The organism is Nonomuraea montanisoli, from assembly GCF_013363975.1.
In the GTDB taxonomy this organism is placed as follows: domain Bacteria; phylum Actinomycetota; class Actinomycetes; order Streptosporangiales; family Streptosporangiaceae; genus Nonomuraea; species Nonomuraea montanisoli.
On record NZ_JABWGN010000001.1, the window covers coordinates 682847 to 772645 of the forward strand.

The 89799-nt window shown below is 71.1% G+C and carries 98 protein-coding genes and 2 pseudogenes (1 of these 100 running past the window's edge); 26 read left to right on the forward strand and 74 right to left on the reverse strand.

The genetic code is table 11. From position 1 onward, the window contains the following. Together HTZ77_RS45090 and HTZ77_RS03030 are read left to right on the forward strand one after the other, a co-directional pair. Nucleotides 1–97, forward strand: partial view of a serine/threonine-protein kinase gene (locus HTZ77_RS45090; protein WP_205301966.1) — the 3' end only. Its footprint begins 2123 nt before the window's first position; only the last 97 of its 2220 coding nucleotides appear in the window; the start codon falls outside the window, past its left edge; its stop codon occupies nucleotides 95–97. Nucleotides 98–129: 32 nt separating this feature from the next. Then, nucleotides 130–2241, forward strand: a complete 2112-nt coding sequence (locus HTZ77_RS03030) for a beta-propeller domain-containing protein (RefSeq protein ID WP_175587835.1) — start codon at nucleotides 130–132, stop codon at nucleotides 2239–2241. On the opposite strand, the gene HTZ77_RS03035 is transcribed toward HTZ77_RS03030, so the two are convergent. From HTZ77_RS03035 to HTZ77_RS03060, 6 genes are all read right to left on the reverse strand, one after another. Then, nucleotides 2234–3706, reverse strand: a complete 1473-nt coding sequence (locus HTZ77_RS03035) for an alpha/beta hydrolase (RefSeq protein WP_175587836.1) — start codon at nucleotides 3704–3706, stop codon at nucleotides 2234–2236. The two genes, HTZ77_RS03030 and HTZ77_RS03035, sit on opposite strands and share 8 nt — an antisense overlap. Before the next feature lie 73 nt (nucleotides 3707–3779). After that, nucleotides 3780–4694, reverse strand: coding sequence for a TIGR03619 family F420-dependent LLM class oxidoreductase (locus HTZ77_RS03040; protein ID WP_175587837.1), 915 nt, complete (start codon nucleotides 4692–4694; stop codon nucleotides 3780–3782). Between the two features lie 104 nt (nucleotides 4695–4798). Further along, the gene (locus tag HTZ77_RS03045) at nucleotides 4799–5167 is read right to left on the reverse strand and encodes an arsenate reductase family protein (protein WP_175587838.1); all 369 of its coding nucleotides are present in this window, start codon (nucleotides 5165–5167) and stop codon (nucleotides 4799–4801) included. Between the two features lie 121 nt (nucleotides 5168–5288). Beyond that, the gene (locus tag HTZ77_RS03050) at nucleotides 5289–5597 is read right to left on the reverse strand and encodes a MiAMP1 family antimicrobial peptide (RefSeq protein WP_175587839.1); all 309 of its coding nucleotides are present in this window, start codon (nucleotides 5595–5597) and stop codon (nucleotides 5289–5291) included. 223 nt (nucleotides 5598–5820) lie between these two features. Beyond that, nucleotides 5821–6306: a hypothetical protein gene (locus HTZ77_RS03055; protein WP_175587840.1), complete on the reverse strand. Its 486-nt coding sequence runs from the start codon at nucleotides 6304–6306 to the stop codon at nucleotides 5821–5823. Then, the gene (locus HTZ77_RS03060; protein ID WP_175587841.1) at nucleotides 6303–6860 is read right to left on the reverse strand and encodes an RNA polymerase sigma factor; all 558 of its coding nucleotides are present in this window, start codon (nucleotides 6858–6860) and stop codon (nucleotides 6303–6305) included. The genes HTZ77_RS03055 and HTZ77_RS03060 overlap by 4 nt, the downstream gene beginning before the upstream one ends. Before the next feature lie 123 nt (nucleotides 6861–6983). Between HTZ77_RS03060 and HTZ77_RS03065 the strand changes: the two genes are divergently transcribed. Continuing rightward, on the forward strand, nucleotides 6984–7460 hold the full coding sequence (locus tag HTZ77_RS03065; RefSeq protein WP_175587842.1) for a hypothetical protein: 477 nt from the start codon (nucleotides 6984–6986) through the stop codon (nucleotides 7458–7460). Nucleotide 7461: 1 nt separating this feature from the next. Here HTZ77_RS03065 and HTZ77_RS03070 read toward each other — a convergent pair whose 3' ends face one another. Together HTZ77_RS03070 and HTZ77_RS03075 are read right to left on the reverse strand one after the other, a co-directional pair. Next, nucleotides 7462–9198, reverse strand: a complete 1737-nt coding sequence (locus tag HTZ77_RS03070; RefSeq protein ID WP_175587843.1) for a glycerol-3-phosphate dehydrogenase/oxidase — start codon at nucleotides 9196–9198, stop codon at nucleotides 7462–7464. A 103-nt stretch (nucleotides 9199–9301) separates the two neighbouring features. Then, nucleotides 9302–10072 carry a DeoR/GlpR family DNA-binding transcription regulator gene (locus tag HTZ77_RS03075; protein WP_175587844.1) on the reverse strand — a complete coding sequence of 257 codons (771 nt, stop codon included), beginning with the start codon at nucleotides 10070–10072 and terminating at the stop codon, nucleotides 9302–9304. Between the two features lie 133 nt (nucleotides 10073–10205). Here HTZ77_RS03075 and HTZ77_RS03080 point away from each other — a divergent pair, with 133 nt between their 5' ends. Genes HTZ77_RS03080 through HTZ77_RS03095 form a run of 4 tightly spaced genes read left to right on the forward strand, consistent with a single transcriptional unit; the run spans nucleotide 10206 to nucleotide 13958 of the window. After that, on the forward strand, nucleotides 10206–11078 hold the full coding sequence (locus HTZ77_RS03080) for an SIS domain-containing protein (protein WP_175587845.1): 873 nt from the start codon (nucleotides 10206–10208) through the stop codon (nucleotides 11076–11078). Further along, nucleotides 11075–12208: an N-acetylglucosamine-6-phosphate deacetylase gene (nagA, locus tag HTZ77_RS03085; RefSeq protein ID WP_175587846.1), complete on the forward strand. Its 1134-nt coding sequence runs from the start codon at nucleotides 11075–11077 to the stop codon at nucleotides 12206–12208. The genes HTZ77_RS03080 and nagA overlap by 4 nt, the downstream gene beginning before the upstream one ends. Continuing rightward, nucleotides 12208–13116, forward strand: a complete 909-nt coding sequence (locus HTZ77_RS03090; protein ID WP_175587847.1) for a 1-phosphofructokinase family hexose kinase — start codon at nucleotides 12208–12210, stop codon at nucleotides 13114–13116. Before nagA ends, HTZ77_RS03090 begins: the two co-directional genes overlap by 1 nt. A 17-nt stretch (nucleotides 13117–13133) precedes the next feature. After that, nucleotides 13134–13958, forward strand: coding sequence for a class II fructose-bisphosphate aldolase (locus HTZ77_RS03095; protein ID WP_175587848.1), 825 nt, complete (start codon nucleotides 13134–13136; stop codon nucleotides 13956–13958). On the opposite strand, the gene HTZ77_RS03100 is transcribed toward HTZ77_RS03095, so the two are convergent. Genes HTZ77_RS03100 through HTZ77_RS03120 form a run of 5 tightly spaced genes read right to left on the reverse strand, consistent with a single transcriptional unit; the run spans nucleotide 13927 to nucleotide 18042 of the window. Beyond that, the gene (locus HTZ77_RS03100; protein WP_175587849.1) at nucleotides 13927–14382 is read right to left on the reverse strand and encodes a GNAT family N-acetyltransferase; all 456 of its coding nucleotides are present in this window, start codon (nucleotides 14380–14382) and stop codon (nucleotides 13927–13929) included. The two genes, HTZ77_RS03095 and HTZ77_RS03100, sit on opposite strands and share 32 nt — an antisense overlap. After that, nucleotides 14379–15200: a phosphotransferase family protein gene (locus tag HTZ77_RS03105; RefSeq protein ID WP_175587850.1), complete on the reverse strand. Its 822-nt coding sequence runs from the start codon at nucleotides 15198–15200 to the stop codon at nucleotides 14379–14381. The genes HTZ77_RS03100 and HTZ77_RS03105 overlap by 4 nt, the downstream gene beginning before the upstream one ends. A 48-nt stretch (nucleotides 15201–15248) precedes the next feature. Continuing rightward, nucleotides 15249–15683 (reverse strand): S26 family signal peptidase, encoded by a 435-nt coding sequence (locus HTZ77_RS03110; RefSeq protein ID WP_175587851.1) that lies wholly within the window; start codon nucleotides 15681–15683, stop codon nucleotides 15249–15251. Beyond that, nucleotides 15680–17494 (reverse strand): ABC transporter ATP-binding protein, encoded by a 1815-nt coding sequence (locus HTZ77_RS47260; RefSeq protein ID WP_175587852.1) that lies wholly within the window; start codon nucleotides 17492–17494, stop codon nucleotides 15680–15682. Before HTZ77_RS47260 ends, HTZ77_RS03110 begins: the two co-directional genes overlap by 4 nt. Further along, a complete protein-coding gene (locus HTZ77_RS03120) occupies nucleotides 17491–18042 on the reverse strand; it encodes a TlpA family protein disulfide reductase (protein WP_175587853.1) in 552 nt (183 codons plus the stop codon). Before HTZ77_RS03120 ends, HTZ77_RS47260 begins: the two co-directional genes overlap by 4 nt. 509 nt (nucleotides 18043–18551) lie before the next feature. Here HTZ77_RS03120 and HTZ77_RS03125 point away from each other — a divergent pair. From HTZ77_RS03125 to HTZ77_RS03135, 3 genes are all read left to right on the forward strand, one after another. After that, complete coding sequence (locus HTZ77_RS03125; protein WP_175587854.1) at nucleotides 18552–19118, forward strand: phosphoheptose isomerase family protein; 567 nt, start codon at nucleotides 18552–18554, stop codon at nucleotides 19116–19118. 138 nt (nucleotides 19119–19256) lie between these two features. Then, nucleotides 19257–20732, forward strand: coding sequence for an MFS transporter (locus HTZ77_RS03130; protein ID WP_235994136.1), 1476 nt, complete (start codon nucleotides 19257–19259; stop codon nucleotides 20730–20732). A 10-nt stretch (nucleotides 20733–20742) separates the two neighbouring features. Continuing rightward, entirely contained in the window at nucleotides 20743–21228 is a 486-nt protein-coding gene (locus HTZ77_RS03135; protein ID WP_175587855.1) for a pyridoxamine 5'-phosphate oxidase family protein, read from the forward strand. Between the two features lie 337 nt (nucleotides 21229–21565). Here HTZ77_RS03135 and HTZ77_RS03140 read toward each other — a convergent pair whose 3' ends face one another. Together HTZ77_RS03140 and guaB are read right to left on the reverse strand one after the other, a co-directional pair. After that, nucleotides 21566–22687 (reverse strand): GuaB3 family IMP dehydrogenase-related protein, encoded by a 1122-nt coding sequence (locus HTZ77_RS03140; protein ID WP_175587856.1) that lies wholly within the window; start codon nucleotides 22685–22687, stop codon nucleotides 21566–21568. Nucleotides 22688–22690: 3 nt separating this feature from the next. Then, nucleotides 22691–24172 (reverse strand): IMP dehydrogenase, encoded by a 1482-nt coding sequence (gene guaB / locus HTZ77_RS03145; protein ID WP_175587857.1) that lies wholly within the window; start codon nucleotides 24170–24172, stop codon nucleotides 22691–22693. Between the two features lie 415 nt (nucleotides 24173–24587). On the opposite strand from guaB, the gene HTZ77_RS03150 reads away from it, so the two are divergent. Both HTZ77_RS03150 and HTZ77_RS03155 read left to right on the forward strand, forming a co-directional pair. Further along, nucleotides 24588–25616 (forward strand): helix-turn-helix transcriptional regulator, encoded by a 1029-nt coding sequence (locus HTZ77_RS03150; protein ID WP_175587858.1) that lies wholly within the window; start codon nucleotides 24588–24590, stop codon nucleotides 25614–25616. Nucleotides 25617–25652: 36 nt separating this feature from the next. Continuing rightward, nucleotides 25653–26030 carry a DUF5319 domain-containing protein gene (locus HTZ77_RS03155; protein WP_175587859.1) on the forward strand — a complete coding sequence of 126 codons (378 nt, stop codon included), beginning with the start codon at nucleotides 25653–25655 and terminating at the stop codon, nucleotides 26028–26030. Here HTZ77_RS03155 and HTZ77_RS03160 read toward each other — a convergent pair. The 4 genes from HTZ77_RS03160 to groES all read right to left on the reverse strand — a co-directional run bounded on the left by HTZ77_RS03160 (nucleotide 25991) and on the right by groES (nucleotide 29432). After that, nucleotides 25991–26263 (reverse strand): hypothetical protein, encoded by a 273-nt coding sequence (locus tag HTZ77_RS03160; RefSeq protein WP_175587860.1) that lies wholly within the window; start codon nucleotides 26261–26263, stop codon nucleotides 25991–25993. The genes HTZ77_RS03155 and HTZ77_RS03160 overlap by 40 nt on opposite strands. After that, entirely contained in the window at nucleotides 26260–26895 is a 636-nt protein-coding gene (locus HTZ77_RS03165) for a sigma-70 family RNA polymerase sigma factor (RefSeq protein ID WP_175587981.1), read from the reverse strand. The genes HTZ77_RS03160 and HTZ77_RS03165 overlap by 4 nt, the downstream gene beginning before the upstream one ends. Nucleotides 26896–27429: 534 nt before the next feature. Beyond that, nucleotides 27430–29049, reverse strand: coding sequence for a chaperonin GroEL (groL, locus tag HTZ77_RS03170; RefSeq protein WP_175587861.1), 1620 nt, complete (start codon nucleotides 29047–29049; stop codon nucleotides 27430–27432). 71 nt (nucleotides 29050–29120) lie between these two features. Next, the gene (gene groES / locus HTZ77_RS03175; RefSeq protein ID WP_175587862.1) at nucleotides 29121–29432 is read right to left on the reverse strand and encodes a co-chaperone GroES; all 312 of its coding nucleotides are present in this window, start codon (nucleotides 29430–29432) and stop codon (nucleotides 29121–29123) included. A 245-nt stretch (nucleotides 29433–29677) separates the two neighbouring features. Here groES and HTZ77_RS47265 point away from each other — a divergent pair, with 245 nt between their 5' ends. Together HTZ77_RS47265 and HTZ77_RS03190 are read left to right on the forward strand one after the other, a co-directional pair. Then, nucleotides 29678–31303, forward strand: coding sequence for a class I SAM-dependent methyltransferase (locus tag HTZ77_RS47265; protein ID WP_328808390.1), 1626 nt, complete (start codon nucleotides 29678–29680; stop codon nucleotides 31301–31303). 192 nt (nucleotides 31304–31495) lie between these two features. After that, on the forward strand, nucleotides 31496–33457 hold the full coding sequence (locus HTZ77_RS03190; RefSeq protein ID WP_175587863.1) for a hypothetical protein: 1962 nt from the start codon (nucleotides 31496–31498) through the stop codon (nucleotides 33455–33457). A 339-nt stretch (nucleotides 33458–33796) separates the two neighbouring features. Here the strand turns inward: HTZ77_RS03190 and tsaD are convergent, their stop codons facing one another. The 12 genes from tsaD to HTZ77_RS03250 all read right to left on the reverse strand — a co-directional run bounded on the left by tsaD (nucleotide 33797) and on the right by HTZ77_RS03250 (nucleotide 45028). Then, on the reverse strand, nucleotides 33797–34828 hold the full coding sequence (gene tsaD, locus HTZ77_RS03195; RefSeq protein WP_175587864.1) for a tRNA (adenosine(37)-N6)-threonylcarbamoyltransferase complex transferase subunit TsaD: 1032 nt from the start codon (nucleotides 34826–34828) through the stop codon (nucleotides 33797–33799). Beyond that, the gene (gene rimI, locus HTZ77_RS03200) at nucleotides 34821–35252 is read right to left on the reverse strand and encodes a ribosomal protein S18-alanine N-acetyltransferase (RefSeq protein WP_175587983.1); all 432 of its coding nucleotides are present in this window, start codon (nucleotides 35250–35252) and stop codon (nucleotides 34821–34823) included. The genes tsaD and rimI overlap by 8 nt, the downstream gene beginning before the upstream one ends. A gap of 11 nt (nucleotides 35253–35263) precedes the next feature. Next, nucleotides 35264–35908, reverse strand: coding sequence for a tRNA (adenosine(37)-N6)-threonylcarbamoyltransferase complex dimerization subunit type 1 TsaB (tsaB, locus tag HTZ77_RS03205; RefSeq protein WP_175587865.1), 645 nt, complete (start codon nucleotides 35906–35908; stop codon nucleotides 35264–35266). Nucleotides 35909–36567: 659 nt separating this feature from the next. Next, on the reverse strand, nucleotides 36568–37497 hold the full coding sequence (locus HTZ77_RS03210) for an aminoglycoside phosphotransferase family protein (protein ID WP_175587866.1): 930 nt from the start codon (nucleotides 37495–37497) through the stop codon (nucleotides 36568–36570). 46 nt (nucleotides 37498–37543) lie between these two features. After that, nucleotides 37544–38080 (reverse strand): class F sortase, encoded by a 537-nt coding sequence (locus HTZ77_RS03215; RefSeq protein WP_175587867.1) that lies wholly within the window; start codon nucleotides 38078–38080, stop codon nucleotides 37544–37546. 13 nt (nucleotides 38081–38093) lie between these two features. Further along, a complete protein-coding gene (locus tag HTZ77_RS03220; RefSeq protein ID WP_175587868.1) occupies nucleotides 38094–38717 on the reverse strand; it encodes a hypothetical protein in 624 nt (207 codons plus the stop codon). Between the two features lie 241 nt (nucleotides 38718–38958). Then, nucleotides 38959–39411: a tRNA (adenosine(37)-N6)-threonylcarbamoyltransferase complex ATPase subunit type 1 TsaE gene (gene tsaE / locus HTZ77_RS03225; RefSeq protein WP_328808391.1), complete on the reverse strand. Its 453-nt coding sequence runs from the start codon at nucleotides 39409–39411 to the stop codon at nucleotides 38959–38961. A 17-nt stretch (nucleotides 39412–39428) separates the two neighbouring features. Continuing rightward, on the reverse strand, nucleotides 39429–40478 hold the full coding sequence (locus tag HTZ77_RS03230; protein ID WP_175587869.1) for an alpha/beta fold hydrolase: 1050 nt from the start codon (nucleotides 40476–40478) through the stop codon (nucleotides 39429–39431). 17 nt (nucleotides 40479–40495) lie between these two features. Then, nucleotides 40496–41629: an alanine racemase gene (alr, locus tag HTZ77_RS03235; RefSeq protein ID WP_175587985.1), complete on the reverse strand. Its 1134-nt coding sequence runs from the start codon at nucleotides 41627–41629 to the stop codon at nucleotides 40496–40498. Nucleotides 41630–41760: 131 nt separating this feature from the next. Beyond that, nucleotides 41761–43218 carry an NAD(P)H-hydrate dehydratase gene (locus HTZ77_RS03240; protein WP_175587870.1) on the reverse strand — a complete coding sequence of 486 codons (1458 nt, stop codon included), beginning with the start codon at nucleotides 43216–43218 and terminating at the stop codon, nucleotides 41761–41763. Between the two features lie 9 nt (nucleotides 43219–43227). Then, a complete protein-coding gene (locus tag HTZ77_RS03245; protein WP_175587871.1) occupies nucleotides 43228–43578 on the reverse strand; it encodes a holo-ACP synthase in 351 nt (116 codons plus the stop codon). A 31-nt stretch (nucleotides 43579–43609) separates the two neighbouring features. Further along, entirely contained in the window at nucleotides 43610–45028 is a 1419-nt protein-coding gene (locus HTZ77_RS03250; protein WP_175587872.1) for an alkaline phosphatase PhoX, read from the reverse strand. 228 nt (nucleotides 45029–45256) lie between these two features. Here HTZ77_RS03250 and coaA point away from each other — a divergent pair, with 228 nt between their 5' ends. The 6 genes and pseudogenes from coaA to HTZ77_RS03280 all read left to right on the forward strand — a co-directional run bounded on the left by coaA (nucleotide 45257) and on the right by HTZ77_RS03280 (nucleotide 50541). Further along, on the forward strand, nucleotides 45257–46159 hold the full coding sequence (gene coaA, locus HTZ77_RS03255) for a type I pantothenate kinase (protein WP_175587986.1): 903 nt from the start codon (nucleotides 45257–45259) through the stop codon (nucleotides 46157–46159). A 33-nt stretch (nucleotides 46160–46192) separates the two neighbouring features. Further along, on the forward strand, nucleotides 46193–47149 hold the full coding sequence (locus HTZ77_RS03260; RefSeq protein ID WP_175587873.1) for a DUF389 domain-containing protein: 957 nt from the start codon (nucleotides 46193–46195) through the stop codon (nucleotides 47147–47149). A 103-nt stretch (nucleotides 47150–47252) separates the two neighbouring features. Further along, nucleotides 47253–48065, forward strand: a pseudogene (locus HTZ77_RS03265) (ABC transporter ATP-binding protein); the annotation flags it as partial. Next, on the forward strand, nucleotides 48058–48912 hold the full coding sequence (locus HTZ77_RS03270; RefSeq protein ID WP_175587875.1) for an ABC transporter permease: 855 nt from the start codon (nucleotides 48058–48060) through the stop codon (nucleotides 48910–48912). The pseudogene HTZ77_RS03265 and the gene HTZ77_RS03270, both read left to right, overlap by 8 nt. Further along, nucleotides 48909–49823 carry an ABC transporter ATP-binding protein gene (locus HTZ77_RS03275; protein WP_328808392.1) on the forward strand — a complete coding sequence of 305 codons (915 nt, stop codon included), beginning with the start codon at nucleotides 48909–48911 and terminating at the stop codon, nucleotides 49821–49823. The genes HTZ77_RS03270 and HTZ77_RS03275 overlap by 4 nt, the downstream gene beginning before the upstream one ends. Nucleotide 49824: 1 nt before the next feature. Then, entirely contained in the window at nucleotides 49825–50541 is a 717-nt protein-coding gene (locus HTZ77_RS03280) for an ABC transporter permease subunit (RefSeq protein ID WP_175587876.1), read from the forward strand. 66 nt (nucleotides 50542–50607) lie between these two features. Here HTZ77_RS03280 and glmM read toward each other — a convergent pair whose 3' ends face one another. Genes glmM through rplM form a run of 3 tightly spaced genes read right to left on the reverse strand, consistent with a single transcriptional unit; the run spans nucleotide 50608 to nucleotide 52947 of the window. Further along, the gene (gene glmM / locus HTZ77_RS03285) at nucleotides 50608–51954 is read right to left on the reverse strand and encodes a phosphoglucosamine mutase (RefSeq protein ID WP_175587877.1); all 1347 of its coding nucleotides are present in this window, start codon (nucleotides 51952–51954) and stop codon (nucleotides 50608–50610) included. A gap of 1 nt (nucleotide 51955) precedes the next feature. Next, complete coding sequence (gene rpsI, locus HTZ77_RS03290) at nucleotides 51956–52477, reverse strand: 30S ribosomal protein S9 (RefSeq protein ID WP_175587878.1); 522 nt, start codon at nucleotides 52475–52477, stop codon at nucleotides 51956–51958. A gap of 26 nt (nucleotides 52478–52503) precedes the next feature. Next, nucleotides 52504–52947, reverse strand: coding sequence for a 50S ribosomal protein L13 (gene rplM, locus HTZ77_RS03295; RefSeq protein WP_106236123.1), 444 nt, complete (start codon nucleotides 52945–52947; stop codon nucleotides 52504–52506). Between the two features lie 322 nt (nucleotides 52948–53269). Between rplM and HTZ77_RS03300 the strand changes: the two genes are divergently transcribed. The 3 genes from HTZ77_RS03300 (at nucleotide 53270) to HTZ77_RS03310 (ending at nucleotide 58900) form a co-directional block, all read left to right on the forward strand. Then, nucleotides 53270–54031 carry a CAP domain-containing protein gene (locus HTZ77_RS03300; RefSeq protein ID WP_175587880.1) on the forward strand — a complete coding sequence of 254 codons (762 nt, stop codon included), beginning with the start codon at nucleotides 53270–53272 and terminating at the stop codon, nucleotides 54029–54031. Nucleotides 54032–54055: 24 nt separating this feature from the next. Next, a complete protein-coding gene (locus HTZ77_RS03305; RefSeq protein ID WP_175587881.1) occupies nucleotides 54056–55027 on the forward strand; it encodes a hypothetical protein in 972 nt (323 codons plus the stop codon). A 2934-nt stretch (nucleotides 55028–57961) separates the two neighbouring features. Then, nucleotides 57962–58900, forward strand: coding sequence for a hypothetical protein (locus tag HTZ77_RS03310; protein ID WP_175587882.1), 939 nt, complete (start codon nucleotides 57962–57964; stop codon nucleotides 58898–58900). Between the two features lie 139 nt (nucleotides 58901–59039). Here HTZ77_RS03310 and HTZ77_RS03315 read toward each other — a convergent pair whose 3' ends face one another. From HTZ77_RS03315 to infA, 9 genes and pseudogenes are all read right to left on the reverse strand, one after another. Then, entirely contained in the window at nucleotides 59040–59834 is a 795-nt protein-coding gene (locus tag HTZ77_RS03315) for a tRNA pseudouridine synthase A (protein WP_175587988.1), read from the reverse strand. Nucleotides 59835–59951: 117 nt separating this feature from the next. Beyond that, nucleotides 59952–60155, reverse strand: a pseudogene (locus tag HTZ77_RS03320) (tRNA pseudouridine(38-40) synthase TruA); the annotation flags it as partial. A gap of 119 nt (nucleotides 60156–60274) precedes the next feature. Further along, nucleotides 60275–60826 (reverse strand): 50S ribosomal protein L17, encoded by a 552-nt coding sequence (rplQ, locus tag HTZ77_RS03325; RefSeq protein WP_175587883.1) that lies wholly within the window; start codon nucleotides 60824–60826, stop codon nucleotides 60275–60277. Between the two features lie 149 nt (nucleotides 60827–60975). Then, nucleotides 60976–61992, reverse strand: a complete 1017-nt coding sequence (locus HTZ77_RS03330; protein WP_175587884.1) for a DNA-directed RNA polymerase subunit alpha — start codon at nucleotides 61990–61992, stop codon at nucleotides 60976–60978. A 100-nt stretch (nucleotides 61993–62092) separates the two neighbouring features. Continuing rightward, nucleotides 62093–62719 (reverse strand): 30S ribosomal protein S4, encoded by a 627-nt coding sequence (gene rpsD, locus HTZ77_RS03335; RefSeq protein WP_175587885.1) that lies wholly within the window; start codon nucleotides 62717–62719, stop codon nucleotides 62093–62095. A 19-nt stretch (nucleotides 62720–62738) separates the two neighbouring features. Further along, nucleotides 62739–63143 (reverse strand): 30S ribosomal protein S11, encoded by a 405-nt coding sequence (rpsK, locus tag HTZ77_RS03340; RefSeq protein ID WP_020542285.1) that lies wholly within the window; start codon nucleotides 63141–63143, stop codon nucleotides 62739–62741. Between the two features lie 114 nt (nucleotides 63144–63257). Then, entirely contained in the window at nucleotides 63258–63638 is a 381-nt protein-coding gene (gene rpsM / locus HTZ77_RS03345; protein ID WP_055506401.1) for a 30S ribosomal protein S13, read from the reverse strand. A 247-nt stretch (nucleotides 63639–63885) separates the two neighbouring features. Further along, on the reverse strand, nucleotides 63886–63999 hold the full coding sequence (gene rpmJ / locus HTZ77_RS03350) for a 50S ribosomal protein L36 (protein ID WP_003956441.1): 114 nt from the start codon (nucleotides 63997–63999) through the stop codon (nucleotides 63886–63888). Between the two features lie 25 nt (nucleotides 64000–64024). After that, nucleotides 64025–64246, reverse strand: a complete 222-nt coding sequence (gene infA / locus HTZ77_RS03355) for a translation initiation factor IF-1 (protein ID WP_012887858.1) — start codon at nucleotides 64244–64246, stop codon at nucleotides 64025–64027. A 317-nt stretch (nucleotides 64247–64563) separates the two neighbouring features. On the opposite strand from infA, the gene HTZ77_RS03360 reads away from it, so the two are divergent. Then, on the forward strand, nucleotides 64564–65490 hold the full coding sequence (locus HTZ77_RS03360) for a pyridoxamine 5'-phosphate oxidase family protein (protein ID WP_175587886.1): 927 nt from the start codon (nucleotides 64564–64566) through the stop codon (nucleotides 65488–65490). A gap of 263 nt (nucleotides 65491–65753) precedes the next feature. On the opposite strand, the gene HTZ77_RS03365 is transcribed toward HTZ77_RS03360, so the two are convergent. The 30 genes from HTZ77_RS03365 to rpsL form a co-directional block, all read right to left on the reverse strand. After that, nucleotides 65754–66182, reverse strand: coding sequence for a hypothetical protein (locus HTZ77_RS03365; RefSeq protein WP_175587887.1), 429 nt, complete (start codon nucleotides 66180–66182; stop codon nucleotides 65754–65756). Between the two features lie 100 nt (nucleotides 66183–66282). Further along, nucleotides 66283–66720 carry a DUF1707 SHOCT-like domain-containing protein gene (locus HTZ77_RS03370; protein WP_175587888.1) on the reverse strand — a complete coding sequence of 146 codons (438 nt, stop codon included), beginning with the start codon at nucleotides 66718–66720 and terminating at the stop codon, nucleotides 66283–66285. A gap of 14 nt (nucleotides 66721–66734) precedes the next feature. After that, on the reverse strand, nucleotides 66735–67544 hold the full coding sequence (gene map / locus HTZ77_RS03375) for a type I methionyl aminopeptidase (protein WP_175587889.1): 810 nt from the start codon (nucleotides 67542–67544) through the stop codon (nucleotides 66735–66737). A gap of 111 nt (nucleotides 67545–67655) precedes the next feature. Continuing rightward, nucleotides 67656–68306, reverse strand: coding sequence for an adenylate kinase (locus HTZ77_RS03380; protein ID WP_175587890.1), 651 nt, complete (start codon nucleotides 68304–68306; stop codon nucleotides 67656–67658). Continuing rightward, nucleotides 68306–69616, reverse strand: coding sequence for a preprotein translocase subunit SecY (gene secY / locus HTZ77_RS03385; RefSeq protein WP_175587891.1), 1311 nt, complete (start codon nucleotides 69614–69616; stop codon nucleotides 68306–68308). The genes HTZ77_RS03380 and secY overlap by 1 nt, the downstream gene beginning before the upstream one ends. Nucleotides 69617–69786: 170 nt before the next feature. Then, nucleotides 69787–70242, reverse strand: a complete 456-nt coding sequence (rplO, locus tag HTZ77_RS03390) for a 50S ribosomal protein L15 (RefSeq protein ID WP_175587892.1) — start codon at nucleotides 70240–70242, stop codon at nucleotides 69787–69789. 2 nt (nucleotides 70243–70244) lie between these two features. After that, on the reverse strand, nucleotides 70245–70427 hold the full coding sequence (gene rpmD, locus HTZ77_RS03395; protein WP_080043226.1) for a 50S ribosomal protein L30: 183 nt from the start codon (nucleotides 70425–70427) through the stop codon (nucleotides 70245–70247). A 2-nt stretch (nucleotides 70428–70429) separates the two neighbouring features. Further along, nucleotides 70430–71062: a 30S ribosomal protein S5 gene (gene rpsE / locus HTZ77_RS03400; protein ID WP_175587893.1), complete on the reverse strand. Its 633-nt coding sequence runs from the start codon at nucleotides 71060–71062 to the stop codon at nucleotides 70430–70432. 25 nt (nucleotides 71063–71087) lie between these two features. After that, on the reverse strand, nucleotides 71088–71471 hold the full coding sequence (gene rplR / locus HTZ77_RS03405; RefSeq protein WP_175587894.1) for a 50S ribosomal protein L18: 384 nt from the start codon (nucleotides 71469–71471) through the stop codon (nucleotides 71088–71090). Nucleotides 71472–71473: 2 nt separating this feature from the next. Beyond that, complete coding sequence (gene rplF / locus HTZ77_RS03410; protein WP_175587895.1) at nucleotides 71474–72016, reverse strand: 50S ribosomal protein L6; 543 nt, start codon at nucleotides 72014–72016, stop codon at nucleotides 71474–71476. Nucleotides 72017–72033: 17 nt separating this feature from the next. Then, nucleotides 72034–72432: a 30S ribosomal protein S8 gene (rpsH, locus tag HTZ77_RS03415; protein WP_173521474.1), complete on the reverse strand. Its 399-nt coding sequence runs from the start codon at nucleotides 72430–72432 to the stop codon at nucleotides 72034–72036. 184 nt (nucleotides 72433–72616) lie between these two features. Further along, complete coding sequence (locus tag HTZ77_RS03420) at nucleotides 72617–72802, reverse strand: type Z 30S ribosomal protein S14 (protein ID WP_175587896.1); 186 nt, start codon at nucleotides 72800–72802, stop codon at nucleotides 72617–72619. Between the two features lie 2 nt (nucleotides 72803–72804). Further along, nucleotides 72805–73380: a 50S ribosomal protein L5 gene (rplE, locus tag HTZ77_RS03425; RefSeq protein ID WP_049572681.1), complete on the reverse strand. Its 576-nt coding sequence runs from the start codon at nucleotides 73378–73380 to the stop codon at nucleotides 72805–72807. Next, complete coding sequence (gene rplX / locus HTZ77_RS03430; RefSeq protein ID WP_175587897.1) at nucleotides 73380–73685, reverse strand: 50S ribosomal protein L24; 306 nt, start codon at nucleotides 73683–73685, stop codon at nucleotides 73380–73382. Before rplX ends, rplE begins: the two co-directional genes overlap by 1 nt. Further along, complete coding sequence (rplN, locus tag HTZ77_RS03435) at nucleotides 73685–74056, reverse strand: 50S ribosomal protein L14 (protein ID WP_026214151.1); 372 nt, start codon at nucleotides 74054–74056, stop codon at nucleotides 73685–73687. Before rplN ends, rplX begins: the two co-directional genes overlap by 1 nt. Before the next feature lie 182 nt (nucleotides 74057–74238). Next, entirely contained in the window at nucleotides 74239–74529 is a 291-nt protein-coding gene (gene rpsQ, locus HTZ77_RS03440) for a 30S ribosomal protein S17 (RefSeq protein ID WP_175587898.1), read from the reverse strand. Beyond that, nucleotides 74522–74758, reverse strand: coding sequence for a 50S ribosomal protein L29 (rpmC, locus tag HTZ77_RS03445; RefSeq protein ID WP_080047279.1), 237 nt, complete (start codon nucleotides 74756–74758; stop codon nucleotides 74522–74524). Before rpmC ends, rpsQ begins: the two co-directional genes overlap by 8 nt. Beyond that, nucleotides 74758–75177: a 50S ribosomal protein L16 gene (rplP, locus tag HTZ77_RS03450; RefSeq protein ID WP_101783547.1), complete on the reverse strand. Its 420-nt coding sequence runs from the start codon at nucleotides 75175–75177 to the stop codon at nucleotides 74758–74760. The genes rpmC and rplP overlap by 1 nt, the downstream gene beginning before the upstream one ends. A 2-nt stretch (nucleotides 75178–75179) precedes the next feature. Continuing rightward, the gene (gene rpsC / locus HTZ77_RS03455) at nucleotides 75180–76022 is read right to left on the reverse strand and encodes a 30S ribosomal protein S3 (protein ID WP_175587899.1); all 843 of its coding nucleotides are present in this window, start codon (nucleotides 76020–76022) and stop codon (nucleotides 75180–75182) included. Next, on the reverse strand, nucleotides 76022–76375 hold the full coding sequence (rplV, locus tag HTZ77_RS03460; RefSeq protein WP_175587900.1) for a 50S ribosomal protein L22: 354 nt from the start codon (nucleotides 76373–76375) through the stop codon (nucleotides 76022–76024). Before rplV ends, rpsC begins: the two co-directional genes overlap by 1 nt. A 28-nt stretch (nucleotides 76376–76403) precedes the next feature. Then, nucleotides 76404–76682 carry a 30S ribosomal protein S19 gene (gene rpsS / locus HTZ77_RS03465; RefSeq protein WP_030451498.1) on the reverse strand — a complete coding sequence of 93 codons (279 nt, stop codon included), beginning with the start codon at nucleotides 76680–76682 and terminating at the stop codon, nucleotides 76404–76406. Nucleotides 76683–76693: 11 nt separating this feature from the next. Continuing rightward, nucleotides 76694–77530: a 50S ribosomal protein L2 gene (rplB, locus tag HTZ77_RS03470; protein ID WP_175587901.1), complete on the reverse strand. Its 837-nt coding sequence runs from the start codon at nucleotides 77528–77530 to the stop codon at nucleotides 76694–76696. A 105-nt stretch (nucleotides 77531–77635) separates the two neighbouring features. Further along, nucleotides 77636–77938, reverse strand: coding sequence for a 50S ribosomal protein L23 (gene rplW / locus HTZ77_RS03475; protein WP_205301967.1), 303 nt, complete (start codon nucleotides 77936–77938; stop codon nucleotides 77636–77638). Continuing rightward, entirely contained in the window at nucleotides 77938–78600 is a 663-nt protein-coding gene (gene rplD / locus HTZ77_RS03480) for a 50S ribosomal protein L4 (RefSeq protein WP_175587902.1), read from the reverse strand. The genes rplW and rplD overlap by 1 nt, the downstream gene beginning before the upstream one ends. Then, nucleotides 78597–79250, reverse strand: coding sequence for a 50S ribosomal protein L3 (gene rplC, locus HTZ77_RS03485; RefSeq protein ID WP_175587903.1), 654 nt, complete (start codon nucleotides 79248–79250; stop codon nucleotides 78597–78599). Before rplC ends, rplD begins: the two co-directional genes overlap by 4 nt. A 14-nt stretch (nucleotides 79251–79264) precedes the next feature. Further along, nucleotides 79265–79573 carry a 30S ribosomal protein S10 gene (gene rpsJ, locus HTZ77_RS03490; protein WP_030912931.1) on the reverse strand — a complete coding sequence of 103 codons (309 nt, stop codon included), beginning with the start codon at nucleotides 79571–79573 and terminating at the stop codon, nucleotides 79265–79267. A 271-nt stretch (nucleotides 79574–79844) separates the two neighbouring features. Continuing rightward, a complete protein-coding gene (gene tuf / locus HTZ77_RS03495; RefSeq protein WP_175587904.1) occupies nucleotides 79845–81038 on the reverse strand; it encodes an elongation factor Tu in 1194 nt (397 codons plus the stop codon). A 163-nt stretch (nucleotides 81039–81201) separates the two neighbouring features. Continuing rightward, nucleotides 81202–83250, reverse strand: coding sequence for an elongation factor G (fusA, locus tag HTZ77_RS03500; RefSeq protein WP_205302065.1), 2049 nt, complete (start codon nucleotides 83248–83250; stop codon nucleotides 81202–81204). A 90-nt stretch (nucleotides 83251–83340) separates the two neighbouring features. Further along, a complete protein-coding gene (gene rpsG / locus HTZ77_RS03505) occupies nucleotides 83341–83811 on the reverse strand; it encodes a 30S ribosomal protein S7 (protein WP_055505082.1) in 471 nt (156 codons plus the stop codon). Between the two features lie 2 nt (nucleotides 83812–83813). After that, a complete protein-coding gene (gene rpsL / locus HTZ77_RS03510; RefSeq protein ID WP_020542315.1) occupies nucleotides 83814–84188 on the reverse strand; it encodes a 30S ribosomal protein S12 in 375 nt (124 codons plus the stop codon). A gap of 469 nt (nucleotides 84189–84657) precedes the next feature. Between rpsL and HTZ77_RS03515 the strand changes: the two genes are divergently transcribed. Both HTZ77_RS03515 and HTZ77_RS03520 read left to right on the forward strand, forming a co-directional pair. Further along, a complete protein-coding gene (locus HTZ77_RS03515) occupies nucleotides 84658–85356 on the forward strand; it encodes a DUF2975 domain-containing protein (RefSeq protein ID WP_175587906.1) in 699 nt (232 codons plus the stop codon). Next, nucleotides 85356–85589, forward strand: coding sequence for a helix-turn-helix domain-containing protein (locus HTZ77_RS03520; protein ID WP_175587907.1), 234 nt, complete (start codon nucleotides 85356–85358; stop codon nucleotides 85587–85589). Before HTZ77_RS03515 ends, HTZ77_RS03520 begins: the two co-directional genes overlap by 1 nt. Before the next feature lie 144 nt (nucleotides 85590–85733). Here HTZ77_RS03520 and HTZ77_RS03525 read toward each other — a convergent pair whose 3' ends face one another. Further along, nucleotides 85734–89609, reverse strand: a complete 3876-nt coding sequence (locus tag HTZ77_RS03525; RefSeq protein ID WP_175587908.1) for a DNA-directed RNA polymerase subunit beta' — start codon at nucleotides 89607–89609, stop codon at nucleotides 85734–85736. Nucleotides 89610–89799 lie beyond the last annotated feature (190 nt).

Below are 89799 nucleotides of genomic sequence, written 5' to 3' on the forward strand. Positions count from 1 at the left end.
CGGGTTCGACGGCCGGCTGGTGCGCAAGCTGCTGGAGGTCCCGGACGATCTCGACTTCAGCCCGGTCTTCACCGTCAACCCCGGCAAGGGCGGCTGAACCGGCACGATCCCCCATCCGTGATGGTGGTCATGAAGACCCTGACCCGTACGGCGACGGCCGCCCTCGCTCTCGTCACGGCCGCCGCCGCCTGCACCTCCCCGGCCGGGGAGGCGGGGCCCGACTCCTCCCCCGCCCGGCGACCGCTCGGGGCCGTACGGCTGGTGGCGTACAGCGGCTGCGACGACATGCTGGCCGGCCTGCGCGAGCACGCCGCGCGCACCGTCGGGCCGTGGGGTTTCGGCGGCCCCATGCTCATGATGGAGCGGCGCGACACCGCGATGGCCGTGCCGCAGGCCAAGTCGACGGTCGCGCAGGAGCACTCCACCACGAACACGCACGAGGCGGGCGTGGACGAGCCGGACCTGGTCAAGACCGACGGCGCCCGCGTCGTCACGGTCACCGGCGGCACGCTGCGGATCATCGACGCCGCCACGCGCGAGGTCACGGCCAAGCTCAGGCTGACCGGCGACGACGAGCCCGCCTTCCTGCCCGCGGACCTGCTCATGTCCGGTGACCGGGCGCTGGTGCTGCTGCGCGGCGGCGGCATCATGTACAAGTCGATCGCCCCCATGAAGTCCGACACCCGGTACGTCCTCGTCGACCTGAGCGGCAAGCCGAAGGTGCTGTCCACGATCCGGCCGCGCGGCCAGTACGTGGACGCCCGGATGGTCGGCTCGGTCGTCCGGATCGTCACCCGCTCGGAGCCGGACATCACGCTGCCCCAGGCCAAGGACGACGCCACGGACGCCGAACGGCGCAGGCTCAACCAGCAGGCGGTCCGCACGGCCCCCGCCGGCGCGTGGCAGCCCAAGGTCGAGATCATCGACGCCTCCGGCGCCAAGCGCGAGCTGTCCGTGCCGTGCGAGCGGATCAGCCACCCCGCCGACTACACCGGTGCCTCGCTGCTGACCGTCCACACCCTCGACCTCGCGCAGGGGGTCACCGACGCGGGCACCGACCCGATCACCCTGGCCGCCGACGGCGACATCGTGTACGGCACGGGACAGAGCCTGTACGTGGCCAGCAACCCGCGCTGGTGGCCCGTGGACCCGGCGGTCGTGGAGGACGTGGCGGAGCCGGTGCCGGACGCGCCGAGCGGCACGGCCCAGGCCCCGATCGACGATCCCACCCCGGCCGAGCCCACCGTCACCGCGACGCCGAGCACCCTGCCGACCATCAGCGAGATCCGGACGCCCACCGCCTCCCCGACGACCAGCGACACGCCGACGTCCAGCGTCTCCCCGACCGAGCCCCCCACGGAGTCCCCGAAGGCCGTCCGCACCCCGGCGGTCCCGCCCGAGGAGACCGAGGTGCACCGCTTCGACATCGGGAGCCCCGGCGCGCCGGTCTACGCGGCCTCGGGCAAGGTGCCGGGCCGGCTGCTGAACCAGTACAGCATGTCCGAGCACGAGGGCCACCTGCGCGTCGCCACCACCGTGACCTCGGCCGACGGCGAGCGGAGCGAGAGCGGCGTCCACGTGCTCAGGATGTCGGACCTCGCCGAGACCGGCCAGGTCGGCGGCCTCGGCAAGGGCGAGCGGATCTACTCGGTCCGCTTCATCGGGCCCGTGGGCTACGTCGTCACGTTCAAGCAGGTGGACCCGCTCTACACGCTCGACCTACGCGACCCGGCGGCCCCGAAGGTCTCCGGCGAGCTGAAGATCACCGGCTACTCCGCCTACCTGCACCCGGGCGGCGACGGCCGGCTCATCGGCATCGGCCAGGAGGCCAGCGAGAAGGGCCGCACGCTGGGCACGCAGGTGTCGCTGTTCGACGTGAGCGATCCGGCCGCCCCGCGCCGCCTGTCGCAGCTCTTCCAGAAGGACTCCGGCTCGGAGGCCGAGTGGGATCCGCACGCGTTCCTGTTCTGGCCCAAGACCGGCACGGCGGTCGTCCCGCTCAACTCGTACGGGCCGGGCGCCGAACGGAACGGCGCGGTGGTCCTGAAGATCACCGATTCGGGGATCACCCGGGCCGGCATGATCGAGCACCCGCGGAAGCGCCAGTCGGACATGGTCTATCAGCCGGGGATCCAGCGCTCGATGGTCATCGGCGACGCCATCTGGACGGTCTCCGACACGGGCGTCCAGGTCAACGACGCCGCCTCGCTGGCCCGGCGGTCGTGGATCCCGTTCAGCTGACCGGAAGGGCGGGGCAGCGCGCGCCGGGAGCCGGGACGGTCAGGGACACCAGGTAGCCGTTCACGGCGTTCGTGACGCAGTCCCCCCGGCCGAGGACGGCGTGCCCCGCCCCCTCGTAGGTGAGGAGCGCGGCCTCGCGGCCGATCTGCCGGGCCGTGCCCAGGGCCCACAGGTAACCGGTGGCGGGGTCGTGCAGCGAGTTCACCATCAGGAGGGGCGGGGTGCCGTCCACCGCCAGCCGGTGCTGGGGGTTGGGGACGGGAGCGGGGGTGCCCAGGCAGGCGGCCACCGAGTAGAGCGCCGCCGGGCTGTAGCGCATGTCCCCGGCGATGGCGGACTGCCTGCGCAGATGGGCGGCGTACTCGTCGTAGTCGCGGACGGGCAGGTGGAAGTCCTGGCAGAACACCGTGCGCGCGAAGGGCGCCACCTCCTCCCCTGCGCGTCCCGTCGGCGCGCCCTCTCCCGGCACGGCGGGGACGCGCCGCGCCGGAGGACTCGCGCCCGTGTCGGCGGCGACGAGCCACTCGGCCAGTTCGTTCCAGTACGGTCCGTAGAACGCGGCGAACGCCTGGTTCACCACGTCCCAGCCGCTCAGCCGCTGGTCCGGCTGGTACGGGTCGCGGAGCTCGCCACGGTCGGCCCTGGCCAGGAGGTCCGCCCACAGGCGGCGCACGTCCTTGCCGTGCAGCGCGCACGCCGTGGTCCGGTCGCACCAGGCGGCGAACGCGTCGAAGGAGTCCTCGGCATGGGTGGCGGCGGTGTCGAGGTAGGCGGCCGTGCCGAGGCTGTGGTCGAAGGAGCTGTCCATGACGAGGGCCCGCACCTTGCCGGGGTAGCGCTCGGCGTACTGCTGGCCGATCAGCGTGCCGTAGGAGACGCCGTAGTAGGTGAGCTTGGCCTCGCCGAGGGCGGCGCGCAGCGCGTCCACGTCGCGCACCACGCTGAGCGTGTCGACGTGGTCGTACAGCGGCCCGGTGCGGGCCCGGCAGTCCTGGCGCAGGCGCTGGTTGTAGGCGAGCCGGGCGTCGAAGTCGGCGCGGCTCTTCATGATCGGCTCGGGGGCGCGCCTCAGCAGGTCGGCCGAGCAGACGACCGGGTGGCTGCGCCCCACGCCGCGCGGGTCGAACCCGACGACGTCGAAGGCGCCGGTGAGCTCCTTGCCGAGGTAGTCGTCGGCGCGCAGCGCGAACTCGACGCCCGAGACGCCGGGGCCGCCCGGGTTGACCACCAGCGAGCCGGCCCGCCGCTCCGGGTTCTTGGCCTTGCGCCTGGCCAGCGCCAGGTCGATCGATCCGCTCCCCGGGTGATCCCAGTCGACGGGGACGGTGAGCGTGCCGCACTCGGCGGTGGAATCCTCCGCGCACGGGGCCCAGGTGATGGCCGGGGTGTCCGCGGCGGCGGCGTTCGACGGGATCGCGGCCGCCAGCACGGCCGCGACGAGAACGGGAACAAGAGATTTCCGCATGCCGGCGATCATCGGAGCGGCGGCGTAACGCGGCCGTCACCCTCCCACTCGGAGCGGCGGCGTAACGCGGCCGTCACCCTCCCACGAGGCCGATGAGCTCCTGGGCGACCTCCATGAACCGGGCCTGCGAGGACTCGGCCGGCTGCACGTCCACGAACGCCTCGTGGACGCCCAGCTCGGTCAGGCCCAGCAGGTAGTCGGCGAGCTGGCGGACGGTCCCGGCCCGCGGCACCCGGTCGGCGGGCGCGGGCGCGTCGGTGATCACCGGGTTGACCCGCACGACCAGGCGCAGGGCCGACGGGTCGCGGCCCGCCCGCTCGGCGGCCCGCAGCGCCACCTCCCACAGCGACGTCAGATAGGCCGGCGGCATCGCCGCGCCGAGCCAACCGTCGGCGCGCCGGCCCACCCGTTCCAGCGCCGCCGGGGTGAACCCGGCGAGCAGGATCGGCGGGCGGGGGTGCTGGAAGGGCTTGAGGTCGACGTGGGACGGCGGCACCGTCCACAGCGGGCCCTCGTGCTCCACCACCTTGTCGGCCCAGAGCGCCTCCATCAGGTCGAGCGTCTCCTCCAGCCGTAGCCCCCTGCCCCGCCACGGCACTCCGGCGGCGGTGTACTCGTCGCGCAGCCAGCCGAGCCCGATGCCGACGTCCAGCCGGCCGTGGCTGGCCAGGTCGAGCGAGGCCAGGGCGCGGGCGAGCACGACCGGCGGCTGCCACAGGGCGTTGAGCGTGCTGGTGCCGAGCCGCACGTCGCGGGTGCTCACGGCCGCCAGGGTCAGCGCCGCGAGCGGGTCGAAGAACCGGGTGAACGCCGGAGGGATCTCGCCGTCGCCGCCCGGGTAGCGGTCGCTGGGCGCCAGCGGCACCAGCACCCGGTCACCGGCCCACAGGCTGTGGTAGCCCATGGCCTCCAGGTCCGCGCTCGCCCGGCGGATGAAGTCCGGATCGGCGAAGACGCCGTACTGGGGGACCGCGAACCCGATCTGCATGAGGAAGATCTTGGTGGCTGGAGCGCCGGAAGGCCAGAACTCCGGCGAATCGTTGAGCCCCGGGCGATGCCCCTCCAGGCCCTTCCAGGCCCTTCCAGGCCCTTCTAGGCGCCCCCGCGCCCCAGGGCCTCGCGGACGGCCTCGGGGGTGCGGGCCACGGTGGCCGTGCCGTCGTCGGCGGTGATGATCGGGCGCTGGATGAGCACGGGATGCTCGGCCAGGGCCGCGATCCAGCGCTCGCGGGACCGCGCGTCGCGGGGCCAGCCGGCCAGCCCGAGCTCGGCCGCGACGGGCTCGCCGTCGCGGGTGATGTCCCACGGTTCGAGCCCGAGCCGGGCGAGCACCGCGGTGAGCTCCTCGGCCGTCGGCGGCTCGTCGAGGTAGTGCCGCACGGTGTAGTCGGCGTTCTCCGCGTCCAGCAGGGACAGCGCGGAGCGGCACTTGGAGCACTGCGGGTTGATCCAGATTTCCATGCGGCTCACTCAGGTGGTCGGGTGCCGGCGGTCGCCGCCGAGGATACCGGGCACGCCGCGACATGGGCGGGCGCCCGCCGTGTGGGGTCCGGCGGGCGCCCAGGTCCGGCTCAGGCGGGGGTCAGCACACGATGAAGATGCTCTGCCAGCCCACGGGGGTGCGCTGCTCGGCGTTGCGGTTGGAGGCGAGCTCGAAGTGCATCACGCCCTGCGCGTTGGGCTGGTTGTACATGCGGCCGCTCTGGCCGTCGCCGTACCACTTGTAGGACCCGTGATAGTGGATGTTGGACGGCCCGCAGGCGTCGATGAACTGCTGGCGGCCGGTGAAGCCGGGGCCTTCGTAGGCGATGTACTGCGAGGCGTAGGCGGCGCTGCCCATGACCGCGACCATGGCGGCCGCGAGCACGGGGACGAGGGCGATTCTCTTCACGATGATCCTCCCGATGCGTCTCTGCGTTCACTCAGAGTATTCATACGGTAACCGTACGCACACGTGGAACGCAAGGAACACCTTGGCGCGGCCAAGAAGGTAACGCGCAGGTCAGAGCCCTGATGCCAGCCCACCTGGGAGGCCGGGAGACCTTGACAGAAGGGGCGGCGATGTGGCCGGGTGTGTCGCGCCCGAGCCGGCCGGCGACGACGGCGTCCTCGTCTCACCCGTCCTCGGGGCCGGCCGTCAGCTCGCGCATCCGGCGCAGCAGCGCGGCCCGTCGCCGGTGGGCCCGTACGGCCAGCGTCAGAGCCGTCACGGCGAACAGCCCCCCGACGGCCAGCGCGGGGACCGGGCCCGTGCCGCGCTGGGCGGCCACGGCGGCCACCAGCGCGGTCGTGGTGATCGAGGCCGCCACGCCGATCCAGGCGGCGATCACCTGGTCGGTGGCGAACAGCGGCACCCTGCGCGTCAGCAGCCACCCGCCGTACCCGGCCCAGGCCAGGCAGAACGCCGTGAGCAGCGCGAACGCCAGCCGGGTGCGGCCGGGCAGGGCGCCGTCCTCGCCGAGCCACAGCGCCGCCATGAACACCGTGCCGGACAGCCCGGCCACCAGCGCGGCCACCGCCCGGACGCGCATCCCGCGCGACAGCGACGACTCCAGCCGCTCGATCGTCTCCCGCGCCGACCGGCGCGCCTCCTCCGTCATGGCCGGTATCCCCTTTCCTCCAGGTGTTCACGGAGCATCCGGCGGGCCCGGTGCAGCCGCGACTTGACCGTGCCGACCGGCACCCGGCACACCTGCGCGCAGTCCTCCACGGACAGGTCCTCCAGGTAGAACAGGACGAGGATCTCCCGCTCGGGCACCGGCAGCGCCGACAGGGCGTCCACCAGCTCCGCGCGGTCCACCACGGCCTCGGCCTCGTCACCGACGGCCGGGTCACCGAGGGCCGGGCGGTCTCCGGCCGCCGGATCGTCCGCCGGGAGCTCCTCCCATGCCCCGGCGTACTCGCCGCGCAGCCGGTCGGCCACCGACCGGCGGGCGATCGTGAACAGCCAGGGTGCGAACCGGCCGGGCTCCCGCAGCCGGGGCAGACCCCGGACCACGGCCAGCCAGATCTCCTGGGCCACGTCGTCGGCCCGCCCGGCGTCCAGCATGCGGCGCGCGTACGTCCACACCGGCCCGTGCCAGCGGGTCACCAGCTCGGCCAGCGCCGCCCGGTCGCCCAACTGCGCACGCACCACCAGCAGCTCGTCGGTCATCTCGCCTCCCGTCACCTGAACAGTCGGGCGAGCGGCCGATCGGGTTCACACCGACGTCGTACGTCGGAGAAGTCCCGATGACGCTGACAGAAGTTGTCAGTGACCCCCGCCTAGCTTCCCCGCATGGACAACAGCACCGGCTTCAGCTTCTTCACCGGCACCTATGACGTCGTGAACCGCTGGCGGAAGGACTTCCTCGACCCCATCGAGGGCGACGACCGCTGGGAGGAGTTCCCGGGTGTCACCCGCGCCTCCGCGCACTTCGACGGCCGGGCCAGCTTCGACGAGATCGAGTTCCCGACCAAGCAGTTCGCCGGGCTCACCCTGCGGCTGTACGACCCGGCGGCCGACGCGTGGTCGTTGTACTGGGGCAGCAAGCGCACCGGCACGCTGTTCCCGCCCGTGACCGGACGCTTCGGCGACGACGGCGTCGGCGTCTTCCACGGGGACGACGAGCACGACGGCCGCAAGGTGAAGGTCCGCTTCGTCTGGTCGGAGATCACGGCGGACACCGCCCACTGGGAGCAGGCGTTCTCCGTGGACGACGGGCAGACCTGGATCACCAACTGGCACATGCACATGACCCGTCAAGCAGGCTGAATCAGGGGCGCTCCGGGGTCACGACCGGGACGATCTCGGGGGCGCCCAGCCTGATCGCGTCGGCCTCCTGGTCGGTGTCCTGCTCCTGGGAGAGGCGTTCGGCCTCCACCCGCTTGGTGTAGTACTCGACCTCCGCCTTGACCTGCTCGGCGTCCCAGCCGAGCGGGCCGGCCATCAGCTCGGCCGCCTCCTGGGCGACGGCCTGGCCCCGGTGGAAGGTCTCGATGGAGATGCGGGTGCGGCGGGTCAGCACGTCGTTCAGGTGCCGGGCCCCCTCGTGGGTGGCGGCGTAGACGATCTCGGCGCGCAGGTAGTCGTCGGCGCCGTTGAGCGGCCTGGCCAGCGTCCGGTCCTCCCGGATCAGCTCCAGCACCTCGTCGATCAGCGAGCCGTACCGCTGCAGGAGGTGCTCGATGCGGGCCACGTGCAGGCCGGAGTCGTGGGCGATGCGGTGCCGGGAGTTCCACAGGGCCTGGTAGCCCTCGGCGCCGGCGAGCGGGATCCGGTCGGTGCACGACGACGGGACGCGCTGGTCGAGCCCGTGCGCCACGGCGTCCACGGCGTCCTTGGCCATGACCCGGTACGTCGTGTACTTCCCTCCGGCGATCATCACGAGCCCCGGCACCGGGTGGGCGACGACGTGCTCGCGCGACAGCTTCGAGGTCTCGTCGGACTCGCCCGACAGCAGGGGACGCAGCCCCGCGTAGACGCCCTCGACGTCGTCGCGGGTCAGCGGCACCGACAGGACCTCGTTGACGTGGTCGAGCAGGTAGTCGATGTCGGTGCGGGAGGCGGCCGGGTGGCTCTTGTCCAGGGTCCACTCGGTGTCGGTGGTGCCGACGATCCAGTGCCGCCCCCACGGGATGACGAACAGCACCGACTTCTCGGTGCGCAGGATGATGCCGGTGTAGGAGTGGATGCGGTCGCGCGGCACCACCAGGTGGATGCCCTTGGAGGCGCGCACGTGGATCTGACCCCGGCCGCCGACGAGCTCCTGGATGTCGTCGGTCCACACGCCGGTGGCGTTGACGACCTGCTGGGCGCGGATCTCGAACTCGTCGCCGCTCTCCAGGTCGCACACCCGCACCCCGGTGACCCGCTCGCCCTCGCGCAGGAACCCGACGACCTGGGCGCGCGGCGCGACGTGCGCGCCGTAGGAGGCGGCCGTGCGCAGCAGCGTCATCACGTAGCGGGCGTCGTCGACCTGGGCGTCCCAGTACTGCACGGCCCCGGTGAACGCGGACTTCCGCAGCGCGGGCGCCAGCCGCAGCGCCCGGGAGCGGGACAGGTGCCGGTGTCCCGGCACGCCCCGGGTCAGGCCCGTGGCGAACCCGAGCGTGTCGTAGAGCGCGACCCCGGCCCCCACGTACGGCCGCTCCCACGCGAAGTGGGTCAGCGGGAAGAGGAACGGCACGGGCCGCACCAGGTGCGGCGCGATGCGCTGGAGCAGCAGGGACCGCTCCTGCAGCGCCTCGCGGACCAGCTCGAAGTTGAGCTGCTCCAGGTAGCGCAGCCCGCCGTGGATCAGTTTGGAGGAGCGGGAGGAGGTGCCGGAGGCGAAGTCGCGCGCCTCCACCACCCCGACGTCGAGGCCCCGGGTGGCGGCGTCGAGCGCGACGCCCGCGCCGACCACGCCCCCTCCCACCACGACGACGTCCAGCTCCTCGGCGCTCATCCGGGCGAGCGCCGCCGTCCGCTCGGCGGGCCCGAGCCGGGCCTCGCCCCTTCCCGCCGTCATAACACTCCCTGGGTACGGGGTTCGTCCGCTTGCGCTCCCATACCTACCCGCCCGCCGAACGGCATGTAACGCCGGGGGTGTTGCCCTGGCCACACCGGGGCGGTCAGGCGCGGATCACCTTGACGCCCGCCTCGGCGAACCGGGCGGCCTGCTCGTCGGGGAGCCGGTCGTCGGTGACGAGCGTGTCGATCTCGCCGATGGGGCAGATCCGGGAGAAGGCCCGCCGGCCCACCTTGGAGGCGTCGGCCACGGCCACCACGTGCTGGGCGCGGCTGATGAGCAGGTGGTTGACGCTCGCCTCGCCCTCGTGGTGGGCCGAGGCCCCGAGCTCCACGTCGATGGCGTCGACGCCGAGGAAGGCCACGTCGAGCGTCACCTGCTCCAGCACGCCGGAGGCGAGCGGGCCGATCAGCTCGTACGACTGCTGGCGCGCCACGCCACCGGTGACCACGATCTTGACGTGGCGGCGGACGGTCAGCTCCGAGGCGATGTTGAGCGCGTTGGTGACGACCGTGAACCCCGACTCCAGGGCGGGACTGATGGCGAGCGAGCGGGCCAGCTCGGAGGTGGTGGTGCCGCCGTTCATGCCGACCACCGACCCGGCGGAGACCAGGTCGGCGGCGGCCGCGGCGATGCGGTGCTTCTCGTCGGCGTGCCGGGCCGTCTTGTAGCGCAGCGGCAGGTCGTAGCTGACGCTCTGGGCGACGGCGCCGCCCCGCGTGCGCATGAGCATCTGCTGCTGGGCGAGCTGGTCGAAGTCGCGGCGGATGGTCGCCGCGGAGACGTCGAGCGCCTGCGCGGCCTCCTCGACGGACAGGCGGCCCTCCTGAGCGAGCAGCTCAAGAATGGCGTTCCACCGGTCGTATCGGGACACGCTCGCCTCCTCAGGGCTCCGTCGGCTGCCAGCCTGGCACACCGAGGACCGGGCCAGCCACACCTGCACAATTCTGCTCTGTTCTGCTATAAAAAGCACAGGAACAAGCAAATTCTGCACCGGGAGGTAACTGGTGACCACCCACACCGAAGCCGAGATCGCCTCCCAGCCGGAGTGCTGGCGTCGCGCCGTCGCCGACGTGCCGGCGGGCGCGCTGCCCGTCCCCGGCGAGCGGGTCGCCGTCGTCGGCTGCGGCACCTCGTGGTTCGTCGCCATGGCGTACGCGGCCCTGCGCGAGCGCGCCGGCCAGGGCGAGACCGACGCGTTCGCCGCCTCCGAGGCTCCCACGGGCCGCCGCTACGACCGGATCCTCGCGCTGAGCCGTTCCGGCACCACGACCGAGGTCCTGGAGTTCCTGGCCCGGACCGGCTCGCCGACCACGGCCATCACCGCCGACCCCAAGACCCCGATCATGACCGCCGCCGGCCAGGTCATCGTGCTCGACTACGCCGACGAGCGCTCCGTCGTGCAGACCCGCTTCGCCACCACCCAGCTCGCGATGCTGCGCGCCAGCCTCGGCGAGGACCTCGGCCCGGCCGTCGCCGACGCCGAGCACGTGCTGGCCGCGCCGCTCGACCCGGCCCTGGTGGAGGCCGAGCAGTTCAGCTTCCTCGGCACCGGCTGGTCGGTGGGTCTCGCGCAGGAGGCCGCGCTGAAGATGCGCGAGGCGTCGCGCTCCTGGACCGAGGCGTACCCGGCGATGGAGTACCGGCACGGCCCGATCAGCATCGCCGGGCCCGGCCGCGTCACCTGGATGCTCGGCAAGGCCCCAGAGGGCCTGCGCGAGCAGGTGGAGGCCACCGGCGGCACGTTCTTCGAGAGCGGGCTCGACCCGATGGCGGAGCTGATCCGCGCCCAGCGCGTCGCGGTCGCCCGGGCCACCGCCCGCGGCCTCGACCCCGACGAGCCGTTGCACCTCACGCGATCTGTGATCCTTTCCTCATGAGCCTCACTCTCGCCGACGCCCGCGTCGTCACCCCCGAAGGCGTCCACGACGGCTGGCTGACCATCGAAGACGGCCGCATCACGCACGTCGGCCAGGGCCGCGCGCCGCGTGCCGGGCACAGCCTGGGCGGACGGTACGTCGTCCCGGGCTTCGTCGACATCCACAACCACGGCGGCGCCGGCGGCTCCTTCCCCACCGGAGACCAGGACGCCGCGCGGGCCGCCGTGGAGCTGCACCGGCGCCACGGCACCACGACCATGGTCGCCAGCCTGGTCACCGCCACGGTGCCCAAGCTGGAGGCCGCGGCGTCGTCGCTGGCCGACCTGTGCGACGACGGCCTGCTCGCCGGCCTGCACTTCGAGGGCCCGTACATCTCCGCGGCCCGCTGCGGGGCGCACGACCCCGCGCTGCTGCGCGAGCCGTCGCCGGGCGAGTTCGAGCGGCTGGTGAAGGCCGGCCGCGGCCACGTCCGCATGCTGACGATCGCCGCGGAGCTGCCGGGCGCCCTCGACACCATCCGCGCGGCGCGCGCGCACGGCGTGCTCGCGGCGCTCGGCCACAGCGACGCCACCTACGAGCAGACCCTCGACGGCATCGAGGCGGGCGCCACCGTGGCCACCCACCTCTACAACGCGATGCCGCCGCTCGGCCACCGCGCCCCCGGCCCGGTCGCCGCGCTCCTCCAGGACGAGCGGGTCACGGTCGAGCTGGTCAACGACGGCGTCCACGTGCATCCGGCGATGGTCCGGCTGGCCTGCTCGGCGGCGGGCCCGCACCGCACGGCGCTGATCACCGACGCGATGGCGGCGGCCGGGGCCGGCGACGGCGCGTACGTGCTCGGCGCGCTGCAGGTGACCGTGTCCGGCGGCGTGGCCCGGCTGACCGAGGGCGGCTCGATCGCGGGCAGCACGCTCACCATGGACGCCGCCTTCCGGCGCGCCGTCCAGGAGGTGGGCCTGACGCTGCCCGAGGCGGCCGTGACGGCCTCGCTCACCCCGGCCCGCGTGCTCGGCCTCGACGACACGATCGGCTCGATCGCCGCCGACAAGGCCGCCGACCTGGTAGTCCTCACCGACGAGCTGGAGGTGGCCGGCGTGATGCGGCGCGGCTCCTGGGTCACGGAGCCCTGATGATCCTCACCGTGACGCTCAACGCCGCCCTCGACGTCACCTACCAGGTGCCCGAGATCGACTGGGCCGGGGTCAACCGGGTCAAGGCCGTGCACCGGCGGGCCGGCGGCAAGGGCGTCAACGTGGCCCGCGTGCTGCGCGGCCTCGGCCGGGAGGTGCTGGTCACCGGCCTGGCCGGCGGGCCCGTCGGCCAGGCCATCGAGGCCGACCTGGAGGCCGCCGGGCTGCCCCGGGCGCTGGTCCCGATCGCCGCCGAGTCCCGTACGACGCTGGCCGTCGCGGGCGGGGGCGGCGGGGCCGCGCTGTTCAACGAGCCCGGCCCGGAGGTGTCGGAGGCGGAGCTGCGGGAGTTCGCCCGCGTGTACGCCTCGCTGCTGGAGCGGGCGGAGGCCGTGGTCATCTCCGGCAGCCTGCCCCGGGGCGTCCCGGCCGGCACGTACGCGGAGCTGGCCGCGCTGGCCGCCGACCACGGGGTGCCGGCGATCGTCGACGCCGACGGGGCGGCGCTGCGGCACGCGCCCGTCGGCCGTCCCGCCATCGTCAAGCCCAACGCCGAGGAGCTGGCCCGCGCCGTGCCGCCGCACGGCCACCCGATCGAGGGGGCCGAGCACCTGCGGGCCCTCGGGGCCGAGTCCGTGGTCGTCTCGCTCGGCGAGGAGGGCCTGTACGCGGTCACGCCCGAGGGGACGTTCCGGGCCCGCATGCCGTACCGGGTGGAGGGCAACCCGACGGGCGCCGGCGACTCGCTGGTGGCCGGGCTCGCGCTCGGCCTGGTCGAGGGCGCCCCGTGGCCCGAGCGGCTGCGCACGGCCGCGGCGCTCGGGGCGGCGGCCGTGGCCGCCCCGGTGGCCGGCGACTTCGACCGCGACGTCTACGCCCGGACGCACCCGCTCATCGAGATCACCTGAGCCAGGAGGAGCCCGCCATGCCTCTCGCCGTGACCGGCGACATCATCCGCACGTCCCCCGCCGGGGTGGGCGCCTTCAACGTCATCCAGCTCGAACACGCCACGGCGATCGTCGCGGGCGCCGAGGCGCTCGGCGTGCCCGTGGTGCTCCAGATCAGCGAGAACTGCGTCCGCTACCACGGCGCGCTGGAGCCCGTCGCGCTCGCCTCGCTGGCGATCGCCCGCCGCGCCGCGGTGCCGGTGGCCGTCCACCTCGACCACGCCACCGACCGCGCCCTGGTCGAGGAGGCGGTGGAGCTGGGCATCCGGTCGGTGATGTTCGACGCCTCGGCGCTGCCCGACGAGGAGAACGTGGCCGCCACCGCGTCCGTCGCCGCCTGGTGCCACGAGCGCGGCGCATGGGTGGAGGCCGAGCTGGGCGAGGTGGGCGGCAAGGACGGCGTCCACGCGCCGGGCGCCCGGACCAAGCCGCACGAGGCCGTGGACTACGTGGCGCGCACCGGCGTGGACGCGCTGGCCGTGGCCGTGGGCAGCTCCCACGCCATGACCACCAAGGACGCCGTGCTCGACCTCGACCTGATCGCCGAGCTGCGCGCCGCGGTGCCGGTGCCGCTGGTGCTGCACGGCTCCTCGGGCGTGCCCGACGACACGCTGCGGGCCGCCGTACGCCAGGGCATGAAGAAGATCAACATCTCGACGCACCTGAACAAGGCGTTCACCGGCGCCATCCGCGACCACCTGGCGCACGACACGAAGGTCGTGGACCCCCGCAAGTACATGCGGTCCGGCCGCGACGCGGTCACCCGCGAGGTCACCCACCTGCTGGGGGTGCTGGGGGGCTGAGCTCCTTGCGCATGACGACCGCGGTGCGGTCCTCGATGCTCATCCGGCCGGTCTCCACGTAGCCCAGCGACGTGTACAGGGCGATGTTGGAGGTCATCCGGATGTTGGTGTAGAGGCGCACCGCGGGCAGGCCGAGCCTGCGCGCCTCGTCCTCGGCGAAGGCGAGCAGGCCGCGGCCGATGCCCCGGCCGTGCAGCTCGGGGCGCACGGCCACGTTCTCGATCAGCAGGGCGCCGTCCTCGGGCAGCAGCACGATGAGCCCCTCGACGGCGTCGGTCACGTGCACGTGACCGGCCTCGACGAGCGCGGGGTAGTCGGCGTCCATCGGCAGGGGCCGCCCGCCGACGATCTCCACCCACGGCTCGTACGCCTCACGGACCAGCTTCTCCACGGCCGCCAGATCGGCGGCGAGCGCCTGCCTCATGCGCCCAATGATCGCAGCACGCGTCCGGCCTGTCGCCGGAAGGTCCCCGGAGGGTTGCGCGGCCCCTCGGACGACAGCAGGAACAGCCACATCAGCGCGTGCAGCCGCCGGCAGCCGGTCAGGCGCCGCCCCTCGGCCGGGGACAGCTCGACGTGGGCGAGGACGTCCACCTCGCCATCCACCCACATCGCCACGTGCTGCGAGATCTCCGACAGCTCGAACGCGCGGTCGCTGCGCCCGGACTCCTCGAAGTCGACGATCCGCACCCGGACGCCGTCCCACAGGAAGTTCGCCAGGTTGCCGTCTCCCGCGCCGAACACCGGCGTCACGCCCTCGTCGCCGGGACGCCATCCCGCCAGCCACCGCGCCCCCTCGCGCACGGCCTGATCGGCGAGGGGTTCGCGGGGCTTCCAGCGGGCGCACCACTCCTTGACCTGCGCGACCAGCGGGCCGAGGTGCCAGGGGCGTTCGGGCACGCCGGCGAGCACGTCCCGGGGCACCGCCGCGTGCAGCTCGCCGACGGCCCGCGCCAGGTGCGCGGCGTACGCCCCGGCGTCCGGCAGGGACCGCAGCGCGACGCCGGGCAGCCGCGACATCGTCACGGCCCCACTGGACGCGCCCGTCCCGGCCGCGCCCGGCGGGGCCGGGACGGGCGGTTCCAGGGCGATCGGCTGGGGTGCCAGCCCTGGGGCGTGCTCGGCCAGCAGCGTCAGTGCCCGCCACTCCCGCCCGGCCAGTTCCGTGTCCTCGCCGATGTACCGCTTGACGACCCGGTCGTCCCGTATCTCCACCCGGTGCGTCCACTGAAGATCGGCCACACCCGGATCCTAGGGGGCCGAGCGCGGCCGGGCCGCTTCCGCCGGAGGTCAGGAGCCGAGCCGGCGGACGACCACGCCGAGCACCCGCCCCTCCGGCACGAAGCCGAAATGCCGGGAGTCGAAGGAATGCTCGGAGTTGTCGCCGAGCACGAAGAGACAGGCCGCCGGGACCCTGCCGCCCCCGTGAGGGCCGGCCTCATGACGGGCGGGCACGGGGTCGTCCGGCACGGCCGCCGCCCGCTTGACGGCCCAGCTCCGGCCGCCGGGCAGGAGTGCGGCGATCTCCGGCGGCGTCTCCTCGGCGAACACCACGACCTGCCCCCGCCGCACCGTCCCCGGCCGCGCCCTGCGGACGAGGACGAGGTCCCCGGACCGGTACGTGGGCGCCATGCTGTCGCCGTTCACCCGCACCACGACGTACCGCAGGCGCGTCCACACCACGGCGACGGCGGCGAGCACGACGGCCACCGCGAGGCCGGTCACGTGACCGGCTCCCCGGCGTAGCCGGCCGCCTGGAGGCCGAACAGGTGCGCGTAGGTGCCCTCGGCGGCGAGCAGCTCGTCGTGCCCCCCGCGTTCGGCGACGACCCCGTCGGCGAGGACGACGATGAGGTCCGCGTCGCGGACCGCGCCGAGCCGGTGCGAGATGAGCAGGCTGGAGCGCGAGCCGCGGATCCGCCGCAGCATGGCGTGGACGTCGTGCTCGGCCTCCGCGTCGAGCCCGGCGCTGGGCTCGTCCAGGATCATCAGGTCGCGGTCGGCCCGCAGGAAGGCGCGGGCCAGCGCCACGCGCTGCCACTGGCCGCCGGACAGCGCCACGCCCTCGCGCTCGGTCTCGCTGAAGAACGTGCGGGTCAGCGGCGTGCGGTACCCCTCGGGCAGGGCGGCCAGCACGTCGTGGACGCCCGCCCGCCGGGCCGCCGCCTCGACCCGCTCGGGGTCGTCGAGGGCCGACAGGTCGCCGATCGCGATGTTGTCCAGGGCGCTGAGGTCGTAGGTCATGAAGTCCTGGAACACCGCGCCGATGCGTTGCCGCAGCTCGGTGACGGGGACGTCGCGGATGTCCACCCCGTCCCAGAGGATCGCGCCCCGGCTCGGGTCGTAGAACCGGCACAGCAGCTTGACCAGAGTGCTCTTGCCGCTGCCGTTGCGGCCCACCAGCGCCACCGCCTGCCCGTGCGGGATGACGAGATCCACCCCGCGCAGCACCCACGGGTGGTCGTCGCCGTAGCGGAACCACACGTCCCGCAGCTCGATGCCGCGCGACAGCCGCGGCAGCTCGCGCGGCGCGGCCGGTTCCGGCAGGTCGGGCCCGGCGCCGACCACGGCGAGGTAGTGACCGAACACCAGCAGCCGCTGGTGGGTCATCGCGATGCCGCGGACGAGCCCGTCCACCGCCGACTGCACGCCCGCCACGGCCGCCACGAACATGGACACGTCGCCCACGGTCAGCCGTCCCCCCGCGGCGCCCAGGATCACCCAGACCAGCCCGCCCCCGGAGACGACCGCGGCGAGCAGCGCCAGCGCCGTCTGCTGGCCGAGCTCGCGGCGGTCCATCGCGCGCTTGGCGGCGTTCGCCCGGCGGAGCTGGCCGGTCATGCGCCCGCGCAGCCAGGGCCCGGCGGCCAGCAGCCGGATCTCCTTGGCCGCCTCCACCGTGCTCAGCAACATCGTGTACGCGAACTCCAGCCGGTGCACGGGCTCCACGTCCCACGCCATGGCGGCCCGCTGCCGGGCCAGGCGCAGCTCGACGACGAACGCCGGCAGCGACGCGAGGAGCACCGCGACGGTGAGCCAGGGGCTGACGACCGTCAGCGACCCCGCGAACCCGATCAGCGCCAGCGCGCCCTGCCCCACCGAGAACATCGCGTCCAGGAGGTAGCCGGGACTCTGGGCGCTCTGCTGCGCGAGCCGGAGTCGGTCCAGGAACGCCGGGTCCTCGAAGCGGGCCAGCCCCGCGTACCGCTCGACCGCGGCGAACAGCTCGTCCTTGGCCAGCAGCCCGCCCCGCCGGTCGATCTCCGCGCGCAGATACTGGCCGGACTGCGGGGTGGCGGAGCCGACCAGCCCGGCGGCGGCGAGGCCGGCGGCCAGCCCGAGGACCGCGCCCACGGCGCCCGGCGACGCGAGCCGGTCGAGGGTGAGCTTGGTCATCCAGGCGACCGCGACCGGGACCAGGGCGCCGGCCAGCGAGACGGCCAGGTATCCGGCGGCGTGGGCGGGCGCGGCCCGCCGGAGCAGGGCGGCCGCGTGGACCGCCGCCGCCCGCATCCCGGGCGCGGGCTGCTCGCTCATGCGCGGGCCGGGGCGGGCAGGCGGGAGAAGTCCACGCCCACCTCCGTCATCCTGCCCCGCTCGACGACGCAGAACGCGGGGAAGCTGCGCACGTGGAAGGCGTCGGCGACGGGCGTGCCCTCCTTCTCCACGACCACCCGGGCGACGGGGCCGAGGGCCCGGACCATGTCGGCCGGGTCGGTGACCTGGCCGTCGAGCACGACGAGGACCTGCTCCCGGTCGCGGTCCCCGGCCCAGGCGGCGATCGCGGGCACCTTGTCGCGGCAGGAGCCGCACTCGGGGGCCAGGAAGACGGCCACCGTGCGCCCGGGCAGGCGTTCGGGCGAGACGGGCTCGCCGTCCACCGTCGTCGCGGTGAACGCGCCCACCGCGTCACCGGCGCGCGGCAGGTCCGTGAACTCCGGCGGGGCGTGGGTGCCGCCGGCCCGGACCAGCCGCTCCAGCACCCGCGTGTGCTCGCGCAGCCGCCGGACGACGCCGAACGTCAGCAACAGGTTCACGATGCCCAGCGCCACGAAAAGGATCACCAGAGCGGTCAGAAACGGCATGGCTTGTCCCCCAACCTGACGTCATGACGAGGACCGCCGGCCAGGCCCCCTGGCCGGCGGCCGACCGGCGCCACCCCCTCCGTACGGGCGGCGCCGGGACTCACGCGACCGCCGAACCGGCTAGCAGTTCTGCGAGGTCGTGTAACAGGGGGTGCACCAACCACCGTGCTCGGGGTCGGCTCGCCGGACCCCGGCCTTTCCGCCGGAGCAGCAGGCCTGCCAGCCACCGCAGACGGCGTCCGCCGTCATCCTGGGGGCGACTCGCTGGAGCAGTCTGTCGCTGATCCTGCTGATGGCTCGAATCACCGTGTCTCCTCCTTACTCGTGCTGCGCACGCCCGTGGATGGTGGGCGTGCTGGGAACGGGCGATGGTCGCAACGTCGCACGCCCTCGGAGATCGGTCAAGAACGATCACTGCCCGTGCCCGGCGTACGACAGCGTGGTCACGGAGCGGGGACACTGGGGTGACGGGGGGTCGGCGCCCGTCGGCCCCCGTCGAGGAGGGCGCGATGACCACGCACGACCGGCTCGCCGGTGACGCCGCGCGGGCCGTGGACGAGATCGCCGCCGCGGTCGCGAGCGTGCCCGGGGACGAGCTCGACGCGGTCGCGGGCGAGCTGCTCGCGGCCCGCCGGATCGCCTGCTACGCGCCGGGCCGCGAGGGGCTGGCGCTGCGCGGCCTCGTGATGCGGCTGTTCCACGCGGGGCTCGACGCGCACTACGTCGGCGAGATGACCTGCCCGGCCGTGGGCGAGGGCGACCTGGTCGTCCTGTCCTGCGGCCCGGGCCGGCTGTCCACGGTCGAGGCGCTGGCCGGGGTGGCGGTCCGAGCCGGCGCGCGCCTGCTGTACCTGACGGCGCAGCCGGGCGCCCCGCCCGCGGGCCGGGCCGACCGCGTCGTCCACGTACGGGCGCGGACCATGGCCGACGACCTCGCCTCGACGGCCGTGCTGCCCATGGGGAGCGCGTACGAGATCGCCCTGTTCGTCCTGGCCGACCTGGTCACGAACCGGGTCCGGGCGCACCGCGCGGAGCCGGTGGAGGTGTCGCGCTCACGGCACACGAACCTGGAGTGACGTCTCGCCGGCGGGACACGCGGCAGGAAACAGGGAGGTGGAGGACGGTGACGTCGGGATAACCGAGTGACTCTGAAGTGCCGTCTTCCCAGCATGAGGCCGGTGACCAAAGATGGTTCCAGTTACCAAAGAGAACCATTGAAGCGGAAGGCCCTCATGTCCTCCTCCACCGAACGCACCGAACGTATGGGCGCGCGCTCCTGGGGCGTCCTTTTCGTCCTCGCCGGCGCCGTCTTCCTCGAAGGCATCGACGTGGCCATGCTCAACGTGGCGCTGCCCGCCATCCGGGCCGACCTCGGGCTGTCCACGGACGTGCTCAGCGGCGTGGTGACCGCGTACGTGCTGGGCTACGGCGGTTTCATGCTGCTGGGCGGGCGGGCCGCCGACCTGCTGGGCCGTCGCCGGATGTTCCTGACCTGGCTGACGGTGTTCCTGGTGTTCTCGGGGCTGGGCGGCCTGGCCGGCGAGGGATGGACGCTGCTCCTGGCCCGGTTCGTCACGGGCGTGGCCGCGGCGTTCATGGCGCCCGCCGGGCTGGCCCTGGTCACCGGCAACTTCCCCGAGGGGCCCCGTCGCGCCAAGGCCCTCGGCGTGTACGCGGGCATCGCCGCCGGCGGCTTCTCGCTCGGCCTCGTCGCGGGCGGGCTGCTGACCGCGCTCGGCTGGCGGTGGGTGTTCTTCGCCCCGGTGCTGCTGTCCGCGTTGATCCTGGTGGCGGCGATCCCCCTGGTCAAGGAGCCGGTCTCGGACTCCGGGCCGGCGCCTCGCGGCGGGTTCGACATCGCCGGGGCGCTCGCCGTCACCGGCTCGATGCTGCTGCTCGTGTACGGGGTGATCCGGCTGGAACACCTGGACCGGGCCCCGTGGGTCACCGTCGCCGTGTTCGCGGCCGGGCTGGCGCTGCTGGGCGCGTTCGTGGCGATCGAGCGGCGCACGGCCCATCCCCTCGTCCGGCTCGGCGTCCTGCGGTCGGGGCCGCTCGTCCGCGCCAACCTCGGCGCGCTGCTGTTTCTCGCCTCGTTCGCCGGGTTCCAGTTCCTGGCCACCCTCTACCTCCAGGAGCTGCGCGGCTGGAGCACCATCCAGACCGGCCTGGCCATGCTGGTGGCCGGCATCGACACCGTGCTGGCCCCGACCCTGACGCCGCGCCTGGTGAACAGGTTCGGCAACACGCGGGTGCTGTTCGGCGGGCTGGTGCTGGCGGCCGTCGCGTACGCGCTGTTCCTGCCGGTCGGCCCCGACTGGACCTACGCCGCCATGTTCCCGACCATGCTGCTGATCGGGCTGTCGTTCGCCCTCGCGTACGGGCCGTTCACGATGGCCGCCACGGAAGGCGTGGCCGAGCACGAGCACGGCCTGGCCGGCGGGCTGCTCTACACCGCCTTCCAGTTCGGCGCCGCGCTGGGGCTGGCGGCCGTCACCGCCGTGAACGTCGCCTCGCTCGGCGACGCGAGCGATCCCGGCGCGCGGCTCGACGCGCTCCAGGCGGCCCTCGTCGTGCCGCTGGTCACCGCGCTGCTCGCCCTCGTCGTCACCGCCTTCGGCCTGCGCTCCGCCCGCCGGCCGCGCACGCCCGAGACCGCCGAGCCCGCCCCGGCGCGGGTCTCGGCCTGAGGGGGGCGCCATGGCCCGCCGGGTGTCCACGTTCGCGGCGATCGAGCCGCAGTTCACCGCCTACGTCGGCGACATCGTCTACGCCACGATGACCACCGTCGACGCCAAGGGACGGCCCCGCGCCCGGGTGCTCATCCCCGTCTGGGAGGTGGTGGACGGCCGGCCGCTCGGCTGGCTCGCCACCTACCGCACACCCGTCAAGGCCGCCCACCTGGCGGGCAACCCGCACACCACGTTCTCGTACTGGACGCCCCGCCAGAACGCGGTGAGCGTCGACGCCGTCGCCGACTGGGTCGCCGACCCCGCGGCGCGCCGCCACGTCTGGAACCTGTACGCCAAGGGCAGCCCGCCGGGCGCCGGGTACGACCTGGGCGGCTTCTGGAAGGGGCCCGACGACCCGGAGCTCCACGTGCTGCGACTGGTGCCGTGGCGGGTCCAGGTCATCCGGGGAGCCGACCTGAACAGCCTCATCTGGCGGGACGAGACCACCCCCTGACTCTCCGCACCGCCCCCGGACCGTCCCGTGTGAGTCTCCTCACCGCCCCCCGGACCGTCCCGTGTGAGTCTCCTCATCGCCTCCGGACCACCCCCTGTGAGTCTCCTCATCGCCTCCGGACCGTCCCCGGAGTCTCCTCGCTGTCCCACCCAGGACCGTCCCCGAGCCGCCTCGCCGCCCCTGGGCCGCCCGGGACGTCCCCGCCCGCCTCAGGCCGTCCCTGGGCACCCCTCCCTCCTCTCCCCCCTCCGGAGACGCCAAGAGCCCCCGGGCCCGGCAGCAGCCGGGAACCGGGGGCTCGCGTGTCTCGTGTCCGGGAGCCGGAGAGAGTGGCGGGTCAGCGCTGGATCGGCGCGACGACCACCTCGACGCGCTGGAACTCCTTGATGTCGGAGTAACCCGTCGAGGCCATCGTGCGCTTGAGCGCGCCCATGAGGTTCATCGACCCGTCGGCCACGCTCGACGGCCCGTGCAGGATCTGCTCCAGCGTGCCGACCGTGTCGAACTTCACCCGCCGGCCCCGCGGCAGGTCGGGGTGGTGCGCCTCGGAACCCCAGTGGTAGCCGTGACCCGGCGCCTCGGCGGCGCGGGCCAGCGGCGAGCCCACCATGACGGCGTCGGCGCCGCAGGCGATGGCCTTGGCGATGTCGCCGGAGGTGCCCATGCCGCCGTCGGCGACCACGTGGACGTAGCGGCCGCCCGACTCGTCGAGGTAGTCGCGGCGGGCCGCGGCCACGTCGGAGATGGCGGTGGCCATCGGCACGGCCACGCCCAGCACGTTGCGCGTGGTGTGCGAGGCGCCGCCGCCGAAGCCGACGAGCACGCCCGCCGCGCCCGTGCGCATGAGGTGCAGGGCGGCCGTGTACGTGGCGCAGCCGCCCACGATGACCGGAACGTCCAGCTCGTAGATGAACTGCTTGAGGTTGAGCGGCTCGGCCCGGCCCGACACGTGCTCGGCCGAGACCGTGGTGCCGCGGATGACGATGATGTCGACACCCGCGTCGATCACGGCCTTGTGGTACTGGACGGTGCGCTGCGGCGAGAGCCGCACGGCCGTCGTCACGCCGGAGGCGCGGATCTCCTCGATGCGCCGGCCGATCAGCTCTTCCTTGATCGGCGCCGCGTAGATCTCCTGCAGCCGCTTCGTGGCGGCCTCCGTGTCGAGCCGCGAGCACTCCTCCAGCAGCGGGAGCGGGTCCTCGTAGCGGGTCCAGAGCCCTTCGAGGTCGAGCGGCGCGAGGCCGCCGAGCCGGCCGATCTCGATCGCCGTGGCGGGCGAGACCACGCTGTCCATGGGGGCGACGACGACGGGCAGCTCGAACCGGTAGGCGTCGATCTGCCAGGCGATCGAGACCTCCTCCGGGTCACGCGTGCGCCGCGAGGGAACGAGGCCGATCTCGTCGAGCGCGTAGGCCCGCCGCCCCGTCTTGCCCCGGCCGATCTCCACCTGCTGAGTCATGGATTACCTTCTGTGATAGTTCGGAGCTTCGACGGTCATCTGGATGTCGTGCGGGTGGCTCTCCTTGAGGCCCGCCGCGGTGATCGGCATCAACTGGCAGTCGGTGTGCATCTGCGGGATCGTGCGGCACCCCGCGTACCACATGCCCTGGCGCAGGCCGCCGATGAGCTGGTGGGCGACCGCGGCGACGGGGCCGCGGTAGGGGACCTGGCCCTCGATGCCCTCGGGGATGTACTTGTCCTCGCCGCCGACCTCGGCCTGGGCGTAGCGGTCCTTGCTGAAGGAGGTGCCGCCGCGCTCGCGGTTGCGGACCGCGCCCAGCGAGCCCATGCCCCGGTACGACTTGAACTGCTTGCCGTTGATGAAGATCAGCTCGCCCGGCGACTCCTCGCACCCGGCGAGCAGCGACCCGAGCATGACCGTGTCGGCGCCCGCGGCGATCGCCTTGACGATGTCGCCGGAGTACTGCAGGCCGCCGTCGCCGACGACCGGCACCCCGGCGGGCTGGCAGGCCAGCGACGCCTCGTGGATCGCGGTCACCTGCGGCGCGCCGACCCCGGCGACGACCCGCGTGGTGCAGATGGAGCCCGGCCCGACGCCCACCTTGACGGCGTCGGCGCCCGCGTCGACGAGCATCTGCGCGCCGGCCCGCGTGGCGATGTTGCCCGCGATGACGTCGACCCTGCTGTTGGCCTTGATCTTGCCGACCATGTCGGCCAGGCCCTTGGAGTGGCCGTGGGCGACGTCCACGACGATGACGTCGACGCCCGCCTCGATGAGGGCCTTGGCGCGCGACTCGGCGTCGCCCCCGACGCCCACGGCCGCGCCGACCACGAGCCGGCCGTCGGCGTCCTTGGTGGCGAGGGGGTACTGCTCGCTCTTGGTGAAGTCCTTGACCGTGATGAGGCCGCGCAGCCGGCCGTCGGGGTCGACGAGGGGCAGCTTCTCGATCTTGTTGTGCCGGAGCAGGGCGAACGCCTCGTCGCGGGAGACGCCGACCGGGGCGGTGACCAGCGGGGCCGCGGTCATCACCTCGCGCACCCGGCGCGACTGGTCGGTCTCGAAGCGCATGTCGCGGTTGGTCACGATGCCGACGAGGATGCCGTCGTGGTCGGTGACGGGCACGCCGGAGATGCGGTAGGTCGCGCACAGCCGCTCGACGTCGGCGAGCGTGTCGTCGGGCGTGCAGGTGACCGGGTTGGTGACCATGCCGGCCTCGGACCGTTTGACCAGGTCGACCTGCTGGGCCTGCTCCTCGGCCGCCAGGTTGCGGTGCAGGACGCCGATGCCGCCCTGCCGGGCCATGGCCACCGCCATGCGGGCCTCGGTGACCGTGTCCATGGCCGCCGAGACCAGCGGGATGGACAGCGTGATGTTGCGTGACAACCGTGAACGCGTGTCGGCCTCACCTGGCTGCAGGTCTGAGTAGCCCGGCACGAGCAGCACGTCGTCGAAGGTCAGACCCATCTCGGTGAACTTGGACATGCTGCGGCCCCCTCCTGCCGTTGCGCGTGATGGGGACAAGTCTAGGGCCTGGCTCCAAACAGCAGAGATGCCGGGAGGACGATGACCCCCACGGTCCGTCGTACTCCCGGCATCGAAAAAGGCCGGGGGACGGAACGGTCGGTGATTCCGTTCCGTCTCCCGGCGATCGGCGGCCGGGCCGGCGCGCGTCGCGCCACCGAACCCCCCTCCGCGTCCTGATGGCCGGCATCGCCTGGCCCGGTGGTCCGCCGACTCTCGGTCAAGCGTGCGTTACCCAGCGGCACGCCGCAATGTGCAAACGTGCAATTGCACGAAGTTGCACCGATGCGGCCTCATCCCGCGCAAGGGGGCGGACAGGGCGAGGATGCCGCGTTATTCTCGCGGCACCCCCGGTCCCCCAACGGAGCCACGCGACATGCGCAACGAGTCACCCGACGTGCCCGATCCCCTCGCGGCGCTGGGCCTCGACCCGGCTCAGACGGCGCTCTACACGGCGGTGCTGCGCCTGCACCGCGCCACGCTCGCGGAGCTGGCGGAGGCGATGGGCGGTCCACGCGACAAGGTCAGCAGGCAGCTCGACGACCTGGTACGCCTCGGCGTGGTCGACGAGCACTCGGGCGAGTACCTGGCCCGCCACCCCGCGGGGGCGCTGGGCCGGCTGATCGCCGAGCGGCTCGACCGGCTGGCCGAGGAGAGCCGGCGCATCGACTCGGCCCTCGGGTCGATCCGCGGCCTCATCCGTGACTACGACGCCGGGCGCGACTACCAGAGCGGCCCGTTCCCGGTGGAGCTGGTCAGCGGGGCCGACGTGCTGTACGAGAGCGTCGTCGGCATGGCCGTCCAGGCGCCGCCGATCACGGTGCTCACCGCCATCCCCGACGAGCGCACCATGACCGACTTCTCGCGGAAATTTGCCGATCCTTGGATCGACGCGCAGCAACGCGGGCTGATGACCGTCCGCGCCGTCGTGCCCGTGGAGACGCTGGCGCTGCCGGGCGTCCGCGACGGGCTAGGCCGCCTGCTGGAGACCGGGGGCGAGGTCCGCACGCTCGCCCGGGTGCCGAGCTGGTTCATGACCGTCGGCGACGACGCCGCCGGCCTGCCCGCGCTGTGGGGCGGCAACCTGCCCGACCACGCCTACAACTTCTATCTGTTACGCACGCCGATCGTCGTGGGCATGCTCAGATCGCTGTTCGAGGAGTGGTGGGCCCGATCCCTGCCGGTGCCGTGGGGCCGCCAGGGCGACGGCACCGTCCAGGTGCTCCGGCTGGCCGCCCAGGGGATCTGCGACGAGTCGATCGCCCGCCATCTCGGCGTGTCGGTCCGCACCGTGCGCGCCCGGTTCGCCGACGCGATGACCCGGCTCGGCGCGCAGTCCCGCTTCCACGCCGGCGTGGAGGCCGCCCGGCGCGGATGGCTCGACCATCCCGCTGAGCACCACTGACCACCACGGCGGCCGCATCGGTCATATGGTGGGAAGGTGCTGGAAGACGTCCCCCGCGACCCGTTCGCGGACGATCCGAACGACCCGTCCGCCGCGATGGGCGAGCTCGACGACGCCGAGCCGCTCACGGCCGCCGAGCGCGACGAGGCCATCACGGACCTCGCCGACGTGGAGGTGTTCCGCTCCCTCCTGGAGCCCCAGGGCGTGCTCGGCCTCGTGCTCGACTGCCCCGAGTGCGGCGAGCAGCACTTCTTCGACTGGGACCTGCTGCGCGGCAACCTCCGCCAGATGATCGAGAAGGGCCGGCCGCAGGTGCACGAGCCGGCCTTCCACCCCGACCCGGCCGACTACGTCACGTGGGAGTACGCCCGGGGTTACGTCGACGGCGTCATCGACACCGAGGAACGCCGCTGACCCACCGGCGACGCCCCGCCGTCTCCCGTACGGGTGACGCCGTCGTCCCACGTGCGCGCGGACATGCCGTCTTCCACCATGCCGCCGTCGCGGCAGGCGTCGGCCCGCAGGGCGGCGAGCAGCCGCGCGGCGGGATCGTCATGAGGGGGCGGCTCCCCACGGCCGAGGGCGTCGAGCAGCGCGTCGCTCTCGTCCTCCGGAGCCGGTCCGGCTCCGGTCCGCTCCTGCGTCAAGCCGACTCCAGCTCGGCCATCTGCCTCAACCTCGCGAGCGCCCGATGCTGGGCGACCCGGACCGCACCTGGTGACATGCCGAGTACATTACCGGTCTCCTCGGCGGACAACCCAGACACCACGCGCAACAGCAGCAACTCCCGCTGATTCTCGGGCAACCGGGCAAGCAGCCTGCGGGCGTGCTCGACCTCGATGTAGCGGACCACGGTCTCCTCGGGCCCCGGCCCGTCGTCGGGCCCGTCGGGCAGGTCCTGCGTCGGCACGGCCGAGCGCACGGAGCTGCGCAACGCGTCGGCCACCTTGTGCGAGGCGATGCCGAAGACGAACGAGGCGAACGGACGGCCCATGTCGCGGTAGCGCGGAAGCGCGGACAACACCGCGATGCACACCTCCTGGGCCACGTCATCGGCAATGTGATATTGCCCTGAAACCCTGCCCAACCTGGCGCGACAATAGCGCACCACCATCGGACGCAACTCGCCGAGCAGGGATTCGATCGCACCGCGATCTCCCTGTACGGCGAGGCTGGTCAGTTCCCTAAGGTCGGAGTCATCCGTCCGTGCCGGAAGTCTCGACGCGAGCCTTACCCCAATTTTGGCGTCGGCGACGCTTCCCTCGCTCACGATAGGCATGATGCCCGCACTGATCGGGCCTGTCGTCATCGCGAACGGCTACGGATTGGTCACATTGGAGAGACGGCGACTGCCCGTAATCGAATGACGACAGTAAGGCTTTAGGGGCGGAGGAATATTTCACCCCATAACACGAAATGCACGGAATTCGCCAGCACGGGGGCGCGGGGACAGTCAGGGAACACGACGCTTTGCCGACAGAGCAGGTTTACCCGGATAAGTCACTATTTCATATCTGAGACTGTATGCGGCGTTGTATCCATTGGTACTACGTCACATCCCATTATCCGAACACTTCATCCAGATTTGCGGCACCCTGCCCAGCTCTCAGGAGCTCTCACCACCCGAACCTGAGGCGCGTCTCTGCCCCCAGCCCCCACGGAGCTCCACCGAGGCCCTGAGACCTCGCACCCACGCCGCACGGCTCCCGGGCCCCTCACCCCCGGCACGCGAACGGCCCGCCCCCTGGAGTGGGGACGGGCCGTGCGTGAGCCGTCAGGCGCCCAGCGGCCGCGAGGAGCGGCCGTCAGGTGCTCAGTGGCCGTGACCGTGGCCGTGGCCCTGGCCGGCGGCCGGAGCCTCCTCCTCGGGCTTGTCCACGACGAGCGCCTCGGTCGTGAGCAGCATGCCCGCGATCGAAGCGGCGTTCTGGACGGCCGAGCGGGTGACCTTGACCGGGTCGATGACGCCCTGGGCGATCAGGTCGCCGTACTCGCCGGTCGCGGCGTTGAGGCCGTGGCCGACCTGCAGCTCCGAGACCTTGTGGGTGACCACGTAGCCCTCGAGACCGGCGTTCTCGGCGATCCAGCGAGCCGGCTCGACCAGCGCGCGGCGGACGACGCCGACACCGGTGGCCTCGTCGCCCGACAGGCCGAGGTCGTCGAGGTCCTTGGAGACGTGGATCAGGGCCGAGCCACCGCCGGAGACGATGCCCTCCTCGATCGCGGCGCGCGTCGCGGAGATGGCGTCCTCGAGACGGTGCTTCTTCTCCTTGAGCTCGACCTCGGTGGCCGCGCCGACGCGCAGCACGCAGACGCCGCCCGCGAGCTTGGCGAGGCGCTCCTGCAGCTTCTCGCGGTCCCAGTCGGAGTCGGACTGCTCGATGGCGAGCTTGATCTCCTTGACGCGGTCCTCGATGGCCTGCTGGTCGCCGGCGCCGTCGACGACGGTCGTGGCGTCCTTCGTGACCACGATGCGGCGCGCCTGGCCGAGCACCTCGAGGCCGACGTTCTCCAGCTTGAGGCCGACCTCCTCGCTGACGACCTGGCCGCCGGTGAGGATGGCCATGTCCTGCAGCATCGCCTTGCGGCGGTCGCCGAAGCCCGGCGCCTTGACGGCGACGGAGGTGAACGTGCCACGGATCTTGTTGGTGACCAGGACGGCCAGGGCCTCGCCCTCGACGTCCTCGGCGACCACGAGCAGCGGCTTCTTGGTCTGGGCGACCTTCTCCAGCAGCGGCAGGAAGTCGGTGATCGAGGAGATCTTGCTCTGCGTGAGCAGGATGTAGGCGTCCTCGAGGACGGACTCCATGCGCTCGGGGTCGGTGACCATGTAGGCCGACAGGTAGCCCTTGTCGAACTGGAGGCCCTCGGTGAACTCGAGCTCCATGCCCATGGCGTTGGACTCTTCGACCGTGAGGACGCCGTCCTTGCCGACCTTGTCGAACGCCTCGGCGATCAGCTCGCCGATCTTCGCGTCCTGGGCGGAGATCGTCGCGACGTTGGCGATCTCCTTCTTGTCCTCGACCGGGCGGGCGCTGGCGAGCAGCTTGTCGCTGATCTCCTTGGCCGCCCTGTCGATGCCGCGCTTGAGCGACAGCGGCGAGGCGCCGGCCGCCACGTTGCGCAGGCCCTCGCGGACCATGGCCTGGGCCAGGACCGTCGCGGTGGTGGTGCCGTCGCCCGCGATGTCGTTGGTCTTGGTGGCCACTTCCTTGGCGAGCTGGGCGCCGAGGTTCTCGTAGCGCTCCTCCAGCTCGATCTCACGAGCGATGGTCACACCGTCGTTCGTGATCGTCGGAGCACCGAACTTCTTGTCGATGACGACGTTGCGGCCACGCGGGCCGAGGGTGACCTTCACGGCGTCCGCGAGGGCGTTCACGCCACGCTCAAGAGCGCGGCGGGCGTCCTCGTTGAACTCCAGGATCTTCGCCATTTTGCTGAGAGTCCTCTCCTAGTGTCGAAGGCCCCGGCCGCCTACGGCGCCCGGGGCCCGACACCACCGGCTTACTTCTCGATGATCGCGAGAACGTCGCGGGCGGAGAGCACGAGGTACTCCTCGCCGCCGTACTTGACCTCGGTGCCGCCGTACTTGCTGTAGAGGACGACATCGCCCTCGCTGACGTCGAGCGGGATCCGCTTCTCGCCGTCCTCGTCCCAGTTGCCGGGGCCCACCGCGAGGACCTTGCCCTCCTGCGGCTTCTCCTTGGCGGTGTCCGGGATGACCAGGCCGGAAGCGGTGGTCTGCTCAGCCTCAAGCGGCTGCACCACGATGCGGTCGCCGAGCGGCTTAACGGGAACCTTGGTGGCGGTCGTCACGATCGGACCTCCCCTTCAGATTTGAATGATCTAGAAGAGGCGACCAGCGGGGCCTGCCGTCGCGGGTGCCAGACCTGCCTCGTCGCACGTTGGCACTCTCAAGGGGAGAGTGCCAACAGGAAACATATGCAAGAGGGGCTTGACAGTCAACACGAACACGTTTGCTGAGAGCGATACCTCATCTTCGCAGGTCGAGCAGGGGGCCCGGATCCGGCCCCCCGGGCGGGGCGCTAACGTCGTACGGCGTGGACCTGGACGCCTTCACCGAGTTGCTCACCCCGCGCGGGCAGCGCGCGCTCGCGGAGGCGGTCGAGCTGCGGGACGCCGATCCCGTGGCGGCGGCGACGCGCCTGCGCCGCACCTACGACGCCGCGCTCGCCTCGGCGGCGCTCACGCAGGCGCGGCTGCGGCAGCGGGCGCGCGCCAAGTTCGGGGCGGACGCCGAGCTGATGTACTTCACGCCGCACGGCCTGGAGCAGGCCACCCGCGCCGAGGTCGCCGCCCACCGCGCCGCCCGGCTGCTGGCCGTGTGGAGGGGCTCCCACGACCCGGACGCGGTCGCGCCGGGGGTCGAACGGGACTCGCCCGGACGGGGCCGCCCTGAGTCCGTCGCGCCCGCCCCGACCTCTCCCGACGCGTCCTCGCCTGTCCCGGCCTCTCCCGACGCGTTCCCCGCCGCCCCGGCCTCTCCCGACGCGCCCTCTCCCGGCCTGGCCTCTCCCGGCCCGCGCGAAGGCGCCCCCGGAGAGACGGGCCGCGGCCTGCTCGGAGCGGGCGGTGGAGAGACGGGGGCCGGGCACCACCGAGCAGCGCCTGGAGCGGCGGGGGGCGGCCACCGCGAAGGAATCCCCGGAGGGACAGCCCAGGGCCCTGGGGGCGGAGTCTCCGGACGGGCGGGCGAAGGGCCCGAGGGCGGGGTCTCCGGACGGACGGGCGGAGGAGCCGGGGGCGAACGGCCCGGGTGGACGGGCGAAGGGCCGAGGGTCGTGGACGTGTGCTGCGGGTCCGGCGGCGACCTGCTGGCGCTGGCCCGGGCCGGCTGCCTCGTGGACGCCGTCGACACCGACCCGCTGACCGTGGCCGTGGCCAGGGCCAACGCGGAGGCGCTCGGGCTGGCCGAGCGGGTCACGGTACGGGTGGCGGACGCCGCGTCGGTGTCGCCCGAGGACTACGACGTCCTGTTCGCCGACCCGGCCCGGCGCACCGCCAGAGGACGCACGTTCGACCCCATGGCCTACTCACCGCCGTGGCCGGTCGTGCTCGACCTGCTCGCCCGGGCCCCGCTGGCCTGCCTCAAGGTCGCCCCGGGCATCCCGTACGAGTTCATCCCGGAGGGCGCCGAGGCCGAATGGGTCTCGTACAAGGGCGAGGTCAAGGAGGCGTCCCTGTGGACGTCGCCGGGCGCCGCGCGGGAGGCCGGCCTGGTCCGGCTGGCCACGCTGCTGCCCGGCGGCCATGTCCTGCGCGACACCGGCGCGGTCGCCCCCACCGGGCCGCTCGGCCGGTACGTCTACGAGCCCGACGGCGCGGCGATCCGCGCCCATCTGGTCGGCGAGGTGGCCGAGCTGGTCGGCGGCCGGCTGGCCGACCCCATGATCGCCTACATCACGGGCGACGACCCGGTCGACACTCCCTGGGCGGCCCGGTACGAGGTGGAGGAGGCGCTGCCGTTCTCGCTCAAGCGGCTGCGCGCCGCCCTCCGCGACCGGAAAATAGGAAATGTCACCATTAAGAAGCGGGCCTCGGCCGTCGATATCGAACGCCTTCGGAGTGATCTACGACTTTCGGGCACCGAATCCGCCGTGGTCATTCTGACCCGGATCATGGACAAGCCCGCCGCCCTGATCTGCCGCCCGGCCTCACCTGCGTAAATGGCAAACCGGGGCGTTCCCCCGGCAACCACGATATTTTCCCGCACCACTGACGCGGCTTGATCGAAAGGCTAAGGTGGGCGGGCGGGAGTTCTCCCCCTGTTGCGGTTTTCCGCGTTCTCCTTCTTCATCTGCAAACCGGACCTATCCACCGCTGCGCGATGAACCGTCGGCGAGTGAAGGAGCCTTTCGGTGGATCATTCCAACCACACCGCCCTCCTGCAGACGGGCGGCCACAGCAAGGTCCCGGAGAGGATGCGTGAGCTGCTGGCGCGCGCCGCGCAGGACCACGTCTACGAGCAGCGCACGCAGGGGGCCGTCCTCGACGAGATCCGCCAGCGGCTCGAAGGCATGGAGTGGCTGCTGCGCGAGGTGCGCGAGCGGGAGCTCGGGGGGTTGAGCGGCACGCTGGAGACGGTGAGCGGGCGCCTTGACGACATCGCGGCCAAGCCGCCCATGTGGGCCGAGGGCCTCGCCCAGCACGTCGAGGCGGTGCGCGACCACGTGGACGCCGTCGGCTCGCAGGTGGGCTCCGTGGACGCCCGGGTGGAGTCGGTCCACCAGCGCGTCGCCCCCGTGGTGGAGCTGCCGAACATCTGGGACGACCTGACCACCATCGGCGGCGGCGTCGAGGAGACGCTGAAACGGCTGCAGGCGGTCCTGGACGGCGGCGAGGGCATCGCCAAGCGGCTGGGCGAGTTCTCGGCCGTCATGGCGCAACTGGGCTCCAGCATGGAGGCCGCGGCGAGCCGCTTCACCCGGCTCGACAGGTCGCTCGCCGAGCTGACGGCGCGCACGGACCGGGTCGAGGGCCTGGTGGCCGACCTGTCGAACGGGCTGTCCGCGGGGCTGTCGAGCAGCCTGGACGACCGGCTGACCGCCGCCGCCGAGCAGGCCGGGGCCCGGGCCGCCGCGGTCGGCGAGCACGTCAACGCGCACGTGGACGCCGTCGCCGAGCGGCTGACCGCGCACGTGGACGTCCTCACGGGCCAGGTGAGCGCCGTGACCGACCGGCTGGCGACCGCAGAGCAGCGGCTGGCGGCGCGGCTGGAGGAGACGCGGCAGGAGCTCGCCGCGAGCCTGGAGGAGACGCAGCAGCAGGTCGCGGTCCGGGTGGAGGAGGCCCAGCAGCAGGTGGCCGCGCGGCTCGACGAGCTCGACGTGCACATGGAGGGGGTCGAGGGCCGCCTGGGCGGGGTCGACTCCCGGCTGGCGGCGGTGGACAAGCGGATCGTCTCGCTGGACGGGCAGCTCGGCGCCCTGGACGGCCGGGTGGACGGCCGCTTCACCACGCTCGACGGCCGCCTGGCCACGCTCGACGAGCGCTCGGTGGCCGTCGGCGAGCGCCTGGGCGCCGTGGACGACCGCGTGGCCGCGATGGAGCAGCGGGTGGCGGCGGTGGACCAGCGGGTGGCCGGGGTCGACCAGCACCTCGGCGAGACCGCGACCCGCAACGAGGCCCGCTTCAACCACCTCGACAACGACCTGGAGTCGCTGGACGAGCGGCTGAACGAGGTCGAGGAGCACCTGACGACCCGCTTCGACGCCGTGGACAGCACGGTGACGGGCCGGTTCGCGACCGTCGACACGAAGCTGGCGGCCGGGTTCGACGGGGTCACGGGCCGGCTCGACCGCAGCGACAGCGCCATGGCGGCGCACTTCACCACGGTCGACGCCAACCTGTCGGCCCGCTTCGACGCCATGGAGGGGCTCGCCGGCCGCCTCGACGCCGTGGACACCGCGCTGGCGGCGAGGTTCGACCAGGTGGGCACGAGCATCCAGAGCAGCATGCAGGCCCGCTTCGACGGCGTGGAGCGGCACCTGACCGACCTGACCGCCCGCGCCGAGCAGTCGGGCGAGCAACTGGAGACGGTGGACGACCACCTGGAGGCGGTCAACCAGCGGGTGAGCCAGCTCCCGGTGACGCTCGGGATCGGCGAGCGGATCGAGGAGGCGATCGCCGCCCGCTCCGCGGAGGAGGCCGACCGTCTCGCGGCCGCGGCGGGCGCGCTCACGGACCTGGTCCAGGCACGGCCCGACCGCGACGAGGTCAACCGCACCGCGACCGACCTCACCAAGCGCCTCGGCTCCCTCGAGGAAACCATGCTCGCCCTGGCCGAGGCGCTGCTCCGTCCGACCCGGTCCAAAGACTGATCTTTAGTTACGGCACAGCCAAGGTCACGCGCCCACGCCGACCGGGGGTTTCTTCTTTCTTTACGGCACAGCCAAGGTCACGCGCACGCGCCGACCTTGGTTGCCGTCTGTCATGGCCGGTCGTGAGGGCTCACGGGGTGCTCGCCGTGACGACGCGCATCCTTGGCCGCCTGCGTGGTCCCGACGTGGGCCCGCTCCCGACGCGGACGTTTCACCCCGAAGGCGGCAGAACGCCTCACCTGTGGGGCGCCACAGACAGAGCATCACCAGCAGGGGCGCCGCGAGCATAGGCACCACCCGCAGGGCCGCCTGAGACAGGGAGCCCCACGCTCGGGGGTCTCAGACGTGGACCGTGGTGATCGGCATCGACGAGTCGGCCGGGATCTCCAGGGTCGAGGGGGTGATGCCCGCGGCGACCAGGTCGGAGCCCAGGGCGGCCACCATGGCGCCGTTGTCGGTGCACAGGCCGGGCCGGGGGACGCGCAGCCGCACCCCCGCCGCGTCGCAGCGCTCCTGGGCCAGCGCGCGCAGCCGCGAGTTGGCCGCCACGCCGCCGCCGATGAGCAGGTCGTGCACGTCGTACTTCCGGCACGCCTGGAGCGCCTTGCGGGTCAGCACGTCCACCACGGCCTCCTGGAAGGAGGCCGCCACGTCGGGCACGTGGATGGACTCGCCGGCCGACTCCCGCGCCTCGACCCAGCGGGCCACGGCGGTCTTCAGGCCGGAGAACGAGAAGTCGAGCGTGCCGTCGTCGATCTTGCCGCGCGGGAACGCGACGGCCGTGCCGGAGCCCGAGGCGGCCGCCCGGTCGATGTGCGGGCCGCCGGGGAACGGCAGCCCGAGCACCCGCGCCACCTTGTCGAACGCCTCGCCCGCCGCGTCGTCCACCGTCGAGCCGAGCGAGATCACGTCCTGGGCCACGTCCGGCACCAGCAGCAGCGACGAGTGGCCGCCCGAGACGAGCATGGCGATGCACGGCTTGGGCAGCGGGCCGTGTTCGAGCTGGTCGACGGCGACGTGCGCGGCCAGGTGGTTGACGCCGTAGAGCGGCACGCCGAGGCCGAGCGCGTAGGCCTTGGCCGCGGCGACGCCCACCAGCAGGGCGCCGGCCAGGCCGGGCCCGGCCGTCACGGCGATCGCGTCGATGTCGGAGAACTTCAGACCGGCCTGCGCGAGCGCGGACTCCACGGTCGGCGTCATCGCCTCCAGGTGGGCCCGCGAGGCCACCTCGGGCACCACGCCGCCGAAGCGGGCGTGCTCGTCCATGCTGGACGCGATGGTGTTGGCCAGCAGCGTGTGGCCCCTGACGATGCCGATGCCGGTCTCGTCGCAGGAGGTCTCGATGCCGAGGACCAGTGGTGCGTCAGCCATCCAGCTTCTTCCTCATCATGATCGCGTCGGTGCCGTCGTCGTAGTAGCGGCGGCGGATGCCGATCTCCTCGAACCCGAAATGCTCGTACACGCCGCGGGCGCGCGGGTTGTCGTCGCGCACCTCCAGGAAGATCTCACGGGCGCAGCGCCTGCGCGCCTCCCGCAGCAGCTCGGCCAGCATCGCGCCGCCGACCCCCGTGCCCTGGTGGGCCTGGAGCACCGCGATGGTCTGCACGTCGGCCTGGTCGGCCGCGGCGGCCATGCCCGCGTAGCCGACGATGACCTCGTCGACCAGCGCCACGACGTAGTGGCGGGTGCGCGGCTGCTCGGCCAGCTCGCCGCGCATCATGCCCTCGCTCCACGCGTCGTACGGGAAGGTCGCCCGCTCGATCGCCATGATCGCGGGCAGGTCGCCCTCGGTCATCTGGCGGAGCCTCACGCCGTCACCCGCTTGGGCGCGCCGGGCACCACCGCGTCGGGGCGGCGCAGGTAGATCGGGCGCGCCGGGTCGAGCGGGAGACCGGCGGCCAGGCGTTCGACGGCGAGGCCGGCCAGCGCGCCGGCGTACGGGTAGGGCGGGTCGAGCGGCTCGCCGAGCGCGTCGGGGTAGAGGACGGCGCCGGCCCCGGCCACCGGCAGGCCCTCGACGGGCACGTCGGCGGGCCGGTCGACGGCCGGGCCGCTCACGCGGGTGCGCCGGTCGGCGTACCGGGCCCAGAACACCTCCTTGCGCCGCGCGTCGGTGGCCGCGATGAACGGCTCGTCGCGACCGCTGCCGTAGGCGACGGCGTCGAGGGTGCAGATCCCGTATGCGGGGATCGCCAGGGTTGTGGCCAGCGCCTGCGCGGTCATCAGCCCGACGCGCAGCCCGGTGTACGGGCCGGGACCGCTGCCGGCGACGACGGCGGTGACGTCGCGCAGCGACGCGCCCGCCTCGGCGAGGACGGCCTGGATGGTGGGCGCCAGCAGCTCACCGTGGCGTCGGGCGTCGATCGTCGTCGACTCGGCGAGAACCCGCTCGCCGTCGTGGAGCGCGGCGGTGACCGCAGGAGTCGCGGTGTCAAAGGCCAGGACCAGCACGACTGCTTAGCCTACCCGCCGCCCGGCTCACACCTGGCCGCTCACCCGATTCCCCACGCCCACTTCAGGCGATCTCCCAGGGCCGGCACACCTCGATCCCACATGCCCACGTCCCCGGACCTCCCAGGACCGGCACACCTCGATCCCACATGCCCACGTCCCCGGACCTCCCAGGACCGGCACACCTCGATCCCACATGCCCACGTCCCCGGACCTCCCACAGCCGGCCCATCTCGGCTCCCCACACCCGGCCCACCAGGTCGCCAGATCTGCCTCCGAGGCACGGATCGCCCCGACTCACCCGGGTCCGCACTCTCCCCCGCCCCGAGTTCCCCTCCGGCCACCCCGAGCGATCCGCCGCTCCCGCCACCCCGGGTTGTCCTCCCGCCAGCCCGAGCGACCCGCCGCTCCCACCCTCCCAAGTTCTCCTCCCGCCACCCCGAGCGACCCGCCGCTCCCATCGCACCGAGCGACCCGCCGTGGACCGCCGACCGCCAACCGCGTCGCTGACGCCGGCGCGCAGGAGCGGCCGGGCGGGGCGGGGGCGCAGCCAGGCGGGATCGCAGGTGCGGCCGGGCCGGAGCGCGGCCGGGCCAGGCCGGAGCGCAGGCGACCGGGGCCGGAGCGCAGGCGCGGCCGAGGCTGAGGCGGAGGAGGTGTCAGGCCCAGCCGGTGCGGCGTCTGAGCCAGTCCAGCGCCACCGTCCCCTGCGCGCGCTGGAACGCCCTCAGCGTCGGCAACCCGGGCGGATCCGGCTGCCGGCCCTGCCGGACGAGATAGCCGGTCAGCGCGGCGACCGCCGCCGTGATCGCCGGGTCGGGATCGGTGACCAGCTCGTGCGGCATCGGCCCGCCCTGCATGCCGACCGACGGCAGCATGCACACCCGGTCGAACCACTGCGCCCCGACGCACGCCCACGGCCAGTCCACGACGTAGACCTGGTCGCCGGCGAGCAGGATGTTGTCGGCCCGCAGGTCGGAGTGGAGGAGCGTGTCGCCGGCGGCGGCCTCGCCCCAGCCGGACTCCAGCTCGGCCAGCCGGTCGAGGTGGCGCAGCGCCCACGGGTCGAGGCCGGTGACGTCCTCGTCCACGAGCCTGCGCCAGCCGCGGAAGGAGTCGGCGAACAGCTCCCCGACGGGCGGCGCGGTGACGGGCGCGGGCGTGAGCGCGGCCGACATCCGGTCGACGGCCGCCAGCACCAGGTCCAGCTCGTCGCGCCGCCACGGCATCGCCGGGTGGCGGCCCTCGATGTCCTCGAAGACGAGCACCACCCAGCCCTCGGCCTCGAACGTGGTCAGCAGCCGGGGCGCGGGCACCGAGGCGGGGAGGGTGGCGGCGATCAGCGCCTCGGCGCGGTAGATGCGCACGGACTCCGGGTTCGGCTCGGGGCCGACGGCCTTGACGAACGCGCGCCGCCCGCCGGCGGTGCGCAGGCGCACGGCGGCGGCCGGCGAGAAGCCGGTGTCCTGGGTGACGGCCTCGGTCACGGGCCCGCCGAGGAAGTCCTCGACCCCGGCCCGGGCCGCGGGATGCACCTGCTCCCAGGGGACCCGGCTGCCGGTGGCGGGCGGGTTGGTCTCCACGCTCATGTCCCCATCATCCCGATCGCCGCAACCGATTTCCGGGTGCAGGCGGTCAGGCGCGGGAGGCGTAGACAATGATGTTGTCGATGTACTCGCCCTTGGCGTAGTCGAACGTCCCCCCGCACGTCACCAGCTTGAGGCCGTCGTCCACGTAGACCTTCTTGGCCGGGAAACTGTCCTTGTGGACCTGCTCGACGGCCTCCACCTTGTACGTGGCGACCTTGCCGTCGCTGCGCTCCACCTTCACGAGCTCGCCCTTGCGCATCTTGCGCAGCTTGTAGAACACGGCGGGCGCCGTCTTGGTGTCGACGTGGCCCACGATCACCGAGGCGCCCTTCTCGCCGGGGACGGCGCTGCCGCTGTACCAGCCGGCGACCTTGGGCTTCTCGTACGGCGGCAGCTCGACCTCGCCGTCCTTGGTCAGCCCGAGCTTCATCAGCGGGGCCTCGACGTCGATGGACGGGATGTCGATGCTCTCGGGCACCACCTTCGCGGCGGCCTGCTGGGTGCCGAGCTGGGTCTTGCCGAACATGACCAGCAGGAGTCCCGTGGCGGCCCCGGCGAGCACCACGCGTCCCGGACGTGCCATGGCGCCGTCCTCGTCAGGCCCGGCTGCGGCGCTTGACCGCGATCCCGACGCCGGCGGCCAGGACGAGGCCGAGCACGATCCCGGCCGGGGCGAGCGGCAGCCCGGAGTCGTCGTCCACGTCCTTGCCGAACGTGCCGCCGCCGCCCGCGCGCGGGGCCCGGGTGGGCACGTCGCTGGGCAGCGGGTCGGCCCGGACGACGCGCAGGGTGGCGCGGCCGGTGTCGTTGGTGCCGTCGCACTTGACGTCGACGCGGTAGGAGCCGCGCGCGACCGTGCCGGACACCTGGGCCTCGCCCCGCACCCACGGGCCGGGGCTGGGCGTGCTGGTGGCGTTGGGGCCGGGGGTCGGGGCGGCCGGGTTGAGCGGGACGCCGTTGATGAAGGCCCGCGAGGTGGCGGTGCCGGTGTGGGCGGGGCCGCCGGTCGGCACGGGGCAGTTGGCCAGGATCCAGACCCGCGACGTCTCGCCGGCGGTGACCCGGTCGGGGTTGAGCTCGACCTTGATGGAGGCGCGGGCGGGGGCCGTGGCCGTCGTGGTGGCGGTGCTCGTGGCGGTCGTGGTGGCCGTGGCGGTGGCCGTCGGTGTGGGTGTGGGGCCGCTGTCGGCCTGGGCCGAGCAGCCCAGTGCGCCGATCATGAGGATGGCTCCCGCGGACGCGAGTCGTCTGACACCGAGCACCAGCGCACCCCACTTCGCCGTCTTGCACCAAGCATCCACCAAAAAGGTGGACGCTGCCCCTCCTGATACCCAGAAATTCTGGGGGAATCCATCGCCAACGATCATGTTTTCCGTCATCGGCGGGATACGTCAAGGGTGACAGCATTGCCGGGCGTTGACCCGCGTTTTACTCTTGTCGCCGCTCACCCGGCGTGTCGGGTCAGACCGAGTCGCCGGACCAGCGCGCGCCGACTCCCCGCAGGGTCACGACGCGGGCGTCGTCGCCCGTCTCGCGGTCGATGTGGATCTCCAGGCGGTCCTCGGACAGGCCCTCGACGAGCCCCTCGCCCCACTCGACGACGGTGACCGACTCCTCCAGCGAGGCGTCGAGGTCGAGGTCGTCCACCTCCAGGTCGCCGCCGAGCCGGTAGGCGTCGACGTGGACGAGGGGCGGCCCCTGGCACAGGGACGGGTGGACCCGGGCGATCACGAACGTCGGCGAGGTGATGGGGCCCCGCACCTTCAGGCCCTCGGCGATGCCCTGCACCAGCGTCGTCTTGCCGGCGCCCAGCGGCCCCGACAGGACCACCAGGTCGCCGGGGCGCAGCCGGGCGGACAGCCGGGCCCCGTACGCGCGCATGTCCTCGGCGGTCGGCAACCGCTCCGTGTTCACCGCGACTCCCCCACTCTCTACAACTCCACTCTCTTGATCAGGTCGCGCAGCGCGTCGTTGACCACGCCCGGCCGTTCGAGCTGGATCAGGTGGGAGGTGTCGGGCACCTCGGTCAGCTGGGCCTTGGGCAGGGCGGCCGCGATGGCGCGGCTGTGGTCGGGCGGGGTCAGCCAGTCCTTGTCGCCGACGAGGATGGCGGTCGGGACGGGGTCGAGGACGTGCAGCGCGGACAGCTTGTCATGGTTCATCAGCGCCGGGTAGAAGTCGGCGATCACCTCGGTGGGCGTCGCCCTGATCATGGACTCGGCGAAGTCGACCAGGGTCGGGCTGACGTTCTTGGAGTCGCCGAACCCGACGTAGCGGGTGATGAGGAACGCGATGTCGCTGCCCGCGTGGCGGGTGCGGTCGACGAGCGCGCCTCGGCGTCCCAGCATGGACACCGCGCCCGGCGCCACCTTGTGGACCACCTTGGACACCAGCGCGGGCAGGCCCAGCGTGATCTCGGCCAGCTTGCCCGCCGAGGTGCCGATGAGCGCCACGCCCTTGATCCGGTCGCCGAACAGCTCCGGACGGCGGTCGGCCAGCGCCATGATCGTCATGCCGCCCATGGAGTGGCCGACGAGCACGCACGGGCCGGGCACGAACCGTTCGAGCAGCTCGGCCAGGTCGTCGCCGAGCCGGTCGATCGTGGCGTCCTCGGCGGCGGCGCGCTCGGAACGGCCGTGGGAGCGCTGGTCCCACGCCACGATCCGGTGGCTCTCGCGCAGGTCACGGCGCTGGTAGTGCCAGGACTCCAGGTTGAGGCAGTAGCCGTGGCAGAACACCACGGTCAGCGGCGCGTCCTCGGGGCCGTCGACCTCGACGTGCAGGGACACCCCGTCGGAGGTGGTGAGCGTGCGCTCCCGGCCCTTCAGCTCGCCGAACGGCTCGCCGAGCTCGGCGTCGGGGCGCAACCTGATCCGGCCCACCGCGTAACGCTTGGCCAGTGTCGCCGCCGCGACACCCGCCGACGCGGCGCCGACGATGGCTCCGGCGATGCCGACCTTGCGACGCGTCGTCGTGGTCATGTCCCCGCGCCCCCTTCTCACTCCTGGCTGTCGCGCACGTGGACCCGGGGCACCCGCGCGCCGATCCTCGTCACGATCTCATGCGTGATGGTGCCGAGGTTATCCGCCCACTCCTGGGCGGTGGGCTCGCCCCTCCCCCCAGGGCCGAACAGCACGACCTCCTCGCCCTCGGCCAGCAGGTCGTCGTCCAGGTCGATCATGAACTGGTCCATGCACACGCGGCCGGTCACGGGCCTGCGGCGACCGCCGGCCAGCACCTCGGCCCGGCCGGTCGCGTGCCGCAGCACGCCGTCGGCGTAGCCGAGCGGGACCAGGCCGAGCCGGGTCTCGCTCTCGGTGACGTGCAGGTGCCCGTACGAGACGCCGGAGCCGGCGGGCACCTGCTTGACCAGCGCCAGCCGGGCGAGCAGCGTCATCGCCGGGCGCAGGCCGAAGTCGCCGAGCTCCGGAACGGGGCTCAGCCCGTACATCGCGATGCCGGCGCGGACCATGTCGAAGCGGGAACGCGGCAGCGTGAGGATCGCGGCGGAGTTGGCGAGGTGGCGGATGACGTGCGAGCCACCCGCGCCCGCCTGCTCGGCCAGCTTGAGCGCGGCCTCGAACGCGTCGAGCTGCGCCCCGATCGACGGGTGGCCGGGGATGTCGGCGCACGCGAAGTGGGACCACAGGCCGATGATCTCGATGACGCCCTCGGCCTGGAGGCGGACCGCCCGATCCAGCAGGCCGGGCCAGGCGGCGAGGGGCGCGCCGCCGCGACTCATGCCGGTGTCGGCCTCCAGGTGCATGCGGGCGGTGCGGCCGGTGCGCCGGGCGGCGGCGGCGATCTCGTCCAGGGTCGTCTCGGCCGAGGCCGACAGCTCGACGTCGGCCTCCAGGGCCTCGGCGATCGGCTCGTCGGGGCCGATGATCCACGACAGCACCGGCGCCGTGACGCCGGCCTCCCGCAGCGCCAGCGCCTCCCGGACGAACGCGGTGCCGAGCCTGCTCGCCCCGCCCGCGAGGACGGCCTCGGAGCACGGCACGAGACCGTGCCCGTAGGCGTCGGCCTTGACGGCGCCCATCAGCTCGGCGCCGCCGGCGCGCTCCTTGAGCAGGGCCACGTTGCGCTCGATCGCGGCCAGGTCGACCCGCGCCTGCGCGGGCGTCGCCATCGGGAATCCCATCTCTCCAGTCTGGCAGCTCGCCCACGTGGCCGGGCGCCATTCACCGATCACCGCGCCCCGCGGTGATCGGTGAATGCGCGGCCATCCTCACGAACGCGCCGTCCCCGTGAAACGCGCGACTACCTCGACGCCGACCGCCCGGTCAGCTCGCGGATCGCCGCGGGCACCGCCGCCGCCACGCCCGCCGCGTGCAGCGGCGCGCCGGAGGAGGCGATCCGCCCGGCCAGCCCGTGCAGGTAAGCCGCGCACGAGCCCGCGTCGTAGCAGCCGAGCCCCTGGGCGAGCAGCGCCCCCGCCACCCCGGACAGCACGTCGCCGGTGCCGCCCGTGGCCAGCCACGCGGTGCCGGTGCCGTTGACGCGTACCGGCCGGTCCGGCTCGGCGACGACCGTGGTGGACCCCTTGAGCAGCACGGTCACCCCGAGGTCGGCCGCGGCGCCCCGGGCGTGCTTCAGCCGGTCGGCCTCGATCTCGTCGCGTCCGGCCCCCGTGAGCCGCGACAGCTCACCGGCGTGCGGGGTGACCAGCACGGGCGCGTCGCGGCCGAGCAGGTCGCGCTCCCGGGCGACGAGCGTGAGCCCGTCGGCGTCGATGAGCACGGGCACGTCACTCGCCAGCACCTGCGCGAGCATCTCGCGCGCCCAGTCGCCGGTGCCGAGCCCGGGGCCGACCACCCACGCCTGCACCCGGCCGACGCCGTCGAGCGAGGGCCGCTCCAGCTCCGTGATCACCGCCTCGGGCCAGCGGGAGCGCACCTGCGCCACCGGCTCGCCCGGACCGGCGTAGCGGACCATGCCGGCGCCGGCCAGCAGGGCCCCGCCCACGGCGAGCACGGCCGCGCCGGTGTACTGGTCGCTGCCGGCGACGACGCCGACCACTCCCCGGCGGTACTTGTCGCTCTCGGCCGCCGGGCGCGGCAGCAGGGCGGCCACGTCGGCGCCGGTGAGCCCGACGACGTCGGGGTCGGGCAGGTAGGGGCCGAGCCCGATGTCGACCAGCTCCACCTCGCCGGCCAGGGCGGCTCCCGGGTCGACGAGCAGGCCGGTCTTGCGCGCCCCCATGGTCACGGTGAGCGCGGCCTCGACGGCGGCGCCCTCCACCCGGCCGCTGCTCGCGTCCACGCCGCTGGGCACGTCCACGGCGACCGTGGGCGCCGCCGCGGCGTTGGCCGCCCGGGCGAGCCCCCAGTACGGCTCGCGCAGCGCCCCGCTCACCCCGATGCCGACCAGCCCGTCCACGATGAGGTCGGCCCGCTCGATCGCCTCCGCCCCGGCCTCCCGCCCCCCGGCCAGCAGGAACGCCTCCAGCCCTGCCTCGTGGGTCCTGCTGCCGGCGAGCACGGCCTCGACCCGGGCGCCGCGCCGGGCGAGCAGCGCCCCCGCGTACAGGGCGTCGCCGCCGTTGTCGCCGCTGCCGACGAGCAGGGTCACGCGGCTGCCGTACACCTTGCCGAGCATCGTCGCGCACGCGGCGGCGAGCCCGGAGGCGGCGCGCTGCATGAGCGTGCCCTCGGGCAGGCGGGCCATGAGCTGGTGCTCGGCGGCTCTGATCTGGTCGGCGGTGTAGGCGATGCGCATGATCCGAAGCTATCCCTCCGCGATCACGTAGGCCATGGCGACGCCCGCGTCATGGGTGAGGGAAAGGTGCCAGCGCTTGACGCCGAGCTCGTAGGCGACCTCGGCGGCGCGGCCGGTGATGTGCAGCTCGGGCCGGCCGCTCTCGCCACGGCGCACCTCGGCCTCCAGGTGGCCGACGCCCCTGGGGCCGCCGAGCGCCTTGGCCACGGCCTCCTTCGCGGCGAAGCGGGCGGCCAGCGACCGCACCGGCAGGTCGCGCTCGCGCTCGGTGAACAGCCGCGTCCGCAGGCCCGGCGTGCGCTCCAGCGTGGCCTCGAACCGGGCGATGTCCACCACGTCCACTCCGATGCCCAGGATCATGTCCCCAGGCTAGCCGCGTGCGCGCGGCGGCTCAGAACGCGCCGCGCTGCCACGGCCCCCAGATGGCGAACGACATGCCGTGCGTGGACTGGACGTTCACGTACAGGGTGTGGCCGCCGGGGCCGAAGGTGGATCCGGCGAACTCCGCGCCCGGGTCGCCCGCGACGGGCTCCATGCGGCAGAAGTCGAACAGCTCGCCGTGCCGGGTCAGGCCGCGCAGGAAGTTGTCGCCGTCGCCGTCCTCGCACAGCACGAGGGTGCCGCGGGGGCTGGCCGTCACGTTGTCGGGCAGGTCCAGGACGGTGGAGCGGGGCGACTCGTACACGAGCCTCAGCCGGCCGCTCCACGTCTCGTACGCCCACACCTGCCCGCGGCCCTTGCCGAAGCCGGAGGGGGCCGTGTCGCCCGGCGCGGTGGCGCCGCCCTGGGTGGAGACGAAGTAGACGGTGCCCTGGTGGTGGATCGCGCCTTCGAGCCGGGAGAAGATCGCGGCGCCCTTGGCCCGGCCCTGCCTGCCGACCGCCTGGACGGCCTCGTCGTTCGACGGTCTGCCGGTGAACCGCGGGTCGGGCTCGTCGATGTCCACCCAGGCGGTGGCGTAGGAGGCGCCGTGGCGCTGGCCGGCGGACAGGTCCTCGCGCGGGGAGCCCTTGACGGCCAGCATCTGCAGCTTTCCGCCGTCGAGGAGGCGGCCGGCCTTGAGCGGGTGCTCGGGCGGCAGGTAGCGGTAGAAGCCGGAGGGGAAGCTGAAGCAGTCCTCGGTGAGGTAGAGCGCGCCCGACCCGGGGTCGAAGGCGGCCGACTCGTGCGCGAACCGGCCGGCCGACCTGATCGGCCTGGCCGTCGCGGCGCCGGTCACGGGCACCTCGAAGATGTAGCCGTGCCTGCGGGTGAGCTTGGAGTTGTCGCCGCCGGAGTGGTCGTCGCCGACGTCGGGCCCGTTGACGGTCTCCTCGCAGCTCACCCACGCCTTCCAGGGCATGGGGCCGCCGGAGCAGTTGAGCATGGTGCCGTTGAGCGACGGAGCGGCCTTGAGCACTTCGCCGCGCCGGGTGACCTGGAGGGTGACGGTGCCGCCGCCCGCCATCGGGTCGTAGGCCTTGTCCTTGTCGCCGAACGCGCCGACGGGGCCGCCGACCTCGTGGTTGCGCACGAGGTACGCGGTGTCGCGCGGCCCCGCGAACGCCGCCATGCCGTCGTGGCGGCCGGGCACCGTGGAGCCGTCGGGGAACGCGCTGCCCGCCTCGTTGAAGGAGCGGTAGGCGAACCCGTCGGGCAGGTGGAGGCGCACCTCGCCGTCGCGCTTGTCGCGCACGGGCCGCAACGGGCCGTAGCCCTGCACCCGGACGGCTCCGCCCTTGTCGCCCGCGCAGGCGACGCCCGCGAACGGCCCGGCGATGCCGGCGGCGGCCGCCACGGCGGCCCTGGCCAGGAAGCGACGACGGTCCATGAACCCTCCCGGGGACACTGGCTTCCCCGAACAGTAGCCGCCCCTGCTCCCCGGCACGCCCGCTTTCGCGGAGATGACGACGGGGCGACGGACAGGGAACGCGCACCTTTCCCCGAACTGACTGTCGATAATCCCCACAGGTTCATCCACAGGCTGTGGACAACTCACCCACCCCGCCGACCCGGACGCGGGCGGCGTCGCTACGCTGCCTAGGTGAACAACGGCTACGTGGAACTGAGCAGGGAGCAGTGGAGCGATCTCCGCAAGAACACGCCCTTGACTCTCACCGCAGAAGAGCTGGAAGAGCTGCGCGGCCTCGACGACCCCATCGACCTGGTCGAGGTCACCGACATCTACCTCCCCCTGACCCGGCTGCTGAACCTGCACTACACGGGGTCCAAGCAGCGCAGTAGCGTGCTCAGCGCGTTCCTCGGCCACGCCGAGCGGCGGGTGCCGTACATCCTGGGCATCGCGGGCAGCGTCGCGGTCGGCAAGTCCACCACGGCGCGGCTGCTGCACACACTGCTGGCCCGCTGGCCCGAGCATCCGCACGTGGAGCTGATCACCACCGACAGTTTCCTCTACCCGAACGCGGTGCTGGAGGCCAAGGGCATCATGCACCGCAAGGGCTTCCCCGAGAGCTACGACCGCAGGGCGCTGGTCCGGTTCGTGGCGGAGGTGAAGGCGGGGGCGGCCGAGGTGAAGGCCCCCATCTACAGCCATCTGGAGTACGACATCGTCCCCGGCGCGAGCCAGAGCGTGAAAAGTCCGGACATCTTGATCATCGAGGGGCTGAACGTGCTCCAGCCGGCCCCGCCCACCGCGCTCGCGGTCAACGACTACTTCGACTTCTCCATCTACGTGGACGCCAAGGTCGAGGACATCCGCACCTGGTACGTCGAGCGCTTCCACAAGCTGCGCCGCACCGCCTTCGAGGATCCCAAGTCGTACTTCCGGTACATCGCCGAACTGTCCTACGAGGAGGCCACGAAGTTCGCCGTCGACGTCTGGCGCGACATCAACGAGCGCAACCTCGTCGAGAACATCGCCCCGACCCGGGGCCGTGCCGACCTCGTCCTGAAGAAGGGCGCCGACCACTCCGTCCGGAAGGTGCGGCTGCGCCGCACCTGACACCCGCCCCCCGCCATCGGCGAGAATGGCCCGATGCTCCACCTGCGACTGATCACCCCGTCCTCCCGCACCGCCGAGGTGACGGCGGTGCTGGAAGCGTGCGCGGGAGCCACCAACATCGTCGTCCTGCCCGGCGCCGCGCGTGAGCCGGCGGGCGACCTCGTGCTCGCCGACGTGGCCCGCGAGTCGGCCAACGAGGTGATCAGCGACCTGTCGTGGCTGCGTGAGGCCGGCTCGATCGCCGCCGAGGCCATCCACCTGTCCCTGTCCAGGGCCGCCGAGGAGGCGGTGGAGGAGGCGCCCGGCGCGCCCGACGACGCGGTCGTCTGGGAGGAGCTGGCCCAGCGGGTCCACTCCGACTCGCGCATCACCTGGGCATACCTCGTGTTCCTGGCGATCGCCGCGCAGATCGCCGCCATCGGCGTGCTCACCAAGTCCATCATCCTGATCGTCGGCGCCATGGTCCTCGGGCCGGAGTTCGGCGCGATCGCGGCCGTCTGCTTCGGGCTGCTGCGCCGGCGCTGGCGGCTGGTCACCGGCGCCTTGAGGACCCTGGTCGTGGGCTTCGCGGTCGCCATCGCCGTCACGGTCGCCTGTGCGCTCGTCTCGCGCGGGCTCGGCTGGATCGCCCCGTCGAGCCTGCTCGGCAACGACGAGGTCCAGTTCATCGTCAAGCCCGACCGGTGGTCGTTCATCGTGGCGCTGCTCGCGGGCGTGGCCGGAGTGCTGTCGATCACGGCCGGCAAGTCGTCGGCGCTCATCGGCGTCTTCATCTCGGTGACCACGGTGCCGGCCGCCGGCTACGCGGCCGTGGCGATCGCGCTCGGCGACTGGGCCGAGGTCTCCGGCTCCGTCCTGCAGCTCGCGGTGAACGTCGCCGGCATGGTGATCGCGGGCACCGCCACCCTCTGGGTGCAGCACAGATTCTGGCCTCAAGTAGGACGCACGTCCTCCGTGAGGCCGATGCCGCGGGGTCGCACCGGCGGGTAGTGTCCGGATCATGCACATCCTCGACACCGAGGGGCTGACCAAACGCTTCCCGACCGTCACGGCGCTCGACGGGCTCACCGTCACCACCGGCCCGGGCGTCACCGGCCTGGTCGGGGCCAACGGGGCGGGCAAGTCGACGCTGATCAAGATCCTGCTGGGGCTGCTCCCGCCCACAGCCGGCGGCGCGCGCGTGCTCGGCCTCGACGTCACGACACGCGGCGCCGACATCCGCCGGCTCGTCGGCTACATGCCCGAGCACGAGTGCCTGCCGCCCGACGTCTCGGCCACCGAACTGGTCGTCCACCTCGCCCGGATGTCCGGGCTCCCCCGCACGGCCGCCCGGGAGCGGGCCGCCGACGTGCTGCGTCACGTCGGGCTGGCCGAGGAACGCTACCGTCCGATCGGCGGCTACTCCACCGGCATGAAGCAGCGCGTCAAGCTCGCGCAGGCGCTCGTCCACGACCCCAAGCTCATCCTCCTGGACGAGCCGACCAACGGGCTCGACCCGCGCGGGCGCGACGAGATGCTGGCGCTGATCCGGCGCATCGGCGCCGAGTTCGGCATCAGCGTGCTGGTCACCTCCCACCTGCTCGGCGAGCTGGAGCGGGTGTGCGACCACGTGATCGTCATCGACGCCGGACGGCTGCTGCGCTCGTCCGCGATCGGCGAGTTCACCCAGACGACGCGCAGCGTCACGGTGGAGGTCGACGAGGGCACCCAGGCGCTGGCCGACCGGCTGGTCGAGCTGGGCCACGGCGTCGCCCCCCACGGCCGGATGCTGCTGGTCGAGGTCAGCGGCCCCGACACGCTCGACGCCATCCGTGACGCGACCGCCGACCTCGGCCTGTGCCTCATCCGGCTCGAACGCGGCCGGCAGCGCATCGAGGACGTCTTCAGGGAGGCCGCTGGTGTCTGAGATCTACGACATCGGATACCGCCACTACGACGGCCCCCGGCTCGGGCGCGGCCACACCACCCGGGCGCTCACCGTCCACAGCCTGCGCGGCGTGTTCGGCCTCGGCCGCCCGGCCCGCAGCAAGCTCGTGCCGTTCTCGCTGGCCGCGATCATGGTGCTGCCCGCGATCGTGTCCATCGCGATCATGGCGCTGATGCGGCGCGCGGGCATGAGCTACAGCGGCTATGCCGTGATCATGCAGGCCGTGGTGGCCATCTTCCTGGCCGCGCAGGCGCCCACGGTCGTGGCGCCCGACCTGCGCTTCCGCGTGCTGCCGCTCTACCTGTCGCGCCCGGTCACGATCACCGAGTACGTCGGCGCCAAGGTCGTCGCGATGACCGTCGCCCTCTACGCGCTGCTGGCGGTGCCGCTGACCGTGATGTTCGCCGGCGAGCTGCTGATCGACCTCCCCGGGCCGCCCCGCACCAAGGAATACGTGGGCGCCATGCTCACCGGGCTGCTGCTCGCGGTGCTGCTGGCGGCGTTCGGGCTGGCCATCGCCTCGCTGACGCCGCGGCGCGGGCTCGGCGTCGCCTCCGTGATCGCCCTCTACCTGCTGGCGTCGGCCTCCGTCCCGATCATGTACAGCACGCTGTTGTCCGCCGGCAACGACGCCGCCGCCCGGTGGGCCTGGCTGCTCAACCCGTTCTGGCTGGTGGACGCCGTCCAGGTGTGGGTGTTCGGCACGACGCCCAACTCCGAGGGCGGCTACCCCGGCGGGCCCGTGTCCTTCGTGATCGTGGTCCTGCTCATCGCCGCCGCCGTGGCGGCGCTCGCGCTCCGCTACCGAAAGGCGGCCTCGCGGTGAAGATCGAGCTGGCGCAGGTCTCGCGCTGGTACGGCAACGTCGTCGCGGTCAACGACGTGACCATGACCATCGGGCCCGGGGTCACCGGGCTGCTCGGACCCAACGGCGCGGGCAAGTCGACGCTGCTGCACATGATGGCCGGGTTCCTCGCGCCGTCGAACGGCACGGTCACGCTGGACGGCACCCGCGTCTGGAAGAACCACCAGGTCTACCGCCACATCGGCCTCGTCCCCGAGCGGGAGGGCGTCTACGGCTTCCTGACCGGCTGGCAGTTCGTGCTGTCGGCCGCCCGCCTCCACGGGCTGCCCGACCCGGTCGAGGCCGCCCGCAAGGCGCTGGCCACGGTCGAGATGGAGGAGCCCAAGGACCGGCGGGTCGAGACGTACTCCAAGGGCATGCGCCAGCGCGTCAAGGTGGCCGCCGCGCTCGTCCACGACCCGCCGGTGCTGCTGCTCGACGAGCCGTTCAACGGCATGGACCCGCGCCAGCGGCTGCACCTCATGGACCTGATCCGGTCGATGGGCGCCGCCGGCAAGACCATCCTGTTCAGCTCGCACATCCTGGAGGAGGTCGAGCGGGTCGCCCAGCACATCGAGGTGCTCGTCGCCGGCCGGCACGCCGCCTCGGGCGACTTCCGCGAGATCCGCCGGCTGATGACCGACCGGCCGCACCTGTTCCGCATCCGCAGCAGCGACGACCGGCGGCTGGCCGCGGCGCTCATGCTCGACGACTCGGCGGGCGGGGTCTCCCTCGGGCCCGACGGCCTGGAGGTGCGGGCCGTGGAGTTCCGCGGCTTCGCCCGGCTGCTGCCCCGCGTGGCCCGTACCGAGGGCATCAGCCTGCACGAGGTCTCCCCCGCCGACGAAGACCTCGAAAGCGTCTTCTCCTACCTGATCAACCGGAGCTCCTGACATGAACACAGTGGTTGCCGGGATCACCTATCGCGCACTGCTGGGGCGGCGGCGCATCGTGCTGCTCCTGCTTCTCCCCATGGCGCTCCTGGGCCTGGCCCTGCTGCTGCGGCTGATGGGGAGTGACGACCAGCGCTCGACCATGCTGCTCATGCAGAACTTCGCCATCGGCACCATGCTGCCTCTGCTCGGCCTCATCGCCGGCACGGGCGTCATCGCCCCCGAGATCGACGACGGCACGATCATCCACCTGATGTCCAAGCCGATCTCCCGGCCGGTCATCGCCCAGACCAAGTTCCTCGTCGCGGCCTCGCTGCTGGCCGTCTTCGCCGCCGTACCGACCTACGTCGCGGCCTGGCTGCTCGTGGGCAACGAGGACGCCATCGCGCCCGGCTTCGCCGTCGGCGCGCTCGTGGCGGGCATCGCGTACGCGGCGGTCTTCCTGCTGCTCGGCGTCGTCACGCGCCACGCGGTGACGATCGGCATCGTCTACGCCCTGGTCTGGGAGGGGCTGGTGGGCGGCTTCGTGCCGGGCGCCCGCAAGTTCTCCGTCCAGCAGTGGGCCCAGTCGATCGCCGACCAGATCTCCACCTCGCCGTTCCTCAAGGCCGACGTCACGCTCGGCTTCGCCGTACCGGCGCTGGTGATCGTCACGGTGGTGGCGGTCCTGTGGGCGGGACAGCGGCTGCGCGTCCTCTCCCTCACCGGCGACGAGTAGCCCGCCGCCGAGAACGAAGGAAAAGAGGGGTACGGCTCATGCCGTACCCCTCTTTCACTGCCTGGCTCAGGCGCAGGCCACCCGCACCACGTCGGCGAGACGCTCGGCCACCTTGGTGGCCTGGTCCTCCGAGGACGCCTCGACCATCACACGGATCATCGGCTCGGTGCCGCTCGGCCGGATCAGCACCCGGCCGGTGTCGCCCAGCTCGGCCTCCGCGTCGGCGACCGCCGACACGAGCTCGGCGGCCTTGGCCTTGCCCTTGTCCACGTCCTTGACGTTGATGAGCACCTGCGGCAACGGCGTCATGACCGAGGCCAGCTCGCGCAGCGACCGGCCCGAGGACGCCATCACCGACAGCATGTGCAGCGAGGTGAGCAGCCCGTCGCCCGTGGTGGCGTGGTCCAGCATGATCACATGCCCGGACTGCTCGCCGCCCAGGTTGTAGCCGTCGGCCTTCATCCGCTCCAGCACGTAGCGGTCGCCCACCGCGGTCTCCACCACGGTGATGCCCGCCTCGCGCATGGCCAGCTTGAAGCCCAGGTTGGACATCACGGTCGCGACCACGGTGTCCTTGGCCAGCGTGCCCTCCGCGTGCATCGCCGAGGCCAGGATCGCCATGATCTGGTCGCCGTCGACGACCGCGCCCGTGTGGTCGACCGCGAGGCAGCGGTCGGCGTCGCCGTCGTAGGCGATGCCGACGTCGGCTCCGCGCGAGATCACCACCTGCTGGAGCTTGTCCAGGTGGGTGGAGCCGTGGCCGTCGTTGATGTTGAGGCCGTCGGGGCGCGCCCCGATCGCCTCCACCTGCGCGCCGGCCCGCAGCAGCGCCTCGGGCGCGACCATGTGGGCGGCGCCGTGGGCGCAGTCGACGACGACGCGCAGCCCGTCGAGCCCGCCCCGCATCGTGGCCAGCACGTGGCTGATGTACCGGTCGGCCTCACCGTAGGCGTCGCGGACCCGACCGACGGCCGAGCCGACGGGGAAGCTCCAGTCCTCGCCCAGCCGCCGCTCGATCTCGTCCTCGACCGCGTCGGACAGCTTGAAGCCGCCGCGGGCCAGGAACTTGATGCCGTTGTCCGGCGCGGGATTGTGCGAGGCCGACAGCATGACGCCGAGGTCGGCGCCGAGCGCCGCGGTGAGGTGGGCGACGGCCGGGGTGGGCAGCACGCCGAGGCGCAGCACGTCCACACCGGACGACGCGAGGCCGGCGACCACAGCGGCCTCAAGGAATTCTCCTGAGGCACGCGGGTCCCGGCCTACGACCGCTATCGGACGGCGTCCGGTAGCGGTGAACGCGCCGGCATCGCCGAGGACGTGAGCCGCCGCGACCGAAAGGTCCATGGCGAGCTCCGCCGTGAGGTCGCGCCCAGCGACCCCACGCACCCCGTCGGTGCCGAAAAGACGCGCCAATTTAGCGCTTGCTGTACTGCGGAGCCTTGCGGGCCTTCTTGAGGCCGTACTTCTTCCGCTCCGTGGCGCGGGCGTCACGGGTGAGGAAGCCGGCCTTCTTCAGCGGCGGGCGGTTGACCTCGACGTCCAGGATCGCCAGCGCGCGGGACAGGCCCATGCGCAGCGCACCGGCCTGGCCGGTCACGCCGCCGCCGTCGATGCGGGCGATGACGTCGAACGCCTCCTCCGCACCGAGCACCACGAAGGGCTCGTTGACGATCTGCTGGTGCACCTTGTTGGGGAAGTAGACGTCCAGCGAACGCCCGTTGATCGTCCACTTGCCGGTGCCGGGGACGATGCGCACGCGGGCGATCGCCTCCTTGCGGCGGCCGGTGCCGTACGAGTTGCCCGTGGTGACGGGCTTGCGCACGGGGGCGTCAGCGCTGGCGGCGGATTCGGTGGTGTACTCGGAAGGGAACTCCTCGCTGGAGAAGTCTTCCACCTCGGCCTCGACGGCCGTCTCGACACCGGTGGGCTCAGCCACGGTTCTCCTCTAACTCTTTCGAAGTACTACTGGGCGATCTGGGTGATCTCGAACGGCACCGGCTGCTGGGCCTGGTGCGGGTGCTCGGAACCCGCGTAGACCTTCAGCTTCTTGGCCATCTTCCGGCCGAGGGAGTTCTTCGGCAGCATGCCCTTGACGGCCTTCTCGACCGCCTTGTCCGGCCGCTTGTCCATGAGCTCGCCATAGCTGACGGAACGCAGACCGCCCGGGTAGCCCGAGTGGCGGTAAGCCTTCTTCTGCTCACGCTTGTTGCCGCTGAGCGCGATCTTGTCGGCGTTGATGACGATGACGAAGTCACCGGTGTCGACGTGATTGGCGAAGATCGGCTTGTGCTTGCCGCGGAGCAGGGTCGCGACGTGGCTGGCCAGCCGGCCCAGCACGACATCGGTCGCGTCGATGACGTACCACTGACGCTGGACGTCGGCGGGCTTCGGTGAGTACGTGCGCACGGTCGTAGCCTTCTTTATGCTCGCGTCTTCGGCGCGCTGCCGGATGCGGCAGCGCTGGGTTCGGTCGGTGCGGGCACACGACGGCCCGGACCTTCCGTCTCCACAAGGATGGGAGATGACGCCGGACGCGCCGCGCATCGGTCACGCAGGACCTATGCACACAACGAACGATTAGGCTACCCGCCCTGAGGGGCGCAGGTCAAAAGACCGGTAACCTCGCACGATTCTACCCGACCGGCTGCCCGACCACAGAACGGTTCTATTTCGGTTCCCGGCAATCCCTTCTTTACCAGGACCCCACATCTCTATCGTTGGTGGCGGTATGTGGCAGAGTTCTCACCCCCGGCACACCCAGCGGAGCGCACGGCGCCGGAGTCACCTGGGGGCGCTGGTCTGCCTCATGGCCGCGCTGTTCTTCGCGGGCGTGCTGCTGGGGACGCGGATGGGCGACGGCGCCGAGCCGACCGGCCACATCTACCTCAGCGAGACCGCGCCGCCCGTCGCCACCCCCACGCCGAAGCCGACGCCCAAGCCGGCGCGTCCCCGCGCCGACCGGATCCCCCGCTCCACCACCACGGCCACGGCGATGCCGCGCGGGCGCAGCCGCGTCCAACCCTCCAAGACGCCGACCGGCGACCTCGTCCCCGGCTACACCGCCGGCGACCCGGTGCGCGTGCTCGGCGGCGACCAGGTCCTGCAGGTCCTGCCCGCCATGGCCGCGAAGGTCGTCGGCCTCACCAACACCGCCCGTACCCGGCACGGCTGCGCCCCGCTGCGCGTCGACGGCAGGCTCACGCGCTCGGCCCGGGCCCACTCGACGGAGATGGCCCGCAGCGGCCGCTTCGAGCACGGGTCGCCCGACGGCGCGTCACCGTGGGACCGCATGGAGCGCGCCGGGTACCGCGCCGGCGCGGCCGAGAACATCGGCCGCGGCTACGCCTCACCGGAGGAGGCCGTGCAGGGCTGGCTCGACAGCCGCGACCACCGCCAGAACATCCTCAACTGCCGCATCCGGGCCATCGGCGTCGGCGTCGTGTCCGGCCCCGGCGGACCGTGGTGGACGCAGGACTTCGGATATTCCTGACGACCTCGCGGTAATCTCGCCCGCATGGGTTTTCCCGACGACAGCGAGAGCAGCACCCAGCGGCTCGCCGGCCGCTTCCGCAGGAAGCGTGACGACGCCCCTGGGCCCGAGGCCGCCCCCACCCCCGAGACCAGCGCCTTCGCGACCCCCGAGACCAGTGCCTTCGCGACCCCCGAGACCAGCGCCTTCGCGCGTCCGCCGTACCAGGACAAGGCGCCCGCGCAGCCCGCGCCCGTCGTCGAGGAGCCCCGGCGCCAGGAACGCCGCGCCACGTGGAGCCCGTACGCCGAGGGCCCGAAGTCGCGCGGTCCGCTCTGGTTCACCCTGGGCGGCGTCGCGGTGCTCGCCGCGCTCGTGGTCGGGCTGATCATGATGTTCAAGGCCGGCTCCGAGTCGACCGCCATCGCCCCGACCCGCACCTCCGCGCCGCTGCCGACGACGCCGCCCGGCAAGTTCGGCTACGCGGCCGACCGGTCCACGGACCCCGAGCCGCTCACGGTCAAGGAGCTGTTCCCGACCAAGAAGTTCGCCTCGTCGGGACACTCGTACGAGATGACCATCACCAGCAAGCTCAAGAAGTGCGGCGACGGCGCGCTCGGCAGCAAGCTGCAGAAGGCCCTCAAGTCCGGCAAGTGCACCCAGCTCATCCGGGCCAGCTTCCGCGACAAGGCGGGCAAGGTCATCGGGACCGTCGGCGTGGCCAACCTCAAGACCGGGAAGAACGCCACCAAGGTCGCCTCCGCCGGCAGCCAGAGCAACTACGTCAAGCCGCTGCCCGGCAAGGACTCGGTCACCAAGCTGGTCGGCTCCGGCAGCGGCGGCGCCCAGGTGTGGGCGCACGGCCACTACGCGGTCATGATCTGGTTCCAGAACAAGGACGGCAGCAAGCCCGACAAGAAGAGCCAGAAGGCCATCATGGGGGCGGCCGTCGAGATCACCAAGGCGACGGTGTTCAAGGCGCTCGACCAGCGCTCGCTGACCGGCCACCCTGCCTGAAACCCGCCTTTCACCCGACAAGGTCACAAAGCACTCACCTGATGCCGCCGGGAACGCCCATACCGCCATGACGATCTCCCGACTCTCGCTAGGCTCGCCCTTATGCGTGGCCAGGAACCTGGGTCTGAGCACGATCACGGAGACGCCGGCGACCCGGCGGCGCCGGCGACGCCACCGCCGAGCTTCGGCCGGCCCGCTGAGCGACGCGCCTCCTCACCGCCGCCCCCGTCCCGTGAACCGTCCGACGTGACGGGGCGCGAGCGTCCCCCGTACACGTGGGGCCCACCGCCGCTGCCGTCCTCCACCCGGGGGAGCGGTGAGCAGCCGGCCACGCCGCCGCCGTACGGTGAGTCGCCTCATGGGCGGTCGCCCTATGGCGGGGGTGGAGAGCACGCGGGCGGCGCGCATCCGTGGGAGGTGCCCGGAGGAGACGCGGCCCCCTACGACTGGTACGCGGACCCCTCCGCACCCGGCCCCACGCACCCGGAGACGACGGACCCGTCGCGACCGCCGCATGTCGCGTACCCGGGGCCGAACGCGGGGGCGTCGCACCCGGCGCATCCCACGTCCCCGCAGAGCCCTGCCCAGGCGTTCCCCCAGGGCGGTCCCTCGGCGTTCCCCCAGGGCGGCGCCCCGGGACATCCGCAGGGCGCGGCCCCGGCCGACGACGCCACGCCGTGGGCCACTCCCGAGCCTGACTCCTGGACCACCGACCCGTCCGCCACCTGGCCCGCCCCCGAGCCGGGCCCCTGGCACGTACCCGAGCCGGGCCCCTGGCACGTACCCGGCTCTCAGCCTCCCTCGGAGCACCCGACGGGAGCCGCACCGAACTCACCGGGACAGCCGTCACCGCCGGCACATGCGTATCCCACGTCCCCGACCGACTCGCCGCCCCAGGCGGGATCGCCAGACCGGACGGGACTCACCGCGCAGGCGGGACCAGACCCGCAGTCGGGAGCAGTCCCGCAGCCGGGAGCAGCCGGTCCTGCCGGGCAGGCGGTCCCTCCCACGCAGGCCGGACCAGCCGGACAGGCGGGACCGCCCACGCAGGCCGGATCACGGGAGCAGCCTCCGCCCTGGGCGGCCGACCCGGTCGTGCCCGGCGCGCCGCGCTGGGAGCCGCCGCCTGCCTTCACGGCCGCGGCGGCGGGTATGCAGGTGTGGCCCGCCCCCGTCGCCGACCCGCCCGCCATGCCGCCGTGGCCCGCCGCCACAGGCGAACCCGTGCCCGGCCTCGACAACGACGAAGCCCTCACCACGGACCGCCCGGCCCCGAACCACCCGACACCGACGGGCCGTCCGGCCTCCGGCGTTCCCGACCCCGCATCCGGTTTCGGCACGTCCTCGGGTGCTCCCGCCTTCCCTGGCGCTCCGGCCGCCGGCACCTTCGACCCCAACACCACGGCCCCCCACACGCCGGCGCCTCCGTACGGCTCCACCGGCCACCCCTCAGGCCCTCACCCCGTGACCCTCCAGAGCGGCGACCGACCACACGCCCCAGGACCCCACGGATCAGGCCCCCAGAGCTCAGGCCACCAGAGCTCAGGGCCGCACAACTCAGGAGCGCACAGCCCAGGACCGCAGGGGTCGGGACCGCAGGGATCGGGACCGCAGGGATCGGGACCGCACCACGTGGGCCCTCAGACCGCCCACACCCCGCCCCCACGCGCCTTCGACCCCAACGCCACGCAGCCGGACGTGTTCGACTCCGACCTGACAGCCCCTCACCCCATCGAGGCCGGCCGTCCCCGCGCCGCCCAGCCGACCGGAGCGACGCCAAGCCCCTCAGGCCCTCCGACGGGTCCCGGCGCTCCCCATGAGTCCGCCGCCCACGGCGGTCCGCACACCCCGGCCTCGGTCACTCCCCAGGGCCCCGCTCAAGGCGGACCGCACACACCCGCGCCCGGTGCTCCTCAGGGGATTGCCCAAGGCGGACCGCACCCCCCGGTCCCCGGTGTGCCGTCCTCGGCCGCCCCGCACACACCCCACGTCAAGAGCGCCGGCCACACTCCCGGCTCCGCTCCGGCGGGTTGGCCCGGAGCGGACGCGAACGACACCATCCCCGCCGGACCACACCCGTCCATCCCCGGGGAGACCGTCCCCCACCTGACCCGCCCGGCCACTCCCGGCGCGCCACCACAGCCCCAGCCGCAGCAGGCTCACTCGCCACAGACCGGCCCTCAGCAGGCTGCCCCCTCCCAAACCGGCCTCTCACAGGCCGGGACACCTCAGGCCGGAGCACGTCAGGCCGGGGCACCTCAGGCCGGGGCACCTCAGACCGGGACACCTCAGACCGGGACACCTCAGACCGGCTTCCCGCAGGCCACACCACCGCAGGCTCAGCAAGGCGCCCCTACCGGCATCCACCCCGGCGAGCAGGCAGGCCCCGCCACGCCCTCCGGCGGCCACCCCGCCGCGCCCGGCGACTCGTCGCACCACCCCCACGGTGTACGCCCCGCCGAGCCCAACGACGTCCCCGTCTGGCCGCCCGTCGAGCACCACGGCCACCCCCAAGGGGCCACCGCTCCACAGGCACAGACCGGCGCCCCTCAGGCCACCACGCCCACGACAGGGGGCCCGCACACGCCCGCCACCTCTCCAGGAGGAACCCCCTCACCCGGCGGAACCCACCCCGCCCCGGGCCGGCCCACGGCCCCCCACCCGGTCCCCCAGGCCCCAGGCCATCCCACGGCCGCCCACCCCCCGAACGGCCAGACCCCGCTGGGCCCAGCCGCCCAAGGCCCAGCCGCCCAAGGCCAGACCACGCCTGGCCAGCCCACCTCCGGCCAGGCGGCACAGCAGCAGAGCACTCCCGGACAGCCGGCCCCCAACGGGCATGACGCCGCCCGCCCGCCCGGCGGCTGGCCGCCCCCGCCCCAGACCGAGGAGCAGCGCCAGGAGGAGCAGCTTCCCGAGCTGCCCTTCGGCCGCGACATGTGGGGCAGGCCGAGCAACCCGCCGCCCCGCTCCCCGCTCTCGCCCGCGTCGTTCGACCTGCCCGCCTCGGCGCCGACCCGGATCGGCGGTCACCCGCTGGGCGCGTTCAAGCAGCCGCCGGCCTCGCCCGCGCCCCCGGCCGCCCAGCCCAGCAAGGCCAAGCGGGCCGTCCTGGCCGTCGTCGGCGTTCTCGTCCTCGGAGGCGTCGCCACGGGTGGCTTCTTCGCGTACAAGTCGCTGAGCGCGCCCGCGTCCACGGCCGCCGGCAAGCGGACCTCGGCTCCCGCCTCCGCGCCGCCCTCGTCCGCGCCGACCGGCTCGGCACCGACCGAATCGGCGCCGACCGATTCCGCGCCGACGGCGGCGTCACCCACGGCGAGCACGTCGCCGGGCGCAACGGCGGCGACCATGCTCGACTCCGAGGCGACGGACAAGCGCAAGCTGTCGCTGTCCGAGGCGTTCGGGGAGAAGAAGGTGGAGGCGGCCGGCACCACGTTCTCCCGGGTCGAGACGGACATGGAGAACGACTGCCGCAAGGCCGCCGCGGGACCGTTCGCCGAGGCGCTGCACGACCAGAAGTGCAGCAGGGTGCTGCGGGCGACGTACGTCGACAGCAAGCGCCGTTACGCAGTGACCAGCGGCATCGCGGTGCTCCCCAGCAAGGACGCCGCCATGCGCGCCGACCAGTCCAAGAACCTGGGCCGCAACCTGTGGTTCCGCGCCCTCCCGGGCCCCGGCGGCTCCGGCGGCGAGCGCGTGGACATCGCGGGCGGCTACGCGGCGGGCCTGGTGTGGGGGCGCTACATCGTGTTCAGCTACGCCACCTACGCCGACGGCCACACGCCCGCGGCCAAGGACCGGACGCTGGGCAAGGTGAGCGACGCCTTCCGCGACGAGATGTCCCTCGTCCTGGAGCGCCGCATCTCCAACGACTGACCCGGCCAAACCGCCCGCACCCCGAACGACCGACCCACCCAAACCGCCCGCACCTCCAACGGCTGGCCCGGACGAAGCGCCCGCACCTGGAACGGCCCACACGGCCGCTGCCCACACCTCTCGGGCGGCGGCCGGCCCGTCAGAGGGTGCGTACGCGTCGCGTCGCGGCGGCGCGTACCGCCAGCTCCTCCGCCGGCGGGTAACGGACCTCCTCCAGGCACAGGCCGTGGGCGGGCGCGACATGCACCCCGCTGTCCCGTACGGCCCCCGCCAGCACCTGCCCCGGCCACGCGACCGGCCGGCGACCATCGCCCACGGCCAGCAGCGCGCCCACGAGCGCCCGCACCATCGAGTGGCAGAACGCGTCAGCCACCACGGTCGCCACCAGCAGCCCGTCCTCCTGCCGCACCCACCGCAGCCGGTGCAGCTCGCGGATCGTGGTGGCCCCCTCGCGCTTCTTGCAGAACGCCGCGAAGTCGTGCTCGCCCAGCAGCCGCTCGGCGGCGGCGTTCATGGCGTCGAGGTCCAGCGGGCGGTTGTGCCATACGACCTCGCGCCGCCGCAGCGGGTCTCCCCCGCCGGGCGCGTCGGTCACCCGGTACGCGTACCGGCGGGACAGAGCGGAGAAACGCGCGTCAAAGCCCTCAGAAGCCACGGAGACCCGATGAACCCGTACATCAGGCGGAAGTACCCCAGCCAGCCGTCGCACGAGCGTGGCGAGGCGCTCATCCACGTCCAGCGGCAACTCCTCGACCGCCGCCTCGCCGTCGGCGTCCTGCCCCGCGCCCTCCCCAGCGGCGTCCGGCCGCGCATCCTCTCCGTCGACGCCCCGACCCACATCGTCTCCGTCGACGCCCGGACCCACATCGTCTCCATCGGCATCCGGGCCCGCGCGCTCCGCGGTGACCGCGAGATCCCCGCCACCCGCCGGCACCGGCCCCTCCCCGCCGACCGATCCGGCCGCTACGACCGATCCCCCACCGACGACCGATCCCGCGCCGGCGGCCGGGCGGCGGCGGTTGCGGTCGAGCTCGGACAGACAGCCCACCGCGACATCCACGTGCGCCACCTGGTGCCGCGCGTGCACCCCGGCGTCGGTCCGTCCCGCCACCGTCAGCGCGGGCGGGCCGGCCAGGCGCAGGATCCGGCCGAGCGCCTGCTCGATCTCCCCCTGGACGGTACGCCGCCCCGGCTGGCGGGCCCAGCCGGAGAAATCGGTGCCGTCGTACCCGAGGTCGAGGCGGAGCCTTACCACGAGTTACCTCCCCGAGCCGCGCACCAGCACGGCAGAAATCACCACAGAACCACGGAAACGCGAACCGGGCCCGGCACCCCGTGAGGGAGCCGGGCCCGCGACATCTGCGGCCTGAAGGATCAGGCCTCGTCCTTCTTCGCCTCGGCCGAAGCGTCGGCGTCGGCGGCCTCGGCGGCGGGCGCCTCGTCGGCGGCCTGAGCCTCGGCGGGAGCCTCGGTCTCCTCCGCCGGAGCCTCGTCCTCGGCCTTCGCCGGAGCGGCGGCCGGGGCAGCGGCGGCGGGGGCCTCGGAGCGGGAGACGCGAACCGGGTTCAGCGGCTCGGTCACCAGCTCGATGACCGCCATCGGAGCGTTGTCACCCTTGCGCGGCCCCACCTTGGTGATGCGGGTGTAGCCGCCCGGACGCTCGGCGAACGTCGTCGCGAGCTCCGTGAACAGGTGGTGGACGACGCCCTTGTCCTTGACGACCTCGAGGACCTGGCGACGGTTGTGGATGTCGCCCTTCTTCGCCTTGGTGATCAGGCGCTCCGCCACCGGGCGGAGGCGCTTGGCCTTGGCAACCGTGGTGCGGATCTTGCCGTGGCGGAACAGGTCCGTGGCCAGGTTGGCCAGGATCAGCCGCTCGTGGGCAGGGCTGCCGCCAAGACGTGCGCCCTTGGTGGGCTTGGGCATTGCGTTCTCCTTGTGAGTTAACCCGCTCCGGCCGTACCAGGTACCGGAGTCGGGCCGGAGGCACCCGTCGGGTGCCGTCCGTTCCTGTCACACCCGCGCGGGCGGACGAGCCGCCCGGCGCGGGAGGGGTGCGAGAGACCTCGCGAGGCTCAGTACTGCTCGGTCTCGACGTACGCGCTGTCGTCGTCGTCGTAACCGGCGCCGGCCACCGCGCTCGGGTCGAACCCGGGCGGGGAGTCCTTGAGCGCCAGCGACATCTCGTGCAGCTTCTGCTTGACCTCTTCGATCGACTTGGCGCCGAAGTTCCTGATGTCCAGCAGGTCCTGCTCGCTGCGGGCGACGAGCTCACCCACGGTGTGGATGCCCTCGCGCTTGAGGCAGTTGTAGGACCGGACGGTCAGGTTGAGCTCCTCGATCGGCAGCGCCAGGTCGGCCGCCAGGGCGGCGTCGGTCGGCGACGGGCCGATGTCGATGCCCTCGGCCTCGACGTTGAGCTCGCGGGCCAGGCCGAACAGCTCGACGAGGGTCTTACCGGCGGAGGCCACCGCGTCGCGGGGCTTCATGGCCGGCTTGGTCTCGACGTCCAGGATGAGGCGGTCGAAGTCGGTGCGCTGCTCGACTCGGGTGGCCTCGACCTTGTAGGTGACCTTGAGCACCGGCGAGTAGATGGAGTCGATCGGGATGCGACCGATCTCCTGGCCGGGCTGCTTGTTCTGCGCGGCGGAGACGTAGCCGCGACCGCGCTCGACGGTCAGCTCCATCTCCAGCTTCGCCTTGCCGTTCAGCGTGGCGATGCGCAGCTCCGGGTTGTGCACCTCGACACCGGCCGGCGGCGCGATGTCGGCGGCGGTGACCTCGCCGGGGCCCTGCTTGCGCAGGTACATCACGACCGGCTCGTCGTGCTCCGAGGAGACGACCAGTTCCTTGAGGTTGAGGATGATGTCGGTGACGTCTTCCTTGACCCCGGGAACGGTCGAGAACTCGTGCAGCACGCCCTCGATCCGGATGCTCGTCACGGCCGCGCCCGGAATGGACGACAGCAGCGTGCGGCGGAGCGAGTTGCCGATGGTGTAGCCGAAGCCCGGCTCCAGCGGCTCGATGATGAACCGGGACCGGGTGTCGTCGATCGACTCTTCGAGAAGAGTCGGACGCTGAGCGATCAGCATGGGGTTCTCCCCTGGTCGTGTGGCGACCGCTATATGACGCCACTCCGATATACAGCCTAAATGGCGTACGGCGGGCCGTACGCCATTCAGCGGGCGAGGACTACTTGGAGTAGTACTCGACGATCAGCTGCTCCTGGACCTGGGTGTCGATCTGCTGGCGGACCGGCAGCTGGTGAACCAGGACGCGGAGCTTCTCCGGCACGACGCCCAGCCAGGCCGGGACGGTGCGCTCGCCGGCGGTGGCGCGGGCCACCTCGTACGGCATGAGGCTGCGCTTGTTCTCGCGGACCTCGATGATGTCGTGCTCGCGCACGCGGTACGACGGGATGTCGACCTTCTTGCCGTTCACCAGGAAGTGGCCGTGACGGACCTGCTGGCGGGCGGCGTCGCGCGACTGGGCGAAACCGGCGCGGTAGACGACGTTGTCGAGGCGGGTCTCCAGGATCTGGAGCAGCACCTCACCCGTCTTGCCGGTCTTGCGGGTGGCTTCCTCGTAGTAGTTGTGGAACTGCTTCTCGAGGACGCCGTAGATACGACGGGTCTTCTGCTTCTCGCGAAGCTGAAGCTGGTACTCGGACTCCTTCGGACGTCCGCGACCGTGCTCACCCGGCGGGTAGGGACGGATCTCGATGGGGCACTTGGCGGACTCGCACTTGCTGCCCTTCAGGAAGAGCTTCGTCTTCTCGCGACGGCAGAGCTTGCAGTCCGCGCCCGTGTAACGAGCCATTTCTCAATATCTCCTGGGATCAGACGCGGCGGCGCTTCGGCGGACGGCAGCCGTTGTGCGGGACCGGGGTGACGTCCTGGATCGACCCGACCTCGAGGCCGGTGGCCTGGAGGGAACGGATCGCGGTCTCGCGGCCGGAGCCCGGACCCTTGACGAAGACGTCGACCTTCCGCATGCCGTGCTCCATGGCGCGGCGGGCGGCGTTCTCGGCGGCCATCTGGGCGGCGAACGGGGTGGACTTACGGGAGCCCTTGAAACCCACGTGGCCGGCGCTGGCCCAGGAGATCACGTTCCCGTTGGGGTCGGTGATCGAAACGATCGTGTTGTTGAACGTGCTCTTGATGTGGGCGTGCCCATGAGCGACGTTCTTCTTCTCCTTGCGGCGCACCTTCTTCGGCGCACCCTGACGGCTCTTAGGAGGCATCCTTCGCCTTCACTCCTGAGGTGTTCGGTCTCGCGGCTGCTGAGAGCGGTCGTGCCGGCCCGGCCCCCGCCGGTCACGGCTGTGGGGCCCAGGCGCCGGCCGCTTCAGTGCGGACTACTTCTTACCGGGCTTCTTCTTGCCGGCCACGGTCTTCTTCTTGCCCTTGCGGGTGCGCGCGTTGGTCTGCGTGCGCTGGCCGTGGACGGGCAGGCCCTTGCGGTGCCGGATGCCCTGGTAACAGCCAATTTCGATCTTGCGACGGATGTCGGCCTGGACCTCGCGGCGCAGGTCACCCTCGATCTTGAAGTTCGCCTCGATGTAGTCACGCATCGGGACGAGCTCGTTGTCGGTGAGCTGGTGCACACGCATGTCGCCGCTGACACCGGTCGCCTGGAGGATCTCCTGGGCGCGGGTGCGGCCGATTCCGTAGATGTAGGTGAGAGCGATCTCCAGCCGCTTCTCGCGGGGGAGGTCGACGCCAACCAGGCGGGCCATGGTCGGGCATTCTCCTTCTTTGTGGCGGAGGTCTTACGCCTCATCTCCCCTCCCCATGCCCGGGGTGAGGGCCCCGGCCTCCGACCGGGGGTCTCCTGAGTGGTACGGCCATCCGTGCCGGTACGAGGCCGGGCCTCGCGCGGCACGCCGCCTGCTCAGGTGTGAAGCGTTACCACTGACTTCAGGCTCCTCATGCGTCGAGCCCGCTCCCTGGAATCGGGGCGGACTCGGAGAAGCCTTGCGGCGACTAGCCCTGGCGCTGCTTGTGGCGCAGGTTGTCGCAGATCACCATGACGCGACCGTGCCGGCGGATCACCTTGCACTTGTCGCAGATCTTCTTGACGCTCGGCTTTACCTTCATTGTCCTTCGTGTTCCTCAGACGTCTTCACTTGTATCGGTAGACGATCCGCCCACGACTGAGGTCGTAGGGGCTCAGTTCCACGACCACCCGGTCGTCAGGCAGGATCCGGATGTAGTGCATCCGCATCCGTCCGCTGATGTGGGCCAGGACCTTATGGCCGTTGTCGAGCTGCACCCGGAACATGGCGTTCGGGAGCGACTCGACCACAGTGCCCTCGATCTCGATGGCGCCGTCTTTCTTGGCCAAAATCCCTCGCGTTTCACTGATCGATCGTCTGAGGCTCCGGTTCACTAGCAGCCGCGACCTTCACGCTTCGAAGAGAGCGGCGTCCGGCAAAGGACGCCGACGCGTGGTAGTCATAGTGAGCCGACTAAGGAGTGTACGACACCTGAGCCAAAAACGCGAAACGCGTGCCAGGTGTCCTGACACAACCACGGATCAGTTTACCCCACGGCGGGCGCGTCGTGACCCCGTCCGCGCCACCGTCACCGCATCGCGTCCTTCCCCGGAAGCCCTCGGACAGCGGTCCTCCGGACGGTCGGGCAGGCCCTAGGTTCACTGCCATGCGGATTCTCGACCCCACGCTCCACCCCACCATGGACGCCTACCGTACCTGCGAGTTCACCACCCTCGGCCGCGACGGCACGCCCCTGACCTGGCCGACCGCGTTCCACCGCCGCGCCGACGGCACGCTGCTGGTGACGACGTCGCTGGCCTTCGCCCAGAAGGCGCTGAACGTACGCCGCGACGGCCGGGTGGCGATGCTGTTATCCGATCCCACCGGCAGCGGCCTGAGCGACCCGCCCCAGTTGCTCGTCACCGGCACCGCGGTCTGCCCGGAGGAGATCGTCACCAGCCCGGCGGGGGACGAGGCGTACTGGAGCATGCTCTTCGAGCGGCAGCCCGACAGCCGGAAGTACGTGACCGGCCTGGCCCGCCGGCTCATGGACTGGTACTACATGCGTCTGCTCATCGTCGTGACCCCGGCCGAGGTGCTGTCCAGGCCACCCCTCGCCCGGCTCTCCCCCACCCCGGCGGCGTCGGGGCCGAGCGCTCTGCTGGGCGCGGCGCTGCTGTCCGCGTACCCCACGGCTGTCCTGGGCGCCCGGGACGAGACGGGCGCGCCGCTGCTCGCCCGCACCCGCGTCACGCCGGCGCAGGGCGGCTACGCCGTGCGGGCTCCGGACGACCGGCCGCCGGTCGCGGGCCCGGCCAGCCTCCTCGTCCACCGGCATGACGAACGGCTCGCCGCGATGCACAACGCACTCGTACGCGGGGAGCTGCGCCGCGACGGCGACGGCTGGCTGTTCGTCCCCACCAGGGTCGTCGCGCCCACGGGGTCCGGTGGCCCGCTGGACATGGTCGGCACGCTGCGCCGGGCGCGCCGGGCCACCCGCGCCTATCTCGACCGCCGCGGGCTGCCCCGCCCCCAGGTGGCCTGGCCCGAGTTCCAGGCCCTCGCCGCTGCGGCGTCCCGTACCGGCGGCTGACGAGCCGTCCGGCACACAGCCGGCGCCGGCCGGCCCGCGGCACTGGCCCCGGCCGGCGCGGGGCACTGGCCACGATCGGCGCGCGGCACCGACCACGATCGGCGCGGGGCACCGGCCCCGGCCGGCGTGCGGCTCACACGCGGAGAAGGCCCGCCGACGGGAGGTCGGCGGGCCTTCTTCGGGGGTCGGGGCCGGGCCGCGGGGAGAGACGCGTCCCCGGCCGGGACGAGCGCGAGCTGAGGGGCGGGCGTCAGCGGCCGGCATCAGTAGATGCGGTACACCTTGCCGCAGTCGTTGAACTTGCCGCCCCAGCAGGTGTACGTGTACACGCTCTTGAGCCCCTTCTTCGACCAGGTCTCGCTGTGCGAGCCGTCCCAGGGGCGGAAGAACTTGCCACCGCCGCCGCCCTTGAACTCGTAGCGGAACCAGATGTAACCGGACCTCGGGGTCGACTCCTTGCCGTACCACTTGGTGTAGACCCGGCCGTGCGACTTCCAGGTGTAGCCGAAGGTGTAGGCCTTGTGGCTCTGGGAGTAGAACTTGCCCCACTTGTGGACACTCTGAGCGGTCGCGGTCGCGGTCGTCGCCGTGGTCGCGGTGGTCGCGGTGGCGGCCTGGGCGGCGGGGGCGGTCAGGGCGAGGCCGGCGGCGAGGGAGCCGGCGAGGGCGGCCGTCGCGATGAGCTTGCGCATCTCTTCCTCCGATGAGTCGGTGCTTCTCGACGCGACTCACGTTAGGAAGATTCGGCTGTCCGATCTGTGGAGGAATACGCAGAGTGCACTAGTGCACACTTCACCGCTTCTGCGAGGACCCGCCCGGGCCTAAGATCGTGCTCACCAGCAGCACGACACCCCACGGCCCCATGACCCACAGCGGCCACGGGTAGATCCAGTGGTCGGCCGTCACGCTGACGATCAGCCAGATCACCCAGTTGATCGAGCTGGCCATGGCCCAGGCGCCCCAGGCGGCGCGCATGCCGGCGTGCGCCTTGGCCTTCTTCGCGGCTTCCTTCTCGCTCTTCTTGGCGAGCTGCCGGTGGCGCAGGTCCACATCGGGCAGGTCCGAGGTCAGCCGCTCCAGCTCGCCGTACGTCTTGCTCTGGTAGAGCTGCTCCAGCCGCTCGTTGAACTCGTCCATGCTGATCCGGCCTTGCGCGGTGTGCTCCCGGAGCACGGCGGCCACCCGGTCGCGATCCGAATCGGAGGCACGCATCTCGGGGCTCTGTGCCATACCACCACTCCAGGTCAGTTATGCGGCTGCGCCAGGCGCGATTCGCCCCCGTCCAGGGCGGTAAGCACCCAAGGACCATTATGTGTCACGGCGACGCTGTGTTCGAAGTGTGCGGAGGACTTGCCGTCGATCGTGACGACGGTCCAGTCGTCGGCCAGCACGCGGGTCCGCGCGGTGCCCAGGTTGACCATCGGCTCGATGGCCAGGCACATGCCCTCCTCCAGGACCGGGCCCTTGCCGGGCCGGCCGTGGTTGGCGATCCACGGGTCCATGTGCATCTCGGTGCCGATGCCGTGGCCGCCGTACTCCGGCGGGATGCCGAAGCGGCCTTGCGCCTTGACGTACCGCTCGATCTCGTAGCCGATGTCGGACAGATGGCGGCCCGGCGTGAGCGCGGCGATGCCGCGCCACATGGCCTCCTCGGTGATCCGCATCAGCTCCGTGAGCTCGGGCGCCACCTCGCCGACGGGCACCGTCACCGCCGAGTCGCCGTGCCAGCCGTCGAGGATGGCGCCGCAGTCGATGGAGATGATGTCGCCCTCGCGCAGCTTGCGGGCCTTGGTCGGGATGCCGTGCACGACCTCGTCGTTGACGGACGCGCAGATGGTCGCCGGGAAGCCCTGGTAGCCCTTGAACGAGGGGATCGCGCCCTCTTCCCTGATCGCCTTCTCGGCGATGACGTCGAGGTCGAGCGGCGTCATGCCCGGCTCGACCGAACGCCTCAGCAGATCCAGCGTGCGTCCGACCACGAGACCGGCCGAGCGCATCTTCTCGAGCTGCTCGGCCGACTTGATCTGAATTCCATGTCTGTTCTTCTTGAACACTTTTCGGCACCCCTAGGTTGGGAACGAGCGGACGCGGGAGCCCAATTCCCCCACAATAGCTGCGAGGTGGCACGAGAAAACTCGTGCCACCTCGTCAGTCCGTCAGCAGAGCTATCCCGTGAAAGGGCGGATCGCCTCCATGGCACGCTCGGTGACCTCCTCGACCGGGCCGGTCGCGTCCACCCCGACCAGGATGCCCTCGTCGGCGTAGTAGGCGACCAGCGGCGCGGTCTGCACCTGGTAGACCTCCAGGCGGTGCCTGATGGTCTCTTCCTTGTCGTCGTCACGCTGGAACAGCGCGCCGCCGCAGACGTCGCACCGGTCGTCCTTCTTGTCGTCGAACTCCACGTGCCAGATACGGCCGCACTGGCTGCAGGTACGGCGACCGGCGAGGCGACGGACCACCTCGTCGTCGTCGACCACCAGTTCCAGCACCAGGTCGAGCGCCTGCCCCCAGTCCTTGAGCATGTCGCGCAGGATCTCGGCCTGCGGGACGTTGCGGGGGAAGCCGTCGAGCAGGAACCCGTCCTGGGCGTCGTCCTCGGAGAGACGGTCACGGACCATCGCGATGGTGACCTCGTCGGGCACCAGGTCGCCGCGGTCCATGTACGTCTTGGCCAGCTTGCCGAGCTCCGTGCCGCCCGAGACGTTGGCACGGAAGATGTCACCTGTCGAGATCTTCGGGATGGACAGGTTGGATGCGATGTACTGGGCCTGTGTCCCCTTTCCCGCTCCGGGGGGCCCCACCAGAACGAGACGCACTACCGCAGGAAACCTTCGTAGTTACGCTGCTGCAGCTGGCTCTCGATCTGCTTGACCGTGTCCAGGCCGACACCAACCATGATCAGAATGCTCGTCCCTCCGAACGGGAAGTTCTGGCTCGCACCGGCCACCGCCAGCGCGACGATCGGGACCATGGCGATCAGACCCAGATAGAGCGCGCCAGGCGCGGTCAGACGGGTGAGCACGAAGTTCAGGTATTCAGCCGTCGGCCGGCCCGGGCGGATGCCCGGAATGAACCCACCGTACTTCTTCATGTTGTCAGCCACTTCAGGGGGGTTGAAAGTGATGGACACATAGAAGTACGTGAAGAACACGATCAGCACGAAGAACGTGATCATGTAGGTGGGCGTGTTGCCGCCGGCGAGGTTCTGCGCGATCCACTGGACGACCGCGTTCGGGTTCTCGGTGTTGGCGAACAGCGAGGTGATCAGCTGCGGGAGGTAGAGCAGCGACGAGGCGAAGATGACCGGGATGATGCCGGCCTGGTTGACCTTCAGCGGGATGTAGGTCGAGGTGCCGCCGTACATGCGCCGGCCGACCATCCGCTTGGCGTACTGCACCGGGATGCGCCGCTGCGCCTGCTCGACGAAGACGACCGCGGCGATCATGAAGATGCCGACGACCATGACGACCGTGAAGGTGAACTTGTTGGCCTGGAAGATGCTGGCCAGCTCGGACGGGAACACCGACACGACGGAGGTGAAGATCAGGATGGACATGCCGTTGCCGACGCCGCGGTCGGTGACGAGCTCGCCCAGCCACATGATCACGGAAGTGCCGGCCGTCATGATGACGACCATCGTGATGATGCCGAAGATGTCGTTCGGGTTGATCAGCACTTCCTGCTGGCAGTTCGGGAACAGCTGACCGGAGCGCGCGAGCGCGATGAAGGCCGTGGACTGCAGGACACCGAGACCGATCGTCAGATAACGCGTGTACTGCGTGATCTTGGTCTGGCCGGCCTGCCCCTCCTTCTTGAGTGCCTCAAGACGAGGGATCACGACGACGAGCAGCTGCAGGATGATGCTCGCCGTGATATACGGCATGATGCCGAGCGCGAACACCGACAGCTTCAGGAGCGCGCCGCCGCTGAACAGCTGCACCATCCCGTAGATGTTGCCGGATGCACCGTTACGCGCCTGCTGGAAGCAGTTCGCGAGATTCTCGACATGAACGCCCGGAGTCGGAAGAACCGAGCCAAGACGGAACAGCGCGATGATGCCCAGAGTGAAGAGCAACTTCTTGCGCAGGTCCGGCGTCCGGAACGCCCGGGTAAACGCGGTCAGCACGGTCCCTCCTGCGCGCCTATTCGGCGATGTGAGTATGCGATGGTGCGGGGATCTGCCATCTGAAGTCTCAAGTCAAACGAGGCGGGCAGAAGCCTGCCGTCTCGCGAACTCTAACGCACTACGGGCGTGGGAGCCCATTGTCAGAGCCCCCACGCCTCGTCATAGCGTATTTACAGCTCGGTAACGGAGCCACCGGCCGCGGCGATCTTCTCCTTGGCGGCGGACGAGAAGGCGTGAGCCTGCACGTTCACCGCGACGGAGATCTCGCCGGTGCCGAGCACCTTGACGAGCTGGTTCTTGCGGACAGCACCCTTGGCGACCAGCGTCTCGACGGTGACATCGCCACCCTCGGGGAACAGCTCGCCGATCCTGTCCAGGTTGACGACCTGGTAGGTCGTCTTGAACAGCGCGTTGGAGAAGCCCTTGAGCTTCGGCAGACGACGCTGCAGCGGCACCTGGCCACCCTCGAAACCGAGGGGCACGCCGGTACGGGCCCGCGAGCCCTTGGTGCCGCGACCAGCCGTCTTGCCCTTGGAGCCCTCGCCACGGCCCTTGCGGACCTTGGACTTGTTGGCGCCGGGGGCGGGACGCAGGTCGTGAATCTTCAGCGGAGCCTTGTCAGTCATGACTAGTCGACCTCTTCCACCTCGACGAGGTGCGTCACCACGGAGACCATGCCACGGATCTCGGGCCGGTCCTCCTTGACGACGACGTCGCCGATTCGCTTCAGGCCAAGCGAACGCAGCGAGTCACGCTGGTTCTGCTTGCCACCGATCTTCGAGCGAACCTGAGTGATCTTCAGGCGTGCCATGACTAGCTCACCGCCTTCGCCGCAGCGGCGGCCTCGGCGATGCCCTCGCGCTGAGCCTTGAGCATCTGGGCCGGAGCGACGTCCTCGATCGGCAGGCCACGGCGGGCGGCGATCTCCTCGGGCCGGGAGAGGCCCTTCAGAGCCGCCACGGTGGCGTGCACGATGTTGATCGGGTTGTCGGAGCCGAGCGACTTGGAGAGCACGTCGTGGATGCCCGCGCACTCCAGGACCGCGCGCACCGGGCCGCCGGCGATGACGCCGGTACCGGCCGAGGCGGGACGCAGGAAGACGACGCCGGCCGCCTCCTCGCCCTGCACGGTGTGCGGGATCGTGCCCTGGATGCGAGGCACCTTGAAGAAGTGCTTCTTCGCCTCTTCGACGCCCTTGGCGATGGCCGCGGGCACTTCCTTGGCCTTGCCGTAACCGACGCCGACCAGGCCGTTGCCGTCACCAACGACGACGAGGGCGGTGAAGCTGAAGCGACGACCACCCTTCACGACCTTGGCCACTCGGTTGATCTTCACTACGCGCTCGATGTACGAGACGCCCTTGTCGGCGGCGCCACCGCGGCGATCGTCACGACGGTCCCGCCGCTCGCCACCGGTGCCGCCACCGCGACGCGGAGCTGCAGCCATCAGTGGTTCCTCATCTCAGTAGCCATTAGAACTCGAGCCCGCCTTCGCGGGCGCTGTCCGCCAGGGCCGCGATGCGCCCGGCGTAGCGGTTGCCACCGCGGTCGAAGACGACGGCGGTGATCCCGGCTTCCTTGGCCCGCTGAGCGAGGAGCTCGCCGACCTTCTTCGCCTTCTCGGTCTTGTCCGCCTCGAGCGCGCGCAGGGAGGCGTCCATGGTGGACGCGCTCACCAGCGTGTGGCCGACGGAGTCGTCCACGATCTGCACGAAGAGGTGACGGGTCGAGCGGTTGACGACCAGGCGCGGACGCTCGGCCGTACCGACGACGAACTTGCGGACGCGGCGGTGACGGCGGGCCCGCGAGACGGTGCGGGCAGCCGTGTGCTTGCTGAACGCAACCTTCGGAGCCATGCCTACTTACCAGCCTTTCCGACCTTGCGGCGGATCTGTTCGCCCTGGTAGCGCACGCCCTTGCCCTTGTACGGGTCGGGCTTGCGCAGCTTGCGGATGTTCGCGGCGACCTCGCCGACCTTCTGCTTGTCGATGCCGTCCACGTGGAACAGGGTCGGCTTCTCGACGCGGAAGGTGACACCCTCGGGGGCGTCGACGATGACCGGGTGACTGAAGCCCAGCGCGAACTCCAGCTGCGTCGGGCCCTTGGCCTGGACGCGGTAACCGACGCCGACGATCTCCAGGGTCTTGGAGTAGCCCTGCGTGACGCCCTGCACCATGTTGGCGATCAGGGTGCGAGACAGGCCGTGCAGCGCACGGACCTTGTTCTCGTCGCTGGGGCGGGTGACGGCGATGGCGCCGTCGTCGTCCCGAGCCACGGAGATGGGCTCGGCGACCGAGTGAGTGAGCGTGCCCTTCGGGCCCTTGACCTGGACATCCTGGCCGGTGATCGTGATGTCTACGCCACTGGGCACAGGGATGGGCAGCCGTCCGATTCGCGACATGCTGTGATTCCTCCCTTCTACCAGACGTAGGCGAGGACTTCCCCGCCCACACCACGCTTGCCGGCCTGCTTGTCGGTCATGAGGCCGGCGGACGTCGAGATGATCGCGACGCCGAGCCCGCCCAGGACCCGAGGCAGGTTGTCCTTCTTCGCGTACACCCGCAGACCGGGCTTGGAGACCCGGCGCAGGCCCGCGAGCGACCGCTCACGGGTCGGCCCGAACTTGAGCTCCACCACGAGGTTCTTGCCCACCTTGGCGTCCTCGACGGACCAAGACTGGATGTAGCCCTCCTGCTGGAGGATCTCGGCGATGTGCGCCTTGATCTTCGAATACGGCATCGACACACTCTCGTGGTACGCCGAGTTCGCATTCCGCAGACGCGTCAGCATGTCTGCGATGGGGTCGGTCATCGTCATGGCCAGTGGCCTTCCTCGCCGCGGTTTCCAGTCGGCCAAGCATCGAGTGCGTGCGCACCGCTCTGCCGGTGGACCTTCGGCGTGGTCATGGAGGCTCTCGGCGAGAGCTTCCGGATTTGTCAGTGTTTCTCTATGTGCGGCCGGCAGCCCGTGGGGGCGACGTCACGCCGCCCCCACAGGGTAACTACCAGCTGGACTTGGTGATGCCAGGAAGCTCGCCCCGGTGTGCCATCTCACGGAAGCACACGCGGCACAGGCCGAACTTCCTGTAGACGGCGCGGGGACGACCGCAGCGCGAGCAACGGGTGTAGGCCCGGACCTCGAACTTCGGCTTGCGCTTAGCCTTGGCGATCAGCGACTTCTTCGCCATGATCAGGCCTCCTTGAAGGGGAAGCCGAGGAGCTTCAGCAGCGCCCGGCCCTGGTCGTCGTTCTTCGCCGTGGTCACGACGGTGATGTCCATGCCTCGCGGCCGGTCGACCTTGTCCTGGTCGACCTCGTGGAACATGACCTGCTCGGTCAGACCGAACGTGTAGTTGCCGTTGCCGTCGAACTGCTTCGGCGACAGGCCACGGAAGTCACGGATGCGGGGCAGCGCCAGCGACAGCAGCCTGTCGAGGAACTCCCACATGCGGTCGCCGCGGAGCGTGACGTGCGCGCCGATCGGCATGCCCTCGCGCAGCTTGAACTGGGCGATGGACTTGCGGGCCCGGACGACGGCCGGCTTCTGGCCGGTGATCACGGTGAGGTCGCGAACGGCGCCCTCGATGAGCTTCGAGTCGCGAGCCGCCTCGCCGACACCCATGTTGACCTTGATCTTCACCAGGCCGGGGATCTGCATGACGTTCTCGATGCCGAACTGCTCGCGAAGCTGAGCCGCGATCTCCTCGCGGTACTTCGTCTTGAGGCGCGGCGTCGGGCGCTCGGTCTCGGTGGTGGTGGCAGTCATCAGCTGTCCTCACCCGTCTCGTCGGCCTTCTTGTCGGCGGCCTTCTTGTCGGCGGGCTTGTCGTCCTTGAGCTTCTTCACGTTGCTCACGTGGATGGGGCCCTCCATGGTCTGCACGCCGCCCGTCTTGGCGCCGCGCGGACCCTGGTGGGTCTCCTTGGAGTGCTTCTTGAGCATGTTGACGCCCTCGACCACCACGCGGTCCCGGTCCGGGAGGGTGGCGATGACGTGACCCTTGGCGCCCTTGTCCTTGCCGGCGATGACCTGGACGAGGTCACCCTTCTTCACATGCAGCTGCTTGGGCATTACAGCACCTCCGGGGCGAGCGAGATGATGCGCATGAACTTCTTGTCGCGCAGCTCGCGGCCGACCGGGCCGAAGATACGAGTGCCGCGAGGGTCACCGCTGTCCTTGATGATGACGGCGGCGTTCTCGTCGAAGCGGATGTAGGAGCCGTCGGGCCGGCGGCGCTCCTTGACCGTGCGGACGATGACGGCCTTGACCACGTCGCCCTTCTTGACGCCCGTGCTGCCCGGCAGCGCGTCCTTGACAGTGGCAACGATGACGTCGCCGATACCGGCGTAGCGTCGGCCCGAACCACCGAGAACACGGATGCAGAGAATCTCCTTGGCACCCGTGTTGTCGGCGACCTTGAGCCGCGACTCCTGCTGGATCACGATTACTCCTGTTAGTCGCGCCGGTTCTCATCGCTGAGCCTGGCGGAACCGTCGGTTTCTTGGTCCTCCGGCCACAACTCCGTAGAGCCGCACCGCAGGCGACGCGGGAAGGTCCCACGTCCTTGGACACCGTCATGGGGGGTGTCTCCACCCCCCACGAGGCGCGGTATATCCGAGAAGTCTTACTTGGCCTTCTCGAGGATCTCGACGACCCGCCACCGCTTGGTGGCGGAGAGCGGACGAGTCTCCATCAGAAGCACACGGTCGCCCACGCCGCAGGCGTTGGACTCGTCGTGCGCCTTGTACTTGGTCGTACGGCGGATGACCTTGCCGTACAGACGGTGCTTCACGCGGTCCTCGACGGCGACGACGACGGTCTTGTCCATCTTGTCGCTGACGACCAGGCCCTCGCGGACCTTGCGGAAGTTACGACCATCCTCGGTGGTGGTCTCGGTGGTCTCGGTCTCAGCCATCGCTCGTCTCCTTCTCGACCGTGACGATGCCGAGCTCACGCTCGCGCATCACGGTGTAGATACGGGCGATCTCGCGGCGGACGGCGCGCAGCCGCCCGTGGCTCTCCAACTGACCGGTCGCCGCCTGGAAGCGGAGGTTGAACAGCTCCTCCTTGGCTTCCTTGAGCTTCTGGACCAGGGTGTCCTGGTCCTCCACCCGCAGCTCGCCGGCGGTCAGGCCCTTAGCCATCACGCCTCACCCACTTCACGCTTAACGATCTTGCACTTCATCGGGAGCTTGTGGATCGCGCGCTGAAGCGCCTCGCGCGCGATCGGCTCCGCCACGCCGGACAGCTCGAACATCACGCGTCCGGGCTTGACGTTGGCGATCCACCACTCAGGGGAGCCCTTACCGGAACCCATGCGGGTCTCGGCCGGCTTCTTGGTGAGCGGACGGTCGGGGTAGATGTTGATCCACACCTTGCCGCCACGACGGATGTGGCGGGTCATGGCGATACGAGCCGACTCGATCTGGCGGTTGGTCACGTAGGAGTGCTCAAGCGCCTGGATGCCGAACTCGCCGAACACGACCCTGGTGCCGCCCTTGGCGGCTCCGCTGCGGTCAGGCCGGTGCTGCTTGCGGTGCTTGACCCTGCGCGGGATCAGCATGGTCAGCTCCCTTCAGCACCCGGCTGCGCAGCCGGGCCGGTCTCGGGGGCGGCCTGCGCGGCCGCCTCGGTCCTGGGGGCGCGGTCACCGCGGCCGCCACCACGGCGGGCGCCACCGGCGCCACCGCGGCGGGGACGGTCGCCGCCACCCCGACGGTCGTCACGCTCGCGACGCTGGCCGGCGCGGGCACCGGCAGCGGCCGCCTCACGCTCGGCGCGGCTCGTCGGAGCCTCGCCCTTGTAGATCCACACCTTCACGCCGATCCGGCCGAAGGTGGTACGGGCCTCGTAGAACCCGAAGTCGATGTCAGCGCGCAGCGTGTGCAGCGGCACACGACCCTCGCGGTAGAACTCCGACCTCGACATCTCAGCGCCGCCCAGACGACCCGAGCACTGCACTCGGATGCCCTTGGCGCCGCTCTTCATGGCCGACTGCATCGCCTTGCGCATGGCCCGCCGGAACGAGACACGGCTGGAGAGCTGCTCGGCGACACCCTGCGCGACGAGCTGGGCGTCGATCTCGGGGTTCTTCACCTCGAGGATGTTGAGCTGGACCTGCTTCTTGGTCAGCTTCTCCAGGTCGCCGCGGATGCGGTCGGCCTCCGCGCCGCGGCGGCCGATGACGATGCCCGGACGCGCGGTGTGGATGTCGACCTGAACGCGGTCGGTCGTGCGCTCGATCTCCACCTTGGAGATGCCGGCCCGCTCCATGCCCTTCTGCAGCATGCGACGGATCGCCACGTCCTCGGCGACGTACGACTTGTACAGCTTGTCGGCGTACCACCGGCTCTTGAAGTCGGTCGTGATGCCGAGGCGGAACCCGTGCGGGTTAACCTTCTGGCCCACTATCGGGTCCTTCCCTTCGGCTCGCGGGACTCCACGATCACAGTGATGTGGCTCGTCCGCTTGTTGATCCGATAGGCGCGACCCTGTGCACGCGGACGGAACCGCTTCAGCGTCGGGCCCTCGTCGACCCACGCCCGGCTGACGACGAGCGTCTGCGGGTCGAGGTCGAAGTTGTGCTCAGCGTTCGCCATCGCGCTGCTGAGCACCTTGTAAATCGGCTCGCTCGCCGTCTGGGGAGCGAACTGCAGCACGGCCTGCGCCTCCGAAGCGGGCAGCCCGCGAATAAGGTCCACCACACGGCGGGCCTTCTGGGGCGTGACGCGGACGAACCGCGCCTGAGCCCTGGCTTCCATCGCTTACTCCTCTGACTTCTGAAGGCTGCTATCGCCGGCTGCGGCGGTCTTCCTTGACGTGGCTGCGGAAGGTCCGCGTCGGGGCGAACTCTCCCAGCTTGTGGCCGATCATCGACTCGGTGACGAACACCGGCACGTGCTTGCGGCCGTCGTGAACGGCGATCGTGTGACCGAGCATGTCGGGCACGATCATGGAGCGCCGCGACCACGTCTTGATGACGTTCTTGGTGCCCTTCTCGTTCTGGGCGTCCACCTTCTTCTGCAGGTGGTCGTCCACGAAGGGACCCTTCTTAAGGCTACGTGGCATTTCGGCTGCTCCTACCGCTTCTTCCTCTTGCTCCGACGACGGATGATCAGCCGGTCGCTGGACTTGTTGGCCTGGCGGGTGCGGCCCTCGGGCTTACCCTTGGGGTTCACCGGGTGGCGACCACCGGAGGTCTTGCCCTCACCACCACCGTGCGGGTGGTCGACGGGGTTCATCGCGACACCGCGGACGGTCGGGCGCTTGCCCTTCCACCTCATACGGCCGGCCTTGCCCCAGTTGATGTTGGCCTGCTCGGCGTTGCCGACCTGACCGACCGTCGCCCGGCAGCGCACGTCGACCATGCGCATCTCACCGGACGGCATACGCAGCGTGGCGTACTGGCCTTCCTTCGCGAGCAGCTGGATCTGGGCGCCCGCGGAGCGACCGAGCTTGGCGCCGCCGCCCGGACGGAGCTCCACCGCGTGGATGAAGGTACCGGTCGGGATGTTGCGCAGCGGCAGGCAGTTGCCCGGCTTGATGTCGGCAGCGGGGCCGTTCTCGATGCGGTCGCCCTGCTTGAGGCCGGTCGGCGCGATGATGTAGCGCTTCTCGCCGTCGGCGTAGTGCAGCAGAGCGATGTTGGCGGTGCGGTTGGGGTCGTACTCGATGTGAGCGACCTTCGCCGGAATGCCGTCCTTGTCATGCCTACGGAAGTCGATGATCCGGTAGGCGCGCTTGTGACCGCCGCCCTGGTGGCGCGCGGTGACCCGGCCGTGTACGTTGCGGCCGCCCTTGTTGTGAAGGGGCGCAAGCAGCGACTTCTCGGGCGTGCTGCGCGTGATCTCGGAGAAGTCCGAGACACTCGAGCCGCGGCGACCCGGAGTCGTCGGCTTGTACTTACGGATGCCCATCTTTTTCGTTCATCCTTCGTCGGTTACATGGGTGAGCCCGCCGCACCGAAGTGCGACGGTCTCGATCCCTCACGGGCCTTTCGGCCCGCTCTCTTTCTGTGGCTGCTAGCCGATCTGACCGAAGATGTCGATCCGATCGCCCTCGACCAGGCACACGATCGCGCGCTTGGTGTCGGGACGCTTGCCGTAACCGGTGCGGGTGCGCTTGCGCTTGCCCTGCCGGTTGATCGTGTTCACGCTGGTGACCTTGACCCCGAAGATCTGCTCGACGGCGATCTTGACCTGGGTCTTGTTCGCGGTCTTCTTCACCAGGAACGTGTACTTGTTGTTCTCATCGATCAGGCCGTAGCTCTTCTCGGAGACGACCGGCTTGATGATGATGTCGCGCGGGTCGGCGATCTTCTCCATCAGGCGTCTTCCTTCTCACTCTGAGCTGCCGCCTGAGCCGACAGCCGCGCCACGACCTGGTCGTAGGCCTCACGGGTGAAGACCACGTCGTCGTGGCAGAGCACGTCGTAGGTGTTGAGCTGCCCGGCGTCCAGCAGGTGGACCTCCGGAGCGTTGCGCAGGCTCAGCCACGTGCGCTCGTCGGCCTCGTCGACCACGACGAGCACGGTACGGGCCTGAGTGATCTTGCGCAGGGCCTGCAGGGCCGCCTTGGTCTTGGGCGTCTCGCCCTCGACCAGACCGCTCACCACGTGCACGCGACCGCCGCCGGCCCGGTCCGACAGGGCGCCGCGCAGGGCGGCGGCCTTCATCTTCTTGGGCGTGCGCTGCGAGTAGTCGCGCGGCACCGGGCCGTGGACGACGCCACCGCCGGCGAACTGCGGAGCGCGGGTCGAGCCCTGACGGGCGCGGCCGGTGCCCTTCTGGCGGTACGGCTTCTTGCCGCCGCCGCTGACCTCACCGCGGGTCTTGGCCTTGTGGGTGCCCTGCCGGCGAGCGGCGAGCTGAGCCACGACCACCTGGTGGATCAGAGGAATGTTGACCTTCGTGCCGAAAATGTCCTCAGGCAGGTCGACGGTGCCCGTCTTGGTCCCGCTGGCGTCGAGGACGTCAATGCTGGTCACTTGGCAGCCCCCTTCTTGGCAGCGGTGCGGACGAGGACCAGGCTGCCGTTGGCGCCGGGAATCGCACCCTTGATGAGGATGAGACCCTTCTCGGCGTCGACGGCGTGAACCTTGAGGCTCTGCACAGTGGTGCGGACGTTACCCATCCGACCAGCCATGCGCAGGCCCTTGAACACGCGGCCCGGGGTGGCGCAGCCACCGATGGAACCCGGCGAGCGGTGCTTGCGCTGCGTACCGTGCGACGCGCCCAGACCACCGAAGCCGTGCCGCTTCATGACACCGGCGAAGCCCTTGCCCTTGCTCTTGCCCGTCACGTCGACGAACTGGCCGGCCTCGAAGGTGTCGGCCAGCAGCTCCTGGCCCAGGGTGTAGTCGCTCGCGTCGTCGGTGCGGATCTCCGCGAAGTAACGGCGCGGGGTGATGTCGTGCTTGCGCAGGTAGTCGCCGAGCGGCTTGTTGACCTTCCGGGGGTCGACCTGCCCGAAGCCGAGCTGGACGGCGGCGTAGCCGTCCTTCTCCACGGTGCGGACGCGGGTCACCACACACGGACCGGCCTCGACCACGGTGACCGGTACGAGCCGGTTGTCCGCGTCGAAGACCTGGGTCATGCCGAGCTTCTTGCCCAGGACGCCCTTGATCGTCTTAGCCATGTCAGTGTGATCCCTCAGAGCTTGATCGAAATGTCGACGCCCGCGGGGAGGTCGAGCCGCATGAGCGAGTCGACGGTCTTGGGCGTCGGGTCGATGATGTCAATCAGCCGCTTGTGCGTGCGCATCTCGAAGTGCTCGCGGCTGTCCTTGTACTTGTGCGGCGAGCGGATGACGCAGTACACGTTCTTCTCGGTCGGCAGCGGCACCGGGCCCGCGACCTTCGCGCCAGTCCGCGTCACCGTCTCGACGATCTTCTTGGCCGAAACGTCGATGACCTCGTGGTCATAGGCCTTGAGCCGAATGCGGATCTTCTGTCCCGCCATAGTGGCCTCGGTGTCCTTCGCTGTCGTCTGAAAAAGTATCGTGCGGCCGGCGGCCGCTGATTGCTGCGGGCGTGAACCCGCGAAGCCCCACGTGACAGACGCAGATGATCTGCCGATTCTTCCGTGATCCGGCAGTTACTTCGGTCACTGCCGAAGGAACTGCGAGATCACGGCTTGCGTGGGGGGCGGACCGGAGCCTTATGGCTCCTGCCCTGTTCGTGGTGCGGCGGTCGGCCCCGACGTGGGGGCCGACCGCCACCCCGCGATCGAACTACTTGATGATCTTCGTGACCCGACCGGCGCCGACGGTGCGGCCACCCTCACGGATCGCGAACTTGAGGCCTTCCTCCATGGCGATGGGCTGGATCAGCTCAACGCGCATCTCGGTGTTGTCGCCCGGCATGACCATCTCGGTGCCCTCGGGGAGGTGCACGACACCGGTCACGTCAGTCGTACGGAAGTAGAACTGCGGGCGGTAGTTGTTGAAGAACGGCGTGTGGCGGCCGCCCTCGTCCTTGGACAGGATGTAGACCTGGCCCTCGAACTCGGTGTGCGGGGTCGTCGTGCCCGGCTTGATGATGCACTGGCCGCGCTCGACGTCGTCGCGCTTGATGCCACGGAGCAGCAGGGCGGCGTTGTCGCCCGCGTGACCCTCGTCGAGCATCTTGTTGAACATCTCGATGCTGGTGACGGTGGTGGTCGTCTTCTCCGGCTTGATGCCGATGATGTCGACCTGCTCGTTGACCTTGACGATGCCGCGCTCGATACGGCCGGTGACGACCGTGCCGCGACCGGTGATCGAGAAGACGTCCTCGACCGGCATGAGGAACGGCTTCTCCGTCTCACGCGGGGGCTCGGGCACGTTCTCGTCGACGGCGTTCATCAGCTCGATGATGCTGTCGGCCCACTTCTCGTCGCCCTCAAGAGCCTTGAGCGCGGAGACGCGGACGACCGGCAGGTCGTCGCCGGGGAACTCCTGAGCGGACAGGAGCTCGCGGACCTCGAGCTCGACGAGCTCCAGGATCTCCTCGTCGTCCACCATGTCCGACTTGTTGAGGGCCACGACGATGTAGGGGACGCCGACCTGGCGGGCCAGGAGGACGTGCTCCTTCGTCTGCGGCATCGGGCCGTCGGTGGCGGCGACCACGAGGATCGCGCCGTCCATCTGAGCGGCACCGGTGATCATGTTCTTCACGTAGTCGGCGTGACCGGGGCAGTCCACGTGGGCGTAGTGGCGCTTCTCGGTCTGGTACTCGACGTGCGCGATGGAGATCGTAATGCCGCGGGCCTTCTCCTCGGGCGCCTTGTCGATCTTGTCGAACGGCGTGGCCTGGTTCAGCTCGGGGTAACGGTCGTGGAGCACCTTGGTGATCGCCGCGGTCAGCGTGGTCTTACCGTGGTCGATATGCCCAATGGTGCCGATGTTCATGTGCGGCTTGTTCCGCTCGAACTTGGCCTTGCCCACTGGTTCTCTCCTTGAGAATCTGTGACTTTCGTCTGCACACACGGGCCCGGGACTTCCCGAACCCCTAGGCGGTGGGGCGGCTCACACCACCCCACCAGAGGCCGTGGCCTCCTCGATGGCCGGGCGCCGGCGAACCGACGCCCCGCCTCGTGGGGTCCCGGGACTATTCGCCCCGGGCCTTCGCGACGATCTCCTTGGCGATGCCCGGAGGCACCTCCGAGTAGGAGTCGAACTGCATGCTGTAGCTCGCGCGCCCCTGCGTCTTGCTACGCAGGTCACCAACGTAGCCGAACATCTCAGACAGCGGCACGAGCGCCGTGACGACGCGGGCACCGGCCCGCTCGTCCATGGACTGGATCTGCCCGCGGCGACCGTTGAGGTCACCGATGACGTCACCCATGTAGTCCTCGGGCGTGGTGACCTCGACGGCCATCATCGGCTCGAGAAGCACGGCGTCCGCCTTGCGCGCGGCCTCCTTGAAGGCCATCGAGCCAGCGATCTTGAACGCCATTTCCGAGGAGTCGACGTCGTGCGCGGCACCGTCGGTCAGCGTCACCTTCACGCCCACCATCGGGTAGCCGGCCAGCACGCCGAACTCGGCGGCCTCCTGGGCGCCCGCGTCGACCGAGGGGATGTACTCCCTCGGGATGCGGCCACCCGTGACCTTGTTCTCGAACTCGTAGCCGTCGTTGCCTTCGCCCAGCGGTTCGAGGTTGATGATCACCCGCGCGAACTGACCAGAACCACCGGTCTGCTTCTTGTGGGTGTAGTCGAGCTTCTCCACCTTGCGGCGGATCGTCTCGCGGTAGGCGACCTGCGGACGACCGACGTTGGCCTCGACCTTGAACTCGCGGCGCATCCGGTCGACCAGGATCTCCAGGTGAAGCTCGCCCATGCCCCAGATGACCGTCTGACCGGTCTCCTCGTCACGGCGGACCTGGAAGGACGGGTCCTCCTCGGCCAGCCGCTGAATGGCGGTCGAGAGCTTCTCCTGGTCGCCCTTGGTCTTGGGCTCGATGGCGACGTTGATGACCGGAGCCGGGAACGTCATCGACTCGAGCACGACCTGGTTGGACGGGTCGGACAGGGTGTCGCCCGTGGTGGTGTCCTTGAGACCCATCACGGCGACGATCTGACCAGCGATCGCCGTCGGGCGCTCTTCGCGCTTGTTGGCGTGCATCTGGTAGATCTTGCCGATCCGCTCCTTCTTCCCCTTCACAGAGTTGACGACCTGTGAACCGGTCTCGAGCGTGCCCGAGTAGACGCGGATGTAGGTGAGCTTGCCCAGGTGCGGGTCGCTGGCGATCTTGAACGCCAGAGCGGAGAACGGCTCGGTCGGGTCCGCGTGACGCTCGATCACCTCGTCCTCCTTGCCGACCGCGTGGCCCTTGAAGGCCGGGATGTCGGTCGGGGCGGGGAGGTAGGCGACGATCGCGTCGAGCAGGGGCTGCACACCCTTGTTCTTGAACGCGGTGCCGCACAGGACCGGGTTGATGGCGCTGCTCAGCGTGGCGCGGCGCAGGGCCGCGATCAGCTGCTCCTCGGTGGGCTCGGTGCCCTCGAGGAAGAGCTCCATCAGCTCGTCGTCGTTCTCGGCGACGGTCTCGATCAGCTTGTCGCGCCACTCGCGAGCGACGTCGGCGTGGTCGGCCGGGATGTCGACGGTGTCGTACATCTCGCCCTTGGCCGCCTCGGCGCTCCAGATGAGGCCCTTCATCCTGATGAGGTCGATGACGCCCTTGAAGTCGGCCTCAACGCCCCACGGGAGCTGGATGACCGCCGGGGTCGCGCCCAGGCGGTTGACCATCATGTCGACACAGCGGTGGAACTCCGCGCCGACCCGGTCCATCTTGTTCACGAAGCAGATGCGGGGCACTTCGTAGCGGTCAGCCTGACGCCACACCGTCTCCGACTGCGGCTCGACACCAGCGACACCGTCGAACACGGCGACCGCACCGTCGAGGACGCGGAGCGAACGCTCCACCTCGATCGTGAAGTCGACGTGACCCGGGGTGTCGATGATGTTGATGGTGTGACCGAGCCACTCGCAGGTCGTCGCGGCAGACGTGATCGTGATGCCGCGCTCCTGCTCCTGCTCCATCCAGTCCATCGTGGCAGCGCCCTCGTGGACTTCACCGATCTTGTAGTTGATGCCGGTGTAGAACAGGATGCGCTCGGTCGTGGTGGTCTTGCCCGCGTCGATATGGGCCATGATCCCGATGTTGCGGACCTTGGCCAGGTCAAGAGCGGTCGTGGTGGCCACTTCTCTCGCGTCCTCGTCGTCTCGTCGAACCCGCCGGGGTTACCAGCGGTAGTGGGCGAAGGCCTTGTTGGACTCGGCCATCTTGTGGGTGTCCTCGCGCTTCTTCACGCTCGCCCCGAGGCCGTTGCTGGCGTCGAGGAGCTCGTTCATGAGGCGCTCGGTCATGGTCTTCTCGCGGCGGGCGCGGGAGTACTGCACCAGCCAGCGCAGGGCCAGGGTGGTGCTGCGCGCGGCGCGCACCTCGACCGGCACCTGGTAGGTCGCGCCACCGACGCGGCGGCTGCGAACCTCGAGGGTCGGCTTGACGTTGTCAAGCGCGCGCTTGAGGGTGACGACCGGGTCGTTGCCCGTCTTGTCCCTGCAGCCCTCGAGGGCGCCGTAGACGATCGACTGCGCGATGGAGCGCTTGCCGTCCAGAAGCACCTTGTTGATCAGGGCGGTGACCAGCGGCGAGCTGTAAACCGGGTCAGCCATGAGCTGACGACGGCCAGGAGAACCCTTGCGAGGCATTGTTAGCTCTTCTCCTTCTTCGCGCCGTAGCGGCTACGGGCCTGCTTGCGGTTGCGGACACCCTGGGTGTCGAGCGAACCACGGATGATCTTGTAGCGAACACCCGGCAGGTCCTTCACACGACCGCCACGCACGAGCACGATGGAGTGCTCCTGCAGGTTGTGACCCACACCGGGGATGTAGGCCGTGACCTCGATGCCGTTGGTGAGCCGCACACGGGCCACCTTGCGCAGTGCCGAGTTGGGCTTCTTCGGGGTCGTGGTGTAGACGCGCTGGCACACGCCGCGTCGCTGCGGACTCCCCTTGAGGGCAGGAGTCTTGGTCTTTGAGACCTTGTCCTGCCGGCCCTTGCGGACCAACTGCTGAATAGTGGGCACTGCCACTCCGTTCGTGCCTTGGCCGGTGTTACGTCAGTTGTGCGAATCGCAGGTACTGCCGGTGTCATGACCTGCTGTTCTTGCCTCCCCCCGCGCCCCCGCGCTCGGGCGTGTCGCGCTGTTCGCACAGACACATCCGGGTGGGTTACGAGCCAGGAAGCCGTCCCGCGCTCCCAAAACGAGCGCACGGTCGAGAGCCCGCATAGTAACGGGCACGATGCTCAAGACTACCTAGGTCGCTGCGACACGTCAAAGCGGCGCGGCAAAGCGGACAAGGCTCGCCACTCCGGATCGCAGAGGCCGTTCATCAAGGCCCGGGACTACTACTGCTCCGCACCCATGATATCCGGCCCGCACAGCGTTTCGCCGTGGTTCCCGTCACATCGATGACCGAAAACCCTTGATCGCATATCGAATATCGTTACTATCGTTTATCGATAGCAACGACTGACGATATGGAGTGTCCCTCATGGGTTCCCCCCACGCGTCCTCTCTCAGGTGGACCGCGATCACGGTGCGCGTCCTGCTCGCGCTCCTCGCCGCGATGACGGCGTACGAGGTCGGCCGCGCGGCCGTGACCGGCGGCGAGAACGCCTTCGGCTCCTTCGGCACCCGGAGCCTGGTCTGCGCGACCGCGCCCGGCCTCTTCAGCGTGCCCGGCAACATGGTCGAGGACCCGAAGCTGGGCGCCGCCGTCAAGGCGAGCACCTCGGCGCCGTTCATGTACCCGCTCGCGGAGGGCGCCGAGGTGACCGAGCCGGTCCCGCACCTGTGCAGGGACGACTCCGGCTTCGCCACCCAGCTGCTCTACCAGAGCTCCCGCTTCGCCACCGTCGTCGTCCTGCTGGCGGCGCTCCTGCTGCTCGAACGGCTGATCAGGGGTGCCCGGCGGGAGGGCGGGTTCGACGAGACCGTCGTCGCCCGGCTGCGGTTCCTCGGCCTCTTCCTGGCCGCCGGTACGCTCGTGTCGTCGCTCTACACGGCGATCGCCGAGACCGGCCTGGCCGAGTCGATGGTGGCCACCACCATCAGGCGCCCCTGGGAGCTGGCCCTGTTCAACTGGAGCGTCCCCTGGGCGTTCCTGGTCGCCGGTGTCGGCCTCGTCGTCATGGCGAAGGTCGTCCGCGTCGGCGCGTCCATGCGTGAGGAACTCGAAGGAACCGTCTGATGCCATCCGCCGACAGCTCCGAGCAGGCCATCGAGGTTCACCTGGACCAGTTGCTCGAAGAGCGCGGTATGACGCTCGTCGAGCTGGCCGAGCGGGTCGGCATCACGAACGTGAACCTGTCGATCCTCAAGAACAACCGGGCCAAGGCGATCCGCTTCTCGACCCTGGCCAGGATCTGCGAGGTGCTCGGCTGCCAGCCGGGCGACCTGCTGTCCTTCAACCCCCGCCACTAGCGGGCCTCGCGCTCGCTGTCCTTCTCCGCGGGGGCGTGAGCGGCAGCGACGACTTCCCGACAAGATGACTTCCCGGACAACGGGACGCGCCCGGGGCCTCCAGTGGAGGCGCCCGGGCGCGTCACGTGCGGGACGGGTCCCGAACTACCGGTTGTACTGGCCGAAGTCGTACTCCTCCAGCGGAACGGCCTCGCCGCTGCCGGTGCCGAAGGTGTAGTCGGCCGCGGAGCCGTCGTAGCCGCCCACGGTGTACATGGCGGCCTTGGCCTCCTCGGTCGGCTCGACCCGGATGTTGCGGTACTGGGGCATGCCCGTACCGGCCGGGATGAGCTTACCGATGATGACGTTCTCCTTCAGGCCCAGGAGCGAGTCGGACTTGGCGTGGATCGCCGCGTCCGTCAGGACCCTGGTCGTCTCCTGGAAGGAGGCCGCCGACAGCCACGACTCGGTGGCCAGCGACGCCTTCGTGATGCCCATGAGCACCGGACGGCCGGCGGCCGGCGAGCCGCCCTCCGCCACCGTCTCGCGGTTCATCTGCTCGAAGCGCGGCCGCTCCACGAGCTCGCCGGGCAGCAGGTCGGTATCACCGGACTCCAGCACGTTCACGCGCTTGAGCATCTGCCGCACGATGATCTCGATGTGCTTGTCGTGGATCGACACACCCTGCGACCGGTAGACCTGCTGGACCTCCGCCACCAGGTGCAGCTGCACGGCCCGCGGGCCGAGGATGCGCAGCACCTCGTTGGGGTTGACGGCACCGGCGATCAGCTGCTGGCCGACGCTGACGCGCTGCCCCTCGGTGACGAGCAGGCGCGAGCGCATCGAGACCGGGTAGGCGATCTCCTCCGAGCCGTCGTCCGGCGTGACGATGAGCTTCCTGGCCTTGTCGGTCTCGTCGATGCGGACCCGGCCCTCCGCCTCGGAGATCGGGGCGACACCCTTGGGGATGCGCGCCTCGAACAGCTCCTGGACTCGGGGCAGACCGTGGGTGATGTCGGCACCGGCCACACCACCGGTGTGGAAGGTACGCATCGTCAGCTGCGTGCCGGGCTCACCGATCGACTGGGCGGCGATGATGCCGACCGCCTCGCCGACGTCCACGAGCTTGCCGGTGGCCAGCGAGCGGCCGTAGCAGGTCGCGCAGACACCGATCTTCGCCTCGCAGACCAGCGCGCTGCGGGTGCGGACGGTCTCGATGCCGGCCGCGACCAGCGCGGTCACGTGGTTGTCGTTGATGTCGACGCCCTCGGCCGCGATGACCTTGCCGTCGACCACGACGTCCTCGGCCAGGATGCGGCCGTGCACGTTGGACTCGGCGTTCTCGGCCTTGACCAGGTTGCCCGACGCGTCACGCTCGCCGACGTGCAGCGGGACCGCGCGGTCGGTGCCGCAGTCGATCTCGCGCACGATGACGTCCTGCGCCACGTCCACCAGACGACGGGTCAGGTAACCCGAGTCGGCGGTCCGCAGAGCGGTGTCGGCCAGACCCTTGCGCTGTCCGTGGGTGGAGATGAAGTACTCCAGCACCGACAGGCCCTCGCGGAACGAGGCCTTGATGGGCCGCGGGATCGTCTCACCCTTGGTGTTGGACACCAGGCCGCGGATGCCGGCGATCTGACGCACCTGCATCTTGTTGCCTCGGGCGCCGGAGTTGACCATCATCCAGACCGGGTTGGTCGCCGGGAAGGCGTTGACCATGTCGGTCTCGACGTCGGCCGTCGCGTGCGTCCAGATCTCGATGAGCTCCTGACGGCGCTCCTCGTCGGTGATCAGACCACGCTCGTACTCACGCTGCACCTTGTCGGCGCGGCGCTCGTAGTTCTCCATGATCTCGGACTTGTTCGGCGGCGCGACGACGTCGTCGATGGCGATCGTGACACCGGAACGGGTCGCCCAGCGGAAGCCGGCGTCCTTGAGCGCGTCGAGCGAGTTGGCGACCTCGACCTTGGGGTAGGTCTCGGCCAGCTCGTTCACGATCGTGGACAGCTGCTTCTTGCCGACCTGGAAGTTGACGAACGGGTAGCTCGCCGGCAGCGTCTGGTTGAACAGGCACCGGCCGAACGTCGTCTCCAGGCGGATCGGGTCACCCTGCTCCCAGCCCTCCGGCGCGACCCATTCGCGCGGCGGCAGGACGTCCTTGAGCCGGATCTGGATCTTCGCCTGGATCTCCAGCTCGCGACGGTCGAAGGCCATCTGCGCCTCGGCGATCGAGCCGAAGACCCGGCCCTCGCCGACCGCGCCGTCCTTCTGCGTGGTCAGCCAGTACAGGCCGATGACCATGTCCTGGGTGGGCATCGTCACGGGCTTGCCGTCGGCCGGCTTGAGGATGTTGTTGGTCGAGAGCATCAGGATGCGCGCCTCGGCCTGGGCCTCGGCCGACAGCGGCAGGTGCACGGCCATCTGGTCGCCGTCGAAGTCCGCGTTGAACGCGGTGCAGACGAGCGGGTGGATCTGGATGGCCTTGCCCTCGACCAGCTGCGGCTCGAACGCCTGGATGCCCAGGCGGTGCAGCGTCGGAGCGCGGTTGAGCAGCACGGGGTGCTCGGTGATGACCTCTTCGAGCACGTCCCACACCACGGGGCGGGCACGCTCGACCATCCGCTTGGCCGACTTGATGTTCTGCGCGTGGTTGAGGTCCACGAGCCGCTTCATCACGAACGGCTTGAACAGCTCCAGCGCCATCTGCTTGGGCAGGCCGCACTGGTGCAGCTTGAGCTGCGGGCCGACGACGATGACCGAACGGCCGGAGTAGTCGACTCGCTTGCCCAGCAGGTTCTGGCGGAACCGGCCCTGCTTGCCCTTCAGCATGTCGCTGAGGGACTTCAGCGGGCGGTTGCCGGGGCCGGTCACCGGGCGACCACGACGGCCGTTGTCGAACAGCGCGTCGACGGCCTCCTGGAGCATCCGCTTCTCGTTGTTCACGATGATCTCGGGCGCGCCGAGGTCGAGCAGACGCTTGAGGCGGTTGTTGCGGTTGATGACCCGGCGGTACAGGTCGTTGAGGTCGGAGGTCGCGAACCGGCCACCGTCGAGCTGCACCATCGGGCGCAGGTCCGGCGGGATGACCGGGATGCAGTCGAGCACCATGCCGCGCGGCGAGTTGGTGGTGTTGAGGAACGCCGACACGACCTTGAGCCGCTTGAGGGCACGGGCCTTCTTCTGGCCCTTGCCGCTGCGGATCGTCTCGCGCAGGTTCTCGGCCTCGGCGTCGAGGTCGAAGCTGATCAGGCGGTCCTGGATCGCCTGCGCGCCCATGCCGCCCTTGAAGTAGCGGCCGAAGCGGTCGCGCATCTCGCGGTAGAGCAGCTCGTCGCCCTCGAGGTCCTGGACCTTGAGGTTCTTGAAGCGGCTCCAGACCTCGTCCAGGCGGTCCAGCTCGCGCTGGGCCCGGTCGCGGAGCTGGCGCATCTCGCGCTCGGCGCCCTCGCGGACCTTGCGGCGCTGGTCGCCCTTGGCGCCGGCGGCCTCAAGCTCGGCCAGGTCGCTCTCGAGCTTCTTCTGCCGGGCCTCGACGTCGGCGTCACGGCGCTGCTCGATGTGCTGCCGCTCGACGGAGATCTTCGCCTCCAGCGAGGGCAGGTCACGCTCACGCATCTCGGTGTCGACATGCGTGATCATGTACGCCGCGAAGTAGATGACCTTCTCCAGGTCCTTCGGGGCGAGGTCGAGCAGGTAGCCGAGGCGCGACGGGACGCCCTTGAAGTACCAGATGTGCGTGACCGGGGCGGCCAGCTCGATGTGGCCCATCCGCTCACGGCGCACCTTGGCCCGGGTCACCTCGACGCCACAGCGCTCACAGATGATGCCCTTGAACCGGACGCGCTTGTACTTACCGCAGTAGCACTCCCAGTCGCGGGTCGGACCGAAGATCTTCTCGCAGAAGAGCCCGTCCTTCTCCGGCTTGAGGGTGCGGTAGTTGATGGTCTCCGGCTTCTTCACCTCGCCGTGCGACCACTGACGGATGTCGTCGGCCGTCGCGAGGCCGATCCTGAGCTCGTCGAAGAAGTTGACGTCTAGCATTGTGTGCGATCTCCCCCTCAGACTTCTTCCACGCTGCTCGGCTCACGCCGGGACAGGTCGATACCGAGCTCCTCCGCCGCGCGGAAGACGTCCTCGTCGGTGTCGCGCATCTCGATGGACATGCCGTCGCTGGAGAGCACCTCGACGTTGAGGCACAGCGACTGCATCTCCTTGATGAGGACCTTGAAGG

Bases quoted from the DNA above. Each gene is read 5' to 3' on its own strand.
- HTZ77_RS03135 (WP_175587855.1), top strand. From the start codon at position 20,743: ATGGCCCGCCGGGTGTCCACGTTCGCGGCGATCGAGCCGCAGTTCACC.
- HTZ77_RS03150 (WP_175587858.1), top strand. From the start codon at position 24,588: ATGCGCAACGAGTCACCCGACGTGCCCGATCCCCTCGCGGCGCTGGGC.
- fusA (WP_205302065.1), bottom strand. From the start codon at position 83,250: ATGGCCCATATCGACGCGGGCAAGACCACCACGACCGAGCGCATCCTG.
- HTZ77_RS03245 (WP_175587871.1), bottom strand. From the start codon at position 43,578: ATGATCCTGGGCATCGGAGTGGACGTGGTGGACATCGCCCGGTTCGAG.
- HTZ77_RS03125 (WP_175587854.1), top strand. From the start codon at position 18,552: ATGACCACGCACGACCGGCTCGCCGGTGACGCCGCGCGGGCCGTGGAC.
- HTZ77_RS03165 (WP_175587981.1), bottom strand. From the start codon at position 26,895: ATGCCTATCGTGAGCGAGGGAAGCGTCGCCGACGCCAAAATTGGGGTA.
- HTZ77_RS03305 (WP_175587881.1), top strand. From the start codon at position 54,056: ATGGGTTTTCCCGACGACAGCGAGAGCAGCACCCAGCGGCTCGCCGGC.
- HTZ77_RS03120 (WP_175587853.1), bottom strand. From the start codon at position 18,042: ATGCCGTTTCTGACCGCTCTGGTGATCCTTTTCGTGGCGCTGGGCATC.
- HTZ77_RS03230 (WP_175587869.1), bottom strand. From the start codon at position 40,478: ATGACCACGACGACGCGTCGCAAGGTCGGCATCGCCGGAGCCATCGTC.
- rpsJ (WP_030912931.1), bottom strand. From the start codon at position 79,573: ATGGCGGGACAGAAGATCCGCATTCGGCTCAAGGCCTATGACCACGAG.
- rplW (WP_205301967.1), bottom strand. From the start codon at position 77,938: ATGGAGAAGATCGCCGACCCGCGCGACATCATCATCAAGCCGGTCGTC.
- rpmC (WP_080047279.1), bottom strand. From the start codon at position 74,758: ATGGCTAAGGGCCTGACCGCCGGCGAGCTGCGGGTGGAGGACCAGGAC.
- rplP (WP_101783547.1), bottom strand. From the start codon at position 75,177: ATGCTGATCCCGCGCAGGGTCAAGCACCGCAAGCAGCACCGGCCTGAC.
- rpmD (WP_080043226.1), bottom strand. From the start codon at position 70,427: ATGGCACGCCTGAAGATCACTCAGGTTCGCTCGAAGATCGGTGGCAAG.
- rpsH (WP_173521474.1), bottom strand. From the start codon at position 72,432: ATGACGATGACCGACCCCATCGCAGACATGCTGACGCGTCTGCGGAAT.
- HTZ77_RS03210 (WP_175587866.1), bottom strand. From the start codon at position 37,497: ATGAGCGTGGAGACCAACCCGCCCGCCACCGGCAGCCGGGTCCCCTGG.
- HTZ77_RS03140 (WP_175587856.1), bottom strand. From the start codon at position 22,687: ATGACTCAGCAGGTGGAGATCGGCCGGGGCAAGACGGGGCGGCGGGCC.
- HTZ77_RS03520 (WP_175587907.1), top strand. From the start codon at position 85,356: ATGCCATCCGCCGACAGCTCCGAGCAGGCCATCGAGGTTCACCTGGAC.
- HTZ77_RS03095 (WP_175587848.1), top strand. From the start codon at position 13,134: ATGCCTCTCGCCGTGACCGGCGACATCATCCGCACGTCCCCCGCCGGG.
- rpsM (WP_055506401.1), bottom strand. From the start codon at position 63,638: ATGGCCCGCCTGGTTGGCGTCGACCTCCCCCGCGAGAAGCGGCTGGAG.
- HTZ77_RS03090 (WP_175587847.1), top strand. From the start codon at position 12,208: ATGATCCTCACCGTGACGCTCAACGCCGCCCTCGACGTCACCTACCAG.
- HTZ77_RS03250 (WP_175587872.1), bottom strand. From the start codon at position 45,028: ATGGACCGTCGTCGCTTCCTGGCCAGGGCCGCCGTGGCGGCCGCCGCC.
- HTZ77_RS03035 (WP_175587836.1), bottom strand. From the start codon at position 3,706: ATGCGGAAATCTCTTGTTCCCGTTCTCGTCGCGGCCGTGCTGGCGGCC.
- HTZ77_RS03030 (WP_175587835.1), top strand. From the start codon at position 130: ATGAAGACCCTGACCCGTACGGCGACGGCCGCCCTCGCTCTCGTCACG.
- HTZ77_RS03220 (WP_175587868.1), bottom strand. From the start codon at position 38,717: ATGATCGGCGCACTGGGCTGCTCGGCCCAGGCCGACAGCGGCCCCACA.
- HTZ77_RS03215 (WP_175587867.1), bottom strand. From the start codon at position 38,080: ATGGCACGTCCGGGACGCGTGGTGCTCGCCGGGGCCGCCACGGGACTC.
- HTZ77_RS03260 (WP_175587873.1), top strand. From the start codon at position 46,193: ATGCTCCACCTGCGACTGATCACCCCGTCCTCCCGCACCGCCGAGGTG.
- rplE (WP_049572681.1), bottom strand. From the start codon at position 73,380: ATGACTGCCACCACCACCGAGACCGAGCGCCCGACGCCGCGCCTCAAG.
- tsaD (WP_175587864.1), bottom strand. From the start codon at position 34,828: ATGGCTGACGCACCACTGGTCCTCGGCATCGAGACCTCCTGCGACGAG.
- HTZ77_RS03040 (WP_175587837.1), bottom strand. From the start codon at position 4,694: ATGCAGATCGGGTTCGCGGTCCCCCAGTACGGCGTCTTCGCCGATCCG.
- guaB (WP_175587857.1), bottom strand. From the start codon at position 24,172: ATGTCCAAGTTCACCGAGATGGGTCTGACCTTCGACGACGTGCTGCTC.
- HTZ77_RS03280 (WP_175587876.1), top strand. From the start codon at position 49,825: ATGAACACAGTGGTTGCCGGGATCACCTATCGCGCACTGCTGGGGCGG.
- HTZ77_RS03525 (WP_175587908.1), bottom strand. From the start codon at position 89,609: ATGCTAGACGTCAACTTCTTCGACGAGCTCAGGATCGGCCTCGCGACG.
- rpsD (WP_175587885.1), bottom strand. From the start codon at position 62,719: ATGGCTCGTTACACGGGCGCGGACTGCAAGCTCTGCCGTCGCGAGAAG.
- HTZ77_RS03370 (WP_175587888.1), bottom strand. From the start codon at position 66,720: ATGGCACAGAGCCCCGAGATGCGTGCCTCCGATTCGGATCGCGACCGG.
- HTZ77_RS03070 (WP_175587843.1), bottom strand. From the start codon at position 9,198: ATGACGGCGGGAAGGGGCGAGGCCCGGCTCGGGCCCGCCGAGCGGACG.
- HTZ77_RS03515 (WP_175587906.1), top strand. From the start codon at position 84,658: ATGGGTTCCCCCCACGCGTCCTCTCTCAGGTGGACCGCGATCACGGTG.
- groL (WP_175587861.1), bottom strand. From the start codon at position 29,049: ATGGCGAAGATCCTGGAGTTCAACGAGGACGCCCGCCGCGCTCTTGAG.
- rplC (WP_175587903.1), bottom strand. From the start codon at position 79,250: ATGGCTAAGACGATCAAGGGCGTCCTGGGCAAGAAGCTCGGCATGACC.
- rplQ (WP_175587883.1), bottom strand. From the start codon at position 60,826: ATGCCCAAGCCCACCAAGGGCGCACGTCTTGGCGGCAGCCCTGCCCAC.
- HTZ77_RS03100 (WP_175587849.1), bottom strand. From the start codon at position 14,382: ATGAGGCAGGCGCTCGCCGCCGATCTGGCGGCCGTGGAGAAGCTGGTC.
- HTZ77_RS03360 (WP_175587886.1), top strand. From the start codon at position 64,564: ATGCGGATTCTCGACCCCACGCTCCACCCCACCATGGACGCCTACCGT.
- nagA (WP_175587846.1), top strand. From the start codon at position 11,075: ATGAGCCTCACTCTCGCCGACGCCCGCGTCGTCACCCCCGAAGGCGTC.
- rplX (WP_175587897.1), bottom strand. From the start codon at position 73,685: ATGCCCAAGCAGCTGCATGTGAAGAAGGGTGACCTCGTCCAGGTCATC.
- rpsG (WP_055505082.1), bottom strand. From the start codon at position 83,811: ATGCCTCGCAAGGGTTCTCCTGGCCGTCGTCAGCTCATGGCTGACCCG.
- alr (WP_175587985.1), bottom strand. From the start codon at position 41,629: ATGGCGACGCCCGCGCAGGCGCGGGTCGACCTGGCCGCGATCGAGCGC.
- HTZ77_RS03365 (WP_175587887.1), bottom strand. From the start codon at position 66,182: ATGCGCAAGCTCATCGCGACGGCCGCCCTCGCCGGCTCCCTCGCCGCC.
- rpsS (WP_030451498.1), bottom strand. From the start codon at position 76,682: ATGCCACGTAGCCTTAAGAAGGGTCCCTTCGTGGACGACCACCTGCAG.
- HTZ77_RS47260 (WP_175587852.1), bottom strand. From the start codon at position 17,494: ATGAGCGAGCAGCCCGCGCCCGGGATGCGGGCGGCGGCGGTCCACGCG.
- rplO (WP_175587892.1), bottom strand. From the start codon at position 70,242: ATGACTGACAAGGCTCCGCTGAAGATTCACGACCTGCGTCCCGCCCCC.
- HTZ77_RS03045 (WP_175587838.1), bottom strand. From the start codon at position 5,167: ATGGAAATCTGGATCAACCCGCAGTGCTCCAAGTGCCGCTCCGCGCTG.
- HTZ77_RS03300 (WP_175587880.1), top strand. From the start codon at position 53,270: ATGTGGCAGAGTTCTCACCCCCGGCACACCCAGCGGAGCGCACGGCGC.
- rplR (WP_175587894.1), bottom strand. From the start codon at position 71,471: ATGGCTCCGAAGGTTGCGTTCAGCAAGCACACGGCTGCCCGCACCGTC.
- HTZ77_RS03065 (WP_175587842.1), top strand. From the start codon at position 6,984: ATGGACAACAGCACCGGCTTCAGCTTCTTCACCGGCACCTATGACGTC.
- rimI (WP_175587983.1), bottom strand. From the start codon at position 35,252: ATGACCGAGGGCGACCTGCCCGCGATCATGGCGATCGAGCGGGCGACC.
- rpsQ (WP_175587898.1), bottom strand. From the start codon at position 74,529: ATGGCTGAGACCGAGACCACCGAGACCACCACCGAGGATGGTCGTAAC.
- rplB (WP_175587901.1), bottom strand. From the start codon at position 77,530: ATGGGCATCCGTAAGTACAAGCCGACGACTCCGGGTCGCCGCGGCTCG.
- rpmJ (WP_003956441.1), bottom strand. From the start codon at position 63,999: ATGAAGGTAAAGCCGAGCGTCAAGAAGATCTGCGACAAGTGCAAGGTG.
- HTZ77_RS03420 (WP_175587896.1), bottom strand. From the start codon at position 72,802: ATGGCGAAGAAGTCGCTGATCGCCAAGGCTAAGCGCAAGCCGAAGTTC.
- HTZ77_RS03330 (WP_175587884.1), bottom strand. From the start codon at position 61,992: ATGCTGATCGCTCAGCGTCCGACTCTTCTCGAAGAGTCGATCGACGAC.
- rpsE (WP_175587893.1), bottom strand. From the start codon at position 71,062: ATGGCTGCAGCTCCGCGTCGCGGTGGCGGCACCGGTGGCGAGCGGCGG.
- HTZ77_RS03310 (WP_175587882.1), top strand. From the start codon at position 57,962: ATGTGGGGCAGGCCGAGCAACCCGCCGCCCCGCTCCCCGCTCTCGCCC.
- HTZ77_RS03055 (WP_175587840.1), bottom strand. From the start codon at position 6,306: ATGACGGAGGAGGCGCGCCGGTCGGCGCGGGAGACGATCGAGCGGCTG.
- rplF (WP_175587895.1), bottom strand. From the start codon at position 72,016: ATGTCGCGAATCGGACGGCTGCCCATCCCTGTGCCCAGTGGCGTAGAC.
- HTZ77_RS03060 (WP_175587841.1), bottom strand. From the start codon at position 6,860: ATGACCGACGAGCTGCTGGTGGTGCGTGCGCAGTTGGGCGACCGGGCG.
- rplV (WP_175587900.1), bottom strand. From the start codon at position 76,375: ATGGAAGCCAGGGCTCAGGCGCGGTTCGTCCGCGTCACGCCCCAGAAG.
- rpsK (WP_020542285.1), bottom strand. From the start codon at position 63,143: ATGCCTCCTAAGAGCCGTCAGGGTGCGCCGAAGAAGGTGCGCCGCAAG.
- HTZ77_RS03240 (WP_175587870.1), bottom strand. From the start codon at position 43,218: ATGCGCATCGCCTACACCGCCGACCAGATCAGAGCCGCCGAGCACCAG.